At 69.0% G+C, this 110,804-nt stretch carries 97 protein-coding genes, 3 tRNA genes and 2 pseudogenes (1 of these 102 only partly in view); 49 read left to right on the forward strand and 53 right to left on the reverse strand.

The genetic code is table 11. The features are described from left to right. Positions 1 to 477, forward strand: the 3' portion of a protein-coding gene (locus E3O19_RS02020) for an alpha/beta fold hydrolase (RefSeq protein WP_166804428.1). Its footprint begins 420 nt before the window's first position; 477 of the gene's 897 nt are visible here — the last part of the coding sequence; the start codon falls outside the window, past its left edge; the stop codon is at positions 475 to 477. A gap of 69 nt (positions 478 to 546) precedes the next feature. On the opposite strand, the gene E3O19_RS02025 is transcribed toward E3O19_RS02020, so the two are convergent. The 4 genes from E3O19_RS02025 to purD all read right to left on the reverse strand — a co-directional run bounded on the left by E3O19_RS02025 (position 547) and on the right by purD (position 4,248). Beyond that, positions 547 to 1,374, reverse strand: a complete 828-nt coding sequence (locus E3O19_RS02025; RefSeq protein WP_134565037.1) for a VOC family protein — start codon at positions 1,372 to 1,374, stop codon at positions 547 to 549. Positions 1,375 to 1,485: 111 nt separating this feature from the next. Then, positions 1,486 to 1,863 carry a VOC family protein gene (locus E3O19_RS02030; protein ID WP_134564955.1) on the reverse strand — a complete coding sequence of 126 codons (378 nt, stop codon included), beginning with the start codon at positions 1,861 to 1,863 and terminating at the stop codon, positions 1,486 to 1,488. A gap of 70 nt (positions 1,864 to 1,933) precedes the next feature. After that, positions 1,934 to 2,899 carry a phosphoribosylaminoimidazolesuccinocarboxamide synthase gene (locus E3O19_RS02035; RefSeq protein ID WP_134564956.1) on the reverse strand — a complete coding sequence of 322 codons (966 nt, stop codon included), beginning with the start codon at positions 2,897 to 2,899 and terminating at the stop codon, positions 1,934 to 1,936. An 80-nt stretch (positions 2,900 to 2,979) separates the two neighbouring features. Beyond that, positions 2,980 to 4,248, reverse strand: a complete 1,269-nt coding sequence (gene purD / locus E3O19_RS02040) for a phosphoribosylamine--glycine ligase (RefSeq protein WP_134564957.1) — start codon at positions 4,246 to 4,248, stop codon at positions 2,980 to 2,982. Positions 4,249 to 4,447: 199 nt separating this feature from the next. Here purD and E3O19_RS02045 point away from each other — a divergent pair, with 199 nt between their 5' ends. Beyond that, on the forward strand, positions 4,448 to 4,816 hold the full coding sequence (locus E3O19_RS02045; protein WP_134564958.1) for a sterol carrier family protein: 369 nt from the start codon (positions 4,448 to 4,450) through the stop codon (positions 4,814 to 4,816). Positions 4,817 to 4,892: 76 nt separating this feature from the next. On the opposite strand, the gene E3O19_RS02050 is transcribed toward E3O19_RS02045, so the two are convergent. After that, the gene (locus E3O19_RS02050; protein ID WP_134564959.1) at positions 4,893 to 6,083 is read right to left on the reverse strand and encodes a ribokinase; all 1,191 of its coding nucleotides are present in this window, start codon (positions 6,081 to 6,083) and stop codon (positions 4,893 to 4,895) included. 68 nt (positions 6,084 to 6,151) lie between these two features. Between E3O19_RS02050 and E3O19_RS02055 the strand changes: the two genes are divergently transcribed. The 3 genes from E3O19_RS02055 to purM are packed head-to-tail and all read left to right on the forward strand — an operon-like array spanning position 6,152 to position 9,317. Further along, positions 6,152 to 6,571, forward strand: a complete 420-nt coding sequence (locus E3O19_RS02055) for a hypothetical protein (RefSeq protein ID WP_134564960.1) — start codon at positions 6,152 to 6,154, stop codon at positions 6,569 to 6,571. Between the two features lie 23 nt (positions 6,572 to 6,594). Then, positions 6,595 to 8,217: an amidophosphoribosyltransferase gene (gene purF / locus E3O19_RS02060; protein WP_241981137.1), complete on the forward strand. Its 1,623-nt coding sequence runs from the start codon at positions 6,595 to 6,597 to the stop codon at positions 8,215 to 8,217. Beyond that, positions 8,214 to 9,317: a phosphoribosylformylglycinamidine cyclo-ligase gene (gene purM, locus E3O19_RS02065; RefSeq protein WP_134564961.1), complete on the forward strand. Its 1,104-nt coding sequence runs from the start codon at positions 8,214 to 8,216 to the stop codon at positions 9,315 to 9,317. The genes purF and purM overlap by 4 nt, the downstream gene beginning before the upstream one ends. 98 nt (positions 9,318 to 9,415) lie before the next feature. On the opposite strand, the gene E3O19_RS02070 is transcribed toward purM, so the two are convergent. After that, positions 9,416 to 9,664, reverse strand: a complete 249-nt coding sequence (locus E3O19_RS02070) for a DUF3073 domain-containing protein (protein WP_134564962.1) — start codon at positions 9,662 to 9,664, stop codon at positions 9,416 to 9,418. Positions 9,665 to 9,815: 151 nt separating this feature from the next. Between E3O19_RS02070 and E3O19_RS02075 the strand changes: the two genes are divergently transcribed. Further along, positions 9,816 to 10,901 carry an NAD(P)-binding domain-containing protein gene (locus E3O19_RS02075; protein WP_134564963.1) on the forward strand — a complete coding sequence of 362 codons (1,086 nt, stop codon included), beginning with the start codon at positions 9,816 to 9,818 and terminating at the stop codon, positions 10,899 to 10,901. A 65-nt stretch (positions 10,902 to 10,966) separates the two neighbouring features. On the opposite strand, the gene crcB is transcribed toward E3O19_RS02075, so the two are convergent. The 4 genes from crcB to E3O19_RS02095 all read right to left on the reverse strand — a co-directional run bounded on the left by crcB (position 10,967) and on the right by E3O19_RS02095 (position 14,435). Beyond that, the gene (crcB, locus tag E3O19_RS17625; protein ID WP_166804429.1) at positions 10,967 to 11,335 is read right to left on the reverse strand and encodes a fluoride efflux transporter CrcB; all 369 of its coding nucleotides are present in this window, start codon (positions 11,333 to 11,335) and stop codon (positions 10,967 to 10,969) included. Further along, positions 11,332 to 11,751, reverse strand: coding sequence for a fluoride efflux transporter FluC (locus E3O19_RS02085; protein WP_134564965.1), 420 nt, complete (start codon positions 11,749 to 11,751; stop codon positions 11,332 to 11,334). Before E3O19_RS02085 ends, crcB begins: the two co-directional genes overlap by 4 nt. Before the next feature lie 3 nt (positions 11,752 to 11,754). Continuing rightward, positions 11,755 to 13,890, reverse strand: a complete 2,136-nt coding sequence (locus E3O19_RS02090) for an APC family permease (RefSeq protein WP_420898573.1) — start codon at positions 13,888 to 13,890, stop codon at positions 11,755 to 11,757. 101 nt (positions 13,891 to 13,991) lie between these two features. Further along, a complete protein-coding gene (locus tag E3O19_RS02095) occupies positions 13,992 to 14,435 on the reverse strand; it encodes a MarR family winged helix-turn-helix transcriptional regulator (protein WP_134564966.1) in 444 nt (147 codons plus the stop codon). Positions 14,436 to 14,481: 46 nt separating this feature from the next. On the opposite strand from E3O19_RS02095, the gene E3O19_RS02100 reads away from it, so the two are divergent. Then, positions 14,482 to 14,748, forward strand: coding sequence for a hypothetical protein (locus E3O19_RS02100; protein WP_134564967.1), 267 nt, complete (start codon positions 14,482 to 14,484; stop codon positions 14,746 to 14,748). 110 nt (positions 14,749 to 14,858) lie between these two features. Here E3O19_RS02100 and E3O19_RS02105 read toward each other — a convergent pair whose 3' ends face one another. Both E3O19_RS02105 and E3O19_RS02110 read right to left on the reverse strand, forming a co-directional pair. Beyond that, complete coding sequence (locus E3O19_RS02105) at positions 14,859 to 15,482, reverse strand: PadR family transcriptional regulator (protein ID WP_134564968.1); 624 nt, start codon at positions 15,480 to 15,482, stop codon at positions 14,859 to 14,861. Beyond that, positions 15,479 to 16,327, reverse strand: a complete 849-nt coding sequence (locus E3O19_RS02110) for a DUF4097 family beta strand repeat-containing protein (RefSeq protein ID WP_134564969.1) — start codon at positions 16,325 to 16,327, stop codon at positions 15,479 to 15,481. The genes E3O19_RS02105 and E3O19_RS02110 overlap by 4 nt, the downstream gene beginning before the upstream one ends. A 448-nt stretch (positions 16,328 to 16,775) precedes the next feature. Between E3O19_RS02110 and E3O19_RS02115 the strand changes: the two genes are divergently transcribed. Further along, entirely contained in the window at positions 16,776 to 17,819 is a 1,044-nt protein-coding gene (locus E3O19_RS02115) for a hypothetical protein (protein ID WP_134564970.1), read from the forward strand. Positions 17,820 to 17,971: 152 nt separating this feature from the next. Here E3O19_RS02115 and E3O19_RS02120 read toward each other — a convergent pair whose 3' ends face one another. After that, positions 17,972 to 18,799, reverse strand: a complete 828-nt coding sequence (locus E3O19_RS02120; RefSeq protein WP_134564971.1) for a CPBP family intramembrane glutamic endopeptidase — start codon at positions 18,797 to 18,799, stop codon at positions 17,972 to 17,974. Positions 18,800 to 18,855: 56 nt separating this feature from the next. Between E3O19_RS02120 and E3O19_RS02125 the strand changes: the two genes are divergently transcribed. The 3 genes from E3O19_RS02125 to E3O19_RS02135 all read left to right on the forward strand — a co-directional run bounded on the left by E3O19_RS02125 (position 18,856) and on the right by E3O19_RS02135 (position 22,379). After that, positions 18,856 to 20,058, forward strand: a complete 1,203-nt coding sequence (locus E3O19_RS02125) for a M20/M25/M40 family metallo-hydrolase (RefSeq protein WP_241981138.1) — start codon at positions 18,856 to 18,858, stop codon at positions 20,056 to 20,058. 262 nt (positions 20,059 to 20,320) lie between these two features. After that, positions 20,321 to 21,577, forward strand: coding sequence for an NRAMP family divalent metal transporter (locus E3O19_RS02130; RefSeq protein ID WP_420898574.1), 1,257 nt, complete (start codon positions 20,321 to 20,323; stop codon positions 21,575 to 21,577). Between the two features lie 4 nt (positions 21,578 to 21,581). Then, positions 21,582 to 22,379 (forward strand): putative hydro-lyase, encoded by a 798-nt coding sequence (locus tag E3O19_RS02135; protein ID WP_134564972.1) that lies wholly within the window; start codon positions 21,582 to 21,584, stop codon positions 22,377 to 22,379. A 25-nt stretch (positions 22,380 to 22,404) separates the two neighbouring features. Here the strand turns inward: E3O19_RS02135 and E3O19_RS02140 are convergent, their stop codons facing one another. From E3O19_RS02140 to yczE, 5 genes are all read right to left on the reverse strand, one after another. Continuing rightward, positions 22,405 to 23,109 carry a GntR family transcriptional regulator gene (locus tag E3O19_RS02140; protein ID WP_134564973.1) on the reverse strand — a complete coding sequence of 235 codons (705 nt, stop codon included), beginning with the start codon at positions 23,107 to 23,109 and terminating at the stop codon, positions 22,405 to 22,407. 44 nt (positions 23,110 to 23,153) lie between these two features. Continuing rightward, complete coding sequence (locus E3O19_RS02145) at positions 23,154 to 24,932, reverse strand: ATP-binding protein (RefSeq protein ID WP_134564974.1); 1,779 nt, start codon at positions 24,930 to 24,932, stop codon at positions 23,154 to 23,156. A gap of 167 nt (positions 24,933 to 25,099) precedes the next feature. Next, a complete protein-coding gene (locus E3O19_RS02150) occupies positions 25,100 to 26,716 on the reverse strand; it encodes a 5-oxoprolinase subunit B/C family protein (RefSeq protein WP_134564975.1) in 1,617 nt (538 codons plus the stop codon). A gap of 3 nt (positions 26,717 to 26,719) precedes the next feature. Further along, on the reverse strand, positions 26,720 to 27,478 hold the full coding sequence (locus tag E3O19_RS02155; protein ID WP_134565041.1) for a LamB/YcsF family protein: 759 nt from the start codon (positions 27,476 to 27,478) through the stop codon (positions 26,720 to 26,722). Positions 27,479 to 27,632: 154 nt separating this feature from the next. Then, on the reverse strand, positions 27,633 to 28,307 hold the full coding sequence (yczE, locus tag E3O19_RS02160; protein WP_134564976.1) for a membrane protein YczE: 675 nt from the start codon (positions 28,305 to 28,307) through the stop codon (positions 27,633 to 27,635). Positions 28,308 to 28,370: 63 nt separating this feature from the next. On the opposite strand from yczE, the gene yczR reads away from it, so the two are divergent. After that, positions 28,371 to 29,831 carry a MocR-like transcription factor YczR gene (gene yczR / locus E3O19_RS02165; RefSeq protein WP_134564977.1) on the forward strand — a complete coding sequence of 487 codons (1,461 nt, stop codon included), beginning with the start codon at positions 28,371 to 28,373 and terminating at the stop codon, positions 29,829 to 29,831. 41 nt (positions 29,832 to 29,872) lie between these two features. Here the strand turns inward: yczR and E3O19_RS02170 are convergent, their stop codons facing one another. Next, complete coding sequence (locus E3O19_RS02170) at positions 29,873 to 30,076, reverse strand: dodecin family protein (RefSeq protein ID WP_134564978.1); 204 nt, start codon at positions 30,074 to 30,076, stop codon at positions 29,873 to 29,875. A gap of 148 nt (positions 30,077 to 30,224) precedes the next feature. On the opposite strand from E3O19_RS02170, the gene E3O19_RS02175 reads away from it, so the two are divergent. Further along, complete coding sequence (locus E3O19_RS02175; protein ID WP_134564979.1) at positions 30,225 to 33,578, forward strand: efflux RND transporter permease subunit; 3,354 nt, start codon at positions 30,225 to 30,227, stop codon at positions 33,576 to 33,578. 193 nt (positions 33,579 to 33,771) lie between these two features. Here the strand turns inward: E3O19_RS02175 and E3O19_RS02180 are convergent, their stop codons facing one another. Continuing rightward, entirely contained in the window at positions 33,772 to 34,440 is a 669-nt protein-coding gene (locus E3O19_RS02180) for a DUF4232 domain-containing protein (protein WP_134564980.1), read from the reverse strand. Between the two features lie 178 nt (positions 34,441 to 34,618). On the opposite strand from E3O19_RS02180, the gene E3O19_RS02185 reads away from it, so the two are divergent. Both E3O19_RS02185 and E3O19_RS02190 read left to right on the forward strand, forming a co-directional pair. Further along, the gene (locus E3O19_RS02185; protein WP_134564981.1) at positions 34,619 to 35,980 is read left to right on the forward strand and encodes a protein kinase domain-containing protein; all 1,362 of its coding nucleotides are present in this window, start codon (positions 34,619 to 34,621) and stop codon (positions 35,978 to 35,980) included. Between the two features lie 104 nt (positions 35,981 to 36,084). Next, positions 36,085 to 36,594 (forward strand): annotated as a pseudogene (locus E3O19_RS02190) (Dps family protein); the annotation flags it as partial. A gap of 492 nt (positions 36,595 to 37,086) precedes the next feature. Here E3O19_RS02190 and E3O19_RS02195 read toward each other — a convergent pair. The 7 genes from E3O19_RS02195 to E3O19_RS02230 form a co-directional block, all read right to left on the reverse strand. After that, positions 37,087 to 37,620 carry a GNAT family N-acetyltransferase gene (locus tag E3O19_RS02195; protein WP_134564983.1) on the reverse strand — a complete coding sequence of 178 codons (534 nt, stop codon included), beginning with the start codon at positions 37,618 to 37,620 and terminating at the stop codon, positions 37,087 to 37,089. A 162-nt stretch (positions 37,621 to 37,782) separates the two neighbouring features. Then, positions 37,783 to 38,469, reverse strand: a complete 687-nt coding sequence (locus E3O19_RS02200) for a HutD/Ves family protein (protein ID WP_134564984.1) — start codon at positions 38,467 to 38,469, stop codon at positions 37,783 to 37,785. Further along, positions 38,462 to 39,730 carry an imidazolonepropionase gene (gene hutI / locus E3O19_RS02205; RefSeq protein WP_198413837.1) on the reverse strand — a complete coding sequence of 423 codons (1,269 nt, stop codon included), beginning with the start codon at positions 39,728 to 39,730 and terminating at the stop codon, positions 38,462 to 38,464. The genes E3O19_RS02200 and hutI overlap by 8 nt, the downstream gene beginning before the upstream one ends. After that, the gene (locus E3O19_RS02210; protein ID WP_241981140.1) at positions 39,727 to 41,283 is read right to left on the reverse strand and encodes a formimidoylglutamate deiminase; all 1,557 of its coding nucleotides are present in this window, start codon (positions 41,281 to 41,283) and stop codon (positions 39,727 to 39,729) included. The genes hutI and E3O19_RS02210 overlap by 4 nt, the downstream gene beginning before the upstream one ends. Beyond that, positions 41,280 to 42,494: an allantoate amidohydrolase gene (locus E3O19_RS02220; protein WP_338145061.1), complete on the reverse strand. Its 1,215-nt coding sequence runs from the start codon at positions 42,492 to 42,494 to the stop codon at positions 41,280 to 41,282. Before E3O19_RS02220 ends, E3O19_RS02210 begins: the two co-directional genes overlap by 4 nt. A 31-nt stretch (positions 42,495 to 42,525) precedes the next feature. Next, a complete protein-coding gene (hutU, locus tag E3O19_RS02225; protein WP_134564986.1) occupies positions 42,526 to 44,184 on the reverse strand; it encodes a urocanate hydratase in 1,659 nt (552 codons plus the stop codon). 68 nt (positions 44,185 to 44,252) lie between these two features. After that, positions 44,253 to 44,936, reverse strand: coding sequence for an IclR family transcriptional regulator (locus E3O19_RS02230; RefSeq protein WP_134564987.1), 684 nt, complete (start codon positions 44,934 to 44,936; stop codon positions 44,253 to 44,255). A gap of 136 nt (positions 44,937 to 45,072) precedes the next feature. Between E3O19_RS02230 and E3O19_RS02235 the strand changes: the two genes are divergently transcribed. Further along, entirely contained in the window at positions 45,073 to 45,465 is a 393-nt protein-coding gene (locus E3O19_RS02235; protein WP_134564988.1) for a PPOX class F420-dependent oxidoreductase, read from the forward strand. A gap of 33 nt (positions 45,466 to 45,498) precedes the next feature. Here E3O19_RS02235 and E3O19_RS17990 read toward each other — a convergent pair whose 3' ends face one another. Then, a complete protein-coding gene (locus E3O19_RS17990; protein ID WP_194087908.1) occupies positions 45,499 to 46,644 on the reverse strand; it encodes a M23 family metallopeptidase in 1,146 nt (381 codons plus the stop codon). Positions 46,645 to 46,801: 157 nt separating this feature from the next. On the opposite strand from E3O19_RS17990, the gene E3O19_RS17995 reads away from it, so the two are divergent. Further along, a complete protein-coding gene (locus E3O19_RS17995; protein WP_194087909.1) occupies positions 46,802 to 47,017 on the forward strand; it encodes a hypothetical protein in 216 nt (71 codons plus the stop codon). Positions 47,018 to 47,808: 791 nt separating this feature from the next. Here the strand turns inward: E3O19_RS17995 and hutH are convergent. Beyond that, complete coding sequence (gene hutH, locus E3O19_RS02245) at positions 47,809 to 49,413, reverse strand: histidine ammonia-lyase (protein WP_134564990.1); 1,605 nt, start codon at positions 49,411 to 49,413, stop codon at positions 47,809 to 47,811. Between the two features lie 89 nt (positions 49,414 to 49,502). On the opposite strand from hutH, the gene E3O19_RS02250 reads away from it, so the two are divergent. After that, positions 49,503 to 50,276 (forward strand): IclR family transcriptional regulator, encoded by a 774-nt coding sequence (locus E3O19_RS02250; RefSeq protein WP_134564991.1) that lies wholly within the window; start codon positions 49,503 to 49,505, stop codon positions 50,274 to 50,276. Between the two features lie 12 nt (positions 50,277 to 50,288). On the opposite strand, the gene E3O19_RS02255 is transcribed toward E3O19_RS02250, so the two are convergent. From E3O19_RS02255 to E3O19_RS02265, 3 genes are all read right to left on the reverse strand, one after another. Next, a complete protein-coding gene (locus E3O19_RS02255; RefSeq protein WP_166804430.1) occupies positions 50,289 to 51,317 on the reverse strand; it encodes an alpha/beta hydrolase in 1,029 nt (342 codons plus the stop codon). Positions 51,318 to 51,420: 103 nt separating this feature from the next. After that, positions 51,421 to 52,572 (reverse strand): FUSC family protein, encoded by a 1,152-nt coding sequence (locus tag E3O19_RS02260; RefSeq protein WP_166804431.1) that lies wholly within the window; start codon positions 52,570 to 52,572, stop codon positions 51,421 to 51,423. Next, positions 52,569 to 53,078 carry a GNAT family N-acetyltransferase gene (locus E3O19_RS02265; RefSeq protein WP_134564993.1) on the reverse strand — a complete coding sequence of 170 codons (510 nt, stop codon included), beginning with the start codon at positions 53,076 to 53,078 and terminating at the stop codon, positions 52,569 to 52,571. The genes E3O19_RS02260 and E3O19_RS02265 overlap by 4 nt, the downstream gene beginning before the upstream one ends. 264 nt (positions 53,079 to 53,342) lie before the next feature. Between E3O19_RS02265 and E3O19_RS02270 the strand changes: the two genes are divergently transcribed. Continuing rightward, complete coding sequence (locus E3O19_RS02270; protein WP_134564994.1) at positions 53,343 to 55,598, forward strand: DEAD/DEAH box helicase; 2,256 nt, start codon at positions 53,343 to 53,345, stop codon at positions 55,596 to 55,598. Positions 55,599 to 55,822: 224 nt separating this feature from the next. On the opposite strand, the gene E3O19_RS02280 is transcribed toward E3O19_RS02270, so the two are convergent. The 5 genes from E3O19_RS02280 to paaI form a co-directional block, all read right to left on the reverse strand. Further along, positions 55,823 to 56,329, reverse strand: a complete 507-nt coding sequence (locus E3O19_RS02280) for a universal stress protein (RefSeq protein WP_134564996.1) — start codon at positions 56,327 to 56,329, stop codon at positions 55,823 to 55,825. 116 nt (positions 56,330 to 56,445) lie between these two features. Next, positions 56,446 to 56,799 (reverse strand): hotdog fold thioesterase, encoded by a 354-nt coding sequence (locus E3O19_RS02285; RefSeq protein ID WP_241981144.1) that lies wholly within the window; start codon positions 56,797 to 56,799, stop codon positions 56,446 to 56,448. A gap of 178 nt (positions 56,800 to 56,977) precedes the next feature. After that, entirely contained in the window at positions 56,978 to 57,586 is a 609-nt protein-coding gene (locus E3O19_RS02290; RefSeq protein WP_134564998.1) for a TetR/AcrR family transcriptional regulator, read from the reverse strand. A 120-nt stretch (positions 57,587 to 57,706) separates the two neighbouring features. Continuing rightward, positions 57,707 to 59,017 carry a phenylacetate--CoA ligase PaaK gene (gene paaK, locus E3O19_RS02295; protein ID WP_134565044.1) on the reverse strand — a complete coding sequence of 437 codons (1,311 nt, stop codon included), beginning with the start codon at positions 59,015 to 59,017 and terminating at the stop codon, positions 57,707 to 57,709. A gap of 33 nt (positions 59,018 to 59,050) precedes the next feature. Then, positions 59,051 to 59,452: a hydroxyphenylacetyl-CoA thioesterase PaaI gene (gene paaI / locus E3O19_RS02300; RefSeq protein ID WP_134564999.1), complete on the reverse strand. Its 402-nt coding sequence runs from the start codon at positions 59,450 to 59,452 to the stop codon at positions 59,051 to 59,053. Positions 59,453 to 59,601: 149 nt separating this feature from the next. On the opposite strand from paaI, the gene paaA reads away from it, so the two are divergent. From paaA to E3O19_RS02335, 7 genes are all read left to right on the forward strand, one after another. Continuing rightward, the gene (paaA, locus tag E3O19_RS02305) at positions 59,602 to 60,597 is read left to right on the forward strand and encodes a 1,2-phenylacetyl-CoA epoxidase subunit PaaA (protein ID WP_134565000.1); all 996 of its coding nucleotides are present in this window, start codon (positions 59,602 to 59,604) and stop codon (positions 60,595 to 60,597) included. Beyond that, a complete protein-coding gene (paaB, locus tag E3O19_RS02310; RefSeq protein ID WP_134565001.1) occupies positions 60,597 to 60,902 on the forward strand; it encodes a 1,2-phenylacetyl-CoA epoxidase subunit PaaB in 306 nt (101 codons plus the stop codon). The genes paaA and paaB overlap by 1 nt, the downstream gene beginning before the upstream one ends. A 122-nt stretch (positions 60,903 to 61,024) precedes the next feature. Then, positions 61,025 to 61,801, forward strand: coding sequence for a 1,2-phenylacetyl-CoA epoxidase subunit PaaC (gene paaC, locus E3O19_RS02315; RefSeq protein WP_241981145.1), 777 nt, complete (start codon positions 61,025 to 61,027; stop codon positions 61,799 to 61,801). Positions 61,802 to 61,812: 11 nt separating this feature from the next. Beyond that, positions 61,813 to 62,340 (forward strand): 1,2-phenylacetyl-CoA epoxidase subunit PaaD, encoded by a 528-nt coding sequence (gene paaD / locus E3O19_RS02320; protein ID WP_134565045.1) that lies wholly within the window; start codon positions 61,813 to 61,815, stop codon positions 62,338 to 62,340. A gap of 2 nt (positions 62,341 to 62,342) precedes the next feature. Next, positions 62,343 to 63,533, forward strand: a complete 1,191-nt coding sequence (paaE, locus tag E3O19_RS02325) for a 1,2-phenylacetyl-CoA epoxidase subunit PaaE (RefSeq protein ID WP_134565003.1) — start codon at positions 62,343 to 62,345, stop codon at positions 63,531 to 63,533. 26 nt (positions 63,534 to 63,559) lie between these two features. Next, complete coding sequence (locus tag E3O19_RS02330) at positions 63,560 to 64,333, forward strand: enoyl-CoA hydratase/isomerase family protein (protein WP_134565004.1); 774 nt, start codon at positions 63,560 to 63,562, stop codon at positions 64,331 to 64,333. Positions 64,334 to 64,526: 193 nt separating this feature from the next. Continuing rightward, positions 64,527 to 64,940 carry a GreA/GreB family elongation factor gene (locus tag E3O19_RS02335; protein WP_134565005.1) on the forward strand — a complete coding sequence of 138 codons (414 nt, stop codon included), beginning with the start codon at positions 64,527 to 64,529 and terminating at the stop codon, positions 64,938 to 64,940. Between the two features lie 260 nt (positions 64,941 to 65,200). Here E3O19_RS02335 and E3O19_RS02340 read toward each other — a convergent pair whose 3' ends face one another. Next, the gene (locus tag E3O19_RS02340) at positions 65,201 to 66,178 is read right to left on the reverse strand and encodes an EamA family transporter (RefSeq protein WP_134565006.1); all 978 of its coding nucleotides are present in this window, start codon (positions 66,176 to 66,178) and stop codon (positions 65,201 to 65,203) included. Positions 66,179 to 66,287: 109 nt separating this feature from the next. Here E3O19_RS02340 and E3O19_RS02345 point away from each other — a divergent pair, with 109 nt between their 5' ends. The 18 genes from E3O19_RS02345 to E3O19_RS02430 all read left to right on the forward strand — a co-directional run bounded on the left by E3O19_RS02345 (position 66,288) and on the right by E3O19_RS02430 (position 90,409). Continuing rightward, on the forward strand, positions 66,288 to 66,965 hold the full coding sequence (locus tag E3O19_RS02345) for a copper resistance CopC family protein (protein WP_134565007.1): 678 nt from the start codon (positions 66,288 to 66,290) through the stop codon (positions 66,963 to 66,965). Between the two features lie 9 nt (positions 66,966 to 66,974). Further along, positions 66,975 to 68,975 carry a DNA helicase RecQ gene (gene recQ, locus E3O19_RS02350; protein WP_134565008.1) on the forward strand — a complete coding sequence of 667 codons (2,001 nt, stop codon included), beginning with the start codon at positions 66,975 to 66,977 and terminating at the stop codon, positions 68,973 to 68,975. Between the two features lie 14 nt (positions 68,976 to 68,989). After that, positions 68,990 to 69,613, forward strand: coding sequence for a class I SAM-dependent methyltransferase (locus tag E3O19_RS02355; RefSeq protein WP_241981146.1), 624 nt, complete (start codon positions 68,990 to 68,992; stop codon positions 69,611 to 69,613). Positions 69,614 to 69,809: 196 nt separating this feature from the next. Next, a complete protein-coding gene (locus E3O19_RS02360) occupies positions 69,810 to 72,002 on the forward strand; it encodes an acyl-CoA dehydrogenase family protein (RefSeq protein WP_420898577.1) in 2,193 nt (730 codons plus the stop codon). Positions 72,003 to 72,216: 214 nt separating this feature from the next. Continuing rightward, the gene (locus E3O19_RS02365) at positions 72,217 to 73,149 is read left to right on the forward strand and encodes an ABC transporter ATP-binding protein (RefSeq protein ID WP_134565009.1); all 933 of its coding nucleotides are present in this window, start codon (positions 72,217 to 72,219) and stop codon (positions 73,147 to 73,149) included. Further along, the gene (locus tag E3O19_RS02370; protein WP_134565010.1) at positions 73,146 to 74,015 is read left to right on the forward strand and encodes an ABC transporter permease; all 870 of its coding nucleotides are present in this window, start codon (positions 73,146 to 73,148) and stop codon (positions 74,013 to 74,015) included. The genes E3O19_RS02365 and E3O19_RS02370 overlap by 4 nt, the downstream gene beginning before the upstream one ends. Positions 74,016 to 74,025: 10 nt before the next feature. Continuing rightward, positions 74,026 to 75,414, forward strand: coding sequence for a sensor histidine kinase (locus E3O19_RS02375; RefSeq protein WP_134565011.1), 1,389 nt, complete (start codon positions 74,026 to 74,028; stop codon positions 75,412 to 75,414). Then, the gene (locus E3O19_RS02380) at positions 75,411 to 76,082 is read left to right on the forward strand and encodes a response regulator (protein WP_198413839.1); all 672 of its coding nucleotides are present in this window, start codon (positions 75,411 to 75,413) and stop codon (positions 76,080 to 76,082) included. Before E3O19_RS02375 ends, E3O19_RS02380 begins: the two co-directional genes overlap by 4 nt. A 120-nt stretch (positions 76,083 to 76,202) precedes the next feature. After that, positions 76,203 to 77,159, forward strand: a complete 957-nt coding sequence (gene pip / locus E3O19_RS02385; RefSeq protein WP_134565012.1) for a prolyl aminopeptidase — start codon at positions 76,203 to 76,205, stop codon at positions 77,157 to 77,159. Positions 77,160 to 77,168: 9 nt separating this feature from the next. Beyond that, positions 77,169 to 77,753: a neutral zinc metallopeptidase gene (locus E3O19_RS02390; protein WP_134565013.1), complete on the forward strand. Its 585-nt coding sequence runs from the start codon at positions 77,169 to 77,171 to the stop codon at positions 77,751 to 77,753. A 360-nt stretch (positions 77,754 to 78,113) separates the two neighbouring features. Then, positions 78,114 to 82,517 (forward strand): DUF4082 domain-containing protein, encoded by a 4,404-nt coding sequence (locus E3O19_RS02395; RefSeq protein ID WP_134565014.1) that lies wholly within the window; start codon positions 78,114 to 78,116, stop codon positions 82,515 to 82,517. A 77-nt stretch (positions 82,518 to 82,594) separates the two neighbouring features. Continuing rightward, positions 82,595 to 83,656 (forward strand): Gfo/Idh/MocA family protein, encoded by a 1,062-nt coding sequence (locus tag E3O19_RS02400; protein WP_134565015.1) that lies wholly within the window; start codon positions 82,595 to 82,597, stop codon positions 83,654 to 83,656. After that, positions 83,656 to 84,651 carry an NAD-dependent epimerase/dehydratase family protein gene (locus tag E3O19_RS02405; protein ID WP_134565016.1) on the forward strand — a complete coding sequence of 332 codons (996 nt, stop codon included), beginning with the start codon at positions 83,656 to 83,658 and terminating at the stop codon, positions 84,649 to 84,651. Before E3O19_RS02400 ends, E3O19_RS02405 begins: the two co-directional genes overlap by 1 nt. After that, positions 84,648 to 85,805 carry a DegT/DnrJ/EryC1/StrS family aminotransferase gene (locus E3O19_RS02410; RefSeq protein WP_134565017.1) on the forward strand — a complete coding sequence of 386 codons (1,158 nt, stop codon included), beginning with the start codon at positions 84,648 to 84,650 and terminating at the stop codon, positions 85,803 to 85,805. Before E3O19_RS02405 ends, E3O19_RS02410 begins: the two co-directional genes overlap by 4 nt. A 1-nt stretch (position 85,806) precedes the next feature. Then, positions 85,807 to 86,490, forward strand: coding sequence for an acetyltransferase (locus E3O19_RS02415; RefSeq protein WP_134565018.1), 684 nt, complete (start codon positions 85,807 to 85,809; stop codon positions 86,488 to 86,490). Next, the gene (locus E3O19_RS02420) at positions 86,487 to 87,740 is read left to right on the forward strand and encodes a glycosyltransferase (protein ID WP_134565019.1); all 1,254 of its coding nucleotides are present in this window, start codon (positions 86,487 to 86,489) and stop codon (positions 87,738 to 87,740) included. The genes E3O19_RS02415 and E3O19_RS02420 overlap by 4 nt, the downstream gene beginning before the upstream one ends. Then, positions 87,737 to 88,888 (forward strand): DegT/DnrJ/EryC1/StrS family aminotransferase, encoded by a 1,152-nt coding sequence (locus E3O19_RS02425; RefSeq protein WP_134565020.1) that lies wholly within the window; start codon positions 87,737 to 87,739, stop codon positions 88,886 to 88,888. Before E3O19_RS02420 ends, E3O19_RS02425 begins: the two co-directional genes overlap by 4 nt. A gap of 3 nt (positions 88,889 to 88,891) precedes the next feature. Beyond that, entirely contained in the window at positions 88,892 to 90,409 is a 1,518-nt protein-coding gene (locus E3O19_RS02430; protein WP_134565021.1) for an oligosaccharide flippase family protein, read from the forward strand. On the opposite strand, the gene E3O19_RS02435 is transcribed toward E3O19_RS02430, so the two are convergent. Next, positions 90,387 to 91,712, reverse strand: a complete 1,326-nt coding sequence (locus E3O19_RS02435) for an O-antigen ligase family protein (protein WP_134565022.1) — start codon at positions 91,710 to 91,712, stop codon at positions 90,387 to 90,389. The two genes, E3O19_RS02430 and E3O19_RS02435, sit on opposite strands and share 23 nt — an antisense overlap. Before the next feature lie 67 nt (positions 91,713 to 91,779). Then, on the reverse strand, positions 91,780 to 92,556 hold the full coding sequence (locus tag E3O19_RS02440) for a hypothetical protein (protein ID WP_134565023.1): 777 nt from the start codon (positions 92,554 to 92,556) through the stop codon (positions 91,780 to 91,782). A gap of 90 nt (positions 92,557 to 92,646) precedes the next feature. Between E3O19_RS02440 and E3O19_RS02445 the strand changes: the two genes are divergently transcribed. Continuing rightward, complete coding sequence (locus tag E3O19_RS02445) at positions 92,647 to 93,342, forward strand: hypothetical protein (RefSeq protein ID WP_134565024.1); 696 nt, start codon at positions 92,647 to 92,649, stop codon at positions 93,340 to 93,342. Here E3O19_RS02445 and E3O19_RS02450 read toward each other — a convergent pair. Continuing rightward, a complete protein-coding gene (locus E3O19_RS02450) occupies positions 93,316 to 94,545 on the reverse strand; it encodes a glycosyltransferase (RefSeq protein ID WP_134565025.1) in 1,230 nt (409 codons plus the stop codon). The two genes, E3O19_RS02445 and E3O19_RS02450, sit on opposite strands and share 27 nt — an antisense overlap. Beyond that, on the reverse strand, positions 94,542 to 95,396 hold the full coding sequence (locus E3O19_RS02455; RefSeq protein ID WP_166804432.1) for a glycosyltransferase family 2 protein: 855 nt from the start codon (positions 95,394 to 95,396) through the stop codon (positions 94,542 to 94,544). Before E3O19_RS02455 ends, E3O19_RS02450 begins: the two co-directional genes overlap by 4 nt. 130 nt (positions 95,397 to 95,526) lie before the next feature. On the opposite strand from E3O19_RS02455, the gene E3O19_RS02460 reads away from it, so the two are divergent. Further along, positions 95,527 to 96,435 (forward strand): glycosyltransferase, encoded by a 909-nt coding sequence (locus E3O19_RS02460; RefSeq protein WP_134565027.1) that lies wholly within the window; start codon positions 95,527 to 95,529, stop codon positions 96,433 to 96,435. A 33-nt stretch (positions 96,436 to 96,468) separates the two neighbouring features. On the opposite strand, the gene E3O19_RS02465 is transcribed toward E3O19_RS02460, so the two are convergent. Further along, entirely contained in the window at positions 96,469 to 97,380 is a 912-nt protein-coding gene (locus tag E3O19_RS02465) for a glycosyltransferase family 4 protein (protein ID WP_166804433.1), read from the reverse strand. Between the two features lie 351 nt (positions 97,381 to 97,731). Further along, the gene (locus E3O19_RS02470; RefSeq protein ID WP_134565029.1) at positions 97,732 to 99,333 is read right to left on the reverse strand and encodes a DUF4082 domain-containing protein; all 1,602 of its coding nucleotides are present in this window, start codon (positions 99,331 to 99,333) and stop codon (positions 97,732 to 97,734) included. A gap of 414 nt (positions 99,334 to 99,747) precedes the next feature. On the opposite strand from E3O19_RS02470, the gene wecB reads away from it, so the two are divergent. Next, entirely contained in the window at positions 99,748 to 100,902 is a 1,155-nt protein-coding gene (gene wecB, locus E3O19_RS02475; RefSeq protein WP_134565030.1) for a non-hydrolyzing UDP-N-acetylglucosamine 2-epimerase, read from the forward strand. Between the two features lie 90 nt (positions 100,903 to 100,992). Here wecB and wecC read toward each other — a convergent pair whose 3' ends face one another. Genes wecC through E3O19_RS02490 form a run of 3 tightly spaced genes read right to left on the reverse strand, consistent with a single transcriptional unit; the run spans position 100,993 to position 104,334 of the window. Next, positions 100,993 to 102,252: a UDP-N-acetyl-D-mannosamine dehydrogenase gene (gene wecC, locus E3O19_RS02480; protein ID WP_277613002.1), complete on the reverse strand. Its 1,260-nt coding sequence runs from the start codon at positions 102,250 to 102,252 to the stop codon at positions 100,993 to 100,995. Further along, positions 102,245 to 103,111, reverse strand: a complete 867-nt coding sequence (locus E3O19_RS02485; protein ID WP_198413840.1) for a WecB/TagA/CpsF family glycosyltransferase — start codon at positions 103,109 to 103,111, stop codon at positions 102,245 to 102,247. Before E3O19_RS02485 ends, wecC begins: the two co-directional genes overlap by 8 nt. Beyond that, positions 103,108 to 104,334, reverse strand: coding sequence for a hypothetical protein (locus tag E3O19_RS02490; protein WP_198413841.1), 1,227 nt, complete (start codon positions 104,332 to 104,334; stop codon positions 103,108 to 103,110). Before E3O19_RS02490 ends, E3O19_RS02485 begins: the two co-directional genes overlap by 4 nt. A 373-nt stretch (positions 104,335 to 104,707) precedes the next feature. On the opposite strand from E3O19_RS02490, the gene lhgO reads away from it, so the two are divergent. Then, complete coding sequence (gene lhgO, locus E3O19_RS02495) at positions 104,708 to 105,901, forward strand: L-2-hydroxyglutarate oxidase (RefSeq protein WP_134565031.1); 1,194 nt, start codon at positions 104,708 to 104,710, stop codon at positions 105,899 to 105,901. A 36-nt stretch (positions 105,902 to 105,937) separates the two neighbouring features. Here lhgO and E3O19_RS02500 read toward each other — a convergent pair whose 3' ends face one another. From E3O19_RS02500 to E3O19_RS02525, 6 genes are all read right to left on the reverse strand, one after another. After that, entirely contained in the window at positions 105,938 to 106,636 is a 699-nt protein-coding gene (locus E3O19_RS02500) for a hypothetical protein (protein ID WP_134565032.1), read from the reverse strand. 2 nt (positions 106,637 to 106,638) lie between these two features. Further along, complete coding sequence (locus tag E3O19_RS02505; protein ID WP_134565033.1) at positions 106,639 to 107,244, reverse strand: acyltransferase; 606 nt, start codon at positions 107,242 to 107,244, stop codon at positions 106,639 to 106,641. 51 nt (positions 107,245 to 107,295) lie between these two features. Continuing rightward, a complete protein-coding gene (locus E3O19_RS02510) occupies positions 107,296 to 108,843 on the reverse strand; it encodes a sugar transferase (RefSeq protein WP_241981142.1) in 1,548 nt (515 codons plus the stop codon). A 373-nt stretch (positions 108,844 to 109,216) separates the two neighbouring features. Continuing rightward, positions 109,217 to 109,289 (reverse strand) — tRNA-Phe (locus E3O19_RS02515). 70 nt (positions 109,290 to 109,359) lie between these two features. Next, positions 109,360 to 109,433 (reverse strand) — tRNA-Asp (locus E3O19_RS02520). An 89-nt stretch (positions 109,434 to 109,522) separates the two neighbouring features. Beyond that, a tRNA-Glu gene (locus E3O19_RS02525) sits at positions 109,523 to 109,595 on the reverse strand. A gap of 280 nt (positions 109,596 to 109,875) precedes the next feature. On the opposite strand from E3O19_RS02525, the pseudogene E3O19_RS02530 reads away from it, so the two are divergent. Beyond that, positions 109,876 to 110,804: pseudogene (locus E3O19_RS02530) on the forward strand (M23 family peptidase); the annotation flags it as partial.

Below are 110,804 nucleotides of genomic sequence, written 5' to 3' on the forward strand. Positions count from 1 at the left end.
TGCTCCGGCCCGCACGGCTGGGCCGGGCGGCTGGAACGTGAGGCGGACATCGTTCGTTCGCGGGGCTCGAAAGCATGGTGGAACGAGGTCAACCCCCACACCATCGGCCGTCCGGATGCCGAGCTCACCGCCGATGAGGCGTTCCGCCGGCTGCGGATGGGCCGCACCAGCGACGAGAACCTGATCGCCGGCGCCGGGATCCTCGCCGACGAGACCGACAGCACAGCGGAGCTGCTGAAGACCGGACTTCCCGTGCTCGTCGCGCACGGAGCCGCGGACCCGGCCTGGCCGCAGGACTGGCAGCGCACGATGGCACTCCTCCTCGACGGGCGGTACGCCGTCATCCCGGACGCCGCCCACTCGCCCCAGCTGGAGAATCCAGCCGGCACGGCCGTCGTGCTTGACGAGTTCTGGGCCGCCGCGGGTTCCGGCCCAGCGGTCCGTGTCCCCGCGGCCCCTGCGCCGGTCGCAGCCTAGGCTGTCTCCGGCCAAGCAGCATCCGGCTCGGCTTCCGTCGGCGGCGACTCGGGAGGGGCGCTGCGCGGGTCAGCGGGCGCGAACGACGATCTGGTTGCCCCACGGGTCGCCGAAGCCGAGGGTCTGGCCGTCGTGGCGGGTCTCGACGCCGAAGTGGTTCATCCGTTCGCCGAGGGCGCCGATGTCGTCAACGGTCGGCAGGACGATGTCCACCTCGCCGAGCCCGAGCGCGAGCCTGCGCTTGCCGGCGCCCGCGCTGTTCCAGGTGTTCATCGCCATGTGGTGGTGGTAGCCGCCCGCCGAGACGAACAGGGCCGCGCCGCCGAGCGACGCGGTGGCCTCGAAGCCAAGCCGGTCAACATAGAACTCGCGGGCGGTGGCGACGTTACCGACGGAGAGGTGCACGTGCCCGACGATGGCGTTGCCCGCCGACGGATCGGCCTGGCCGGCCTCGGTGAGATGCTCGCCGATGAACTCGTTCGGATCGAGGTAGAGGGTCGCCATCTCGACCTGGCCGTGCGTCCAGCTCCAGGCGGTGCGGTCGCGGTCCCAGTACAGTTCGATCCCATTGCCCTCCGGATCGGTGAAGTAGAAGGCCTGGCTGACCAGGTGGTCGGCGCTGCCGGTGAACGTGCCCGGATGCTTCGTGCCGACCGAATAGACGGCTGCGGCGAGCTGCGCCTGGGTGTCGAAGAGGATGGCGGTGTGGAACAGCCCGCTCGAGCGCGGTTCGGCCGCCGCGAGCTCCGGGGCGTGCTGCAGGATGACGATCGGCGTGCTGCCGCGGCCGAGCACGGCGACGGGGCCGTCCTGGCTCAGCAGCGTGAGGGTCACCGCGTCCCGGTAGTACGCGATCATGGCGTCGAGGTTGCCCACCCGGAGGGTCACCGCGCCCATTCCGGTGGACGCAGGCAGGAGGTCGTTCGCAGAGAGGCTCACGGCTGCTGAAACGGATCCCGGCCCGCCGGTATTCCGGAATGCCCCGTTCGGGGGCGTTGCCCTCGATCCTCAGTCCTGGTGGAGCTGGACCAGATTGCCGCAGGTGTCGTCGAAGAGCACCGAGGTGCCGGAGGCATCCGTGTTCGGTTCGCTGGTGAAGCGCACTCCGAGGGCGGTGAGCCGGTCATAGTCCGCGCGCACGTCGGGCGAGCCGAGCACGATCGCGGGCAGCCCGAGGGAGCGCAGACCCTGCGCGTATTTCGTGGAGACGCGGTTTTCGCTGGGCTCGAGGAGAAGGCCGACACCGGTGGGGTCTTCCCTGGACCTGACGACGTAGAGCTGGTGCTCGGGCATGATCAGATGCTCCTCGAAGCCGAGGACGGAGGTGTAGAAGTCGAACGCGGCCGCCGGGTCGTTCACGTGCACGCTACACATCTTGATACGCATGCCGGGAGCGTAGCATTTTCGCGCCGCCGGGCGGTTGGGCGTGACGCCCCGCGACACGGGCCGGCGGGCGTCAGCCCTTCGCGGTGAACCCGGCGTGGGTGAGCCGCTCGAGCAGCTCCAGGTAGCGTGCCGCCGTCCGCTCGATGATGTCGTCGGGCAGGGCGGGCGGCGTGCCGGTCTGGTCCCAGTTGGCGGCGAGCCAGTCGCGCACGATCTGCTTGTCGAAGCTGGCCATCCGCTGCTTGGGAGTGCTGCCGGAGCGCCACAGGGCGGCGTCCCAGTAGCGGCTGGAGTCGCTGGTGAGCACCTCGTCGGCGAGCGTGATCGCGCCGGTCACCCGGTCGGCGCCGAACTCGAACTTCGTGTCTGCGAGGATGACGCCGGCCTTCTCGGCGATGACGGAGGCCCGGCCGAAGATTTCGAGGGAGAGCCGGCGCAGCTCGGTCGCGACCGGCTCGCCGACCAGTTCTACGGTGCGCTCGAACGAGATGTTCTCGTCATGCTCGCCCATCGGCGCCTTCCAGGCCGGGGTGTAGATGGGTTCGGGCAGCCGGTCGCCGTTCCGGAGCCCTGCGGCCAGCGGGATGCCGCACACGGTCTGGCCGGTCTGGTATTCCTTCCAGCCTGAGCCGGTCAGGTAGCCGCGCACGACGCATTCGATCGGGAACATGTCCAGGGTCTTGCAGAGCATCGCCCGGCCGGCGACTGCGGCGGGGATCAGGCTGGTGACGAGCCCGTTCACGGTGTGGTCGGGAACGAGATGGTTCGGCACCCCGGCCAGCTGGTCGAACCACCACAGGCTGAGCGTGGTGAGCAGCTCGCCCTTTCCGGGGATGCCGGGCTCGAGCACATGGTCGAAGGCGCTGACGCGGTCGCTGGCGACCACCAGCACCCGGGTGGCGCTGGCCAGGTCGAAGGGGGCATCCGGGCTGGTCCCCGTGGGAACGTACAGGTCGCGCACCTTGCCGGAGTAGGCGTGGCGCCAACCGGCACGGTAGAGGGGCGCGGATGTCGATGGCTGGTCGAGTGAGGTCACGATGTTATTCTCTCGCACCGGTCTTCCGCGAGCGAACGCTTGCTCCTCGGGGCGGTCGGCACGCCCCGTCGGTCCACTCGTCAGAGGGCGACGCGGGCGGCGATGTCGGTGCGGAACTGGGAGCCCGGAAGGTCGACCAGGGCCAGCGCGTCGTAGGCGCGGGTGCGGGCATCCGCGAAACCGTCGCCGACCGCGACGATGCTGAGCACGCGTCCGCCGGTCGAGACGAGCACGTCGTCGATCACGGCGGTCGCCGCGTGCAGGATCGTGACCCCCGGCAGGGCGGACGCCGCGTCCAGCCCGGTGATCGGGCGCCCGGTGACCGGAGGTTCAGGGTAGTTCTCGCTCGCGAGCACGACCGTGACGCAGGCGTCGGCCGAGAACTCCGGGCGGGCGAGGCCGCCGAGAACGCCGGTGGCCGCGGCCAGCAGCAGGTCGGACAGCGGGGTGAGGAGCCGCGGCAGCACGACCTGGGTTTCCGGGTCTCCGAAGCGGGCGTTGAATTCGATCACGCGGATGCCGGCATCCGTCAGGATCAGGCCGCAGTAGAGCAGGCCGATGAACGGAGTGTTCTCGTCGGCGAGCCGGCGCACGGTGGGCAGGGCGATTGTCTCGATGACCTCGTCGACGAACGCCTGTTCGCTGCCGAACCGGGCGTCGAGCCAGGGCAGCGGGGAGTAGGCGCCCATGCCGCCGGTGTTCGGGCCGGCGTCGCCGTCGCCGAGGCGCTTATAGTCCTGGGCGGGCGAGAGCGGGAGCACGGAGTGGCCGTCGCTGAGCAGGAAGAGCGAGACCTCCTGCCCGTCGAGGAATTCCTCGATCAGCACGCTGCCGTGCTGCAGCCAGTGCGTGGCGTGGGCGAGCGCTGCGAGGCGGTCCTCGGTGACGAGCACGCCTTTCCCGGCGGCGAGGCCGTCGGCCTTGACCACGTAGGGCGACCCGAACTCGTCGAGCGCCGCGGTCGCCTCGCCGAGGGTGCCGGCCCGCACGGCGCGCCCGGTCGGCACCTCGGCCGCTTCCATGATGCGTTTGGCGAAGGTCTTGCTGCCTTCGAGCGCAGCGGCGGCCTTGCCCGGGCCGAAAACGGGGATCCCGTGGGCGCGCAGGGCGTCGGCGACACCGGCGACGAGCGGGGCCTCCGGGCCGATCACGACGAGGTCGACGCCGTTCAGGTTCGCATAGTTGGTGACCTGCTCCGGGTCGGTCGGGTCGAGAGGAACCACCGGAACGTCCCGGGCGATCCCGGCGTTGCCGGGCGCCGCGACGACCTCGTGGGCCGGCTCCTCTCGGAGCAGGGCGGTGATGATGGCGTGCTCGCGGGCACCGGAACCGAGGACCAGAATTCTCACCGGTTCAGGCTACCGGATGCCGCGCCCGCGGCCCCTCCCGGGTTCCCCCTCCGTTCCCCCCCCCGTTCCCCCCCCGGTTCCCCCCTGGTTCCCCATCCCGTTCCGCGAGAGTGCAGTTTTGGCCCCTTCACGAGCAACGAGGGGGCGAAAACTGCACTCTCGCGAACAGCGGGGCTGGGTGGGACGGCAGAATGGGGGCATGGCCAAGGCGAGGATCGACGACGGCGTGGGCCGCGCGGCCGTGTGCAGTTACGCGGCCGATGCGGCCGGGGCGAGCCGGGACATCCGTGCGCTCGCCGTGCGCTACACCCTGCAACTGCTCTCCGAGGAGGCCAACGGCAACACCCTCGAGGTGCGCGTGCCGCCGTTCGGGGCCGTGCAGTGCATCGCCGGACCCCGGCACACTCGGGGCACCCCGCCCAACGTGGTCGAGACGGATGCCGCAACCTGGCTCTCCCTCGCCACCGGAGCACTCTCCTGGGTCGACGGCCTCGCGACCGGGCGCATCCACGCCTCCGGCCAGCGGGCCGACCTCGCCGCGCACCTCCCGCTCCCACTGGGCCCGTAGCCCGTAGCCGGCAGCCGGCAGCCGGCAGCCGGTGGCCCGGTGGCCCGGTGGCCCGGTGGCCCGGTGGCGCCGTGCGTCAGCTGAGGATCGCGGTGACCTCGGCCAGGGTCGGCATCGAGCTGGTCGCGCCGGGGCGGGTGACCGAGAGGGACGACGCAACGGTCGCCCAGCGCACCGCGTCGATCATCTCCGCCTCGCTGACGGCAGGGGCGCGCACGGCGGCGCCCGCACTCGGAGCGACAGCGGTACCCGCGCTCGTACCGGCAGCGACAGCGGCACCCGCAGCGGCGCCCGCGCTCGAAGCGACAGCGGTACCCGCGCTCGTACCGGCAGCGACAGCGGCACCCGCAGCGGCACCCGCGCTCGAAGCGACAGCGGTACCCGCGCTCGTACCGGCAGCGACAGCGGCACCCGCAGCGGCACCCGCGCTCGTACCGGAACTGGAACCGGAACCGGTCGCGGTACCGGAACCGGCACCACGCGTCTGGCCCGAACGGGCGGCCAGCCGCGCGACGAGCGCGCCGACGAACGTGTCCCCGGCAGCGGTGGTATCGACCGCCCGCACCGGGCGGGCGGGGGCGAGCCCGAGCACGATCCCGTCGAAGGCGACGACGCAGCCCTCCGCGCCGAGGGTGACGATGGCCCAGGTTCCGTCGGCGCTCAGTACCGCGGCCGCGCGGACCGGGTCGCTCTCGCCCGTGAGAGCCTCGGATTCCAGGCGGTTGGGCACGACCAGGTCCACCCCGGCCAGAAACCCGTCCGGCAGCGGCACGACCGGCGCCGGCGTGAACACGGTGAACGCTCCGGCTGCCCGCGCGGCAGCGACGCCCTCGACGAGCACCCCGACCGGCAGCTCGCACTGCAGCAGGAGATGGGTCGCGCCGGCGATCGCCGCCCGCTGCACTTCGGACAGGCCCGTCACCGCGGCATTGGCAGCCGGCACGACGACGATCGAGTTCTCGCCGGAGTCCACCACGGCGATGTGCGCGGTCCCCGTTGCCCCCGGTACAGTGGCCAGACCCGACGTGCGGATGCCTTCCCGGTCCAGCAGCGCGCGCAGCGCCGAGCCGTAGGCATCCGTTCCGACCGCGCCGAGGAAGTCGACCGAGGCGCCCAGCCTGGTCGCGGCGACCGCCTGGTTCAGGCCCTTGCCGCCGGGCACGGTCAGGAAGCCGGAGCCGATGAGTGTCTCGCCGGGGTTCGCCGGGCGGGGCTGCCGCACGACGAGGTCCATGTTCGCGCCTCCGAGCACCGCAATCCTGTTCATCCGACCAGTCTGCCAGCGACCGGGAAACGCACAGCCGTCGGCCCCCGCGCGCGTGCGAGAATGGAGGGGTGAGTTCAGCCGAGCAACCCGAACAGCAGGTCCCGGAGTCCGGCGAAGGCGAGATTCTCGTCGACCAGGCCAGGGTAAGCGTGCGGCGCTCGCCGCGCTACCTCAATTTCATGATCCTCGGCGCGGTCGTCGGCGCGATCCTCGCCCTCGTGCTCACCGTTGCCTTCCCGACAAATGCGGAGTTCGGACCCAGCCAGGTCTTCGGATTCCTGCTGCTGGCGGGAGTCGTGGCCGGCGTCGCCGTTGGCGCCGTTGCTGCCATGGTCATCGACCGGGTCACCGGCCGCTCGGCCGCGACGGTCGTCGTCGATAGACTTGGTGCCTATGGGCCGAGCGGCCTGGCGGCTGCGGATGCGGATGCGCCAGAGGCTCTGGACGCTCCAGCCGACTCCCCGAAATCCAGCGACAACTCAGAGTAAAGACACAGTTAAGAGGCTTCGATTTGGCTGGTGGCGACGGACTTCTAGGTCATGACCTTCTCCAGGGTGAGAAGGGGCCGCAGGATGCCTGCGGCGTCTTCGGCGTCTGGGCCCCAGGCGAGGAGGTGGCCAAGCTCAGTTACTTCGGCCTCTACGCGCTGCAACACCGCGGCCAGGAATCGGCCGGCATCGCCACGAGCGACGGCTCCAAGATCCTGATCTACAAGGACATGGGCCTCGTTGCCCAGGTCTTCAACGAGGCCGCACTGAGCACTCTCCTCGGCCACATCGCGGTCGGCCACACCCGGTATTCGACCACCGGTTCCTCCAGCTGGCAGAACGCCCAGCCCACCCTCGGGCGCACCTCCGGCGGCACCGTAGCCCTCGGCCACAACGGCAACCTCACCAACACCGCCGAGCTCCTGCAGCTCGTGCACGAGCGTTACCCCAACGTGGAGGGCGAACTCGCCCGCGGCAACACCACCGACACCGCCGTGATCACCGCGCTGTTCACCGGCGACCTTGACCACACCCTCGAGGCCACGGCGCTCGAGGTGCTGCCGCGGCTGCGCGGCGCCTACTGCCTCGTCTTCATGGACGAGACCACGCTGTACGCGGCCCGCGACCCGCAGGGCGTTCGCCCGCTGGTGCTCGGCCGCCTCGAACGCGGTTGGGTGGTCGCATCCGAGACCGCGGCCCTCGACATCGTCGGCGCCAGCTTCGTGCGCGAAGTCGAACCGGGCGAACTGCTCATCATCGACGAGGACGGCCTGCGCTCCCAGCGGTTCGCCGAGTCCAAGCCGGCCGGTTGCGTCTTCGAATACGTCTACCTGGCCCGGCCGGACACCACCATCGCCGGTCGCGGAGTGCATGAGGCGCGGGTCGAAATGGGTCGCCGCCTCGCCGGAGAGTACCCGGTCGAGGCCGACCTCGTCATCCCGACTCCCGAGTCAGGAACGCCGGCCGCGATCGGCTACGCGCAGGCATCCGGTATCCCGTTCGGCCAGGGGCTGGTGAAGAACTCCTATGTCGGCCGCACCTTCATTCAGCCGTCGGAGACCATTCGCCAGCGCGGCATCAAGCTCAAGCTCAACCCGCTGAAGGCCGTGATCAAGGGCAAGCGCCTCATCGTCGTTGACGACTCGATCGTGCGCGGCAACACCCAGCGCGCCCTCGTCAGCATGCTGCGCGAGGCCGGGGCCGCCGAGGTGCACGTGCGCATCTCGAGCCCGCCGATCACCTGGCCCTGCTTCTACGGCATCGACTTCGCCTCCCGGGCGGAACTGATCGCGACCGGACTCGGCGTCGACGAGGTGCGCCAGGCAATCGGCGCCGACTCGCTCGGCTACCTCTCGCCGGAGGGCATGATCGCCGCCACCGAGCAGCCGCGCGATAAGCTCTGCACCGCCTGCTTCACCGGGGTCTACCCGATCCCGCTGCCCGACGCGGTGCACTTGGGCAAGAATCTGCTCGAACGTCCGACCGGCTCAGACGGCTGCGACCCTGGACCCGATGCGGAGTACGAACCTCTGCTCGACGCCGCCGCACGCCGCCCCGGCGCCCCGGCGGGAGAGCCCACCAGCCGGGGCGGCACCCCGGCAAGGCCGGGACTGTTCCCGATCGGCGACCCAGGAAGACAAGAATGAGCAACGCTTCATACGCGACAGCCGGAGTAGACACCGCGGCCGGCGACCTCGCCGTCTCCCTGATGAAGGCCGCGGTCTCCCAGACCCACGGACCCGAGGTTCTCGGTGGGTTCGGCGGCTTCGCCGGGCTCTACGACGTGTCGTTTCTGACGTCCTACCGCCGCCCGCTACTGGCGACGTCGACGGACGGCGTGGGCACCAAGGTCGCGATCGCCCAGGCCATCGACAAGCACGACACCATCGGCCAGGACCTGGTCGGCATGGTTGTCGACGACATCGTGGTGGTGGGCGCTCGCCCGTTGTTCATGACCGACTACATCGCCTGCGGGAAGGTCGTTCCCGAGCGCATCGCGGACATCGTCGCCGGCATCGCCCGGGCCTGCTCCGAAACCGGAACCGCTCTCGTCGGCGGTGAAACCGCCGAGCACCCCGGCCTGCTCGGCCCCGACGACTATGATGTCGCCGGTGCGGCCACCGGAGTGGTCGAGGCGGACCAGGTCCTCGGCGCCGAGCGGGTGGTGCCGGGCGACGTGGTGGTCGCGCTCGCGTCTTCCGGGTTGCACTCCAACGGCTACTCGCTCGTGCGCCACATCCTCGCCCAGCGCGGCATCGGCTACACCGACACTTCCGCCGAACTCGGCGGGGTCGTCGGTGAGGTGCTGCTCACCCCGACCCGGCTCTACACCGGCCCGTTGCTCAGCGTGCTGGCCGACCCCGAGCTCGCCGGGGCGGTGCATTCGCTCAGCCACGTCACCGGTGGTGGGATCGCGGCCAACCTTGCCCGCGTGCTCCCGCTCGGCGCCTGGGTCGAGGTGGACCGGTCCACCTGGTCGCCTTCGCCCGTCTTCCGGGTGCTCAGCGACCTGGCCGGCTCCTCCCTCGAAAGCTCGGAGGGAACCTGGAACCTGGGCATCGGCATGTTCGCCGTCGTCGCAGCCGGCTCCGCGTCATCCGTGATCGCCCGGCTGGCCGCCGAGGGCATCCCGGCCTGGGTTGCCGGCCGGGTCTCGACCGCGGCTCACGACCTGTCGGGCTTCGAACAGGGCGCCAAGGGCGTCAACGGCGGCGCCGTGCGCCTGGTCGGCGGCTACGCGAACTGATACGCGCCGAGATCGACCTTTTTCGTTCCAACCGGCCCGGTGTGCGGGGCGGTTTCGACCGGGAAGGTGGATATCGGAGACGGGTGCGCCGCGAAGAGTCAGGCCGTGCGCTGCTCGTCTTCCGTCGCGTAGGTGTCGACGTATTGCTCGTCGTCGTCTTCGTTGCCCTTGCCGGGCTTTGACGCCTCGTATTCCGGCCACTTCGCGAGGTCCTCATCGAGGCGCGGGTCCTCGACCGGATGCCCCGTGAGCTCGCGTTCGAGCGCGTTGTAGTTGGTGTCCGGGCTGAAATACTTCAGCTCGCGGGCAACCTTGGTGTGCTTTGCTTTTTGACGGCCGCGCCCCATGCGAGACCCCCTAACGATGCCAGGCCGAGTGAGGAATGAGTCACCCGGGGAGTTGCCGAACGGAATGGTGAAAACTAGCCGCTAGTTTAGCATGATGGGCCTGAACCCCCGCTGACGCGGTTCACAGGCCAGCCTGCTGAAATGAGGTGTGATGGCGAACGAGGCGACGGTACCCGTCGTCATTGTCGGCGCCGGTCAGGCCGGCCTTTCGGTGGCCTACTACCTGCGCAAGTTCGAGCTTAGCCCCGGTCGCGACTTTGTAATCTTCGACCGAGGCCCGGATGCGGGCGGAGCCTGGCAACATCGCTGGCGGTCCCTGCGCCTCGGCGCCGCACACCGGGTCAACGATCTGCCGGGGATGGGCGAACTCGGCCTCAGTTTTGATACCGCCGACCGTTCACTCCCCGCCCGGGAGGTCGTGGCGGACTACTACCGCCGGTACGAGGAACACCACGGACTGAAGGTTGTGCGCCCGGTCACCGTGCGATCCGTGTCCAACCGAGGGGCAGACCTGATGGTGTCAACGACCTCGCCGGGCTTCGGCAACCGGGACACCACGGCCCGCCTCCTCGTCAACGCCACGGGTACCTGGGGTTCCCCGTTCGTGCCGCATTACCCCGGGGTAGAGCGTTTCGGGGGGCGGCAGCTGCATACCGCCGGCTACGTCTCAGCCGAGGAGTTCGCCGGCCAGCGCGTCCTGGTGGTCGGCGGCGGCACCAGCGCGATCGGGTTCCTGCTCGAGCTCGAGGACGTCGCGGCCGAGCTCAGCTGGGCGGCGCGGCGCCCGATCGACTGGATCCACACCGAACAGCTCGAGCTCGAGGGGGCTTCCGCCGCGGTCGCCGCGCAGGACGAGGCGGCCCGGGCCGGGCGTGCCCTGCCGAGCATCGTCAGCGGCACCGGCGTGTCGGTGAGCCGCCGGATCGCCGCCGGGATCGCCCGCGGGGTGCTCGTGGCCCGGCCGATGTTCTCGGCGATCGAGCCTGCGGGGGTGCGCTGGCCGGATGGCACGTTCACCGAGGCCGACGCGATCATCTGGGCGTCCGGATTCCGGCCCGAACTGCGGCACCTCTCCGCGCTCAAACTGCGGGAGAAGGCCGGCGGGCTCTCGGTCGGCGCCGGCGCTTCCTGGACGGACCCGCGCATCTTCCTGGCCGGCTATGGGCCGCAGGCGAGCACGGTCGGCGCGCACAGGGCCGGCCGGATGATCGCTCGCCAGGTCGTCGCGCTGCTCTAGCCCTGACTCGGTACTACAGCCGGAAGCGGCACTACAGCCGGACTCGATACCACAGCCGGGACGAGCTATCGGGCGAGCAGATACCCCGCGGCGCAGAAGGCGAGCCCGAGTGCGAGGTTGCCGACCAGACCGATCAGGCCTGCCCGCCAGCGACCTTTGAGCAGCAGCTCGACGGTCTCGACACTCCAGGTGCTGAAGGTGGTCAGTCCGCCGCAGACGCCCGTCAGCACGATCAGGCGCACGTCGTCGCCGACCGCGGTGCGCTCGGCGAGACCGAGCACCACCCCGCCCACGAGGGACCCGGCCACATTCACGACCAGCACGCCGAGCGGCAGCCCGCCGGGGCCGAGCGGGAGCACGCGGGAGGTCAGGTAACGGATGACCGCTGCCGCGCCGCCGGAGGCCAGCACGGCGGCGACCAGGCCGGCGTTCACGGGGAGGCCCCGGCATCCGTCGCCGTGAGGCCGGCCGGCCGGGGGGCCAGCAGGGTGCCCACCCAGAGTCCGAGCCCCGCGGCCGGGAAGCCGAGCACGAGGGTGGCAGCGAGGTAGGTCGCCGCCAGCGCCCAGGAATCGGCGGAGACCAGGGTGACAAGGGAGACCATCACCGCGGAGAATGTCGTGAACGAACCGAGCAGGCCCGGGCCGAGCGCCGCCTTGAGCCACTGCGGCACCGCCGGCCGGGTCCAGAGCCCGGCGACGAGCCAGCCGAGCACGAACGCGCCGATTGCATTGACCACGAGCGTGGCGGTGGGGAACTGGCCGGCGGAGTGCGGCAGCGCCTGGTCGGTGCCGAAGCGCAGGGCGGTGCCGACGACACCGCCGAGGAAGACCGCCGGTGCGAGCCGCACCGGCTACTTGCGCTTGCGGCGTCGCGCGGCGGACGGCCGGGACTGTGGCGGGGTCACGCCGACCATGGGCGTTGGCCGCACGGGGATCTCCTTGGTCGCGGGCGCGAGCGGCCTGCGTGGGATCGGACGGGGGCGCACGGGCTCGCCGCGACGGTCCTGACCCGGAATCGGCCGGGACCGGCGGCCGTAGATGAGCTCCGAGGAGTCGAGCAGCCACGGCACGAGCGAAATGGTGACACCGTGCACGAGCATGAGCTTCTGGCGCAGGCGGCGGGCCTTGTGGTTATGGAGCAGGTTCTCCCACCAGTGTCCGACGATGTAGATCGGGGTGTAGATGGTGATGACCTCTGAACCGTGGTCTTCGCGGCGATCCTTGATGTAGCTGATCAGGGGCCAGCTGATGTCACGGTAGGGCGATTGCACGATCCGCAACGGAACCTGGATGTTCTGCCTGACCCAGTCGCGCTTGAGCTGCTTGGTCTCCTGCTCGTCGATGGAGATGTGCACGGCCTCGATGCCCTCGTGGCGGGCGGCGATCGCATAGTCGAGCGCCTTGAGCACCGGCTTCTGCATCTTGCCGACGAGTACGATGGCGTGGTCACCCTGGGAGCCGAAGGTGGTCTCCGGGTCGACCTCGATCTCCTTGGCGACGTCCCGGTAGTACCGGTTGACTCCGAGCATGAGCGTGAAGAGCACGGGCATCATCACGAAGACGAGCCAGGCGCCGTGGGTGAACTTGGTGATGGTCACGACGATCAGCACGACGCCGGTGAGCAGCGCGCCGAAGCCGTTGATCGACAGGCTTGCGATGATCGAGCCGCGGTTCGGCGGATTCGTCTTGAGCAGCGTGAGCCAGTGCTTCACCATGCCGGTCTGGCCGAGGGTGAACGACACGAAGACGCCAATGATGTACAGCTGGATCAGCACCGTGAGGTTCGCCTGGTAGACGATCATGATCAGGCAGGCGAACAGGGCCAGGAGCAGCACGCCGTTCGAGTAGATCAGGCGGTCGCCGCGGGTGCTCAGCGACTTGGGAGCGTAGGAGTCCTTGGCCAGGACCGAGCCGAGCAGCGGGAAACCGTTGAACGCCGTGTTGGCCGCCAGGAGCAGCACCGCCGCGGTCGCGGCCTGAAGCACGAAGAACATGATCGAGTTGTTGCCGAAGGTGGCGGCCGCGATCTGGGCGATCAGGCTCCGCTGCGGCGAGGTCGCACACTCATCCCAGCCGATCAGGTCGCAGGGGTTCTCCGCGTAGTGCACCTTGGCGATCAGGGCGAGCGCCGTCAGGCCGACAAACATCGTAATGGCGATCCCGCCCATCAGCACGAGGGTGCGCTGCGCGTTCTTGACCTTCGGATGTTTGAATGCCGGCACCCCGTTGGCGATCGCCTCGACGCCGGTGAGGGCGCTGCAGCCGCTTGCGAACGAGCGCAGCAGGAGCAGGATGAAGGCGGACTGCGCAAGGTTCTGGGCCTGCACGTCGAACCCCGCCGACTCGGCGACGGGCGCGTCGCCAAGGAGTACCCTGACGAGACCGACGACCACGAGCAGGAACACGGTCGCGATGAAGAGATAGGTCGGGATGGCGAACGCCTTGCTCGACTCGGCGACGCCGCGGAGGTTGACCGCCGCGAGCAGGATCACAAAGATGACGGCGATTTCAACCCGGAAATTGACCAGCATCGGCAGCGCTGAAATGATGTTGTCCACGCCGCTGGCAACCGAGACCACCACGGTCATCACGTAGTCGACGAGCAGGGCGGAGGCCACGAGCAGCCCGGCCTTTTCGCCGAGGTTCTTTGAGGCAACCTCGTAGTCGCCGCCGCCGGAGGGGTAGGCCTTGATCAACTGGCGGTAAGACGCGACCACCACGACCAGGAGGAGAACGACGACGGCCGCGACCCATGGGGCGAAGCTCAGGAACGCGAGTCCGCCGAGGGTGAGGATCATCAGGAGCTCTTGCGGCGCGTACGCCACGCTCGACAGCGGGTCGCTGGCGAAGATCGGCAGGGCAAGGTGCTTGGGCAGCAGCTGGCCCTCGAGGTGCTCGGTCGAGAGCGGGTCGCCGATGATCCATCGCTTGGGCGATCGTGTTTCTGGCGCGGGGCCGGTTCCCTCTGGTGTCACGAGGGACGACACTACTCCCTTGCACACGGCTGTCAAATCTGTGGGAGGTTGCCTCGGACACGGCGTGGCGTCCGCGTGTCGCGAGCGGTTCCGGACGAGCCTCGGCGACGTCCCTACCCGGGGTGCGTGGCGTCGATCACGCGCCAGAGCGAGCGCCGCAGGGCCTCGAGTTCCTCGATGCTCATCCCGAGCCTGTCGATGACGCGCGGCGGGATGCTTCGGGCCTCCTCACGGAGCCGAAGGCCGTCCACGGTCAGTGCCACGTCGAGCATCCGTTCGTCACGATCGTTGCGTGTGCGGGTGACCAGCCCGCTTGCCTCGAGTCGCTTGAGCAAGGGGGAGAGCGTGGCCGGTTCGAGGCGGAGCTCGGTGGCGAGGTCTGTGACCGAGCGCGGGCTGCGCTCCCAGAGGGCCAGCATGACCAGGTATTGCGGGTGCGTGAGACCGTAGGGCTCGAGGATGGGCCGGTAGATGCCGATGACGCTGCGGGATGCGATCGCGAGCGCGAAGCAGACCTGGTCTTCCAGGCGGAGCAGATCGGGGGCGTCCTCCGTCATGTGCGGCACCGCTCCCCTTCCGGATTTGATTAGTACACTAATGATCATGACACGTGCCGATAAAGGGGAACGAGACGGCAGTGGCCTGGTCGGCGTTGTCGGTTGGCTCAACCGCACCCTGCTCCCGTGGATCGGGCCGCCGCCCCTCGGCCCGTATACGACGGTGACGGAGACGGAAGAGGCTGCGGCGAAGTCCGAGGCACGCTGCCCGATCTGCTCCGAGCTGATGAGCCTGCACGAGATCGACCGCTCGGGGGAGCGCACGCAGGTCTATCACCCCACCCCGGAGCAGGTCGCCGAGCGATCGGCCTGATCGGGCCGGGTCTCGACAGGCTCGACCACCGGTGGTCGGGCTTGACCCGGTGGTTGGGCTCTTGATCACCCGGGCCGGGGCTCACCCACCGGGGCCGTTCTCGGGCTTGGTCAATGGCTGAGGGAAGCGAGGATGCCCGCTCGCACCTCGGCAAGCTGACGACGCAGCTCCGGCACGGTGGTGGCCGGAACGCGGGACCTGGCGGCGCTGCGGCGCAGGTCCGCCCGCAGCTGCTGGCGGAACTCGTTGAGCACCAGGTCTGCCTCGTGCAGGGCCCGGTTCGACTCGAGTCGGGTCGCTGCCCCCGGCTCGTTCGTCGCCTCGGGGGGCGTGGCTGCGCCGTCGTCCCTGGCCTGGCGTTTGGCCGAGGCAAGGTCGGCCCGCAGGCTCTTCATCGCCTCGGTGACACCGAAGCGCACCTCGTCAGCGAGGCGTCGCACCGAATCGGTCACCTCGGTCTCGATCGCGTCCAGGTCGCCCTCGCGGGCCAGAAGCTCGGCGCGGCCGGCGGCGGTGATCTCGTAGACGGTCTTGCGGCCATCCGTTGCCTTGGTGACGAGGCCCTCCTCCTCGAGCTTGGCCAGGCGCGGGTAGATCGTGCCCGCGCTGGGAATATAGGTGCCGCCGAACCGGTCGCTGAGCGCCTGGATCAGCTCGTAGCCGTGCCGGGGCTGTTCGGCGAGCAGGCTGAGCAGGTAGAGCCGGAGGCTGCCGTGGGCGAAGACGGGAGTCATGCCGAGGCCTCCCCGGTAGCGGGGGAGTCGGCCGTTCCATCCGTCGCCCGGCGCACGACCGAGACGTCCCCGGAGACCGAGTTCGCGTGCAGGTCGAGCCAGGTGCCGTCGAGGCTGCCCGTGCTGGACTCGTAGCCCTTGCCGAAGGTGCCCCTGATGGTCTGGTCGTCGAGCTGCAGGGTGCCGGACACCGTGTTGAGGTGATACCGGGTGGCCACGTCCGAGCCGAGCCGCACGGTCAGGTTGCCGCTGACGGTGTTCGTGTTGATCGTGTCAGGCGTGCCCTCGATGTCGAGGAATACGTCGCTGGTGACGCCGTCGAGGCTGAATCGGCGGATGCTGCCGCTGGCGGTGACGTCCCCGGAGACGGTGTGCGCGGTGATGTCGCCCACGTGGCCCCGCACCGACAATTCGCCGTTCACGCTGTTGAGTTCGAGGTCGCCGGTCACGCCGTCAACCACGACGTCGCCGGTGATCGTGCTCAACCGGGCGCCGTTGCCCAATCCGGAGATCAGGGCTTCGGCCGAGACGACCCCGAACTTGAGGGCCACGTCGCGCGGGACCATGATGCTGATGTCGGCCTTCGCGGTGCCGCGGAACGACGCGAACACCTCGATGAAGTTGTCCCAGCGGAGCTGGGGATGGTCGATCTCCAGCGTGTCGCCATCGAGCGAGATCTTCAGGTCCTTGCCGCTCACGCTGTGCACCTCGACCTGGGTGACCGGCTCGTCATGGCCGATCACGTCGACCTTCCCGCCGATCATTCCGACCTTGAGTTTGCGGACGAGTTCGATGTCGATCACCTTGGTCTGCCCAGGGGCAACCAGCCATTTCTCCAGTGCCATTGCGTTCTCCTTCGTTCGTGGCGGCATCCGTCGGAGGACTGCCGAAATCCGGTATCGCGATATATCGCGTCTAATGAGATTCACGATATATCGCGTTTAGCCGGGGCGCAACCCCGGCATACGAGCTTTTCACTGCCGTGCGCGTTGGGCGGATATACTTTCGAATAGTTATCCACAGGACGTGATATTCACTCAGATTTATGTTCACATGTCGGTATTCTCGTGGTATGGATTCACCGGCAGATCAGCTCAGGCAGGCAGCGGAGACCGTCGCGCGTCTGGGCTGTTCCAGCGCCGATCTGGAGGCCCTGCCTGATGCTGCGGTGCTGACGGGTCAAGCCCCGACCGTCCTGCGGGTTTCCCGCCCGGTCACCTGCCTGGTCTCCTGCCTGGTCTCCTGCCCGGTTCAGGCGCTCCCGGGTCGTGGCAGGCGCTGATAGCGCGCGCCGTGGCCGCCGGCACGCTCTCCGTCGATGCCGCGGAGTCGATCCGGAAGAGCCTGGGAGACATCGATACCGCTGTCACCGCGGACAAACTCTTTACCGCCCTCACCCGGCTGCTTGCGGGTTCATCGCTCTGGAATGCGGACGAGTGCTTCAAACAGGCCAGGCGGATGCGTGAAGACGTTGACGAGGCCGGCATCGCCGCCCGGGAGAAACAGGCCTACGACGACCCCCGCAGCACCGAACAGATCACCGCGGACTCCTTCGTGCAACTACTCAAAATCGCCGGCGAAGTCGAACCCGGAAAAATGCTCGGCGGCCGCCGCCCTGCCGTGCGCGTCATCGTCACCCACAAAGACCTCACCAACGCCAACACCCGCGCCAGCGATGCCAGTGCCCGTGCCCGTGCCGGCGACAGTCCCAGTCCCAGTCCCAGTCCCAGTCCCAGTGCCAGTGCCGGTGCCGGTGCCCGTGCCGGCAACGCAGCCGACTCACCGGCCGGCACTTCTCCCTCAACTCCCGCAGAAACCGCTGCATCCTCTCCACCGGTCGGCCACGGCTACCTTGAGGGCAGTCCCGCCCCGATCTCCCTCGCCACCATCGAACGACAACTCCGCGACACCGCGCGCGGGATCCTCTTCAACGACACCGGACAAGCACTCGACGTCGGACGAGAACAACGACTCTTCACCGAAAAACAACGCACCACCATGGGCGCACGTGACGGCGGCTGCCTCTGGCCCGACTGCGACCGACTGCGACCGACTGCGACCGACTGCGACCGACCACCATCCTGGACCAAAGCCCACCACCTCAAAAAATGGCTACTCGAACACGGACTCACCGACCAGGCCGACGGAATCTGCCTCTGCCACCCCCACCACCTACTCCTCCACAACACACACTGGGAAATCCTCCGCAACGCCAACACCTACCGGTTCACACCACCTGCGACACTCGACCCGGAACAAACCCTCATTCCACTCCCCAGCAAGACCCACCTCAAGCTCGGCCAGGACAAGGCGGTCGGCGAGAAGCAGACCGACTAGTTCTGGTCTCGACTCGCTCGACCACCGCGGTGAGCCTGGTCGGGATGGGCTCGACCACCGGGGAGCCTGGTCGGGATGGGCTCGACCACCGGGGAGCCTCGACCACCGATGGGCTCGGCCACCCGGCGCCGGCGAACACTGTGGATGGCGGGTCAGTAGGGGAAGATCGCCAGCCACTCGCGGGTGTGGGCGTGCACGATCACGAGGAAGACCACGAGGTCGAAGAGCAGATGCACGCAGACGACGTAGGTGAGTGATCTGGTGAGCTTGAACGTGTAGCCCTGCAGTAAGGCAAAGGGGAAGGTCATCAGGGGTCCCCAACTCTGGTAACCGAGTTCCCAGAGGAACGAGCAGAAGATCACCGCCTGAAGCAGGTTGGCCTGCCAGTCGGGGAAGTGGCGTCGGAACAGGGTGAATGCGACGCAGATGAAGAATAGTTCGTCCCAGATCCCGACGAAGCCCACGCCCACGAAGAGGCGCGCGATCTCATCGGGGGCCGTCACGGCGGGCCAGTTCTGGTAGGCGCCCGATCGGATGAAGTAGGTCGGGAGGATGACGTAGCCGAGGCCAACGACGATCACGAGGTACCAGCGTTCGGGGGTGTTCCAGCGCTGGCCGGTGCGAATCGGGAATCGGATCGCATGGTCGCGGTAGCCGTGGCGCGAGATCAGATAGGGGACGAGCACCGCGAGGGTGAGCACGGTGCCCATCAACGCCATGTTGGGGTAATCGATGTTCGCCTCGACCGAGATCGTGCTGATGATCAGCAGGCCGAGTGCGACCAGCAGCAGGTCTCTGAACAGCGCCCGGTTGACGATGAAGGCCAGCGCCAGCGCCGCGACCAACAGGACGTAGCCGGGCACGGCCGCGCGCACACCGAATAGCAGCACCGCCGATGCCGACAACAGGCCGGCCGGGACCAGCCCCCAGGACACGCGCGGTGGGGCATCCGTCGCTGTGGCTGTCCTCACACTTCGCATCCCACATGGTACCGAAGCGGTCTCCGCGATCAGGTTGCCGCCGGTAGATTCAAGCTGTGACCAACGTGCAGAGCGGTGTCGGGCGGGGCGGTTTCGAGTCAGGCAGTGCCGAGCCGGGCGTCGGTGACGACCCGATCGACGTGATGCGGTGCCTCATCGGTATCGACTCGGTCAACCCCGACCTCGTTCAGGGTGCCGTGGGGGAGGCGGAGATCGCGGCCTGGTGCTCGCGCTGGCTCGCGGGCCGCGGCTTCGAGGTGCACCACCTCGAGGAGTGTCCCGGCCGGCCCTCGATCGTCGGCATCTTCCCTGGGACCGGCGGTGGCCGATCCCTCATGCTCAACGGTCACCTCGACACGGTGGGCGTCGCGGGTTACCGCGGCGACCCGTTCGCCGGCGAGCGGCCCGACGGGCAGGTGCTCGGCCGCGGCGCCTTCGACATGAAGGGCGGCGTGGCGGCGATCCTCGTCGCGGCGGCACGGGCATCCGCTGCGGGGCTGGCCGGCGACGTGCTCGTCACGCTCGTCGCCGACGAGGAGTTCGGCAGCACCGGCACCATGGAGGTGCTTCGCAGCTTCCGGGCGGACGCGGCGATCGTGGCCGAACCGAGCGAGCTCTGCCTGACCCTCGCGCACCGCGGCTTCGCCTGGTTCGAACTCGAGCTCAGCGGGCTGGCCGCGCACGGCTCCCAGCCGGAACGCGGCATCGACGCGATCGCGCATGCCGGCCTCGTGCTGCGCGCCCTCGATGGCTTGCGCGAGCAGATCGAGGCCGGTCCGGGACATCCGCTCCTCGGGCACGGCACGGTGCGGGTCTCGATGATCCGCGGGGGCACGGATGCCGCCACCGTCGCCGCGGCTTGCACGCTCACGATCGAGCGACGCACGCTGCCCGGCGAGACCCCGGACGACGTCGAAGACGAGTTGCGCGGCGTCCTCGAGGCGATTGCCGGCCGCACCGCCGACTTCCGTTTTCGCCTCAGTCGGCTGGTGGCGCGGATGGCATTCGAGGCCGATCCGGAATGGCCGATCGTGCGGCTGGCCACGGCCGAGGCCGACAGGGTGCTCGGGCACGCCCCGGCGACGCGCGGGGAACCGTTCTGGACGGATGCCGGGCTCCTCCACGAGGCCGGCATCCCCTGCCTGGTGCTCGGTGTGGCCGGCGGCGGGGCGCACGCCGACGTCGAGTGGGCGGAGGAGGCATCCGTGCTCCAGCTGACCGCGATCCTGGCCGGCACCATCGCCCGGTTCTGCGCCTGAGCCGATCGAGGGTGCCGAGTTCGTGCGCGACGCGGTGGACGTGCACGCGGATCGGCACCTCCGGTCGTCGTGGGAGACCTGGAACACGGCGGGCAGATGGTCGGTCTGGTGCCTCCGGACCGACCATCTGCCCGCTTTCGGGGGCTGCCGGCGGTTCACTTGCTCACTAGGCTTGCGCCGATTGTTGAACAATATATAGGCTGTCACGAACTCAGTGACCGCCGGTGCTGAGGGCATTCCCCCACAGAGAAGTGAGCGCCCGATGGATACCACCGTGAGCCCAGTGCGAACGAAACGCCCAACCGGTCCCCGCCCGAAGAAGTCGGCCGGCCGGCGGACAACCCAACGGAGCGCCCTCCTCGGGGCGATGTTCCTGATGGCGACCAGTGCCGTCGGTCCAGGCTTCATCGTGCAGACCACCAGCTTCACGGTTCAGCTCGGCGCGGCGTTCGCCTTCGCCATCCTCGTGTCGATCCTCGTCGACATCGCCGTGCAGCTCAATGTCTGGCGGGTCATCGGCGTCAGCGGCAAGCGGGCGCAGGAGCTCGCCAACACTGTCCTTCCCGGCTCGGGCTGGTTTCTCGCCGTGCTGATCTGCCTCGGTGGGCTGGTCTTCAACATCGGTAACATCGCGGGCACCGGCTTGGGCGCCAACGTGATCTTCGGGGTCGACGCGAAGGTCGGCGGCATCATCTCCGCCGTGATTGCGATCGCGATCTTCCTAAGCAAGAAGGCCGGGCTCGCGCTCGACAAGATCGTCGTCGTGCTCGGCGCGGTGATGATCCTGCTGATTGCCTACGTGGCGATCGTGTCGCATCCGCCCCTCGGCCTGGCCCTCAAGAACGCGGTCATCCCCGACGGCGTCGACTTCCTCATCATCACCACGCTCATCGGCGGCACCATCGGCGGCTACATCACCTACGCCGGAGCGCACCGGATGATCGACGCCGGCGTCTCGGGTCGTGACAACGTCACCGCGATCACTCGCAGCTCGGTCCTGGGCATCATCATCACCGGGGTGATCCGGGTGCTTTTATTCCTGGCCATCCTCGGCGTTGTCGCAGGAGGGATCGCACTGACCAGCGACAACCAGCCGGCCGAGGCATTCCAGGCGGCAGCAGGCGAGGTCGGGCTGCGGCTCTTCGGTATCGTGCTCTGGGCCGCGTCGATCACCTCAGTGATCGGCGCCGCCTACACCTCGATCTCTTTCGTGACCACCCCCAGGACCTCCTCGCGCACCCGTAGCATCGCCACCTGCGCGTTCATCGCGGTGTCGACCGGGGTCTACACGCTCCTCGGGCAGGCGCCGGCGACGCTGCTAATCATGGCCGGAGCCATCAACGGCCTCATCCTCCCGGTCGGCTTCGCCGTCATCCTCTGGGTGGCGTGGCGCCGCCGCGACCTGCTCGGCGGCTACGTCTACCCGAAGTGGCTACTGGCGATCGGCGTGCTCGCCTGGCTGCTCACGCTCTTCCTCGGCTACCAGTCGCTGGGCGGCCTCGCGAAGCTCTGGGTGTAGACGGATGCCGGCACTCCCGCCCAATCGGGGCACCCTGACCGGGGCACAGGCCCGCGCGCACTTCCGGGGCGGCCTGGTCACCCCGACCGCCGGCTGGGCCAGGGGCTTCACCCAGGCCAACGTCCTGATCGTCCCGCGCGCGCAGGCCTTCGACGTGCTGCTCTTCGCCCAGCGGAATCCAAAGTCGTGTCCTGTGCTCGGAGTGCTGGACGAGGGCGAGATCAGCGGCGCGTTGCTGGTCGGAGGGGACATTCGCACGGACCTGCCTCGCTACACCGTCTACGAGTACGGCGAGCTCGTCGCCGAGCCGACGGACGTGACGGAGTGGTGGCGGCCCGACCTGGTGACTTTCATCTTCGGCTGCAGCTTCACCTTCGAGGCCGCGCTGCAGGACGGCGGCATCGCGGTGGCGCACATCGACCAGGGCCGGAACGTGCCGATGTACCGCACGAACGTGCCAGCGACGACGGCCGGCTCGCTCGGCGGCCCGCTCGTCGTCTCGATGCGACCGATCCCGCCTGAGCAGGTGGCCGATGCCGTGCGGATCAGCGCCCGGTACCCGGCGGTGCACGGCGCCCCGGCGCACGTCGGCGACCCCGCGCGACTCGGCATCGCCGACCTTGCGGCGCCCGACTTCGGTCAGGCGGTCTCCCTTCGGCCAGGGGACATCCCCGTTTTCTGGGCCTGCGGCGTCACCCCGCAGGCTGCGGTGATGGAATCACGGCCGCCGCTCGCGATCGGCCACGCCCCTGGGCACATGCTGGTTACCGACGCGCGCGACTCCGACTACCTCGTGCCGTGATCGCGACCATGCCGGGCCTCCGGGTCTAACCCACGGTGCGGGCCGTGACCGCGGCGAGCAGCTGGTTCTCGGCGCGGAGGAGGTAGTCGGCCAGCACGGTGGCGGCGTCGGCTTGCCGGCCGGCCGAGAGCAGCGCCACTATGCGCGCGTTCTCGTCGACGTAGGGCGCGTGGAAGAGCGCATCCTCGGCCATGGAGTAGAACACCAGCCGCATCTCGGCCAGCACCTGGCTCATCAGTTGGTCGAGGCGCGCACTGCCGGCCAGGGCCACGATCCCCGCGTGGAAATCCTGGTTGGCCCCGGCCATGCCCGGGATCGATCCGGCGTCCCTGGCGGCGCGCGCCCGCTCGACCGCCCGGTCGAGCGGCGCCACGTGCGCGGGTCCGAGATCGGCAGCGGGGGTCCAGGCCACGGCGGCCGGTTCGACGTACCGCCGCACCCGGTAGATCTCGCGGATGTCGTCGGTCGTCGGCCGGGACACGAAGACCCCGCGGTTGGGGATCCTGGTGACCACGCGCTCGGCGCTCAGTGTGGAGAATGCCTCTCGCAGGGTGTTCCGGGACACGCTGAGCGCCTCGCCCAGAGTCTCTTCTGACAGTTTGGTGCCCGGCGCGAGCCGCCCAGCGGCGATCTGCTCGCGCAGCACCCCGGCGACCCAGAGGCCGGTCTCGGCGTGCCGACCGGCCGCCTTCATTCGACGGAGGTCGTCCAGGATATCGGCGAGGGTCATGCTGTCACGATACGGCCTGTCACGATCCGGGCTGGACGGGGCGCTCAGTCGCCGATGGATGCCACGGCGGAGTTCGCTGCCACGGCGTCACCAGGGTGGACGGTCGGGTTCCGCAGGATCCCGGTGCGATGTGCCGTCACGATCGACTCCATCTTCATGGCTTCGAGCACGAGCACCGGGTCACCCTCTGTCACCGCGGTGCCGGGCTCCACCAGCCATTTCACGACCGAACCGCCCATGGTGGCGCTGAGGATGCTCGGGTCGGCCTCCGACGCCGTCGTGCCGACGGGGACGCCGGGGCCTTCGGCGGAGATCGACGCCGCGGCCAGGCCGGTCGCCGGTCCGGCACCGCGCACGAGCGCGTCGAGCAGGCCCGCGGGCAGGCCGAGCGCCATCCGCCGGCCGTCGATCTCGATGCTGATCGTGTGCCGCGGCGCCTCGGGTGTAACCGGGTTGAACTGTGGGTCGTTCGGCAGATGCTCGGCGAAGTCTGCCTGGATCCAGCCGGTGTGCACGCTGAGCCGGTCGGTGCCGGTGAACGCCGGCGCCCGGACCACGGCGCGGTGGAACGGCAGCACCGTCGGCAGGCCGGTGATCTCGAACTCGGCTAGCGCTCGCCGGGCGCGGCGGAGGGCCTGCTGCCGGTTGGCCCCGGTGACGATGAGCTTGGCCAGCAGGGAATCGAACTGCGCCGGGACCAGGTCGCCCGCCCTGACACCCGTGTCGACGCGGATGCCCGGCCCGGTCGGCACGGTGAAGGTCGCCACGGTGCCCGGGCATGGCAGGAACCCCCGCCCGACATCCTCGGCATTGATCCGGAACTCGAAGGAGTGCCCGCGCGGCTCGGGGTCGGCCGACACCGGCAGCGGGCCCCCGGCGGCGATGGTCAGCTGGGCGAGCACGAGGTCGATCCCGCTGGTCTCCTCGGTGATCGGATGCTCCACCTGCAGCCGGGTGTTCACCTCAAGGAACGAGATGGTGCCGTCCTGGGCGAGCAGGTACTCGACGGTGCCCGCGCCGGTGTAGCCGGCTGCCAGGCAGATGGCCTTGGCCGAGGTGTAGATTTGCGCGTGCTGGGCGGGCGTGAGGAATGGCGCCGGTGCCTCCTCGACGAGCTTCTGGTTACGGCGCTGCAGCGAGCAGTCCCGGGTGCCGACGACGATGACGTTGCCGCGAGTATCGGCGAGGATCTGCGCCTCGACGTGGCGGGGCTTGTGCAGGAACCGCTCGACGAAGCATTCGCCGCGGCCGAACGCGGCCGTCGACTCGCGCACGGCCGAGTCGAAAGACTCCTCGATCGCATCCATGTCCCAGACCACCTTGAGCCCGCGCCCGCCGCCGCCGAAGGCCGCCTTGATCGCCACCGGCAGGCCGTGCTCCAGCGCGAATGCACGCACCTCGGCCGCCGTTTCAACGGTGCCCTCCGACCCTGCCACGAGGGGTGCGCCGACCCGGATGGCGAGTTCCCTGGCCGAGACCTTGTTGCCGAGCACCCGGATGGCGTCAGGCGTCGGGCCGATCCAGACCAGCCCGGCGTCCAGCGCCGCCTGGGCGAAGTCGGCGTTCTCGGAGAGGAAGCCGTAGCCGGGGTGCACCGCGTCGGCGCCGGACCGGCGGGCGATGTCAAGAAGCTTCCCCACATTCAGGTAGCTGTCGGCCGGGCTGTCCCCGCCTAGAGTCCAGGCTTCCGTCGCGGCGTTCACGTGCAGGGCGTCGGCGTCGACCCCCGCATAGACGGCGACGGATTCGAGGCCGGCATCGTCGCAGGCGCGGATGATGCGCACCGCAATCTCGCCGCGGTTGGCAATCAGGACTTTCTGCATGGTCTCAGCTCTCGTTCAATGACGCGGACGATGATGCGTTGGGCGAAAGGGGTGGGCGCGCCACCTGCGCCGTTGCGCTCCCGGTGTGCCTGGTGCGCAGCGGCGCAGGTGGCGCGCTCGAGACTGAGCCCGATGGTCCAACGCGGGCCTCGCGGCGGCCGGCGGGGTCACGGCTGCTCCGGCGAGGTCGGCGGGGCGGCGTCGGGTGTCGGGGTGAAGCGGATGCGGGCGCCGGTGGACAGCTGGGCGGCCAGATCGAGGTCCTCGGCCAGCACGACGCCGACCACCGGATAGCCGCCCGTGACGGGGTGGTCGGCCAGGAACAAAACCGGAAGTCCGGACGGCGGCACCTGGATTGCCCCCTTCACCGTGCCCTCGCTGGCGAGCTCGCCCGGCGTCGACCGCACCAGGGCCTCTCCGTCGAGGCGGAGGCCGATCCGGTTCGACAGCGCGGTCACCATCCATTCGTCGAGCGCGAGCCGGGCGACGGATGCCGCGTCGAACCAGTCCGCGCGGGGTCCGGGCACGAACCGCAGCACGGTGACCTCGGCCGGTACCGCCGGCGGGGTCTCGGGGCCGTGCACAGCGCTGCCGGGGGCGGCAGGGAGCATCCGGAGGCGGTCCCCGGCGGCGAGCGGAGCCGGGCCGATCCCGGACATGGTGTCGGTGGAGCGGCTGCCGAGCACGATCGGAACATCGATCCCGCCGCGGAACGCCAGGTAGCTGCGCACCCCGGTGCAGGGCGTCCCGAGAGTGAGCGTCTCGCCGGCGAGCAGGGAGATGGGGGCGTCCATCGGCGGCTCGCGGCGAACGGTCGCGACACCGGACACGGTGACGGTGAGGCTCACCGTCGCGCCGGTGACGGCCAGCACCTGGTCGGTCGCCGCCGTGAGGGTAAGCCCGCCGAGGGCGTTCTCGAGCACGGCGGCCATGGCCGGATTGCCGACGATGTGGTTGGCCCGGCGGAGGGCGCCGCGGTCGAGCGCGCCGGAGCTTGCCACGCCGAGATCGGCGAAGCCGGGGCGGCCGAGGTCCTGCACGGTCGTCTGCAGCCCGGGGGAGACGACGAGGATTCCGTGGGACGTGTCGGCCGCCGCGTCCGGCTGGGCCGTGCCCGGCGCGTCAATGAAGCCCGCTGCCGCGACGACGAATTCACGCACCGCGCGGAACCGCACCCGGTTGCCGGGCCGCACGAGGGCAGGCTGCGCTCGGTCGAGGTCCCACATGCGGGCATTCGTGCGGCCGACCAGTTGCCAGCCGCCCGGGGAGGCCCGCGGGTAGACGGCCGAGTAGTCGCCGGCGATGGCGACCGCACCGGCGGGCACCGCGCTGCGCGGCACGGCGCGCCGGGGCACGACGAGCGCCGCGGTCTCGCCGGTCAGGTAGACGAAACCGGGGGCGAAGCCGCCGAACGCGGCGGTCCAGGTCTGGCCGGTGTGCGCGGCGATGACCCCGTCGAGGCCGAGGCCGGTCTCGGCGGCGACCAGGGCGAGGTCCTCGCCGTCGTAGATCGCGTCGATCAGCACGAGGGTCGTGTCCGGGTGCGGTGCCCGCGTCACGTCCCGTCCGCGTAACTCGGCGGCGAACCCGCGGGCCGCGGCGGCGGAGACGGCGGTGACGAGCACGGTCGTGGCAGCTGCGAGCACGTCGAGCTGGCCGTCGATCGGGTCCTCCTGCAACCGCGCCTGCAGGCCGAGCACGTCGGTAAGGCTGCCGAGTTCGACCAGCACGGCGCGGTCACCGACGGCACGGATGGCGCGGATACCGCGAGATGACCCCGTCATGGGCTAGACGAAGCTTCGGATTAGGATGCCGGCATCCTGCAGCGCCGCGCGTACCGTGGCGGTCAGCGTGACCGCACCGGGGGTGTCGCCGTGCAGGCAAATGCTCTCGACAGGCACGTCGAGGAGCGTGCCGTCGACCGCCCGCACCTGACGTTCGGCGGCCAGCCGGAGCGCCTGTTCGGTGACTCTGGCCGGATCAAGGATCACGGCGCCGGGCAGGCTGCGGGAGGTCAGGGACCCATCGGGATTGTAGGAGCGATCGGCGAACGCCTCCACGACAGTGCGCAGCCCGGCAGCGTCGGCGAGCCGCTGGATCTCCGAGTTCGGCAGCACCATCACCGGCAGGCCAGGGTCGACCGACACGACCGCGTCCACCACGGCCTGTGCCTGCACCGTGTGGTGCGCGATTGCGTTGTAGAGCGCACCGTGCGGTTTCACGTAGCTGACGCGCGTACCCGCGACCGCGGCCAGGGCCTGAAGCGCGCCGATCTGATAGATGACCTCGTCGGTGAGGTGGCCGGGGGCCATGTCGATGAAGCGGCGGCCAAAACCGGCGAGGTCGCGGTAGCCCGGATGCGCGCCCACCGTGACCCCGGCCACGGCTGCCGCGGCGCAAGTGGCTCTGATCGTGCTCGGATCCCCGGCGTGGAACGCGCAGGCGACATTTACGCTGGACACCGACGAGATGATGGCGGCGTCGTCGCCGAAGCTCCAGTTGCCGAAGGATTCTCCGACGTCACTGTTCAGATCGATACTGTTCAGATCGATACTGTTCAGATCAATACCGGTCAGATCAATGGTGGACATCGTCATCCCCTCCGTCCCGTACGGGAAGTTTTGACTAAGGATGTCCTACTTCCATAGATTGTTCAACAACCTTCATACACCTCCCAGCATCGAGCCGCCAGCGCGCTGCTCAGTTGGCGGGGCTGTCGATCGAGGGAACGGAGGGGACGGCGGAGCCCTCAAGCGCCTCTTCGAGGCCGGGGTGCGCGGGCGCGGCCTGCGGCTCGGCGGGGCGCTTGATCGCGAAGAACGGGATCGTCCAGTTGCAGAGCGGACCGACGAGCACCGCGAAGAGCACCGTGCCCACGCCGACGTTGCCGCCGAGCAGCCAGCCGACGCCGAGCACGACGACCTCGATGCCGGTGCGAACCACCCAGATCCGCCAGCCGGTGCGCTTGTGCAGGCCGGTCATCAGTCCGTCGCGCGGGCCGGGGCCGAAGTGCGCGCCGATGTAGAGTCCGGTCGCGACCGCCAGCACGAGCAGCCCGGTCGCGAAGAAGATGACGCGCAGCCAGAGGTCCTGGCCGGCCGGGACCAGCCAGAGGCCGACGTCCGCGGATGGTCCGACCAGCAGGGCGTTCAGCACCGTGCCGATGCCGGGCTTCTGCCGGATCGGGAACCACAGCAGGAGCACGACGCCGCTCATCAACACCGTGATCAGGCCGAAGCCCAGGTGGGTGCGGCTGTCGATGCCCTGGGTGAGCACGTCCCACGGGGCGACGCCGATCTCGCCGCGCACGATCAGGGCGATCCCCAGACCATAGAGAAAGAGGCCAATGAGCAGTTGGGAAAGGCGACGGGTCATACTCGACAATCCAATTGCACTATTGGCCTGTTATCAAGTAGCCAATCTCTCTATAGTGGCCTCATGGTCGAGAACCAGATGAGCGCGCGGGCCCTTGAGGCCAGGCTCGGGGAGTGGCGCGGCGGCGGAAGCGCCTACCGGGCGCTGTCCGACCGCATCCGGCTGCTCACCCTCGACGGCCGCATCCCCACCGACAGCCGCCTGCCCGCCGAGCGTGACCTGAGCGCACGGCTCGGGGTGAGCCGCACGACCGTCACCGCAGCCTATCGCCGGCTCCGCGACACGGGTTTCCTGGTCAGCGTGCGCGGCTCAGGGAGCGTGGCCCGGCTGCCCGGGATGCCGGCGGCGCACACCGTGCCGGCCACCAGCGGCATCCTTGATTTCAGCAAGGCCACCATGCCGGCGCTCGCCGGCCTCGCGGATGTCGCCCGCGCCGCCGTGGGTGACCTGCCCGGCCACCTCGGCGGCTCCGGCTTCGACCCGGTGGGAGTTCCGGAGCTGCGCGCCGCGATCGCCGACCGGTACCGGGCCCGCGGGCTGCCCACCGACCCTGAGCAGATCATGGTCACGATCGGGGCCCAGCACGCGATCGCGCTGCTCGCCCGGGTGCTGGTCGGCCGGGGTGACCGGGTGCTGATCGAGATGCCTACCTACCCGCATGCCTACGAGGCACTGACCGCAGCCGGCGCCCGGCTCGTGCCGGTCACCGTGTCGGCCGCCGTGCCCGGCGAGGAAGCCGAAACCGCCGGCTGGGACGAGACCGCGCTCCTGCAGACCCTCCGGCGCAGCAACCCCGTCCTCGGCTACCTGATGCCCGACTTTCACAACCCGACCGGTCGCACCATGCCGGTTGGCCAGCGGGAGCGAGTACTTGCCGCGGCGGCCCGCCAGGGCACGGTGCTCGTCGTCGACGAGACGATCGCCGAACTCGCCATCGACCGGACAGGCGAGTTCCTGCCGTTCCCCGCCTACGCCGAGTCGGGGCAGCCGGGCGACGTCGTCGCCATCGGCTCGGTCGGCAAGACCGTCTGGGGCGGCCTGCGGGTCGGCTGGATTCGCGCCGAACGGCCGCTGATCCGCCGGCTTGTTGCCGCCCGCGCGGCGAACGACCTCGGCACTCCCATCCTCGAGCAACTGATCGTGGTTCGGCTCCTGGCCGAGATGCCCGCGATCCTCGCGGGGCGCCGCACCGAACTCCGGTTCGGCCGCGACCACCTGGAGCGGTTGCTCGCCGCACGGTTCCCCGACTGGCAGGTGCCGCATGTCGACGGCGGCATCACAGCGTGGGTCAACCTCGGGTTGCCGGTGAGCTCCCAGCTCGCGCTCGCCGCGCGCAACCACGGCCTGCTCGTTCCGGCCGGGCCGCGGTTCGGGCTCGATGGGGCGTTTGAACGGTTCCTACGGATTCCGTTTTGTTACAGCACCGACGAGATGGACCTCGCCGTTGACGCCCTCGGCCTGGCCTGGGATTCGCTACCCCGGCATCCGGTGCAAGATATCGGGTACCTCGCCGACGTCGTCTGAGGCCGCGGGCGTCCGGCGCCTGCGGCCTTCAGAGCGCCGCCTCAGTCCTCGAGCACGAAGGTCACCTCGATCACGACCTCCCAGGACGTGATCGCGCCGTCCGACACCTCCACCTTCTGCTCTTTAACCCAGGCGCCGGAGACACCGCGCAGGGTCCTGCTCGCACGGGCGATGCCGGAGGCGATCGCGGCGTCGAACGACGTGTCTGACCGGATGCTCAGGGTGGTTACGCGTGCTACGGACATGGCTTCTCCTCGATGGATGTTGTGGGTGAACCTCTGGGTGTCTGGTGGAGCTCGTGCCGCCGAGGATAGGCGCGGCCCGCCGTCGCCGACACCCCCGGGAAGCGGTTCGGCACGGATTCTGCACTCCGTGCAATGAGAGAATGAGCGGGTGCATTTCCTCGCCGTCCTGAGCATGAAGAACCGGGCCCTGATCGCGCTCATCACCATCGTCGCCGCCATTTTCGGCAGCCTCGCCCTGACCAGCCTGAAACAGGAGCTGATCCCCTCGCTCCAGCTGCCCCAGCTGCTGGTGTCGACGAGCTATCCCGGTGCCTCGCCCGAGGTCGTCAACGACGACGTGTCGACCCCGATCGAGACCGCGATCCAGGGCATCGCCGGGCTCGAATCCACCTCGACGACGAGCAGCACGAACTCCTCGTTGGTGAGCTCCACCTTCACCTACGGCACCGACCTGGTCAAGGCGGAGTCGCGCATCAGCCAGGCGATCAACCGGATCAAGTCCCGGCTTCCCGATAACCTCGACCCGCAGGTGATCAGCGGCAGCATCGACGATTTCCCGGTGATCTCCCTTGCCGTCTCCGGCGGCGACCAGGCCACCCTGGCCGACGACCTGGGGCGCAGCGTGCTCGGCGACATCCGCGACGTCGCCGGCGTACGCGAGGCGGCCCTGGTCGGTGACGTCGGTCGCCGGGTGACGATCACGCCGGATGCCGCAGCCTTGGCCGTGCGCGGGCTCTCCGCGCAGGCCATCCGTGACGCCCTCCAGCAGAACGGGTCGCTGATCCCGGCCGGCGCGCTCAGCCAGGCCGGCACGACGCTGTCCGTGCAGGCGGGCACGAAGCTGGCCTCGGCGGAGGATATCGCGGCACTGCCGCTCCTGTCCCGGGTGCCGGGTGCCGGGCCGGCCCGGATCGGCGACGTGGCGACGGTCGCGCTCTCCCCGAACCCGGTGACCAGCATCTCGAGGGTTGATGGCAAGCCGGCGCTCACGATCGCGGTCACCAAGGTGCCGGCCGCCAACACCGTTGACGTGTCGAAGGCCGTTCGCGCGATCCTGCCGAAGCTGGAGGGTGCCGTCGCCGGAACCACCTTCACGGTGGTCTTCGACCAGGCGCCCTTCATCCAGGAGTCGATCGACTCGCTCACCCAGGAGGGCTTCCTCGGCCTCATCTTCGCGGTGCTCGTGATCCTGGTATTCCTGCTCTCGGTGCGGGCGACCCTGGTCACCGCGATCTCGATCCCGACGTCGGTGCTGATCACGTTCATCGGGCTGCAGGGCGTGGGCTATTCGCTCAACATCCTCACCCTCGGCGCGCTCACGATCGCGATCGGCCGGGTCGTTGACGACTCGATCGTCGTGATCGAGAACATCAAGCGCAACCTGGTCGCCGGGACCGACCGTGCAGACACCATCGTGCGGGCGGTGCGGGAGGTGGCCGGGGCGATCACCGCCTCGACCATCACGACGGTCACGGTGTTCCTGCCGATCGCGTTCGTCGGTGGATCGACCGGGGAGCTGTTCCGCCCGTTCGCGCTCACCGTCACGATCGCGCTGCTCGCGTCGCTGTTGGTGTCGCTGACCATCGTGCCGGTGCTCGCGTACTGGTTCCTCCGGCCTGCGGGGGTGCGGCCCGCGAAGGTCGTGTCGGGGATCTCGACGAGCTCGATCACCGAGGGAGGGATCTCGACAAGCTCGGTCGCCGTGTCGGGGATCTCGACGAGCTCGATCACCGAGGGAGGGATCTCGACAAGCTCGGTCGCCGAGGCAGGCTCGATCGCCGAGGGCGAGTCGAGCAGTGAGGAGCGGGCGCGCAGGCGGCACGCGGCCGCCGAAACCTCTGCAGCCGTGATCACGGAGCACCCCAGCCGCCTGCAGCAGGGCTACCTCCCGGTCATCCGTTGGACCCTCACCCACGCCGTGGCGACGATGCTGCTCGCGGTGCTGGTGCTCGGCGGCACAGCCTGGATCGTGCCGTTCATGAAGATCAACTTCCTCGGCTCGACCGGGCAGACCACCTTCCGGGTCACCCAGACGCTGCCGGTGGGCACCAGCCTTGCCGCGCAGGACGCGGCATCCACCGCCGTGGAAAGGGCCCTGCGCGGCACCGACGGCGTTCAGATCGTGCAGGTTTCAATCGGCGGCGGCAGCGCGCTGGCCGCCTTCAGCGGCGGAGCACCCTCGACGAGCGCGGTGGCCTACTCGATCACCACCGACGGCACTGTCAAACCGGACGCCGTGCAGGATTCCGTGCGCGGCACACTCGCGGCGCTGAAAGACAGCGGTGAATTCTCGGTGACGAGCGGCGGCGGGTTCGGCGGGTCATCCGACATCGCCGTCGACATCACCGCGGCCACGAGCGCGGACCTGCAGAAGGCGACCGACACGATCCTCTCTGCGGTCAGGAAGCTCGACGCCATCAAGGAGAGCGCGAGCAACCTCGCGGCATCCCGGCCCTACCTGGCGATCACGGTGAACCGGGATGCCGCGGCGCAGTCCGGCCTCAGCGAGCTCGCCCTCGGCACGCTCGTGTCCCACGCGATGCAGCCAAGCGTCGCCGGGTCGATCGTGATCAACGAGACGACCCTGTCGGTCTACCTGCAATCGGCGGCCGGGCCGGCCACCACCGCGGAGCTCGCGGCCCTGCAGATTCCCACGTCGGCCGGGCCGGTGGACCTCGACACCCTGGCCACAGTGGAGCAGGTCGACGGGCCGTCCACCCTCACGACCACGAAGGGGCTGCGCACGGCCACGGTGTCGGCCACCCCCAACAGCAACGACCTGGGCACGGCGAACACGCAGATGGCCGCCGCGCTCGCCGACGCCACCCTGCCGGTCGGGGCGACGGCGACCCTCGGCGGGGTCACCGCTGACCAGACCGAGGCGTTCCAGCAGCTCGGCATCGCGCTGCTGGTGGCGATCCTGATCGTCTATATCGTGATGGTGGCCACGTTCCGGTCGCTGCTCCAGCCGCTGCTCCTGCTCGTCTCGGTGCCGTTCGCGGCAACCGGCGCGATCGCCCTGCAGGTGGTCACGGGTATCCCGCTCGGGGTGCCGTCGCTGATCGGGGTGCTGATGCTGATCGGCATTGTGGTGACCAACGCGATTGTGCTGATCGACCTGGTCAACCAGTACCGGCGCCGGGGCCTGTCGGTGCGCGAGGCGCTGGTCAGCGGGGCATCCCGGAGGCTTCGCCCGATCCTGATGACGGCGCTCGCCACGATCTTCGCTCTGCTGCCGATGGCCACCGGGCTCACCGGCAAGGGCGGGTTCATCTCCCAGCCGCTCGCCCTCGTGGTGATCGGCGGGCTCGTCTCCTCGACCCTGCTCACCCTCGTCGTGTTGCCGGTGCTGTACTTCCTCGTCGAAGGCGGCCGGGAGCGTCGGGCGGAGCGCCGGGAGCTGCGGGCAGTCTCGGGCGCGGACGCGGGCTCCGCGAACTCCGCGAGCTCCGCGGGCTCCGCGGCCGCCGTGGCCGCCGTGGCCGCGCCCGGACGTGGCTAACTCCTGCAATTCTTGGAAATTCGAGCTGAAACGGCTGGAATCGGGAATTCCGGCGAGGATTGCAGGAGTTAGCCACGGTGTGCTCGCTCGGCTGGTTGAGGCGGGGATCTCGACAAGTTCGATCACCGGACAAGTTCGATCACCGGGGGCGACCTCAGTGACCAGGAGGGCGACGCATCAGGAACGGTCCGCGCTAGAAGACGACCCGGCCCGGCGCCAGCGGGCCGGAGCGCACGATGGCGGTGCTGGTGTCGTCGCAGCCGTCGATCTGGTTCGGCGTGGCCACCCGGCGCGGGTCGGCCCAGCCCGGTAGCGTGACGGCGAGTTCGGTGACCGGCACGATCGTGCAGGCGTAGGCGCCAGCCTGGCCGAGGTGCAGCAGGCTGAAAGCGGATGCCCCCGGTGCCAGCGGTACGACGGCAACGGGGAAGAAGCGGCCGGGTTCCTCGCCGGACACGGCGCCGATCGTTGCACCTGAGTTTGCGCTGACCAGCGAGAGGGCCGGGTAGCCCTCGATAGTGCATTCGACCGAGCTGTCGTTGGTCAGTTGCAGGTCCCAGAAGAAGTTGCCGGCGCCGCTGTCGGACGGCCGGGACTGCAGCGACAACGCGATCTGGTTGGGTCCGCACGCGCCTGCCCCGGCCGAGGCGTTCGGGGCGGTGGAGGCGGTGGAGGCGGTGGGCGAGGTCATCGCCGTAGCCGTAGCCGTCGGTGTCGGCGTTGGCGTGGCCGTCGGCGTCGGGGAGCCACCGGGCGACAGTGGGGCGGCGCATCCCGCCAGGAGCGAGATTCCGGCGGCCAGGCAGGCCAAGCAGGCCAAGCCGACCCTGCGCTTCCGCCCCCGAACTTCTCTGCTGGTCATGACGCCAGTGTCACACCTTCGGGCGAATTGCGCGCCCCGGACACGCTGCGAATGGGCGTCCGCGCGGCCCGGCGGCCGGGCACCGCATCCCGAGCGTTTCGCGTGCGCTGAACGGCGGTCGAAACGGTGGGAACAGCGGCTTCGCGCTGTCCTATAATCATTTTCGACAGGAGGCAGAATGACCGCGAAACCAGCCGGTCTCCTCGGTGAGCGCTACCGATTGAAGGAGCTTATCGGCAGTGGAGGCATGGCCTCCGTGTACCGTGCCGCCGACGAGCGGCTGGGCCGCGAGGTGGCGATCAAGGTCTTCCACACGAGCGCAATCGATCAGGGTGACATCGCCAGGCAACAGGCCGAAACGAACGTGCTCGCGAGCCTCAACCACCACAGCCTGGTCACCCTGCTGGACGTGGGCGTCCACCGGGCATCCTCGGACCGACGTCAGATCTACCTCGTGATGGAACTCGTCGACGGGGTCGACCTGCGGGAGCGCCTCCTGCAGGGCGCGATCTCGGCCCGTCACATCGCCCAGATCGGTTACGACCTGGCCGAGGGGCTCGAGTACATTCACGGTCGCGGCGTCGTGCACCGCGACATCAAGCCGGCCAACATCCTGCTCGCCCAATACAGCACCCAGTTGCGGACCAGGGCCAAGCTGACCGACTTCGGCATCGCCCTCTACCCGTCGAGCGAACGGCTGACCGACGACGGCATGACGTCGGGCACCGCCGCCTACCTCAGCCCGGAGCAGGCGAAAGGTGAGGACGTCGGGCCGCCCAGCGACGTCTACTCCCTTGGCCTCGTGCTGCTCGAATGCTTCACCCGCGAGGTCGAATTCCAAGGCCAACCCGTACCGGCCGCCCTGGCGAGGCTGCTGCGCGACCCGGTCATCCCGGAGTCCCTCGCGCCCCCGTGGCGGGACCTGCTCGTGTCCATGCTGATGCGGGAGCCCGAGCTGCGGCCGCCGGTCGGCGAGGTGGTGCTCGCGATCCGCCAGACCGTGATCGCCGAGACGGGTAGACACCGGGCAGACGAAACCCGGCCTTTCTCCACCGACGAGGTGGCCAGGATGAGCGAGGTTCACCGCCTCGATATCCTCGATACCCCCGCGGACGGTGCGTTCGACCGGATCGCGGCGCTCGCCGCCCGCATCTTCGGGGTGCCGATCGCCATAGTCAGCATCGTCGACCACGACCGGATCTGGTTCAAATCGCATCACGGGCTAGACCTCGAACAGATTCCCCGCGATCCGGGGCTGTGCGCATCCGCGATCATGAGCGACGTCCCGTGGGTGGTCGAGGATGCCCGTACCGACCCGCGCGCCCTCGCCAACCCGCTCGTGGCGGGCGAATTCGGTTTGCAGTTCTACGCGGGCGTTCCGCTGACGACCCGCGACGGACATAACCTGGGCACGCTGTGCGTGCTCGACTTCGAACCCCGCACGGTGACCCCGGACGAGATCACGACCCTGGAAGACCTCGCATCCGTGGTGATGAACGAGCTCGAACTACGCCTGGAAAGCCGCCGCGCCGCTCCCTGAACCCCGGCTCAGTAACCCGCTTGGGTGGCCTGCTACAGTGCTGTCTGAATCCAAGCCGGGGTGCACCGGCCGACAAGCGGCCGAGACGTGTTTCCTTTGCGTGAGAGAGAGGCAACACCATGAAGGCATCGGCAGAACTTGGCGCCAACCTGCAGTCCGTCCTCGTCGACCTGATCGAGTTACACGTGCAGGGCAAGCAGGCGCACTGGAGCGTCGTGGGCAAGAACTTCCGCGACCTTCACCTGCAGCTCGACGAGATCGTCGACGACGCCCGGCTGTTCTCCGACGAACTCGCCGAGCGCATGCGCGCCCTCGATGCCCTGCCTGACGGCCGCAGCGAGACGGTCACCACGACCACCCACCTGCCCAAGTTCCCGGCCGGAGAGGTGGACACCACGGAGACCGTCGGCCTGGTCACCGACCGCCTCGACGCAGCGGTCGAGAACATCCGTGCCGTGCACGACGCGGTCGACGCGGCAGACCCGACGAGTGCAGACATCCTGCACGGCTTCATCGAGAAGCTGGAGCAGTACGCCTGGATGGTCAGCGCCGAGAACCGCACCCCGCGCAAGCCAACGGCCAAGGCCCCGACCCGGCCGGTCGGCACGGCCTGAGGAGCCGCCGCTCCAGTGCAACGCGCCGGCGGGCCCCGGCGCAGTTACCACGAAACCAGGAGGCGGCGGCTCAGCGGGCGTGCTCCGGCGGGATTCGCCTTGCGTGATCAGGCGGCCGGGGCCCGGATCTGCGCCCGGGCCGGTGTGGCAGACACTTCCAGCTGAAACCAGTTCCCTGGAAAGTTCGCGCGCGGCGATCTCCTCCCGGGTCCAGAGGGACCGCGCATCCAACGGACTGGACGCGGTGTGGGCCTCGCTGAACCGGCGGGTCTGGTCGATCACCTCCGCCCGCACCGCGAAACACTGCCTGATCACCCGGCCGGCCACCCCGACCGCGTCAAAGAGCCCGAGCTGCTGTTGGGTGCTACCCACCAGGGAGGCCATAACCGAACACTACGACCACCCACCGACATTCCCCGACACCAACCAAACCCTCACGAGGGACTGTGGATAACCCGATCAAACCTAAAATGTGGCGGAGAAGTCAGCCGCTCAGTCGCGCCGAATTCGATAGCGCACATGGGCGCGGAGGGGGGAACCGAGGGCCACGCGCGGGTGCTCGAACTCGTCGACGAGGGTCATTCCCAGCCGGTCCATCACGGCTCGGGAGGGCACATTGATCACGGCGGTGATCGAGTTGACCTCCGAAAGAGCCAGCTCCCCGAGGGCGAACCCGAGCGTCGCGCGAGCGGCCTCGGTGGCGTAGCCCCGGCCCCAGAATTCCCCGGCCAGGCGCCAGCCGACCTCGACCCCACCGGCCCCGGGGATGCCGTCCGGCATCGGCGCCAGTCCGGTGAAGCCGAGGAATGCCCCAGAGGAGGCGTGCTCGAGCGCCCACAGCCCGTAACCGTATTCATCGAAGAGGGCGTCGGCGCGGGCGGCCAGCGCGTCGCCCTCCGCCCGGGTCAGCAGCCCGGGGAAGTAGCGCATCACGGCCGGGTCTGCGCCCATGGCGGAGAACGGTTCCCGATCGGCCTCGCGCCACCGGCGAAGCAGGAGCCGGTCGGTGCGGAGGGCGAGCGGCATCTGCCCAGACTACGGCCGATCGGGGGCGATTCGGGCGGGTCGGCTTCACAGTATCTCCCGCCTCCCGGTCGTCGGCCGGCGCTCTTCCCCGGCGTTCACACCCTCGCCCGCTTCGACGGCGGGGTCGGCGCCGGGCGTTGCCGCGATCCGCGCCGTCTCGACTCAGGCCACAGCGACCACCGCCGTCGCGATCCGCGCCACCGCGATCCGCCCGACGCCGTGCAGGGTGCCCTGCCTGCCGGCACCGAGGAACACGGCGTCGTGGCGGGCAAGCGAGCGGCCGGACCGGGCGCCTTCGGGAAAGCCCTCGGGAACGGCGCCAGGAGCCGCGGCGAAGACACCCTCGAGAACCACGGCCACGAGTTCCTCCGCGGCGGCGGTCGCCAGCACCGTGCTCCCGGCCACTTCTGCCGTGGCCAGGGACCCGGTCGACCTGCTCCGGCGCAGCATCAGGTTCAGGTCGAGGGTCGGCGTGGTCACACCGACCGACGCCACGGCCCGCTCGCCCGGAAAGGCCCGCACCTCGTGCCGCCCGACCGGTACGAGCGTGCCGTCGTCGATGAGCCGCAGTCCGCCGGCGGACAGCGGCATCAGCCACCGGTCGACGCCCGGATACAGGGAGAAGTCCCCGTCGTGCTCGACCACTGCGATGCTGACCCGCCAGGCGAACCCCGCATCCACCGCGCCCGGGCCGGCACTCCGGCCGACGCCGGCACCCCGCACGAACACCTCGGTGGTCGTGCCGCCGCCGTTCCGCCACGGGACCGGCACACGGTCAGCGGCGGGCAGCCAGGCCCAGCCGGCCTCAGGCGCCCGACCGGCCTCAGGCGCCCGACCGGCCTCAGGCATCCGACCGGGCCGAGTCTTCCAAACGGGCCGAGTCTTCAACCCGGCCTGAGTCGTCCAGCCCGCCGGGCCGGCTCCGCACACCCCGCCGCCAGACGGCGGCGGTGAGCGGTACCCCCGGCCGGTAGGCGAGATGGGCGACGGATGGCGCGTCGAGTACATGCAGGTCGGCCCACCCTCCCACCCGCAGCGACCCGATCGCGTCGGCGCCGTGCTCACGTCCGACCGCCGCCGCGGCGCCGCGGGTCGCCGCCCAGACGGCCTCCTCGATGGTCAGCCCCATCTGCAGCACGGCCGTCGCCACGCAGAACGGCATCGACGTCGTGTAGGAGGTGCCCGGGTTGCAGTTGGTGGCCAGGGCGATCCGGGCCCCCGCGTTGAGCAGTCGCCGGGCCGGCGGGAACGGCTCCCGGGTGGACAGGTCGCAGGCCGGCAGGAGCGTCGCCACGGTCGTCGACCCCGCGAGGGCCTCGATGTCCCGCTCCTCCAGGTGGTTGCAGTGGTCGACGCTCGCGGCGCCGAGCTCGACCGCGAGCCGCACCCCGCCGCTGAAGCCGAGCTGGTTGCCGTGCACGCGCACGCCGAGGCCGGCCGCCCGACCGGCGAGCAGCACCTCCCGGCTCTCCTCCACGTCGAATGCGCCGACCTCGCAGAATGCGTCAATGTAGTGGGCGTGCGGGGCCACCGCGGCGAGCATTGGCCCGATGACGAGGTCGAGGTAGTCGCGCCGGGCCATCCCCGCCGGCACGAGGTGGGCGCCGAGGAAGGTGACCACGTCGGCCACGGCCGCCGCGGCCCGGGCCGACCGGGTCTCGCTCGCCAGGTCGAGGCCGTAACCGGTCTTCGTTTCGAGGAACGTGGTGCCCTGGGCCTCGGCCTCCCGCCGCAGCCGGGCGGCCCCCGCGATGAGCTGCACCTCGGTCGCGGACCGGGTCGCGGCCACAGTGGTGTTGATGCCGCCGGCCGCGTAGCGCTGCCCGGCCATCCTGGCCTCGAACTCGGCGGCCCGGTCGCCCGCGAAGATGAGGTGGGTGTGCGTGTCGACCCAGCCGGGCAGCACGGCGCGACCGCCGACATCCGTCTGGGTGTCGGCGGCGGGGGCCTTGGCGGCCGGGCCGAGCCAGGCGATCCGGCCATGTTCGATCAGGAGCGCCGCATCGCCCAGGCGTCCCGGACCGGCCGCGGGTCCCGCAGCCCCGGCACCGTCCGTTTCGCCGGCCTGGGTCGTCAGCTCGCGGATGCCCGTGATCAGTTCCGTCGTCATGGCCGGCCTCCTGGTGCGGGTGCGGGTGTGGGTGTGGGTGTGGGTGCCGGTGCGGGCGCCGGTGCGGGTGCGGGCGCGAGCGCTTCGAGGGCCGCGCGCAGCAGTTCCTCCGGGCGGTGGCCGGCCGTGCCGTCCGGCGCGACGAGCCGACCGGAGTCGGCGACGACCCTGCCGTGCACGATCACCCGGCGCACGTCGGCGGACGTCGCGGTGAGGTGCAACTGGGCCGGCGCGGAGCCGAGCGTGCGCACGCTGTCCGTCGCGATCTCCACGAGGTCGCACAGCTCGCCCGGGCGCAGCCGGTGGGAACCGAGGCCCAGGGAGAAGTATCCGTTGTCGGTCGCGGCGGCGAGCAGCTCGGCCGGCGTGAACCGGCCGCGCTTCCCGGAGGCGAGCCGTTCGCCCGCCTCGAGCCCGCGCATCTCGAGGAACGGATCGACGACCGCGTTCTGGTCGGAGCCGAGCGCGATGCGCGCGCCGGCGCGGTGCAGGCGCAGCGCCGGACCGATTCCGTCGCCGAGGTCCGCCTCGGTGGTCGGACACATCACGACCGTCACGTCGGACGCGCCGAGGAGCGCCACGTCGGCGTCGGTCAGGTGGGTCGCGTGCACGACGCTCAGCCGCCGGCTCAACCCGCCCAGGCTCGCGAGCAGGCCGGTCGGGGTCGTGCCGTAGGCGGCGAGGCAGTCGGCGTTCTCCTGCGGCTGCTCCGACAGGTGGATGTGCACGGGCACGGTCGGCGGCAGGCCGGCCAGCGCCTCCCGCAGCGCCTCACGCGGCACCGCCCGCACGGAGTGCAGCGCGGCGCCCAGCCCGACCTTGACCTCGGGGTCGTCGGCGACCGTCGTGCGGAGCGTCCGCCAGCGCTCGAGCCAGGCGGTCGCCGAGCCGTCACCGAAGGCACGTTGTTCCGGCGCGAGGGGCTCCCGGATGCCGCCGCTCAGGTAGAGGGTGTCGAGGAGCACCAGACGGATGCCCACCGCGCGCGCCGCCCGGTCAAGAGCGAGTTCCATGGCGTGCCGGTTCGGGTAGGCAGTGCCGTCGCTCCGGTGGTGAAGATAGTGGAACTCGCCGACCGCGGTGTAGCCGCTGGCGAGCATCTCGGCGAAGACCGCCCGGGCAAGCTCGAAGTAGAGCTCGGGGTCGAGCAGGCCCGCGACCCGGTACATCGCCTCGCGCCACTGCCAGAAATCGCCGCCGTCGGCGTGGGTGCGGCCGCGCAGCGCCCGGTGGAACGCGTGCGAGTGGGCGTTGGCCATCCCGGGCAGCACGGTGCCGAGCCGAACGTCGCCCGGGAGCGGTTCAGGCTGCTGGGTGACCCGGGCGATGCGCCCGTCCGCGCCGACCTGGAGGCGCACGCCGGGAGTGGGCGCCCCGTCGATCAGCAGGGTCTCGCACCAGTAGGCGCAGGGCGGTCGAGCCTGTCGAGGCCTTGCGGGCGGGATTTCGACAGGATCGATCACCGGGGCGGGCTCGATCACCGGCGCGGGCTCGATCACCGGCGCGGGCTCGATCACCGGCGCGGGCTCGATCACCGGCGCTGGCTCGGTCACAGCAGCGACCTTAGCAGCGTCTCCAGCGCGTCGATCCCGGCCACGCAGTCGCCGGCCTCGGCGAATTCCTCCGGGGAGTGCGAGACCCCGGTGGGGTTGCGCACGAAGAGCATGGCGCTCGGCACGCTCGCGGCGAGCACGCCGGCGTCGTGGCCTGCCCCGGTGCGCAGGAACGGGACCCCGCCGAGTTCCCGGCCGAAACGTTCGCGGAGATCCTGGTCGAAGGTCACTCTGCCGGTCCAGGATTCCTCGGTGACGGCCACGGAGCATCCGCTCAGGCCCACCGCCTCCTCGACCTGGGCCGTGATCGCGGCGACGAGCGCCCGGGTCTGCACGTCGGTGTCGCACCGGGCGTCGAGCCAGGCGTGCACCGCGGAGGCGATCACGTTGGTGCCGCCGGGGACGACCTCGAGGCGACCGACGGTCGCCCGGGCGCCCGGGATCGCCGACGCGGCCTCGTGCACGGCGATGACGGCGCGGGCGGCGGCGACCATCGGGTCGCGGCGTCGGGGCATCAGGGTCGCGCCGGCGTGATTGCCCTGGCCGGTCACGGTGAGGCGCCAGCGGCCGTGGGCGAGGATGGACGAGGCCACGGCGACGGGCCGGCCGAGGTCGATCAGGCCGCGGCCCTGTTCAACGTGCAGTTCGATGAAGAGACCGATCCGGCCGAGCGCCTCCCGGTCGGCGCCGAGGCGCTGCGGGTCGACGCCCGCGCGGACGGCGGCCTCGGCGAGCGTGATGCCGTCCTGGTCGACCAGCGCCCTGGCCCGGGCGGCGTCGAGGTGTCCGGTCATCAGCCGGGAGCCGAGGCAGGCGATCCCGAACCGGGAGCCCTCTTCCTCGGCGAAGACGAGCACGGCAACCGGCCGCGACGGGGTGAAACCGGATGCCTGCAGCCGCCCGATCGCCTCGAGCGCGGAGACGACCCCGAGGGGGCCGTCGTAGGCGCCGCCGCCGGGAACCGAGTCCAGGTGGCTGCCGGTCACGACCGCGCCGGGCCCCGGCTCGCCCCACCAGGCCCAGAGGTTGCCGTTCCGGTCGGTCTCGACCGCGAGGCCGAGGCGTTCGGCGCGTTCGGTGAACCAGGTCCGGAGCTCGAGGTCGGCGCCCTGCCAGAGGTGGCGGGAGTACCCGCCATGCCGGGCATCCCGGCCGGTGCCCGCGATCTCATCGAGGCCGGCGAGCACCCCGTGCGCGAGCAGGGCGGTCACGGCCGCACCGCGCTCACGCCGCGCCAAGAGTTCACTCGGACTCCCACATCGGCACCCGCAGGCCGCGCTCGCGGGCCACGTCTTCGGCGCGCTCATAGCCGGCGTCGACGTGCCGCATCACGCCGGTGCCCGGGTCGTTGGTGAGCACGCGCTCGATCTTCTCCGCGGCGAGCGGGGTGCCGTCGGCGACGATGACCTGGCCGGCGTGGATGCTGCGGCCGATCCCGACGCCGCCGCCGTGGTGGATCGACACCCAGGTGGCGCCCGACGCGGTGTTCAGCAGGGCGTTCAGCAGCGGCCAGTCGGCGATCGCGTCCGAGCCGTCCTTCATCCCCTCCGTCTCCCGGTAGGGCGAGGCGACCGAGCCGGAGTCGAGGTGGTCGCGGCCGATCACGATCGGCGCGGAGAGCTCGCCGGAGGCCACCATCTCGTTGAACCTGAGGCCGGCCAGGTGGCGTTCCTTGTAGCCCAGCCAACAGATCCGGGCCGGCAGACCCTCGAAGTGCACCAGCTCCTGCGCCTTGGTGATCCACCGGCTCAGGTGCTCGTCCTCCGGGAACAGCTCGAGGATGGCCTTGTCGGTGGCCGCGATGTCCGCGGGGTCGCCGGAGAGGGCGACCCAGCGGAACGGTCCCTTGCCCTCGGCGAAGAGCGGGCGGATGTAGGCGGGCACGAAGCCGGGGAACTCGAACGCCCGCTCGCAGCCGCCCAGCTGGGCCTCGGCGCGGATCGAGTTGCCGTAGTCGAAGACCTCGGCGCCGGCGTCCTGGAACAGGGCCATCGCCGTGACCTGCTTGTTCATTGCGGCGCGGGAGCGCTCGGTGAACTCCTCCGGCTTCGCGGCGGCGTAGGCCTGCCATTCGGCCACGGTGACGCCCTCGGGCAGGTAGGCGAGCGGGTCGTGCGCGCTGGTCTGGTCGGTGACGATGTCGATCGGCACCTTGCGGGCGAGCAACTCGGCGAACACGGTCGCGGCGTTGCCGACGAGGCCCACCGAGAGAGGCCGTTTCTCAGCCTTCGCCGCGAGCACACGGGCGACGGCGTCGTCGAGATCGGTCGTGAGCTCGTCGAGGTAGCCGTGGTCGACCCGGCGCTGCAGCCGGGTCTCGTCGACGTCGACGATCAGCACGACGCCGTCGTTCATGGTGACGGCGAGCGGCTGAGCGCCGCCCATGCCGCCGGCCCCGCCGGTGAGGGTGAGCGTGCCGGCCAGGGTGCCGCCGAACCGCTTGGCGGCGACCGCGGCGAAGGTCTCATAGGTACCCTGCAGGATGCCCTGGGTGCCGATGTAGATCCACGATCCGGCGGTCATCTGGCCGTACATCGTGAGGCCCAGGGCCTCGAGGCGGCGGAACTCCGGCCAGGTGGCCCAGTCGCCGACGAGGTTCGAGTTGGCGATGAGCACGCGCGGCGCCCACTCGTTGGTGCGGAACACGCCGACCGGCTTGCCGGACTGGACCAGCAGGGTTTCGTCCTTCTCCAGGGTCGTCAGCGTGCGCACGATCGCGTCGTAGGCCTCCCAGTTGCGGGCGGCCTTTCCCGTGCCGCCGTAGACGACGAGGTTCTCGGGGTGCTCGGCGACCTCGGGGTCGAGGTTGTTCATGAGCATCCGGAGCGGGCCTTCGGTCTGCCAGCTCTTGGCTGTCAGGGTCGTTCCGCGGGCGGCGCGAATGGGGCGGGATTCGGACATGTTTGGTTCCTCTGGCTCGTGGCGGTTCCGGATGGGCGAAGGTCGGGGTGTTCGGCGGTTTGAGCAGGTCAGTCGGGGTTGACGTGGTCCGCCGGGGCGTGCGTGGTCTTGCCCAGCCCTGCCGACACCGTGTCGGCGGCGCGCGCGAGCAGGGGACCGTACCGGGCGAGGTCGGCCGGGGTGACCCGGTAGCTCGGGACGACCAGGCTGAGGGCGGCCACGACCCGCAGCTCGGAGCGGATCGGGGCGGCGATGGCCGTGACATCCGTTTCGACCCCGCGTTCGACCACGACGTAGCCGGCCTCCGGGATCTGGTCGGTGAGCACCTGGCCGGCCGCTGACCGTTCGAGCGGCACCGTGCGGCCGACCCAATTGGCGTGGCGCACGGAGTGGGTGCCCTCGACAATGGCGATGTAGAGGCTCGAGCGGTCGTGGCCCTCCACGCTGAGGTAGGCCGACTCGCCGGTCTCGGCGACGAGGTCCTCCATGGCCGTCCTCGACAGGGTCACCAGGGATTCGCTGCTCAGCGACTGTGCCCCGAGCTGGATGATCCGGCCGCCCGGGCCGTAGGTGCCGTCCTCGCCGCGGCGCACGAAGCCGCGCGTCTCGAGGGTGCGCAGCAGGCGCAGGGCTGTACTGGGGGAGAGGTCGACGGCGCGCGAGCTCTCCGAGAGGGTCAGCCCGTCACCGTCGCAGATCACGGCGAGCAGATCGAGCGCGCGCTCCACGGTGCGGGTGGACGACTCGGCCATGCTGCTCCCTTGCCTTGACTATGCCATCTAGTAAAACACGGATGTCATGTGTTGGCAATACTTGCGGGCGCCGTGAGGTGGTCGGAGAATGACTGCGTTCCGATCGCGGTCCCAGCCGCGGGCGGGATAATCGAGCATGTTGACTGACGCTCTGCTTGCCCTCGGGGCCGAGAAGTTTGTGCTGCTGACCACATTCCGTAAGACCGGTGACCCGGTCAAGACGCCGGTCTGGGTGGCGGTCGATGCGGATCGGTTGCTCGTGACGACGGCATCCTCGTCAGGCAAGGTCAAGCGGCTGCGGCATACCGCCCGGATCGAGCTCGTGGCGTGCAATGCACGCGGTGTGGTGACGGATGCCGCGGTCGCGGTCACGGCGCAGGCGGAGGTTCGCGCTGACGAGGCCACGATCGCCGCGCTCGAGACGGCGTTGCTGGGCAAGTACGGTCTGGCCTACCGGGCGATCCGCGGCGCTCGGAGGCTGAGCGGCTCCACGACGGAGTCGGTAGCCATCGTCATCACGCCCGCCTGAGCTGCACCGACCTCGGCCGGCCGGCGGGTCAGGTCAGTTTCCGAGGTTCACGCCGCGCTGGGCCAGGAACGGGACGGCGTCGACGGCGGTTCCGTCGATCCTGACCTCGAAGTGCAGGTGGCAGCCGGTCGAGGCACCGGTGCTGCCGACCCCGGCGATCACCTGGCCGGCGGCCACCGGTTCGCCCACCGTGACGAGGATCTCCCCGTCGGCGATGTGCGCGTAGCCGGTCTCGATGCCGTTGCCGTGACCGACCAGGATCCAGTTGCCGTAGGTGCCGAGCATGCCGGCGGCCTCGACGACGCCGTCGGTCGCCGCGTAGACGGCCGCATCGCAGCCGGCGCCGATGTCCGTGCCGCGGTGGAAGTCGCCGACCCCGGCAACCGGGTGCATGAGGCGCGGGCCGAACGAGTCGGTGATGCGCCCGGCGGCCGGCCTGGTCCAGCCCGTTTCGCTGAGGCGCCCGGAGTCTGCGACCGACGCAATGGCCGGGAGGGGTCGGAGCTCGCTCACCGCAGTGGCGGCGGGAGTCGATAGGGCGAGGTCGGCGAGAGCGGTGGATGCCGCGTCGACGTCGGCCTGCGCCGCCGCGACCGCCGCGAGGGCGTCCGCGACCGGGACCGCGGCCAGGACGGCCTGCGCCGCGGCATCCTGCGTCTGGAGCGCCTGCTCACGTTTGGTGTCCGCGGCGACCCGCGCGCGCACCTCGTCGAGGTTCGCTGTGAGCCTGGACAGGGTGTCGAGCGTGCCGAGCTGGAGCAGGAGGTCGCTGCCGGCATTCTCGTCGAACAGCACGTCGACCGTGGCGGTACCGGACTGCTGAATCAGGCCCCTGACGAGCATGGCAAGCGCTCGGCGGGATGCGTCGGCCGTAGTGCCGGCCTTGTCTCTCAGGGCGCGCACGAGGTCGGCCCGGCTGACGGCGGCCTCGTAGTCGGCCTGGGCCGAGGCGTAGGCGAGGTTCGCCTTGGCCAGGGCGGTCTGTGCCGTGCCCAGGCGGGACTGGGCGGCTGCGGCGGCGGCGGCGTGGCGGGCGGCGGCAGCGAAGGCGGCGGCGGAGGAGGCGGAGGAGGAGGAGGAGGAGGAGGAGGAGGAGGCTCGTTCAGTCGCGGCCCGGGCGGCCCGGGCGGCGCCGGAGGCCGCGACGGCCGCGGCTGCCTGTCGCGCGGTCGGCGACACGGTGGTTGCCGAGGGGCCGAAAACCTGCTTGGGTTCCGGCGCGACGACCGGCGGTGGGTCCGTCGCGTTCGGGGTGGGTGTCGCAGTGGGCGTGGGCGTGGGCGTGGGCGCAGGTGTCGGTGTGGGTGTGGATTCCGTTGTGGGTGTCGGTGTGGGTGTGGATTCCGTTGTGGGTGTCGGTGTCGGTGTGGGTGTCGCCGTCGGTGTGGTGGTGGGCGCGGCATCCGGCGTCGGCGTCGGCGTAGGCGTCGGTGTCGGCGTAGGCGTCGGTGTAGTGGTGGGCGTGGTGGGCGTTGGATCGGGCGCGGGGGCGGGCGTCGGTGTCGGCGTCGGCGTGGTCGTCGCGACGGGAGCCGGCGGGTCCGCCGGCTGAGGTTCGGCCAGTGGGGCCGGAACGGGTGCCGGAGTCGCTGCCTCCGTTGCCGCTGCCTGCGGGGCAGCGGTCGGTGCCACCGATTCCGCCGCGACCCCACCGGCGTCAGGCGCACTGCCGGTGGCCACCACGACCACGGGCTGCGCCTCATCGGCCTGCGCCGGCGTCGGTACCCCCACGATCGCGAGCGCGACGATCACAATCGAGGCAAGCGGGATCGCCAGTCGGCTGGCCGGATGAGTGTCCCCGGAACGACTGGTTCGACGAGCACTTCGTGGTGAGTTCATGAGCCTATGCAATCCACATTCGGGTGATGGACGGCCAGATGGAACGGGTCAACGTCCGGCCATCATTACACGTGCCGACAGGGGACACAAGCATCCGAATCGCCGACCTTGCGGTGCGAATACGAACGATCAGGGTGTGTCAGTCCACCGCGAAGGCACGGCGTCGGAACGAGGAGAACTCCGGGCCGGGCCTCCCGAGTGGATTCGGTGGCCAGCGGTACCGTCGACGCAATGGGTGGCGCCCGGGATGGCGGCCAACGGTCGGTCAGTGGGCAGGTGGTCGTGCAGTGGGCACGGCGGAGATCAGATTGGTGAGCTCGCCGTCCGCGATGGCGTTCCGAATCCTGACTGGGACCTGCCGAGGATCCACTTTCCGGCTCGCCCCGGTTCAGGGACTGGCGGAGACTCGGTTCTGGTGTCGTCCCCGGGGAACGCATCGGGAACAGCCCGGTAGCGGCCCGGGAATCGTCCGGGACAAGACCGGTTCCCGGCCCGCGCCCGGCCTCAGACGAGCGGACCGGCGACGGAAGCCGCGGCAGCCGTCACCGCGCCGGACGCCACCAGTTCCACGACCGCCTCGATCTCGGGGGAGAGGAACCGGTCGTGGCCCGGCCCGTCGGCCACGGTGCGTACCAGGTCGCGCACGGCGCCGGTCGCGGCACCCGGCAGCATCGGGGCACGAAGGTCGAGGGAGCGGGCGGCGGTCATGATCTCGATTGCGAGCACCCGCTGCAGGCCGTCGATCGAGTGGCGCAGCTTGCGAGCCGCGGCCCAGCCCATCGACACGTGGTCCTCCTGCATCGCCGACGACGGGATCGAGTCGACGGATGCCGGCACCGCCAGGCGCTTGAGCTCCGACACGATCCCGGCGGCGGTGTACTGCGCGATCATCAGCCCGGAGTCGACGCCGACCTCGTGCGCGAGGAACGGCGGCAACCCCTTGTTGCGGTTCGCGTCGAGGTGGCGGTCGGTGCGCCGTTCGCTCATGCTCGCGACGTCCGCCGCGGCGATCGCGAGGAAGTCGAGCACGTAGCCGACCGGGGCGCCGTGGAAGTTACCGTTGGACTGCACCCGGCCGTCGAGGGTGACGACGGGGTTGTCGACGGCGCTGGCCAGCTCCCGGCCGGCGATCAAAGCGGCGTGGTCGGCGGTGTCGCGGGCGGCGCCGTGCACCTGGGGGGAGCAGCGCAGCGAGTAGGCGTCCTGCACGGTCGGGTCCTCCGGCCCGGCGTGGCTGGCAAGCAGCGGGGAGCCCGCCAGCAGGGCGCGCAGGTTGCCCGCGCTCGCGGCCTGGCCCAGTTGGGGACGGAGGGCCTGCAGGTCGGCGGCGAAGGTCGCATCCGTGCCGAGGAGGGCCTCCACGCTCATCGCGGCGGCGATGTCGGCGGTGGTGAGCAGGCGGGTCAGGTCGGCGAGGGCGAGCACGAGCATGCCGAGCATGCCGTCGGTGCCATTGATCAGGGCGAGGCCCTCCTTCTCGGCGAGCACGACCGGGGTGATGCCGGCCGCGGCGAGGGCCTCTCCGCCGTCCATGATGGTGCCGGAGGCGTCGCGCACCCGGCCCTCGCCCATCACCGTGAGGGCGCAGTGGGCGAGCGGGGCCAGATCGCCGGAGCAGCCGAGCGAGCCGTATTCGTGTACGACCGGGGTGATCCCGGCGTTGAGCACGGCGGCGTAGGTCTCCGCGGTGACCGGGCGCACCCCCGTGCGCCCGGTCATCAACGTCGACAGGCGCAGCAGCATGAGCGCGCGCACCACCTCGCGTTCCACCTCAGGTCCGCTGCCGGCGGCGTGCGAGCGCACCAGGCTGGCCTGCAACTGGGCACGGCGGTCGCTGGTGATGAAGGTCGTCGCCAGGGCGCCGAACCCGGTGGAGATGCCATAATGCGGTTTGACGTCGCTGGCCAGGCCGTCGATGATCCGCCGGGTCGCGGCGACGCGGGTGAGTGCGTCCGGGTCGAGCACGACCGGGGCGTCCAGGCGGGCCACCGCGACCAGATCGGCGAAGGACACCGCTCCGTCGCCCACGGTGACGACCGCGGGGCTGACGGCTGCGGGGCTGACGGATGCGGGGCTGAAGGCTGCGGGGGCTGCGTGGCTCAGGGACATACTCCGATTGGACACCAGTGCGGGCCATGCCACCACTCGTTTAGACTGGCTGCTGTCCGGGATCCCGGACATGGAGAGAAAGTTGTCGCATGGCCGGCTCGAAGGTTCCGGCGGCGGAGGGCACGCTGCGCATCCTCTCCCACCTGGCGGGGCAGCGCGGTCCGGTGCCGGCTTCGGCGATAGCCACGGCGCTCGGCCTGCCGCGGTCGACCGTCTACGACCTCCTGGCCGTGCTCGCCGACCAGGGCTTCGTGCTCCACCTGCCGGAGGAGCGCCGCTACGGGCTGGGCGTCGCCGCCTTCGAGCTGAGTTCCGGCTTCTCCCGGCAGCAGCCGCTGTCCCACCTCGGCCGCCCGCTGATCGCCGCGCTCGTCGACCGGATCGGCGAGAGCGCGCACCTCGTCGTGCTGCACGGCCGGGACGTGGTCTACCTGATCGAGGAGCGGGCGCCGCGCCGGCCCTCGCTCGTGACGGATGTCGGCGTGCGCCTGCCCAGCCACCTCACCGCGAGCGGGCGCGCCCTTCTCGCGGCGCTGCCGAATGCCCAGCTGCGCGCGCTGTACCCCAACGCGGCGGCATTCGCCGCCCGCGACGGGCAGGGTCCCCGCACCTCCGGTGAGCTGCGCCGGCTGCTGGAGCGGGTGCGGGCCGACGGGTTCGCTCAGGAGGACGGCGAGATCACGGCGGGGATGGCATCCGTGGCCGTGGCGGTGCGGGACCATGCCGGCTGGCCGGCCGCCGGGATCGCGGTCACGTTCCCTCGTGAACGGATCGCCCAGGCGGAGTGGCCGGCTCTCGCCGCGGAACTGGCCGGCACCGCCGCGGAACTCTCCCGTCGCATCCGCGGTCGCCCGCCCGGCTGAACGCTCGCTCTCTCAGTGTCCGAGCGTCCCGTGCAGGAATGCGGCGACCCGGGCGCGCATGCCCTCGTCGAGGATGCCGATCGAATGCACTGTGCCGGGCACGACGACCAGCTCGTGCGCGATGGCGAGGCGTTCGAGGTTCGCGCTGAACCGGGTGGCCTGGGCGAGGGGGATGAACTCGTGGTCGGACTGGCCGATGAAGACGGGCGGGTCGGTGCGGTCGAGTCGGCGCGCCGGCGATGCGGCGACGGCCTGGGGGCAGTCGGCGAGCGACGAACAGCCGAGGTACCGGAGCACGAGGTTCGCCAGCCGCTCCGAGGCTCCGTCGGTGGCGAGGGCCTGGCCGGTCAGGTCCGTCGGCCCGGAGAGTTCGGCGACCGCGGCGACGCGTGACCCCTCGGTGAGCGGGCCGGTGCCGCGGGTGCCCAGGAGCATTGCGAGGTTCGCCCCGGCCGAACCGCCGAACGCGCCGATCCGGGCCGGGTCGATGCCGAACCGGGCCGCGTTGTCGGGCCGACGGATCCATTCCACGGCCGTGGCGAGGTCGTCGATCGCGGCGGGGAACACCGAGGCGGGCGCGAGGCCGTAATCGACCGAGTACGCGACGAACCCTTCTGAGGCGAGCCATTCGCAGACGCCGCGCCAGTCGTCGTTGGCCTTGTCCCCGCGCACCCAGCTGCCGCCGTGGATGGACACCACCGCGGGCAGCGCCGCGGCGCCGGGTGTGCCGGGGGTCGATCCTGCCGGGGAGCACACGTCGAGGGCGAGCGGGGTGCCGTCGGCCTCGGTCGTGTAGACGACGTCGGCCGTGACCGTCACGCCCGCCGGCTTGGCGAACGTGCGGATGCCGAGCATCGACGCGCTGGGCGCTCCGACGGCGGTGCCCTTCGACGCGGCGATGGTCGCGTCGGGGACCGTCGTGCCCGACTGCAACCCGGCCAGGCCGGCGGTGCCGACGAGGGCGACGGCGAAGACGGTCAGGACCGTGAGCAGGCGGGCGCGCCGGGTGCCGAATCGGGTGTGGGGAAGGAGGGTTTTCACGAGTGCTCCGAAGTGCGGGGGTATCCCTTGAGAGTAGATCGTCTTCCACCGGGCGGCGAATCCCGTTCGGGGGTGACGGGCGGCGCCCCCGTGCGCCCGCCGTTCAGGATGAGGACGGCGGGCGCACCGGTGGTTCTGCCGGGGCATCGAAAGGTTCTTCGGGGCCTTCGAGGCGCGGGCGGAGGGCGGCCAGGATGCGCTTGACGTCCATGGCGATGGAGGAGGCTACCGCCATCGACGTGATCGGGGCGGTGTCCCTGCGCTCGTCGAGTTCGGCCATCAGAGCCTCGACGGCGGCATCCGCCTCGGTGATCGCCGCCTGTTCGGACTCGTCCGGGTCCCACTCCTTCAGCGCTGCGGCGACGGCGGCCAGGGCGGCGCTGACGCGGGGCCGAAGTTCCGGGTGGAGCTCGAGGGGAACGGGTGTTCCCCAGACGGCGCCGGCCAGGACGTCGGTCAGATCGCGCACATGGAAGGTGACGGTCTCGAAGGCGGACAGGTCGTCGTAGTCCGCCGAAAGGTTTCGGCGGTGAAAGCGGGCCCGGGGATTGCCCTTGCGGCTGTCGTCCGCGTTCAGCAGCGCGACCCGCACCTCGCGGCCGAGCTTCACGAGCGCCAGGTTTCGCGTGGACCAGTCGCTGTGCTCGGGCGGCCAGTCCTCGGTCAGCGCCTGGGAGATCTCGGTGAGATGATCGGCCAGGGTCGTGCGGAACCGCGTCAGCTGCCGGCCGACAGCGTCCAAGGCCAGCGGCGGCAGCACCAGGAGGTTGACGGCGAGGCCGATCACGATCCCGAGGCTCATCTGCTCGAGGTACCCGATCGAGTAACCGTCCGCGTTCGGGCCGCCGATGATCAGCACGAACAGAGCCGTCACCGGGATGTACTCCCGGTTCGGGCCGAACCAGCCGGTGGCCGCGATCACGGCGCCGATGCCGACTGCGAGCGAGATCGTGAACACGTTGGGCTGGCTGAGGACGAGCACCGCGGCTGCGAGGAGGATGCCGGCCGCCAGCCCGCCCAGGGTCTGCAGGGCGTTCCTGACCGAGCTCATCAGCGTGGGGTACATGCTCACGAGCGCGCCCAGTGGCGCGTAGTAGGGGTACTCGTCGGCGACACCCGGCAGGAGCGGCGCCACCGACCAGGCGATCGCCACGGCGACTGCGGCCTTCAGCGCCTGGACAAACTTGAGATTGGTGGCGGTAGTGCCCAACCAGGAAATGGCGGTGCGCGCCGGGCGTGCGGCTGACCTGGTCACCGGGGGCCCGCCCCGCGGTCCGGATCGGCTGCGTGGCGGCCGGAGAGGGTGAGGTCTTTCGCGAAGCAGACGCTGAACTCCTCACCCACGTACTGTCCGAACGGGGCGATCTCCCGGTAGCCGCACTGCCGGTAGAACGCCAGGGCGGCGTCGCTCTGCGGTCCGGTCTCCAGCACGACCCGACGGATGCCGGCGGCCAGGGCATCCGCTTCGGCCCGGGCGAGCAGGCGGCCGGCGACGCCGCGGCCGCGCGCGTCAGGGAGCACGAACATCCGCTTCAGCTCGGCGGTGCCGTCGCACTGGCTCACGAGCGCGGCGATGCCCAGCGCCAGGCCGGATGCGTCCCGCGCCGCGTAGAAGGTCACGCCGGGCAGTTCGAGCTCGTCGACGCCGAGCAGGAAGTTGCTTTCGGGCGGGTAGAGGGACTGCGCGTACTCGGCGCTCTGGCGGAGCAGGGCGGCGATCCCGGGCTGCCTCGGCGACTCGATCGCGATGGTCGTCAGCATGGAATCAGACTAGACGGAGAAAGCCCTCCGTGACTTAAGAGCATCGATCGGGTAGCGTAGGTAAGTCGGCTCTTGACACCGCGCAATTTTTACGTGTGCGCGGATGGGTTTGTAAGTCAGGATGGGCCGGTTTCCCAGTAATCCGCTGGTGAAAAATCACTGTATGTGAACGGCCCCGGCCATAGACTGCCCGGGTTCTCAGGTTGCGTCGCGCATGTGCGTCGTCGTTCTGCCATGTACTCAACACAACCCAGGAATTTTTCCATGCCCAATAGCAAGAATCCGGCCGCCGGCCGTTCGAACAAGAATTACGATCCCAAGTACTCCGCCAAGGGTGGACCGTCCAAGGGCGGCCCCGCACGCGGCGGTAACGCCCCGGGCAGCAAGAGCCCCGGCCACCGCGGTCACCACGACGACGCCGTGGCGCCGAAGAAGGCCCGCTGGAACGCCGGAGAGCGTGCGGACCGCGCCGCCGGCCGCCCGACCAACGACCGTCCGGCCTACGGCCAGCGCTCGGAGCGTCCCGCGTACGGCGACCGCCCGAACCGTACGGACCGTCCGGCGTACAACACCGACCGTCCTCGTACGGACCGTCCGGCGTACAACACCGACCGTCCGTCGTACAACGGCGCCTCGCGCACGGACCGCCCGACGCACAGCCACACCGAGCGTCCGTCCTACAACGACCGCGCCCGCACGGACCGCCCGGCGTACAACAACGACCGCCCGTCGTATGGTGACCGTTCCGCTCGTACCGAGCGTCCGTCTTACGGTGACCGCGCTCCGCGCACGGATCGCCCGGCGTACAACAACGACCGCCCGTCGTATGGTGACCGTTCCGCTCGTACCGAGCGTCCGTCCTACGGTGACCGCGCTCCGCGCACGGATCGCCCGGCGTACAACAACGACCGCCCGTCGTATGGTGACCGTTCCGCTCGCACCGAGCGTCCGTCTTACGGCGATCGCGCTCCGCGCACGGATCGTCCCGCCTACAACAACGACCGCCCGTCGTATGGTGACCGTTCCGCTCGCACCGAGCGTCCGTCCTACGGTGACCGCGCTCCGCGCACGGATCGTCCCGCCTACAACAACGACCGCCCGTCGTACGGTGACCGTCCGGCCCGCTCGAACTCCGACCGCCCCTCCTACGGCGACCGTCCGGCCCGCACCGAGCGTCCCTCCTACGGGGACCGCCCCGAGCGCTCGCACTCCGACCGCCCGAACCGTTCGCACGACGACGGCGGCCACTCCAGCAACTTCTACCCGAGCCGCGACACCAAGGCGCACTTCGCCGCCGGTGACGACGTGGTTCTGGAACGCCTCGAAGCCATCGCGACCACGGCTGCTGAAGTCGTCGGCGTGACCTTCGGCGATCTGGGCCTCGGCGAGAACATCGTCCGCGAGCTCGCCACCCTCGGCGCCGCTACCCCGTTCCCGATCCAGGCCGCGACCATCCCGGATGTGCTCGCCGGCCGCGACGTGCTCGGCCGCGGCAAGACCGGTTCCGGCAAGACCATCGCCTTCGGTGCTCCCCTCGTGGAGAAGCTGCTCGAGAACAACGGCGCCAAGGACCGCAAGATGGCCCGCAAGCCCCGCGCGCTCATCCTGGCTCCGACCCGTGAGCTGGCCCTGCAGATCGACCGAACCATCCAGCCCATCGCCCGCAGCGTCGGCCTCTTCACCACCCAGATCTACGGCGGCGTTCCGCAGTACCGCCAGGTCAGCGCCCTGCAGCGCGGTGTGGACATCATCATCGGCACCGCCGGCCGCATCGAAGACCTCATCGAGCAGGGTCGCCTCGACCTGTCCGAGGTTGTCGTCACCGTCCTCGACGAGGCCGACTACATGTGCGACCTGGGCTTCCTCGAGCCGGTTCAGCGCATCCTGCGCCTGACCAAGAAGGGCGGCCAGAAGCTGCTTTTCTCGGCCACCCTGGACAAGGGCGTCGCCCAGCTGGTCAAGGAATTCCTGACCAACCCGGCCGTGCACGAGGTTGCCGGTGAAGACCAGGCCTCCTCCACGATCGACCACCGCGTGCTCATGATCGAACACCGTGACAAGAGCGCCATCATCGGCCAGCTCGTCGACCGCCAGGGCAAGACGCTGATCTTCTCCCGCACCCGTGCCTACGCCGAGCAGCTCGCCGAGCAGCTCGAAGACGCCGGCGTGAAGGCGACCAGCCTGCACGGCGACCTGAACCAGGCCCGCCGCACCCGCAACCTGCAGATGCTGACCAGCGGACGCGTCAACGTGCTGGTCGCCACGGATGTCGCGGCCCGCGGCATCCACGTGGACGACATCGACCTGGTCATCCAGGCTGACGCTCCCGACGAGTACAAGACCTACCTGCACCGCTCCGGTCGTACCGGCCGTGCCGGCAAGTCCGGTACCGTCGTCACGCTCATCCCGAAGCAGCGTCGCCGCCGCATGGACGAGCTGCTGGGCCGCGCCGAGATCGAGGCCAGCTTCACCACGGCAGCCCCGGGCGACTCCGCGGTTCGCGACCTCGCGGGCATCTAACCCGCGGCAAACGCAGGACAAAACAGAGGCAGTCACCGGGACGGTGACTGCCTCTGTTTTGTGTTGTGCCGAGCCGGGGAACGTCAGCGCCTGGCTCGCAGCGCCTGGCCACCAGTGCCCGGCCACCAGTGCCCGGGAGCGTCAGTGCTGGGGGAGCGTCAGTGCCCGGGAGCGTCAGTGCTGGGGGAGCGTCAGTGCCCGGGAGCGTCAGTGCTGGGGGAGCGTCAGTGCCCGGGCCGGGGTCGGGCGACCAGCACGGGGCACTCGGCGAGGCGCACGCACTGGTCGCTCACCGAACCGAGAAGTAGTCCGGTCAGGCCGCCGCGGCCCCTGGAGCCCACCACGAGCATCCGCGCCTCCCGGGAGACGTCGATCAGGCTCCGCGCGGCACTGGCGTGCACCGCGAGGTAGTCGACGGCGACGGCCGGGACGGCGGCGACGGCGGCGTGGACATCCTGGACCAGGGCCGCGCGCACCGCGGTGGCATATTCGGGGAACGAGGAGACGTAACCGAACTCCCAGTCCGCCGGCCGGGGCGCGGTCTCAATCGACCAGGCGCGCACGATGACGACGGGGGAGTGCAGTTGATCGGCCAGCTCGAGGGCAGTGGTCAGCGCATGGTCCGCTCCGCTCGAGCCGTCGTGGCCCACCACGATGCTGCCCGCCGGTGCCGGTGCCACGGCGTGATCCGGTTGGGGGGCCGCCGGGGGAATGGTGCCTTCGGTGCTCATTGCTGACTCTCCGAACTGGTGCGCGGGTGCGGCAGAATGCGTGCTCTTCACCCCACCCTAGCCACCTTGGTCCCTCCGGTGGGGCCGAGTGGAGGTCTCCGGCTCCTTGCGGCTCGCTAACGCTCCGGTGCGTCGATGATCAGGTTGGTGATGCGCGCCGTGCAGAGCCTGCGGCCCTGGTCGTCGCTGATGACGATCTCATGCGACGCGATCGTGCGGCCCAGCCGGATGGCCGTGGCCACCCCGGTCACGATGCCCTCCCGCGCCGCGAGGTGGTGGGTCGCGTTGATGTCGAGGCCGACGGCGCTTCTGCCCGGCCCGGCGTGGATCACGGCGGCCCAGGAGCCGAGCGCCTCGGCGAAGGCGACGGATGCCCCGCCGTGCAGCAGCCCGAATGACTGCCGGTTGCCCTCCACCGGCATCGTCGCCACAACACGTTCAGCCGACTGCTCGATGATGGTCACGCCCATCTTCAGGTCGAGTTCGCCGAGGGTGATCTTCCAGCTGTCGTTCACGATTCCAACTTTCTGCGGCGCGAGGCGCGAGGCGTACGAGCGTTGAGTTGCGGGCATAGCACCTCGCCCGCGCGCGGGAGGGTGCTGTGCCCGCAACTCAGCCCCCTTCGGTGGTCGGCTCGACCGTGGCACGCTATTCCTGAGCAGACACGCGCAGGCCGTCGAGTGCCACGGCAAGCACGTCGTTGGCGAGCTGGGCGGCATCCTCGGGGCCCTCCGGGCGGTACCACTCGGCGATCGAGTTGACCATGCCGAAGAGCAGCCGGGTGACGACCCGCGGGTCGATGTCGCCGCGGAGCGAACCCTCGTCGCGCGCTTCGGTGACGAGCGCCGTGACGGCCCGGTCGAAGGCGCGCCGCCGGGACAGGGCCGAGCGTTCGACATCCGTGTTGCCGCGCACCCGCAGGAGCAGGGTCACGTACGGCAGCCGGTCGGTGAGCACCCGCACCGCTCCGCGCAGCACCCGGGCGAGGCGGTCGATCGCGGGGCCGACCTCGTCTTTCTCCTCCGTGAGCACGCCCTCGAGTCCATCGAGGGCCTCGGCGAGGGCGAGTTCGAGCAGCTCATCCTTCGACGTGAAGTGGTGGTAGATCGCCGACTTGGACAGGGCGAGCCGCGTCGCGAGTACGCCCATCGAGGTGGCGTCGTAGCCGAACTCGATGAACGCCGCCACCGCTACCTCGAGGATGGCGCGCTGATCGTAGCCGGGACGACCCCGCCGGGTCAGAGCTTGTTCAGACATTACGGAGAAGTCTCTCACGTGCATTCCTGTCGAATTCGACGGAGATTTTCGTGTTTCGGCGCTCGCAAGCCCTGTTTTGGGTCCATTCGGCCAAAATCACCGTCGAATTCGACGGGGCCGTTACCGCAGGTCGTAGACACGCTTGTGCTTGCCGGTGCTGCGCTCGAGTGTGCCCGGTTCGACGATCAGCACGCTCACGCTCGAACCGATCAGGTCCTTGATCCGGTGGATCAGCAGCGCACTGGCGATGTCGGAGTCGTCGTCGCTGGCGTGCTCGTGCCGTTCGATCCGAACGGTCAGCTCATCCATCCGGTTCGGGCGGGTCAGCTCGATCACGAAGTGCGGCGACAGGTGTGGGATGCCGAGCACGATCTCCTCGATCTGGGTCGGGAACAGGTTGACCCCGCGCAGGATGATCATGTCGTCGTTGCGGCCGGTGATCTTCTCCATCCGGCGCATGCCCGGCCGGGCGGAGCCGGGCAACAGCCGGGTGAGGTCGCGGGTGCGGTAGCGGATCACCGGGAACGCCTCCTTGGTCAGGGAGGTGAAGACGAGCTCGCCCTGCGTTCCGTCGGGGAGCACGAGCCCGGTGTCGCCGTCGATGACCTCGGGCAGAAAATTGTCTTCCCAGAGGTGCGGGCCGTCCTTCGTCTCGATGCACTCGTTGCCCACGCCCGGGCCCATCACCTCGCTCAGCCCGTAGATGTCCAGGGCGTCGAAGTCGAGGCGGTCCTCGAGCTCGCGGCGCATCTGGTTGGTCCACGGCTCCGCGCCGAGCACGCCGGCCTTGAGGCTCGAGCCGCGCGGGTCCATGCCGGCCGCGACCATCGCATCCGTGATCGTCAAAAGATAGCTGGGGGTGGACATGATGACGTCGGGCTCGAAGTCCTGGATCATCTTGACCTGCTTGTTGGTCTGGCCGCCGGACATCGGGATGGCGGTGGCGCCGAGCGCCTCGATCCCGGCGTGCGCGCCGAGTCCGCCGGTGAAGAGCCCGTAGCCGTAGGCATTGTGCACTCGCATGCCCGGCCGCACCCCGGAGGCACGGAGGCTGCGGGCGACGAGCCCGGCCCACATGGCGAGGTCGTTCTTGGTGTAACCGACCACGGTGGGCAGGCCGGTGGTGCCCGAGGACGTGTGGATACGGGCGACCTGGTCCATCGGCACGGCGAACATGCCAAACGGGTAGGAGACGCGCAGGTCGTCCTTGGTGGTGAACGGCAGCAGGTTCACGTCTTCGAGGGTGCGGATGTCGTCGGGGTGCACGCCGGCCGCGTCGAACTTGCGGGTGTACAGGGGCACGTTCTGGTAGGCGAGGCGCACGGTCTTCTGCAGGCGACGCAGCTGCAGGGCCTGCAACTCGTCCCGCGACATGCGTTCCTCCGGGTCGAGCTCATCGAGGGCGGGGGCGTGCAAGCGGGTCTTGGTCATCGTTGACATGAGGCCTCCAGGTGGAATGCGAATTTAGAGTGAGGGTGCGGCGGTACCGGGCAGTGGCAGGTTCGTGGTGCGGCTTCGACCGCGGAACTCCGCGACCGGCACGTTGTGATCGTTGGTGACGCGCACGTCGTACAGTCCGGAACGTCCGCTTCTGGTGCGCAGCACGGCGGTCGCGGTGAGGGTCTGCCCGGCGGTCGTCGGCTTGAGGAACGTGATGTCGGCGCCCGACGCGAGCGTGACGTGGTGGTCGTCGTTGCAGGCGATCGCGAACGCCGTGTCGGCCAGGGCGAAGACGATGCCGCCGTGGGTCACGTCGAACCCGTTCATCATGTCGTTCCGAAGGAGCATGGAGACCACCGCGCGGCCCGGTTCCACCCCGCGCACAATCATGCCCAGCGCGGCCGATGCCCGGTCATTCTGGATCATGGCTCCATTGGAGGGTGGCGAAGCATCCGTCATCTGGTTCTCCTCATTGAGTTCCGAGTTGCCGCGGCAGGCGGTTGCCGGGGTAGTAGGGAAACCATATACTAACTGAACGATCGGTTGGTAAAAGTTCGCGAAACCAGGAGTCAATGATGACAATCCCGCCAGTTCCCTACGACATTGCCCCACGCCCTGCCGCCGGCACTTCGCCGGAAGAGCAGCAGTTCAATGACCTGATCGCCGCCGATTCCCGGATCGAGCCGCGCGACTGGATGCCGGAGGCGTACCGAAAGACGCTCGTGCGCCAGATCTCCCAGCACGCGCACTCCGAGATCATCGGGATGCAACCGGAGGGCAACTGGATCACCAGGGCGCCGAGCCTCAAGCGCAAGGCCATCCTGCTGGCGAAGGTGCAGGACGAGGCCGGCCACGGACTGTACCTCTATTCGGCGGCGCAGACCCTGGGGATCACCCGCGACGAGATGACGGATGCCCTCATCGCCGGGAAGGCCCGCTACTCCTCGATCTTCAACTACCCGAGCCCGACCTGGGCCGACATGGGATCGATCGGCTGGCTCGTCGACGGCGCGGCCATCTGCAACCAGGTGCCGCTCTGCCGGGCCTCCTACGGACCATACGGGCGCGCCATGGTGCGCATCTGCAAGGAGGAATCGTTCCACCAGCGGCAGGGCTTCGAGATCCTGCTCGAGCTGATGAACGGCACCGATGAACAGAGGGCGATGGCCCAGGAATCGGTGAACCGCTGGTACTGGCCCGCCCTGCAGATGTTCGGTCCGCCCGACGACGACTCGCCCAACTCGGCCCAGTCGATGAAGTGGAACATCAAGCGGTTCTCCAACGACGAACTGCGCCAGCGTTTCGTAGGGATGCTGGTACCGCAGGCTGAGGTTCTCGGCGTGACGCTGCCGGATCCCGACCTGCGCTGGAACGAGGAGAAGGGTGTGTACGACATGGGTGAGATCGACTGGACCGAATTCCACGAGGTGCTCCAGGGCAGGGGGCCGGCGAACGCGCGGCGCCTCCAGCGCCGCCGCGACGCCCACGAGGCCGGCCGCTGGGTGCGCGAGGCCGCCGCCGCGTATGCCCGCAAACAGGCCGCGAAGCTGACCGAGACGGCGGTCGCCTGATGAGCGCGCCCGGTGCATCCGAAAAAGAGGTCTGGCCCCTCTGGGAGGTCTTCGTACGCTCGAGCCGCGGCATCAGCCACACCCACGTCGGCTCGCTGCATGCCCCCGATGCCGCGCTCGCCGTGCGCAATGCCCGCGATCTCTACACCCGTCGCAACGAGGGCGTCTCGATCTGGGTGGTACCCGCCGAGGCGATCACCACCAGCGACCCGGATGCGAAGGGCGCCTTCTTCGAATCGCCCGCCGGCAAGAACTACCGCCACGCAAGCTACTACTCCAAGAGCGAGGGCGTGAAACACCTGTGAGCACCCCGAGCCGCACGGATACCGCCACGGCTGCCGCCGCGGTTGCCGCCACGAACGCCCCGGACCGGGGCCACGACCACAACGAGAACGAAGGTCACGGCCACGTCGAGGTCGATGGCGTCCTGCTCTCAGCCGAACTGGTCGAGGGGCCGTCGGTCGCCTCGCACGATGTCGCCGAATACGCGCTCTGGCTGGGCGACGATTCCCTCGTCCTCGCCCAGCAGCTGGGCTGGTGGATCTCCCGCGCCCCCGAGCTGGAGGAGGACATCGCCCTGGGCAACATCGCCCTCGACCTGATCGGCCACGCCCGCTCGCTGCTGCACTACGCCGGCGCGGAATCGAACCGCACCGAAGACGACCTCGCCTACTGGCGCACCGAACCGTCATGGCGCTCAGCGCACCTGTTCGAGCAGCCGAACGGGGACTTCGCGCACACGATCGCCCGGCAGTTCATCGCCGCGAACTACCTGTTCGAGCTCTACAGCCGGCTGGCCGACTCGGCCGACGCGACCCTCGCCGCGATCGCCGCCAAGGCGGTCAAGGAGGTCGACTACCACCGTGACCACGCCGCCCAGTGGGTGCTGCGTCTGGCCCTCGGCACCGAGGAATCCCGGGCCCGGATGATCTGCGGGCTGGGCGACCTCTGGCCGTTCGTCGACGAGCTGTTCGTCGACGAGCCGCTGATCGACCGGCTGGATGGTGTGGCCGTGCGGCCGTCCACCCTGCGCGCCCCGGCCACGGACGCGATGGCCCCCGTGCTCCGGGAGGCCGAACTCAACGAACCGCGCGGCTTCATCTCCTCCGGCGGCGGCCGCCGCGGCGACCACTCCGAGAATCTCGGCCCGCTGCTCGCCGAGATGCAGGTGCTGGCGAGGGCGCACCCCGGGGCGTCCTGGTGACCGCGGCGAAGGTGGCGCCCGGCACATCCGTCGCCCGCCCGCGGCCGACCGACCTGGCCTCCCAGCGGGCCTGGGACCTGGCCGCGCGGGTCTGCGACCCCGAGATCCCGGTGCTCACGATCGAAGACCTCGGCGTGCTGCGCTCGGTCGCGGTCGACGGCACGCGAACGACGGTCACGCTGACCCCGACCTACAGCGGATGCCCCGCCATGGAGGCCATGCGCGACGACGTGCTCACCGTGCTGCGGGGTGCCGGCTACGACGATGTCACCGTTGAGCTCGTTCTCGCCCCCGCCTGGACCACCGACTGGATGAGCGAGGAGGGCAAAGCGAAGCTGGTGACCTACGGCATCGCCGCCCCCACCGGGCGTTCCGGTGTTCGGCCGGCCGGCGCCGTGCGCCTCCAACTGGCGGTCAAGTGCCCGCGCTGCTCCTCTCTGAACACGCGGGAACTCGCCCGCTTCGGCTCGACGTCGTGCAAGGCGCTCTATGAGTGCCGCGACTGCCTCGAACCGTTCGACTACTTCAAGGTGTTGTGACCATGGCCGCACGAAATCTCGGCAGTTCCGATCCAGGCACGACCGTCCTCGACCCGGCTCAGGCGGACGTGACCGGCGAGGGCACGCCCGGCGCGCCGGCCGGCAAACGGCGCGGCCGGTTCCACACCCTCACCGTCGCGGAGGTGCGACCGCTCACCCAGGACAGCGTCGAGGTCACCTTCGCCGTGCCGCCCGAGCTGCACGGGGAGTACGACTACGACCCCGGCCAGCACCTCGCCCTGCGTGCCACCATCGACGGGCGGGAGCTGCGGCGCAGCTACTCCATCTGCCGGCCGCGCTCCGTGGGCTCGGTGAGCGTCGCCATCAAACGTGACCTCGGCGGCGCCTTCTCCACCTGGGCGAACACCGAGTTGCACGCCGGGGACCGGCTCGACGTGATGAGCCCGCAGGGCACCTTCACGACGGCCCTCGACACCCTCGACGACACCCACATCGTCGGCATCGCGGCCGGGAGCGGCATCACCCCGCTGATGTCGCTCGCTCACACTGTGCTCGAGCGCTCCACAACCTCCCGGTTCACCCTCGTCTACACGAACCGCACCGCGCTCGACGTCATGTTCCTCGACGAGCTCGCCGACCTCAAGGACAGGTACCCTTCCCGTCTGGCGCTGCACCATGTCCTGTCCCGCCAGACGCGCTCCTCGGCCCTGCTCTCCGGACGGATCGACGAGGAGAAGCTGCGGCTCATGCTCGCGAGCATCATCCGGCCGGCCGCGGTCGACGAGTGGTTCCTCTGCGGCCCGTTCGAGCTCGTGCAGCTGTGCCGGGACACGCTGGAGAGCGTCGGCGTCGCGGCGGAGCACATCCGCTTCGAACTGTTCACGACCGGCGAGCCGACCCGCGCCGGCGGTGACACCGGTCGTCCGGTGATCGTCGGCGCCGGCGACAAGACCTTCGAAATCGAGTTCACCCTCGACGGGGAGAGCGCCACGGTCACGACACCCGTCAACGCGAAGGAGAGCATCCTGAACGCCGCCCTCCGGGTGCGACCGGACGTGCCGTTCGCCTGCGCCGGGGGAGTGTGCGGCACCTGTCGCGCCAAACTGGTCAGCGGCGACGTGACGATGACCGAGAACTACGCGCTCGAGCCGGACGAGATCGCCCGCGGCTACGTGCTCACCTGCCAGTCGCATCCGACGACCGACAGGGTCGTCGTCGACTACGACGTCTGACAACCACCGTTGAGAGGCCACCAGCCGTGATCGAACTGACCATCCGCGACGATGTCGCGCACGTCGTATTGAACGCCCCCGACAAGCTCAACGCCTTGGACGAGACCGCGCTCGCCGAACTCGACGCCGCCTACCAGGCGGCGGAGGCGGCAGGTGTGCGCGCCCTCGTACTGCGCGGTGAAGGCCGGGCATTCTGCGCCGGGCGGGACATCGCCGGCGTCGACCCGCGGAGCGATGACGTGATGGGTTTTCTGGGGGGACTTGTCACGCCCCTGCTCACCCGCATGAGTGCCTTTCCCGCGCCCACATTCGCGGTCGCCCACGGGGCGTGCCTCGGCGTGGGCCTCGGCCTGCTGATCGCGACGGATGTCGTCTACGTGGCCGATACGGCGAAGATCGGCTCCCCGTTCGCCAACCTGGGCGCCACCCTCGATTCGGGCGGGCACGCCCTTTTCGTGGAGCGGCTCGGCGCGCACCGCACCCTCGACCTGATCTACTCCGGCCGGCTCATGTCGGGCGCCGAGGCGGTCTCCGCGGGCCTGTTCAGCCAGGTCTTCCCGGCCGACCTGGTGCAGTCATCGACGGAGGAGGCCGCGGTTCGAGCCGCGACCGGCGCCACCCAGGCATTCCTGGCCAGCAAGGAGCTGGTGCGGGCCCTCCGCGACGACCGGCTCGGGCTGTGGGAGAGCGTCGCGGCGGAGAACCGTGCCCAGGCGGCGCTTTGCGCCACGGCGGACTACCGGGAGGGCTTCGCCGCGTTTCAGGAGAAGCGCCGGCCGGTGTTCACCGGTCGGGACTGATCGGCGATCGTCGGTAGTCTGCCTCCGCCACGCCGCCGAGGATCGAGGACCCTCGCGAGCTCCAGACGTCCATCCGCACCGAGGGGAGCACCCTCACCCCGCTTTCGCTGCGCAGGGGTGAGGCCGGCCGCTAACATGGTGGATTGATCACAGTGCGACGCTCGAGCGTTTCGCGAAGTTACGGAGAGATCCCATGATCACAGGAACAGTGTGGGTCCCGCCCAGCGCGCTCGCCTCGATGATCGAGGAACTAGCGCAACTGGCCACGCAGCCCAGTCCCGACCCAGTCACGGTCGATCGGATCCGCGAGCTGCGCAAGACCCTCCGGCGTTCCGAAACCGAGATCAAACCGGACGACGGGCTGGTCGAACCCGGAATGCGGGTCACCGCGATGCTCTCCGGTGACACCCGGGCGACCGTGTTCCTGCTCGGGGAACGAGAGCTCGTCTCCCGTGATCCTGGCGTGGACATCGACGTGTATTCCCCGTCGTCACCGGTGGGCCGGGCCATCATCGGTTCCTACGTCGGGGCCACGGTCACCTACGCCACCCCCTCCGATCCGAGCGTCCAGATCGAGATCCTCGCCGCCGTCCCCTACAAGGGATAGCTCCCGCGGGCCGGGGGATCCCGGCGTGTTGTTGCCGGCGGCGCCGAGCGCGGCACCATATGCTGCCCTTACCCGCGGCTCGCACGCGAGTCGTGGGATCCGTCCGGATTCTCCGCCACAAATCGGGTTTGTGGCCGACGACCCGCACGATGAGTTGCTGTGGGGCTGCCTCGGGTGGTCGCCCCACAGCGACATTCGCCCGAGGAATGCCCGCGCCGACCGGCACGCACCCAAACGCGTACCAAACGGCGCGCGCGGGATCAGGCGGCGGCGAGCATCCCGGCGGCGGCCAGCGCCAGGGCAAGGCCCAGCCACTGCACGGGGGCGATACGTTCCCGCAGAACCACGGCCGCGAGCAGGATCGTGCCGGCCGGGTACATCGCGGTGAGAACGCTCATCACGCTGAGGTCCCCGGCCCGCATGCCGAGGAGCAGCAGAAAGTTCGCGATGACGTCGACCACGCCGCAGGCCGCCGCCAGCCGGAGACCCACCAGCAGGGTCGGGCGTCGCAGCGGCGACGCGGCACGGGAGCCGGGGGCGCCCGGCGACCGTGATGCGCTCTCCGCAGTGGCAGTGGCAGTGGCAGTGGCAGTGGCAGTGGCAGTGGCAGTGGCAGTGGCAGCCGGCATCCGTCGTCGGCGCAGGCCGGCCAGGGCCAGTAGGCCGACCAGGGCGAACATGATCGTGCCGTTCACGGCCCGGTTCAGCACGAGCGGCACGAGCCCGCTGTCGACCGGGGTCAGGTCGATCATGATGACGAACGCGCCGATCATGGCGCCGGAGCCGAGTGCCATCAGCACCCCGATCGTGCTTGGCCGCACCGCGCCCCTCTCCGGCACGAAGCCGACCAGCACGACCGCGACGAGGGCGAGGACCAGGGCCCAGTAGCCGATCGGGGCGAGCCGGTCGCCTCCGGCGAGTCCGGCCGCCATCGGCACCACCGCGGACACCACCGCGGTGAGCGGGGACAGGATGCTCATCGGCCCGATCGCGAGGCAGGCGTAGAGGAGCGAGATGGCGATGGCGCCGCTGACCCCGGACAACGCGCCCCAGAACACGGCCTGAGGCGACCAGACACCGCCAACGAAGGGCAGCGCGAGGAGCAGGGCGGCCAGGCCGGATGCCGCGGCGACCGCGGTCACCAGCAGGGAACTCATCCGCTTCGCGGCCATCCCGCCGAGGAAGTCGGCGCTACCGAAGATGAGCGCCCCGATGAGGCCGAGTCCCGCGGTAAGCATGAGAAGCCCAGCCTAGCGATCGACGACTCGTCGTCGGCACGATCGGCCTCGTGCCGGCCGTGCCCGGACGACGAGCCATGCGGTCGCTCGGTCGGTCTAGGCTCGTAACATGAGCAGCAACAGGGTGACGCACGCCGGGACCCGGCGCTGGTCGGTCAGGGCGCTCGGCGCCGTCGTCGTCGGTGCGGCGCTGGTCGGATGGTCCGCCGCGCCCGCCTTCGCGCACAACAATCCGGTCGGATCCTCGCCGGCCGCTGGCGCGGTCGTGACCGAGCAGCCCGGTACGTTCACGGTGACGACGAACGACCAGCTGCTCGACTTGCACGGCGAGGGCTCCGGGAACGCCATGGCGATCCGGGGTCCGGCCGGCGCGGCCACGCCGCTCTACTACGGCGACGGCTGCGTCACCCTGTCCGGGCCGAGCATCGAGACGAAGGCCCAGCTCGGCCGACCGGGGGAGTACACCGTGATCTGGCAGGTCGTTTCCACCGACGGGCACGCCGTGTCGGAGGAGTACACCTTCACCTGGCAGCCGGCCGCCGGCCAGGAGCCGGCCGAAGGGTCGCCGACCCTGCCCACCTGCGGCGGCACGACATCGACCTGGGCGGATGCCGCGGCCCGCGCGCCCGCCGGCGCCGGCCCGGGCCTCGGCGACCTGGCCTGGATCGGCGGTGCCCTCGGCGCCGTGGTCCTGGCCATCGGCGGCACCCTGCTCGTGGTCAATCGGCGCGGCCGGACGCCGGACGCCAAGCCGGACGAGCACGGGGCCGTCGGGGGTCGCAGGTAGAGTTGTCGGGTGAGTTGGAACGCCGAAATACCATGGGATCCTGACGAGTTCGAACCACCCGACGATTTCGACGCCCCGCCCCCACCGGAGGGCTACGCCGGTGTCGCGTTCGCCGGTGCATCCCTCGCGGCCGGCCAGGCCCCGGGCGGGCGGCCCCCGGTAGCAGCACCCCGGCGGGCCACCGCGAAGTTCGCCACGGCCGCGGAGGCCCTCAGCACGGTCTTCGGCTACGACTCATTCCGCGGCGAACAGGCGCAGATCATCGACCAGGTCATCGGCGGCGGCGACGCGGTCGTGCTGATGCCCACCGGCGGCGGCAAGAGCCTCTGTTACCAGATCCCGTCGCTCGTGCGGGAGGGCACCGGCATCGTCATCTCCCCGCTGATCGCCCTGATGCAGGACCAGGTCGACGCGTTGACGGCCGTCGGCGTGCGCGCAGCGTTCCTCAACTCGAGCCAGGATTCCGCCGCTCGCGGCCAGGTTGAGCGGGACTACCTCTCCGGCGACCTCGACCTGCTCTACGTCGCGCCCGAGCGGCTGTCCTCCGAGGCTACTAAACGCTTCCTCGACCGCGGCACCATCGCACTCTTCGCCATTGACGAGGCGCACTGTGTGTCCCAGTGGGGGCACGACTTCCGGCCCGACTACCTCGCCCTGTCCGAGCTGGCCGACCGTTGGCCCGACGTGCCGCGGATCGCGCTCACGGCCACGGCGACGGATGCCACGCACAGGGAACTCACCACCCGCCTGCAGCTGGGCCAGGCCCGCCACTTCGTCGCGAGCTTCGACCGGCCCAACATCCAGTACCGCATCGTCGGCAAGGCCGAACCGCGCAAGCAGCTGCTCGCCTTCATCCGCGCCGAGCACCAGGGCGACGCCGGGATCGTGTACGCCCTCAGCCGCAAGACCGTCGAACAGACCGCCGAGTTTCTGCGCCAGAACGGGGTCAACGCGCTGCCGTACCACGCAGGCCTGGACCAGGGGCTCCGCGCCCGCACCCAGTCCCGGTTCCTCCGCGAAGACGGCGTCGTCATCGTCGCCACGATCGCGTTCGGCATGGGCATCGACAAACCCGATGTGCGCTTCGTCGCCCACATCGACCTGCCCAAGTCGGTCGAGGGCTACTACCAGGAGACCGGCCGTGCCGGCCGCGACGGCCTGCCGTCAACCGGCTGGCTCGCCTACGGCTTGCAGGACGTGGTCCAGCAGCGCCGCATGATCGACGAGTCGCCCGGCGACCTCGCTCACCGGCGCAAACTCTCCGCACACCTCGACGCGATGCTCGCGCTCTGCGAGACCGTGAGCTGCCGCCGGGTGAACCTGCTGCGCTACTTCGGCCAGCCGAGCGAACCCTGCGGCAACTGCGACACCTGCCTCGAGCCGCCTGTCGGCTGGGACGGCACCATGGCGGCGCAGAAGCTGCTCTCCACCGTGGTGCGCCTGCTGCGCGAGCGCAACCAGCGTTTCGGCGCCGGCCAGCTGATCGACATCCTCCGCGGTAAAGTGACCCCGCGCACCACCCAGCACAGCCACGACCAGCTGGCGACCTGGGGAATCGGCGCCGACCTCAGCGACCAGCAGTGGCGCGGCGTGGTGCGCCAGCTGCTGGCCCAGGGCTTCCTGGCCACCTCCGGCGAATACGGCACTCTGGTGCTCACGGATGCCGCAGCCGAGGTGCTCGCCGGGCGCCGCACCGTTGAACTCCGCACCGAGCCCGAGCGGGCCGCCCGCCCGGCGGCCGGCGCGCGGAAGAGCGCGGCGAAGGCCGCCGCCGCGGACCTCAGCCCCGAGCAGGAGACCCTGTTCGAGGCGCTCCGCACCTGGCGCTCCGTGCAATCCAAGGAGCAGGGGGTGCCCGCGTACATCATCTTCGGCGACGCGACCCTGCTCGCCATCGCCGCGACCCGGCCGACGAGCCTGGCCGACCTCGACGGCATCTCTGGGGTCGGCGCCAAGAAGCTCGACTCCTATGGTGCGGCGATCCTCGAGGTCGTCGCGGCCGGCGCCTAGCCGTGGCCGTGCCGATGGACGCCGTGCCGATGGACGCCGTGCCGATGGACTGGCCTGCCTACTACGACGCCCAGGCCGGCCGGTCCGTCCGCTTCGTGCTGCGGGAGACCCTGCGGCTGCGAGGGGAGACCCCGGCTGGAAACGCGATCGACCTGGGCTGCGGCGAGGGCACGGAGACCCGGCACCTGCTCCGGGCCGGCTGGCGCGTGCTCGCCTTCGACGCCGACTCCCGCGCGGAGACCCTCGTGCGACGGGGCCTGGACGCCACGGAGCTGCGCCGGCTGGCCTTCCGCCAGGCCCGGTTCGAGGACCTGCCCGTGCTGCCTCCCGTCGACCTCGTCTACGCGGGCTTCGCCCTGCCGTTCTGCGACCCCGCCGCGTTCCCCGGTGTCTGGGCGGGAATCCGCGCCGCGCTCACACCGGGCGCCTGGTTCGCCGGTGAATTCTTCGGCCCGCACGACGACTGGGCCGGCCGGGCCGAGATGAACTTCCACGACCGTGCCGAGGTCGAGTCCCTGCTCGACGGCCTGGCGGTCCAGAGCCTGGTCGAAGACGACCGGCCCGGCCAGTCGGCGATGGGACCCAAGCACTGGCACGTCTTCCACGTCATCGCCCGCAACCCACCCGCGCCAGCCTGACTTCCGTTCCCCGACCTGGCTGGCACGGGGTGGTTTGTGGATATGCGCGACCCCAACCGTGATACGGCTGTGGATTCCTACAAGACGTATGCCGAAGCCAGCACGCTTTGTTGTAGCCCCGTCACGCACTATTTCCTTCCGTCCGGTCGTCGACCTAGCGTGTAAGAAAATTCCGCGCGAAGACGAAGGACCAATGATGGTTGACACTGCCCAGCGCTCCACCGCCCTCAACGAGACCGGAACCCCGGTCACTCCGGCCACCAAGACCGGTCCGGCCACCAAGACCGGTCCGGCCACCAAGACCGGCCCGGCCACCAAGACCGGCCCGGTCGACACCGGCCCGGTCGACACCGGCCCGGTCATGGGGGCCGGCCACTCCGGCGTACCGACCGTGAACGTCGCCGCCCTGAACCGCCAGTTGCTCGGCACCTGGGCCGATGTGCGGGTGCTCGCCCGCGAGCTCACCGCCCGTCCAGACCTGCACCGGATCGAGGGCCAGTCGATGACCGAGCACCGCGATCGCGTGCTCGCCCAGCTGAAGATCCTCGCCGACAACGGCCACGTGCACCGTGCCTTCCCGAAGGACCTGGGCGGCTCGGACGACCACGGAGGCAACATCGCCGGCTTCGAGGAACTCGTCACCGCCGACCCCAGCCTGCAGATCAAGGCCGGGGTGCAGTGGGGGCTGTTCGGCGCGGCCGTGCTGCACCTCGGCACCAAGAAGCACCACGACGCCTATCTCCCCGGCATCATGACGCTCGACACCCCCGGTGTCTTCGCGATGACCGAGACCGGCCACGGATCGGATGTCGCCAGCATCGGCACGACAGCGACCTACGACCCGGCAACCCGGGAATTCGTCATCCACACCCCGTTCCGCGCGGCGTGGAAGGACTACCTGGGCAACGCTGCCAGGGACGGCGTCGCCGCCGTGCTCTTCGCCCAGCTGATCACCCAGGGGGTGAACCACGGCGTGCACGCGTTCTGGATCCAGCTCCGCGACGAGAGCGGCGCGTTCCTGCCCGGAATCGGCGGCGAGGACGACGGCCTCAAGGGCGGCCTCAACGGCATCGACAACGGCCGGCTGCACTTCGACCAGGTGCGCGTCCCCCGGGAGAACCTGCTCAACCGCTACGGCGACGTCGCCGTGGACGGCAGGTACAGCAGCGCGATCGCGAGCCCGGGGCGCCGCTTCTTCACCATGCTCGGGACCCTCGTGCAGGGCCGCGTCTCACTCGACGGCGCCGCCACCCAGGCTTCGGCGATGGCCCTGACCATTGCCATCACCTACGGCAGTCAGCGCCGCCAGTTCACCGCCGGCAGCGACACCGACGAAGAGGTCATCCTCGACTACCAGCGCCACCAGCGCCGCCTGTTGCCCCGCCTGGCCACGACCTACGCGCAAACTTTCGCGCACGACCAGTTCCTGGTCAAGTTCGACCAGGTCTTCAGCGGCAAGGCCGACACCGACGACGACCGCCAGGACTTGGAAACCCTGGCCGCCGCCCTCAAGCCGTTGTCGACCTGGCACGCCCTCGATACCCTGCAGGAGGCCCGCGAGGCCTGCGGCGGCGCCGGTTTCCTGGCCGAGAACCGTCTCGTCGGGCTGCGGGCCGACCTCGACGTCTACGCCACCTTCGAGGGCGACAACAACGTGCTGCTGCAGCTCGTCGCCAAGCGCCTGCTCACCGACTACAGCCGCAAGTTCGCGCACGCCGGCACCGGCGTGCTCGCCCGCTACGTCGTCGCACAGGCCGCGGATCGCGCCTACCACGGCACCGGACTCCGCACCCTCGCGCAGACCGTCGCCGACTTCGGTTCGACCGCCCGCTCCGTGGGCGCCCTCCGGGAGACCAACGTGCAGCGGGAACTGCTCACCGACCGGGTCGAGACCATGATCGGCGAGATCGCGGGCAAGCTGCGCCCGGCCGCGAAGCTCCCGGCCAGGGAGGCCGCCGCTCTCTTCAACTCGTACCAGGACGCCCTGATCGAGGCCGCCCGCTCGCACGGCGAGCTGCTGCAGTGGGAGGCCTTCACCCAGGCCGTCGAGACCACCGAGGACGAGGGCACCCGGCAGGTACTCACCTGGTTGCGCGACCTCTTCGGACTGGGCCTGGTCGAGAAGCACCTGGCCTGGTACCTGATCAACGGCAGGCTGTCGGCCCAGCGCGCCCAATCGGTGACGGCCTACATCGACCGCATCATCGCCCGGCTGCGTCCATACGCTCTCGACCTCGTCGAGGCGTTCGGCTACAGCCAGGACCACCTCCGGTCCAGCATCGCCAGCGGCGCCGAGAAGGAGCGGCAGGACGAGGCCCGCGACTACTACCGCACCCTGCGGGCATCCGGGCAGGCGCCCGCCCCCGAGAAGGCGCCCAAGAAGAAGTAGTCCCGCCGTCGGGGCCCCGTTCCGGTCGAGAGTGCCCGTTCCGCCGGTCATTCTCGACCGGAACGGCAACGCCCACCCGTGGTACCCAGGTACGAGGCCGGGCGGGCGAGGAGGGGCCGTCCGGCGGATGCGCGTCGCAGCCGGTTTCCGTACCGTCGTTGTGGGGCCGTTCTCGCGTGTGCGATGACGGCCAGACGACGGAACGAGGAGACGGATGATCCAGGCACAGTCCCTGACCAAACGATACGGAAGCAAGACGGCGGTCGACGCGGTCGACTTCACCGTGCAGCCAGGCAAGGTGACCGGCCTGCTGGGCCCGAACGGAGCCGGCAAGAGCACCACCATGCGCATGATCGTGGGGCTGGACCAGCCGAGCGCCGGTTCGGTCACCGTGAACGGCAAGCACTACCGCGAACACGCCGCGCCGCTCCGCGAGGTGGGTGTGCTGCTCGACGCGAAGGCCGTGCACACCGGCCGTTCGGCCCGCAACCACCTGCTGGCCATGGCGGCCACCCACGGCATCCCGTCAACTCGGGTCGACGAGGTGATCGAGCTCACCGGGCTCGGCTCCGTCTCCCGCAAGCGGGTCGGCGGCTTCTCACTCGGGATGGGGCAGCGTCTCGGAATTGCCGCCGCCCTGCTCGGCGACCCGGCCGTGCTCATCCTCGACGAGCCGGTCAACGGCCTCGACCCGGAGGGGGTGCAGTGGGTGCGTCGCCTGATGCGCCACCTCGCCGCCGAGGGGCGCACGGTGCTCCTCTCCTCGCACCTGATGAGCGAGATGGCGCTCACCGCCGACCACCTGATCATGCTCGGCCGGGGACGCGTCATTGCGGATGCCCCGGTCGCCGACATCATCGGCGGCGCCGGGTCCAACACGGTGCGCGTGCGTAGCCCCCAGGCCACCCGCCTGGCCACCCTGCTCGCCCAGCCCGACGTCACCGTCACGGCCGGTGAGCAGGACACGCTCGACGTGACCGGCATCTCCGCCGTGGAGATCGGGGAACAGGCCGCCGAGGCCGGGATCGTGCTGCACGAACTCACCAGCATCGGCGCGTCGCTCGAGGATGCGTACATGGCCCTCACCCAAAACGAGGTGGAGTACCGCACGGGCGGCTCCGCGGAACTGCAGGAGGCAGCACGATGACCACGACCACACTGTCCACCACCCCCGAGGCGGCGCCGGCCGCGACGCCGACCGGCGCCGGGAAAGACGCGGCGGTCATCCGGCTGAGCGCGGCAGGACTCATCCGTTCGGAGTGGATCAAACTGCGCAGCGTGCGTTCGACCGTCTGGTCGTACGCGCTGCTCGTGGCGTTCTCCCTCGGGCTCGCCGCGATCATGTCCGCGTCGCTGGACCTCAGGGGTGCCGACGTCTCCATGGTGCCGGCCGCGAACCAAGCCACCTTCGTGGCCCAGGCCTCGACCTTCGGGGTGTTCTTCGGACAGCTGATCGTCGCAGTCCTCGGTGTCCTGACCATCAGCGGCGAATACTCCACCGGCATGATCAGGTCCACCCTGGCCGCGGTGCCGAACCGGCTGCCTGCCCTCTGGGCGAAGGCCGCCGTGCTGTTCGTGACGACCTTCCTGGTGGGTCTGGTCAGCACCGTCGGGTCCTACCTGGTCTCCTCGGCCGTGCTCTCCGGCAAGGGGTTGCACGCCGGCCTGTTCGAGCCGGCCGTGCTCTTCCCGGTGCTCGGCGGGGCCCTCTACCTGGGCCTGATCGCGGTCTTCGCCCTCGGAATCGGAACGATCGTGCGCAGCGGCGCCGGCGGCATCGCCGTCGTCCTCGGCATTGTGCTGCTCGTGCCGATTGTGCTGCAGATGATCCCCGCCGCGTGGGCGACGTCGCTGTTGCCCTACCTGGTCTCCAACGCCGGTATCAACATGTTCGGGCTGATGTCGTTCAGCCAGGTGCCGATCGAGTGGTGGGTCGACCTGCTCGTCGTGCTCGGCTGGCTCGCGGCCAGCCTGGTCGGCGCCGCGGTGCTGCTGAAGCGGCGGGACGCGTAGAGTCCACAGGATGACGCACCCGCAGCTCGCCCCCGGGCGGCCTCCCCGGCCTCCCGGGGGTGAACTGCGCCTGCCGACACCGCCCGGCGTGGCCCGGCGGTTCTGGACGCGGCATCCATGGCTGACCGATTCGCTCGTCGCCGCCGTGTACTTCGTGCCGATGGCGATCACCGTCCTGATCGACCTGATGGCGGCCGGCGGGCTGGTCCGGCCTGCCGCCATGGTTGTGACCGTTGTCGTGACCGTCGTGCTCACCGCCGCGCTGCTCTTCCGCCGGCACGCCCCGCTGCTCCTGCTCTGGGTCGCGTGCGCCGGGCTGCTCGCGTCGTTCCCGAGCCAGGGGCAGGGCGATACCGTGCCCGTCCTGATCGCGCTCTACGCGGTGGCGGTCTACCGCAGCGTGCGCAGCGCCTGGTTCGGGCTCATCGCCGCCGCCGGCGTCGCGGCGCTCGGCGCGTACCTGGCCGACGGCGCGGCCTATGCGGCCTGGCCCAGCGTGGCCGGCCAGTATGCGATCCTCATGCTCGCGGCCACCCTCCTCGGCGTCACGATCGGCGACCGCAAACGGTACGTCGCCGCCCTGGTCAACCTTGCCGCCCAACTCGCCAGGGAACGCGACCAGCAGGCCCAGCTGGCCCGGGTGACCGAACGGGGCCGGATCGCCAGGGAGATGCACGACATCGTCGCGCACAGCCTCTCGGTTATGGTCGCGCTCGCCGACGGTGCCGACGCGCTGCTGGACAAGGACCCGGAGCGGTCCAGAACAGCGATGCGCGAGGTCGCGGCTACCGGCCGCAGCTCGATGACCGAGATGCGCCGCCTGCTCGGGGTGCTGGCCGAAGACCCGGCAGACCCGGCAGATCCGGCAGGCCTGGCAGGCCTGGCAGGCCTGCTAGGCCCGGCAGGCCCGGCAGGCCCGGCAGGCCCGGCAGACCCGGCAGGCCTGGCAGATCTGGATTCGGCGGAGACGGGCACCGCGGATGCCCCCCTGAACCCCCAGCCAGGGGCCGATCAGCTGGTCGACCTGGTTGACTCGTTCCGGTCCGCCGGGCTCCCGGCACGACTGGAACTCAGCGGCCGGATCCCGGCCAACCCGGGCCTGCAGCTCACGATCTACCGGATCGTGCAGGAATCCCTGACGAACGCGCTGCGCTACGCCGCCGAGCCGACGCTGGTCTCGGTGCGGCTGGCGTCGACGCCCGGCCTGGTCGAGGTGATCGTCGCCGACGACGGTCGGCGCCGGGCCCTGGGCCCGGTCGACCGACCCGGCCGCGGCATCATCGGGCTCCGCGAGCGGGCCGCGCTCTACGGTGGCACGCTGGAGGCCGCGGTGATCCCCGGCGGCGGGTGGCAGGTGCGGGCCACCATGGACGTGGACGAACCGGAGGCAGGCGAATGACCCAGACCCGAATGCAGACCCGAATCATGCTGGCCGACGACCAGGCCCTGCTCCGCACCGGCTTCCGGATGGTGCTCGAGGCCGAGGACGACTTCACCGTCGTGGCCGAGGCCGGCGGCGGCGCCGAGGCGATCGCGCTCGCCGCAAGCGTGCTGCCCGACGTCATCCTGATGGACGTGCGGATGCCCGGGATCGACGGCATCGAGGCCACCCGGCAGATCACCGCGGCCCGTCCGGACAGCAAGATCATCATCCTCACCACCTTCGACCTCGACGAGTACGCCTTCGGCGGGCTGCGCGCGGGGGCGCGGGGGTTCCTCCTCAAGGACGCCCAGCCCAGCGAGCTGACGGCGGCCATCCGGGCGGTCGCCTCCGGTGACGCGTCGGTTTCATCCAGGGTGACCCGGCGCATGCTCGAGCTGTTCGGCTCGAAGCTGCCGGCCGCGGACGACGAGGACGCCTCCCGTCTCGGCGCCCTCACCGAGCGGGAACGCGAGGTGTTCCTGGCGATCGCGGAGGGACTCTCGAACCCCGAACTGGCCGAACGGTTCTTCCTCTCCGAGTCGACCGTGAAGAGCCACGTCGGGCGCATCCTGGCGAAGCTGGGGCTGCGCGATCGTGTGCACGTCGTCATCCTCGCCTACCGGCTGGGTCTCGTCGGCCGCTGACGCCGCGCCCGTTTTCGCACGGCGCTCCGGCGCCGGCGGGCGCGGGCTGCCGGTACAGGCGCGGGGCGGATGCCGCGGCACGCGTTTCGCTCCGACCGGTGCGGCCAATAAGCTCGGGGAATGCGCACCTTCTACCCAGAGATCGAACCCTACGAAACCGGAATGCTCGAGGTCGGTGACGGGCAGGCCATCTACTGGGAGGCATCCGGAAACCCGGACGGCAAGCCGGCGGTCTACCTGCACGGGGGACCGGGCGGCGGCTCGAGCCCCAAGCAGCGGCGGGTGTTCGACCCCGACAAGTACCGCATCATCCTCTTCGACCAGCGCGGCTGCGGCCAGAGCACGCCGCACGCGAGCGAAGCGGATGCCGACCTCGCCACGAACACCACCTGGCATCTCGTCGCCGACATCGAGAAACTGCGCGAACACCTCGGCATCGACCGCTGGCTGGTCTGCGGCGGCTCATGGGGAAGTTCCCTCGCCCTCGCGTACGCCCAGACCCACCCCGACCGGGTCGCCGAACTCGTGCTGCGCGGCATCTTCACCCTGCGGCCGGTCGAACTCGACTGGTTCTACGAGGGTGGCGCCGCGGCGATCTACCCGGACCTCTGGGAAGACTTCATCGCGCCGGTGCCGACCGACGAACGGGGCCGCCTGATCGAGGCCTACGGCCGGCTGCTGCACGACCCGGACCGGGCCGTCCGGGAACGCGCCGGGGTCGCCTGGTCGACCTGGGAGTCCTCGACCATCACGTTGCTCCAGCAGCCCGAGACGATCGCCCGGTTCACCGAACCGTCCTTCGCCGTCGCCTTCGCCCGGATCGAGAACCACTACTTCACCAACCGGGGCTGGTTCGAGCCGAACCAGCTGATTCGCGACGCCGACCGGCTCAAAGACATCCCCGGCGTGATCGTGCAGGGCCGCTACGACATGTGCACCCCGGCCTTCACCGCCTGGGAGCTGCACCAGGCCTGGCCGGAGGCGGAGTTCCGCCTGATCCCCGACGCCGGCCACTCGTTCGACGAACCCGGAAACCTGGACGCGATCATCGAGGCGACGGACCGTTTCGCAGGGTAACTTTCCCCCATGACGTTCAACGGCAACGCGAGCATCGGCGGCGGCCGGGTCAGCACGCGGGGCCGGAACACGGGGATCGCCGTGGGCGGCGACGGGCGGGGCGTGATCGCCCTGTTCCTGCACTCGCAGTTCCTCGGCGTCGACCTGACCGGCCTCGCCGGTGGGGGCCAGCCGGCCGCCGAGTCGAGGAGCGTCTCGGATCTCGCCGAGTGCACGACCGGCGCGCAGGCGAATGCCGACGGGGGCTGCCGGATGAAGGGCGCCGCGGCCTCGCTCGACACCTACTGGGCGGCGGAACTGCCCCAGCACGGGGTCGACTACCGGCAGCCGCAGCCGGTCGCGCTCTTCACCGGCCGCACCGACACCGGTTGTGGCGCCGCGTCTGCCGCCACCGGCCCGTTCTACTGCCCACCGGATGCGACCATCTACCTCGACACCGCATTCTTCGACGACCTGCGCACCCGGTTCGGTTCATCCGGCGGGCCGCTCGCCGAGATGTACGTGATCGCCCACGAGTGGGGCCACCACGTGCAGAACCTGACCGGCGTGCTGGCCCAGTCACAGGACGGCCAGACCGGGGCCGCCGAACTCTAGAACCGGGGAGGCGGACTGCCGCCACGACCGGCGCCCGCCGTCTCGCCCACAATTCCCCCGATTTGCCCCCGAATGGGGGTATACGAGCACCCCTGACCTATGGCATTCTCTGTTTTGTGAGCGAATCTCAACTCCCGTCGGCACTTACCCTCCCTCGGATTTCGTGAACACACGCTGGATCGGCATCCACTTCGCCTAGCTACCCCGACGGAGTCCAGCAACGGCGGTCGTTACCCGAACGACCACAGCCTCCCGGGATGTCTTGGAGTACTTGTGTCGACCTTGAAAAGTGGATTCTTCCGCAAAAATCCGGCGCCCCGAACGCCGGCCAACCGACTGAGTGCTCTCTCGGCGAGCGCGATGATGATGGCCACAGTCCTCGTTTCGGCTGTCTTTGCCGGGGCGACGCCGGCGATGGCGGCGACCGGATGCGGCGTTGCCGCCAACCCGATCCTCTGCGAGAACGCGCTCCCGGGCACCAGCCCCACGGTCTGGGATATCAACGACTCGGGCGATTCCACTATTCAGGGCTTCTCGACGGATATCAGCGTCAACGTCGGCACGACCGTCGCGTTCAAGGTGCTCACCCCGGCGCGCGCCTACACGATCGACATCTACCGGACGGGCTGGTACCAGGGACTGGGCGCGCGGAAAGTAGCCACCGTCAGCCCCTCTGCGACCCTGCCCCAGAGCCAGCCCGCATGTCTGAGCGATGCGCCGACGGGCCTGTACGATTGCGGGAACTGGGCGGTATCCGCCTCCTGGCCGGTGCCGGCCGATGCCGTTTCCGGGGTCTACTTCGCGCTCCTGACCCGCACCGATACCGGCGGCCAGAGCCACATCACCTTCGTCGTGCGCAACGAGGCCAGCCGTTCCGCCGTGCTCTTCCAGACCTCGGACTCGACCTGGCAGGCCTACAACAACTACGGCGGTTCCAGCCTGTACCAGGGTGGGCCGGTCGGTCGTGCCTACAAGGTCAGCTACAACCGTCCGTTTGCGACCCGTGGTGTGAGCGGTGGCCGGGACTTCTACTTCAGTAACGAATTCCCTCTGGTGCGGTTTCTGGAGAAGAACGGCTACGACGTCTCGTATTTCAGCAACGTGGACACGGACCGGCTCGGCTCGGCCCTGCTGAACCACAAGGTCTTCCTGTCGGTCGGGCACGATGAGTACTGGTCCGGCGCCCAGCGTGCCAACGTCGAGGCAGCGCGCGACGCCGGGGTGAACCTGCAGTTCCTCTCCGGCAACGAGGCATACTGGCGCACCCGCTATGAACCCTCGGCTGCGGGTGCCGCGCCCTACCGCACCCTGGTCTCCTACAAGGAGACCAAGGACAACGCCAAGATCGACCCGTCGCCCCAGTGGACGGGAACCTGGCGGGACCCTCGCTATGCTTCGCAGGCGAATGGGGCCGGTCTGCCCGAAAACGCTTTGTCCGGCACGCTCTACCAGTCGAACTTCTCCGACCTTCCGGTGACGGTGTCAGCGGCGGAGGGTAAGAATCGTCTCTGGCGGAACACCAGTCTGACCGGTCTTGCCCCCGGGACGACCGCAGCGCTCGCCCCACACACCATCGGCTACGAATCCGATGAAGACCTCGACAACGGATTCCGCCCCGCCGGCCAGATCCGGCTGTCGACCACCACGGGCGCCGTCCCTGAATACCTGCAGGACTTCGGTAACACCGTTGCCGCAGGAACGACCACGCACCACCTGACGATGTACCGCGCGGCCAGCGGAGCACTCGTGTTCTCGGCCGGAAGCATCCAATGGTCCTGGGGTCTCGACGAGACCCACGACGGTGCAGGCGCGGCCGCGGACCTGCGCATGCAGCAGGCACAGGTCAACCTCCTCGCGGACATGGGGGCCCAGCCCGCCACGCTATCCGTCGGCCTCATCGCGGCAACGGCGAGCACCGATACGACTGCGCCCACGGTTACCGTGACCTCGCCGGCGTCAGGATCGTCGGTGGCCAACGGGACGTCCGTCACCCTCAACGGCACGGCCACCGACGTCGGCGGTGTCGTCGCCGGAGTCGAGGTCTCGACCGATGGCGGTGTCAGCTGGCACCCGGCGACCGGCACCACGACGTGGTCATACACCTACCTCCAGCGCGGCGTCGGCGCGCAGAGCATCCGTGTGCGCGCGGTTGATGACAGTCTGAACCGACCGGCCACTCCGACACTGGTCGGGATCACGAGCACCGGGCCGTACTCCGTCTTCGGAGCCCAGGTTCCGTCCCTGCCGGATTCCGGCGACACTTCGGCCGTTGAGCTGGGGCTGCGCTTCACTGCTTCCCAGAACGGCTACCTCACCGGCGTTCGCTTCTACAAGAGCCTGGCGAACACCGGAATCCACACGGGGTCCCTGTGGAGTTCGACCGGTGTTCGCCTCGCCACGGTGACGTTCGGGAACGAGAGTGCGTCCGGGTGGCAGAGCGCGACCTTCACCTCAGCGGTCCAGGCGACCACCGGTACCTCCTACACGGTGTCCTACTCGGCGCCGAAGGGCCGCTATGCGGCCGCTGCGTATTACTGGTCCTACCGCGGGGTGACGAGTGCGCCCCTCGGCGTCGCCGGCGGCTTCGGAACCGCGCCGGCCGGCGTCTACAGCACCAACGGGTCCTTCCCCGTCGACAGCTACCAGCAGGGCAACTACTTCGTCGACGCCATCTTCGACGCCACCGACAACTCGCCGCTGGTCGCCACCGGCCAATCGCCGCTTCCCGGCTCGTCCAGTGTCCCGGCCAATTCGACCATCAGCGCGGTGCTCTCCAAGGATCCCGACCCGGCGTCGATCAGCTTCAAACTCGTCGATCAGCTGGGGGTATCCGTGGCCGGCAGCACCGGCTACACGGCCGCCACTCGAACGGCGACGTTCACGCCGTCGAATGCTTTGAACGGATTCGTCACGTATTCCGTCACCCTGACCGCCAAGGACACCTCGGGGCTGGCACTGTCCTCCGGGGGGACCTGGTCATTCACCACCGTCCGTCCACCTGCGGCCGACGGGATCTGCCCGTGCAATATATTCACTGACGCAACGGTGCCGACCATCCTTCAGGTCTCCGACAACGCGATGCTGACGTTGGGCGTTCGCTTCTCGAGCACCGCTGCGGGAACAATCTCAGGCATTCGGTTCTATAAGAGCGCCGGCAACACCGGCACGCACACTGGGACGCTCTGGACGTCCACCGGCACGCAGCTGGCTACGGCCACGTTCGCCGGTGAAAGCACGTCCGGCTGGCAGACCGTGAACTTCGGCACCCCGGTGACCATCACCCCGAACACCGAGTACATCGCGTCCTACCGCACACCCCTCGGAACGTATTCGGCTTCGCCGGGGGTGTTCAGCGGTTCGGGCATCACCAGGGGCCCGCTCGTCGCCGGCACCAACGCCGGTTCGTACGTCTACGCGGATGCCTTCCCCTCCTCGCGGTCATCGACCAGCTACCTCGTCGACGTCATCTTTAATCGTGCCCCCGACCCGATCACGGTCGTCAGCCTGACGCCGGCGAACGGTGCGACGAGCGTCGCCCCCGCGTCCGCCATCGCCGTCCGACTCTCCACGGCCGTCAAGACCGGGTACTCCCTGACCGCGAACAACGCGGGCACGGCCATCGCCGGGTCGACCGCGCTGTCCAGCGACGGCACGACGATCACCCTCACGCCGTCGCAGCCCCTGCCCAATGGGGCCACCGTGAACGTGAGCCTGAGCAACGTGACCTCGACCCAGGGGGTGGCGCTCGCCAACCAGGCCTGGTCGTTCACCGTCGCGGCGGCCGGAGGACAAGTAACCACGTACAGCCTGTTCGGCAGTGACATTCCCGCCTCGCTCTCGGCCGCCGGGGACACCTCGGCGGTGGAACTCGGGGTGTCCTTCACTCCTTCGCAAGATGGCACCGTCTCCGCGATCCGCTTCTTCAAGGGGACAGGCAACGACGGCACCCACACGGGCTCCATCTGGTCCTCGGCCGGCGTGCGCCTGGCCACCGTGACCTTCGCCGGTGAGACGGCAAGCGGATGGCAGACCGCCCAACTGAGCACGCCGCTCGCCCTGTCCGCCGGCCAGACCTACGTCGCGTCGTACCTCGCCCCACAGGGCCGGTATTCATCGACCCCCGCCTACTTCGCCCAGGCGAAGACCGTCGGCCCCCTGACGGCGCCGATGAGCGGCAACGGCCGTTATCTCTACGGTGCCACCGGTGGATTCCCCACGTACTCCTGGAACGGCACCAACTACTTCGTCGACGTGGTCTTCGCCGTCACACCGCCGCCGCCGCCGCCGACACCGGTCCCTGGCCTCTCGATCTTCCCGTCGACGAGCACACCGGCGAACCTTGCCTGGCCTGACGCCTCGCCGGTGCAGTTGGGCGTGCGATTCACGACCACGGTGGCCGGCACCGTGACGGGCATCCGGTACTATCGGGGACCGACCGACACCGGTGCGCACCAGGGTTCGCTCTGGTCCGGCACCGGGACCCTCCTCGCCTCCGGCACTCTCGCGCCGTCAACCACGGCCGGGTGGCAGGACCTCTACTTCGCGACGCCGGTCGCGGTGCAGGCGGGGGTGGAATACCGAGCGAGCTACTACGCCACGGCCGGTTCCTACGCCATCGACCTGAATGGGCTTGCCGCTTCGGTCACGAACGGCCCTCTCGCCACGGTCGCAAACGGCGGCGCCTACAGCTATTCGACCGGATTCCCGGACCGGACCGCCAGCCACAACTACTGGGTTGACGTGCACTTCGTTACCGCACCGTAGGCAATCCCATCCCACCCCATCACGTACGCACGAGTCACCGAAAGAACCGAAACCACAGAAACCCTTGGGGGGAACGGATGAACACCAAGCTGAGAATCGCCGTCATCGGAGCGGGATATTGGGGTCCCAACCTGGCTCGGAACTTCCACACCAGCCCGGACTGGGAACTGGTGGCGATCTGCGACATTGACCAGGAGCGAGCCCAAAAGGTGGCCGACACCGTCGGCGGCGTCCGCGCGGTCACCTCTCTCAACGACCTCCTCTCGTCCGACGACATCGACGCCGTCGCCATCGCGACGCCGGCCCGAACGCACCACGGCATCACCCGTGCCGCCCTTAGCGCCGGCAAGCACGTCATGGTCGAGAAGCCTCTCGCGGACACGGGGAGGCGCGGGCGCGACATGGTGCGCGCGGCCGCAGAACGAGGCCTGGTCCTGATGGCCGACCACACCTACTGCTACACGCCGGCCGTCCTGAAGATTCGGGAGCTGATCGCGGAGGGTGCCCTCGGCGAGATCCTCTTCATCGACTCCGTGCGCATCAATCTCGGCCTCATCCAACCCGATGTCGATGTTTTCTGGGATCTTGCACCCCACGACCTGTCCATCATCGACTTCATTCTGCCCGGGGGCCTGCGGCCGCTGAGCGTCTCCGCCACCGGTGCGGATCCCCTGGGCGCCGGAAAGTCCTGCATCGGCTACCTCGTGCTGCCCCTTGCCGAGGGCGCAATCGCCCATGTGCACGTCAACTGGCTCAGCCCGACAAAGATCCGCCAGATGATCGTCGGTGGAACCAGAAGGACCCTGGTCTGGGACGACCTCAACCCGCAGCAGCGACTGAGCGTCTATGACCGTGGCGTCGACCTCGAACTGCAGGCGCTCGACGGTGCCGAGCGCAAGGCGGCCACGGTCTCCTATCGGCTCGGCGATACCTGGTCGCCGGCGTTGCCGGAGCGGGAGGCGCTCGGGGCCATGGCAACCGAGTTCGCGGAGAGCATCCGGGACCGGCGTCCACCTCGTACCGACGGCGAGGCGGGGCTGCGTGTCCTGTCCGTGCTGGAAGCGGCGAGCAAGAGTCTGGCGGCCAACGGGGCCGCAGTGGTACTGGATGAAGACCGCGTGTCGGTCGGAGAGTTCTGATGACAACACTGAGTGGGGCAAGGGTCCTGGTGACGGGAGGCGCGGGAACGATCGGATCGACGATCGTCGACCAGCTTCTCGAAGCCGGGGTCGCGCGCGTGACGGTCCTCGACAACCTCGTCAGGGGGCGCGTGGACAACCTCGCCGATGCCCTCGAGACCGGGCGGGTGGAGCTCGTCACGGGCGACATCCGGGATCGAGAAGTCGTTGGCAGGGTCACCCGGGGGATGGATATCGTCTTCCACCAGGCCGCGATCAGGATCACCCAATGCGCAGAGGAACCACGGCTGGCCCTCGAGGTGCTTGTCGACGGGACCTTCAACGTGATCGAGGCCGCCGTGGCAAGCAAGGTGGGCAGGCTGGTCGCCGCATCGAGCGCGTCCGTCTATGGCCTGGCCGAATCGTTCCCCACCGCCGAACGACACCACCATCACAACAACGACACTCTCTACGGGGCCGCCAAGTCGTTCAACGAGGGAATGCTGCGCAGCTTCCGCGCGATGAACGGGCTTGACTACGTCGCCCTGCGCTATTTCAACGTGTACGGACCAAGGATGGATGCGCACGGGCTGTACACCGAAGTGCTCGTGCGCTGGATGGAACGCATTGCGGACGGCAAACCCCCGTTGATTTTCGGAGACGGCCTGCAGACCATGGACTTCGTCTTCACCTCGGACATCGCGCGAGCCAATCTGCTCGCGGCGACCAGCACCGTCACCGACGGCGTCTACAACGTCGCCAGCGGAACCGAGACGAGCCTGCTCGGCCTCGCAGAGGCGCTCCTGGAGGCAATGGATTCGGACCTCCCCGTCGAACACGGACCGGACCGTGCGGTCAACGGGGTCGCCCGGAGGCTCGCGGACGTCCGGGCGGCACGCCAGGACCTCGGTTTCGAAGCGACGGTGTCGCTGGCCGACGGGCTTCGCGAACTCGTCAGTTGGTGGCGACCGCTTCGTGAGCAGATCGCCGCCGAACGCACGCTGGTCGCATCATGAGCCGGATCAACGTGATGAAACCATGGCTGGGTGAGGAGGAAATCCTCGCCGTGACCGAGGTGATCGAGTCCGGATGGGTGGCACAGGGTCCCCGCGTCGCCCAATTCGAAGCGGCCTTCGCAGAGGCCATGGCCGCCGAATTCGCGATTGCCACCTCCAGCTGCACCACGGCGCTGCACCTCGCCCTGATCGTCGCCGGAGTGATGGCAGACGACGACGTGGTCGTGCCGTCCTTCTCCTTCATCGCCACCGCGAACGCACCGACCTACCTGGGCGCGCGGCCGGTGTTCGCCGACGTGGACCCGGTCACCGGCAATGTGACCGCTGAAACGGTCGCGGCGGCGCTGACGGCCAGGACGAGCGCCGTGATCGTCGTCGACCAGGGTGGGGTCCCCCTCGACCTCGACCCGATTCGAAAACTGTGTGATCCCCGCGGGATCGTGGTGATCGAAGACGCCGCCTGCGGCGCCGGATCACGCTACCGCGATCGGCCGGTCGGCTCCGGGGCCGTGCTCGCAGCGTGGTCCTTTCACCCGCGCAAGCTACTCACGACGGGCGAGGGCGGGATGCTGACCACCTCGAACGGCGAGTGGGCGGCCAGGGCGAGGCGGCTGCGCGAGCATTCCATGAGCGTGTCCGCGACTGACCGCCAGAGCAGTGTGCTGGCGCCGGCGGAAGAATACGACGAAATCGGGTTCAACTACCGGATGACTGACCTGCAGGCGGCCATCGGCCTCGTACAGCTCGGCCGACTGCCCGAGATCGTGCGACGACGCCGGGAATTGGCCGCACGGTACACGGCCGAATTCAACGATATCCCCGGCGTGCGCTGTGTGGCCGACCCGGCCTGGGGCCAGAGCAACTTCCAGTCGTTCTGGATCGAAGTGCAGCCGGGTCCCACCGGCGGGCGGGACGGCGTTCTGGAAGCCCTGGCGCTGGCGGATGTTTCCGGTCGGCGCGGGATCATGGCCGCACACCGCCAGCCTGCCTACCGGGACCGGGACACGGGAGGAGTCGCACTTCCGGGCACGGAACACCTCACCGACAACACCCTCATCCTTCCCCTTTACCACCAGCTGACGGCTGCGGACCAGGACCGGGTGATCGCCGCGGTTCGTGCCGCCGTGGGTGCGCTTACCCCAAGCTCGGTCTGAGATGAAGGACCTGCTGCTGCTGGGGGCGAGCGGCCTGGCTCGTGAGGTCCTGGCGGACCTCGGCGACAGTTATCGCGTTGTCGGCATCCTGGACGACGATTCGGCCCGCCACGGCGAGCGGTTGGCCGGCATCCCGATCCTCGGCGACGTCGACCGTGCGGCGCTTTACGAGGCGGATTTGATCGTCTGCATTGGCTCCGGACAGGGCCGTCGGCGGCTCGTCGATCGCCTCACCGGGCTGGGAATCGGTGGCGACCGGTATGCCACCTTCATCTCGTCCGCCGCGCACGTTCCGCCCGGCAACCAGGTGGGCGTGGGAAGCATCCTCATGGCCGGTGTCGTCCTTACCGCCAACGTCAGCGTGGGACGTCATGTCGTCATCATGCCCAATGCGACGCTCACCCACGACAACGTGGTCAACGACTTCGTGACCATCGCCTCCGGGGTGGCTCTGGGCGGCTCGGTCGTGCTCGGCGCGGCATGCTACATCGGGATGAACGCGTCCGTCCGGCAGAACCTCGAGGTCGGCGGGGGCGCCACGGTCGGCATGGGCGCCGTCGTGCTGGAAAACATCCCGGTCGGCGAAACGTGGTTCAACGTTCCAGCTCGACCGTTGTCCCGGCGCGCCCCACCGGCCGGCCCGTTCGATTCGCCGGGGGATACAAGTTCCGGGGTGCCGTCGTGAGAATCGTGATCTACCCCCATTCGATGGAATTCGGCGGCAGCCAGCGCAACGCAATCGACATCGCGACCGCGCTGCGCGATCGTGGCCACGAGCTGACCGTGTTCTGTCCGCCGGGACCACTTGTGGAACTGGTCACCGAGCGCAGGCTCCGCCACGAGATCGCGCCGTTGCCTCGGATTCGGCCGTCTTTCGCCGTGATGAAGCGGCTGTGTGCCGTCGTCGAGGCGGCCGACGCAGATGTCGTGCACGGATTCGAGTGGCCGCCTGCTGTCGAGGCACTGTTCGGGCCCGGCCGGAAGCTGGGCGTGCCGGCGGTCTGCACCGTGATGTCGATGTCGGTGGCACCGTTCCTGCCGAGGTGGCTGCCGCTCACCGTGGGCACGGAAAGCATTTTTCGGACGGAACGTACCCACCGGACAAATGTCATCCTGATGGAGCCGCCGGTGGATACAGAGCACGATCGGCCGGTGGACCAGGTCGCGGCGAAGCGCCGACTGGGAATCGACCCCGAGATCCTTGTCGTCTCCCTGGTCACCAGGCTGGCCACGGAACTCAAGCGGGAGGGCATCCTCGCTGCCATCGAGGCGGTCGGTGTGCTCGCCCGCGAATTCCCGGTCACGCTCGTGATCGCCGGGGACGGGCCGATTCGAGCCGAGGCCGACGCCGCCGCACGCCGCGCCAACGCGGCAGCGGGAACACGGGCTGTGCTGCTCACCGGAAACCTCGTCGATCCGCGCCCCGTATACGACGCGGCCGATGTTGCACTCGGGATGGGGGGTTCGGCACTCAGGTCTATGGCCTTCCGGAAACCGCTGATTGTCCAGGGCGAACGGGGCTTCTGGCGAGTACTCGGGCCGGATTCGCTGACCAGTTTCACCGAGAACGGGTGGTTTGGAGTTGGTACTGCCGACGAGGAGCGCGACGGTGCCGCGAGGCTCGGTCGGCTGCTGCGCCCGCTCCTCGCCGACGCGGACGCCCGCGCCGCTCTCGGGTCGTTTTCGCGTGCCACCGTCGAGTCCCGCTACGGGCTCCCCACCGCAGTCGAACGACTGGAGGGCTTCTATCTTGAGGCCATACGACGCGGCCACGCCATGCCCGTGCCGGCGTCCCGCCTTCTCGCGCCCTATCTGTCAGTGACCGGCTACGAAATACGGCGAAAGGTCAAGCGCCGACTCGGCGGGGTTGTGAGCGACGACTTCAATTCTCTGGCATCCATTCAGATTCAATCCGACAGGAGCGTCTCCCGATGACGAATTCAGTCTTGACCAGTTCGGTGCCGGCGGCGGAAGCGTTGGGGCCCCCCGTGCCGTTCATCGATCTCGTTGCGCAGCAAGCGGAAATCCAGGACGAGATCAGCCCCGAAATCGCTGAGGCCCTCAGACGGGCGGACTTCATCGGAGGCAAGCATGTCGCGGCGTTCGAGGCCGACTTCGCGGCCTTCACCTCGGTGACGCACTGTATCGGTGTCGGCAACGGCACGGATGCCCTTGAACTCGCGCTCCGTGCGCTCGACATCGTCGAGGGCCGAGAAGTTCTGGTGCCGGTGAATTCATTCATTGCCTCCGCGGAGGCGGTGCTTCGGGCGGGAGCCACGGTCCGGTTCGCCGATGTCGATGACGATTCGCTGCTCCTTGACCGGGCTTCGGTCGAGAGCGCGATCACGAATGAGACCGCGGCCGTCATGGCCGTCCACCTGTATGGGCAGCCTGCACCGGTCGACCAGATCCTTTCCGTGGCAGACAGGTACGGTGCCGTCGTGATCGAGGATGCCGCGCAGTCGCAGGGCGCTTGTCGCAATGGCCGCCCGGCCGGCTCTCTCTCCCGGATTGCGGCCACGAGCTTTTATCCAGGCAAGAACCTGGGCGCCGCAGGCGACGGTGGCGCGGTGCTGACCAGCGACGACGATCTCGCCGCCCGGGTTCGGCGGATCGCCAGTCATGGCAGCACGGAGAAGTACGTGCATGACGAGTTCGGGTTCAACTCCCGCCTGGACTCGATCCAGGCGATCGTCCTGCGCGCCAAGCTGGCCCGGCTGGAGGCCTGGAACGCGGCGCGCCGGGCAGCCGCACGACGATACGACGTGCTGATCGCCGACGTCGACGGTGTCCGAGCGCCGGTCACCCTCGCGGGCAACGTGCACAATTGGCACATCTACTCCGTCCGGGTCGAAGACCGGGACCGCATCCTCGCCGGACTCCATGCGGAAGGCATCGGCGCAGCACTTCACTACCCGACCCCGATCCACCTGACCGGTGCCTTCCGGCATCTTGGTTTGGCCAGGGGCGACTTCCCCGTGGCCGAGCGTGCGGCGGCGCAGCTCCTGTCTCTGCCGATGTTCCCGCACCTGACCGAAGCGCAACAGGTTCGGGTCGTCGACGCGTTGAAGCGCCTGGTCTGAGTCATGGAGGCGTCCGCTGACGACCGCCCGGGTGAGGCCGCCGGGGTGCTCGAACGGAGCGTGCGGAAGGGGCTGCGTTGGAGCCTCGTGAACACCCTCGTCGGACGCCTGGGTTCCTTCCTGACCGGTATTGTCATCGCGCGCATCGTTGCGCCGGAGGACTTCGGCATCTACGCGGTTGCCCTGGTCGCACTGAATCTGCTGCTGAGCATGAACGAGCTCGGCGTCAGTGTCGCCCTGGTCAGGCATCCCGGCTCGGTGGCGGCACTCGCGCCGACGGTGACCACGGTGGCAATCGGGATGAGTGCGGTCCTCTTCGCAGTGAGCTGGTTCGCGGCCGCACCGTTCGCCGGTGCCATGGGTGTACCGGAGGCGACCGGCGTCGTACGCCTGATGAGCGCGGCCGTGCTCATCGATGGACTCGCGGCAGTGCCCGTCGCCCTGCTGACCCGAGCCTTCATGCAGGGTCGACGAACCCAAATCGACCTGATCGCATTCGCGGTGGGCACGCCGACCACGATCCTGTTGGCCGTGGCAGGCTATGGCGCCTGGAGTCTGGCGTGGGGCGTTGTGATCGGTAACCTGGTCACGGCGGTCCTGTCGCTTGTCTACGCCCCCGCTCGTTATGCACCGGGGTTCGACCGCGGAACCGCCGTCGGTCTGCTCAAGTTCGGCTTGCCGCTGGCCGGCGCCAGCCTTCTGCTGCTCGCGCTGCTCAATGTGGACTTCGTCGTGGTGGGCCGGATTCTGGGAAAGGCGGACCTCGGCCTGTATTTGCTCGCTTTCAACCTCAGCACCTGGCCGATGACGCTCGTGTCGACGGCCGTACGCAGGGTCACGACCGCCATGTTCGCCCAGCTCAGTGAGCGTGGTGACGGTCGGGAAGGCTTTCGCGACTCACTGTTCCTGGTGCTGTCCCTGGGCATGCTGTTGGGCACGCTCCTTGCGGCCTACGCGCCAGGGATTGTGACGTTCCTCTACGGCGACCGATGGGCGGCCGCCGCGCTGGCCGTTCCCGCTCTGGCTGTCCTCAGCATCGGGCGGATGCTGGTCGAATTGACCTACGACTACCTGGTCGCCGTAGGACGCACGATGGGGAATGCGTGGCTGCACGCACTCTGGCTGGTCGCGCTCGTGCCGGCGCTGGCTGCGGGCGCGACGTGGTTCGGAATCCGCGGCGTCTCCTGGGCCCACGCGGTCGTCGTCCTGATCGTCGTGGTGCCGGGGATCGGTATCCTGCTCCGCCGAGCGGGAATCCCCGCCTGGCGTCTACTGGCCGATTTCGCCCTGCCGGCCGCGGGTTCCGCGGCGGTCCTGCTGTCGGCATGGTTGGTCACGAGCGTTCTTCCGTCGGGATTGCTGATGCTCGCCGTCGGGGGTGTGGCCGGGCTGGCGGTCTACGCGCTCATCGTCGGTCCGAGGTTCGCCCGAATTCTGCGGCGACTCCTCGGCCTCGGAACCCCACGCGTTGGAAAACGCAGGGGCATTTCGGGCTGGCTCACCGGGGCAACGTCGCCGTGAGGGGCGTCATGGGTTGATCCTGCTGTTTCAGACTGTTCGAGAGTGCGCCGATCATTCCCACACTGAGGAACATCAGACCGGATGCCTGGGGAAACCCGAAGGCGTCGAAGGTCGCGAAACTGCACGCACCGGCGGCAGCCATGGCCACAAGTGCCTGGGCCAGGCTCCGAGCCTTCGGATCGGAGGTCAACCGGCGAGCTCGGAACCCGGAGACGATTGCCACCGAGAAGACGGCCAGAAGCACCACGGTCCCGACCGCACCCACCTCGATCAGGAGACCGAGGTACTGGTTGTCGAGAATGCGGTACCGCGGCAGGAAGGTGGAGAAGCCACGACCGAACAGCGGTGACCGCTGAATGAAATCGAAGGCGAGCGCATAACTGTCCGTCCGGGAACGGGCGCTGCCATCTTCAGAGATCCCGGTGAACAACTTGGTCAGGGTGCCGATCATCCCGGGAATGGTGACGTAGATCACACCCAGGAGGGCGGCGATGGTGACGTAGGAGATCCGTCGCCGTCCGGCCGGCCAGGTCGGCAGCACAACGACCAGCGCGACGACCACGCCGAGGATCGCAGACCGAGAGATGGTGATGGGCACCGCAAAGGCGATCACCGCCACGGGAAACCAGCGAACGAGGCGATTCCGGTGGGTGTCCGACAGGGCGAAGTGCAGACCGAGCGGCAGGATCATGGCCAGAATGACCCCGAATTCAATCGGATGGGTGGACGTTCCGGCGGCCCTGGTGAAGCCCTCCCTGGTGTAAATGCTGGTGAGGTCGTTGTTGGCGCTGAGACCGGGAATCTGGATCACGTCGACGAGGGGAGCGCCGGTGACGAACTGCACGATGCCGACCACTGCAACGACCATACCCGTGAACACCAGCAGCCGGAGTGTCGATTCGATCCGGTCGACACCCCGAATCCCGTCCCCCGACAGGAGCACCAGCCCCAGCCAGGAGGCGATGAGAAGCAGGCCGCGGTCCGCCCCGTTCAGCTCCAGGCTCTCGATCGGCCGTACGGTGGCGACGACATAGCTGATCAGGACAATGATGAAGAAACCCAGCATTGCGCTGCGAATGGGTTGCGCGGGGGTCAGCGTGGAGTAGGTCCGGTTCATCTGGGCGCCGAGCCACAGGACCAGGGCGAGGAGCCCGATGATGACGGCCGGTGTGCCGACGGAGCCCAGGGCGGAGATGGTCAGGTTCGCCGGGACGAACATCAGCGCCAGAATGTAGGTCGAGAGCAGCCATCTCGCTTCGATGAAGAATCCACGGGTGGACAGGTCGCGTTGTGGCGGGGGCACCCGGCCTTGTACCCCGTCGGCGCGGTCACCCGGGCTCTCCAACGGATCGTGCCGGGTCACGTCGCGGTCACGTGTTTTCGCTCACCAGAGGCGAAGCCTCGGCCAGCCTCGCATCGTCAAGGGCGGCAGCATTCCCGACGGTCGTGTCCTCTGGAGTGGTCCCACTCAGGTCGGATGATTGGGGCCGCGCCGCATTTCCTCGTCGAGACCGCCTGCTGGGCTTCAGGACTGCGCGTTGCCTTCTCCCGACCCGTCGCCGGACGAGGGCGTCCACCGAGACGGCGAGCAGAAGGGTGAACACGAGACCGGCCGTGACGACCACGATCAGGGTGCGCGCGAGAGCGGAGTAGTTGGGTTCGGCGACCGTGTTGTTCGTGATGACCATCAAGCGGATCTCGGACTTGGGCAGCGCCTTGGCGGAGAGCTGAAGATCGACCATCCGGGTGTCGGCGAGGGCGAGAACGGCATTCAATGTTCGAAACGCCCCGGTCGCCGAGGTGTCCGACACGGCAACCTCGAGCACCGAACCGGACACACTGGCGTCTTTCTCCACCGTGTACTTCCCCTTCGACCCGGTGGGGATGACGCTGCGAGTCGTCTCCGAATCGCTGAGGGATTTGGCGAGGACTCCGGCCGCGACATCGAGCCCGCCCAGGTTGAGGAACGGGTTGCCGCCTTCTTCGAGGGTGCTCGTGGGGGGCAGGAGCAGGATCGAGGACTTGACGTCGTACGTCAGCGGGATGAATCGCAGTGTCAGGTAGGCCAGACCGGAGACGACGATCAATCCGGCCAGGACCACGTACCAGCGGCGGCCCATTGCACGAAGCAGTTCGGACAGCTTCACCGGCGCCCCTCCAGACTTCACCTGAATGTAAGGTTGAGTATAGGATACGCAGTCATCCTGTGGTCGTGGGACGCTGGGAGATTGGTGCGAATGACAGTCTGGGACCTGATCGCGAACGCCGGTCGGCGTTGGGTGTTCAGCCTGGGCGGGGCGCTTCTGACGGGACTGGCCCTGTTCTGGGTCGCCAACGTTCCACCGCTCTACTTCGAGCAGGTGCGCGTGGTGCTGCTGCCGCCGGCCTCCGCCCAACCGAACGCCTACGGCTATACGTCGAAGTCGTTGATCGACCTGGCCGGAGTGGTGGCCAGGGAGTTGCGGCCGCCGACCCAGGACGCACAATCCGTCTCCGGCGACGTCACCCTGGTCGGTGAGGGGATCCGGAAGGGGTTCTCGGTCACGCAGCAGAATAACGGCGGGCAATGGCAGTACCGCTTCGATGAGCCGGTGCTAGAGGTGCAGGCGGTCGGCGCGACCCCATCCGAGGTGAGAGCCCAGATCGGCACAGCTCTTGAACAGCTGGAGTCGACTCTGGCCGGTATCCAGAACTCGCATGGCGTCTCCACGGCCAATCGTGTGCGGACAACACTCAATCCCCTGCAACCCCAGCTCGTCGAGCAGAAGGGAAGCCGGGTTCGTGCGATCACGTCCATCGTTCTGACGGGGATGTTGACCACCCTGGTCCTGGTCGGGGGGTTCGGCGTCGGAGGCAATGGTTCCTTTCGCCGCCGGTCGAACCCGTCCGTTGCCGCTCGGGAAGAGTCAGCCGTCGGGGTGCCGTCTGCCTAGGTCGCCGGTCGAGACCTGTCGCTCCTTCGAGAAGAGCGCAACGAAGTCCCGGGCGCGGGCATCCCAGTTCTGGCTTGCTGCGTAGAGTCTTCGCCGCTGCGCCAACACCGGATCAGGCGTGCGGCCGAGCACCTCGAGTGTGCGTTCCGCGAATTCCTCCGGAGTAGCGCTGACGTCGACCAGGTCCTTGGGGATTCGGCTCACGCTGGGGAGGTCGCTCACAACGGCGGGCTTGCCCGCCGAGAGGTACTCGAGGGTCTTCAGGGGATCGCTGCTGCGATTGAAGTCACTGTCGGTATAAGGGGTGAGACCGACGGCAATGCGTGCCATGAAGGACGGCAGCCGGCTGAACGGTTGCGGACCGACCCACTGTACGTTGGGATGCGCCAGGAGCGCCTCCATCTTCTCCAGGTTGAATGTCGCCTGGCGAGGACCGATCAGGAGCAGCGACGCGCCCGTTCCGGCGATCTTTTCAAGTGCGTCGAGGTCGATTCGGTCCGAGAGGTGTCCGATGAATCCTGCGATCGGGTCGGGCAGGGTGACCTCGTTCGCAGGCACGGCAGACTCGACCGCGGCGAAGTGGTCGGTGTCGCAGCCGTTGGGGATGACGACGACCGCCCGAGCCTCCGGCGCCCACCGGGCGGCAAGTTGGTCGGACACCGCGACGACGACGTCGGCGCGACGGAGCTGGGCGGTCTCCCGCTTTCGCAGCCACCTCGACGACAATCCCATCAGGCTTCCGCCGGTGATCCAATCGTCGGTGCCGTACATGACCTGCAGCCCGGAGCAGGAGCCGAAGACGTCGTCGAGGGAGGCGGCTACCAGGGCCAGAACCTGCCCGCCGAGGCGGTCCACGGACCGGGCGATGGCACGCCGGGTTGCCCAGGACGCGATGACCCGCAGACCGGGCCGGCTGATGCCCGGAACGGTCAGGGGCGTGAGCCGTGCGAGGTTGGTCCCGATCATCCTGAGCCGGGGGCCGTCGGTCGACGAACGAAGCGCCGGTTTCTTCAACGGAGTGAGGAGGGAAATCGCGGGGTCGACATAGAGTACGGGGACGAGCCGCGAGAGGTGGATGGCCAGGTGCTTCTCGGAAAGCCAGGTGTCATCCCAGGACACCCCGGCCACGATCACCACGAGGCCGTCCCAGTTCTGGTTCCCGAATCCGTCGGGCGGTTGCGAGGTCCGGTTGCGCGAACTCATGCGATCCTGCTCGTTTCGTCCCGCAACCAGACGCCCTTTGCCGGCGCGCCCAGGCGCACTCGCACCCTCACCAGGGCGGTTGTGACGAGAAAGAGAGGAAGCCGGAGTGCCATCGACGGGGCGGCGGCCACGATGCGGAGCAGGTCGATCGGGCGGGTCGACGACGAGGGGGAGACGCGCCCGGCGGCGCCGAGTTCCTGGACTCCCTGCACCACCCGGATGCGCCTCTGGAGCAGTGACCGCCACGTCCGGGCCGGCCAGACCGACACCGTGGAGTCGACGGCTATGGTGCGCTCCTGCGCCTCGAACGCCTCGGAGTAGGCGAGATCGTCGGAGATGAAGTGTGGCATGCCCGCCACACGCCGGTAGCCCGACTCGGATAGCACGATGACTCCCCGCCCGAAGAGCCCGGAGCGCACCTGGGGTAGGCGTTCCCAGATGTCGTAATACCAGCGCGCCGACAGTGAGACCTGGTCCCTGACCAGGTGGCGTTCCGGCGCCGCGGCGAGGAACCCCTCCAGCGTGACGCGGCGGACGAGGGCGCGCAGCGCCCGTGCATCCAGGGAAACGTCGGCGTCGACGAAGGCCACGGGGAAATCCCGGACCATCGCGCCGCCCGCGGCCAGCGCGGCGGCCTTGGACGGCGCCGGGAGTGTGACGACCTCGACGTCCGGCCCGTGCTTCCCGGCCTCGGTCGCGCTTGCGTCGGTGCAGCCGTTGCAGACGACAATTACCCTGAATTCACCGGGGTCCGCGAGGGTCAGCAACCGCGGCAGCAGACGCGCGAGCCCGAGCTCCTCGTTGTGGGCCGGAATCACGACCGTCATCGACGGGCGCGTCTGTGGCATCATGGGATCCTCCTGAGAGTTCGCGATCAGGTTACTCGAAGCGTAGTCTGACCAGCGTGTTTTTGACTGGCGTGAGAATGCAGTGCGGCAAGACGGCGTACCCGTCTCTGTCCTGCGGAGGGGCACATTGGAAATGTCGCCAGGAACCGGCCCTCGGGTCGCCGTGATCATCGTCACCTGGAACAGTGCTGCGGTGCTCGAAGGCGCGCTACGGTCGATTCAGGCGTCAGAAGTTTCGGGCTCGATCAAGGTGATCGTGGTCGATAACGCATCGGCCGACACGTCGGTGCACGCTGCACGGGAGATCATGCCCGGGGCCGAAGTCGTGCAGATGGGACGCAACGCCGGCTACGCCGCCGGAGCGAACGCGGGCATCGACCGGGCGGATGATTGCGACGTGTTCATGTTGCTCAACCCTGATATTCGGCTTGAGCCAACCACTATCGAGACGATGCTCCGGGAAATGCGCTCGACCGGGGCCGGAATCGTCGTTCCGCGACTGGTGGACGATTCCGGCGAACTTCGTTGGTCGCTCCGACGTGAGCCGACGGCGCGCAGGGCCTGGGGAGAAGCATTGCTCGGCGGGGACAGGGCGGGACGGTTCCCAAACCTTGGAGAGGTCGAGAACCGGGAAAGCGCGTACCGCTCCGCCGGAACGGCGGACTGGGCGACCGGTGCGGCCATGCTCATCTCCCGGGACTGTGCCGAGCACGTCGGGCGTTGGGACGAGTCGTACTTTCTCTATTCGGAGGAGACCGACTTCGCTCTGCGTTCCCGAGACGCGGGTTTTGAGCTCCGCTATGTCCCCGCTGCCGTTGCCGTGCATTTCGAGGGCGAGTCCCACGACTCGCCCGCGCTCTTCGCCCTGCTGACGCGCAACAGGGTGAAGCTCTACCGTTCTCGTCACGGCGCCGGGCACACGGCCGCATTCTGGGCGGGGGTCTTCGTCGGTGAGGTACTCCGCGCTCGTCGCCCGACGCGACGCGCCGCGGCATGGGCACTGTTGGGACGCACCAGGGGGATGGCCCGGCCGGGCCCGTGACGGGGCAGGTCAGGTCATGGTCGGCGCGCGAGGTCAAGGAGCCCGATGAGGCCGCCAGGAGCCCGATGAGGCAGTCAGGAGCCCGGCCAATCGGGCGGCCAATCGGGCCGAGCTGAACTCCGCAGCCGCTGCCACTGCGGCAGCGGCGCCCATCCGTTCGGCGTTCCCGGAATCGAGCGAGTACAGGATACCGCGGGCCAGGTCCTCGACGCTTCCGGGCTCCGTGAGTAGCCCCCATTCCCCATCCCTCACGTAGTCCTCGGCGCCCGGCGTCCTGGTGAGGACGACGGGACGGCCGGTAGCCATTCCTTCGAGAACGGCCGTCATCCCTGAAACGTGCAGGTTGGGCCGGGTCGCGATCGCGACCACGGTCGTCGCGGCGTATTCCTCCCGGAGCTGGACGTGCGTCATCCGGGGCAACCTTTCGACGCCGGTCGGGACGGCTAGGTCACCGGCATACTGAACGCGCAGTCTGGCATCGGGGCGGGCGTTGTGGACCAGTTCGAGGGCGGCGAGCAGGGTGCGCGAGTCCCGGTCCACGTCGTTCCCGATTGACAAAACCGCCGACTGCGCTGGCAGGGGCCGGACGGTGAAGAAGTCCGTGTCCACGCCGAACTTCAGGAACTCGACCTGGGTCCTGCGCGCACCCAGTTCCGCCCGCAGGGGTGTCACCTGCGCTCGGCTCAGACACCAGACCAGATCCATCGGTCTGAGCATCCGCATCATGAGCCGGGCCCGGGCGCGCTCGCGGGGACTGCCGGATAACTGGTCGGTGGCCCAGATGACTCCGCAGCCGAATCTGGCACCCGAACCCTGTGCCAGCAGGCGCAGCGCTGCATGCTCGTCCCAGGCGATCGACCATTCCGGTGTCGGTGCGCGGGCGGGCTTACCGAACAGGAGCGAGAACTCCCGTCCGGTGGTCAGCGGCTCGAGCGGCGTTGCCACCAACTCGATCTCGGGCGAGGTAATTCTGTCCAGTCCGTACGGGACGGCGTCCGGTCGCTGCCCGGCCTCATGGGAACGACGCCACTCAACAAGGTCTGTTTCCGATCTAAAGCCAAACTCCACCCGCATCAGCGCCACCGTCCCGGAAATGTCGATTCACCCAGTGCTGAGACGAAGCTATCGTGCTGCGGGGCTGCCGGCCACCACCGAGGCCACAGTGGCGTTGCGCGGTCACGAACCCACGAAGACCTCCAGCAATCCTGCGAGCGGGGGTGCGCGCGATTGCGGAGGTCCTCGTGTGTTCGAACAACTGCCGCGGAATTGCGGCGGAGCTCGAGCGTTGGCGGCCTGCTACTTGCCCAGGGTCGGACCCGCGATCTTTCCATCGGCGGTGAAGACGTTACCCGTCCAGGTCGCTGATCCGACCTGGCCGATGTATGCCGACGGGCCGTAGTAGCCGACGTTGGGAGAGAACTTGGTCCAGAACCAGTTGTTGGTGTAGGTGATTCCCGAACCGCCACCCCACATGGCGTAGTTTCCGCCGGCCAGCAGGTTGTGATCCACGACGACCTTGGGTGCGACGTCAGGGAAGCCCATGGCGGCGGTCATGCCGCTGCTGCCGCCGGAGACCCAGAGTTCGACGGTGTTGTCCTTGATGAGGGCAGGAGCATAGGTGGAGTCGCCGGCCTGGCCCGGGTAGTGGAGCCCGTCGTAGTGGACGCCGCCATCGCGGAACACGAAGTCGTGCACCCAGTTCCCGACGACGTTCGCGTTGTCACCGTAAATGCTCACGCCGTCGCCGGCGATACCGTAGACGTTGTTGCGGCTGAAATCGACGAACTGACCGACGAGCTTGATGCCGTTGATCGGGTCCTGTGACCAGTCGGTGGCGGAGTTTCCTCGGATGGTGTTGTCGAGGATCTTGACCCGGTCGCCGTTGACGTGCACGGCAGCCTGGTCCCAGGACACATCGGTGGGGCCCTCGATGATGTTGCCCTGGATGGTCACGTCGCTGGCTTCAATACGCAGGCCGGCGGGGATGATCTGGTTCTTGATGACCGTGCCGGGCGTGGTGATCGTCAGCGGGCCGGTGTACTTCTGCGTCGGGTTGAAGCCCGCTGCGATCGGGCCGGTGTTGCTTGAGCCGGCGAAAGAGGCGTTGGTGCTCTGGGCGGAGACCGGGGCGGTGGTCGGTGCCGGTGCGGGCGCGGCCGTGGGTGTCGGGGCCGGGGTAGTGGAAGGCGCGGGAGCGGGTGCCGGGGTCGGAGCCGGAGCCGGAGATGTCGTCGGTGTGGGCGACGGCGACGCGGTCCCCGTCGTACCCGCGGCCGGAACGAACAGTGGGTCTACCCAGTAGCCCGAAGATCGCCAGGTCTTGGTCGGGAAGGCGCTGGACGAGCCGTAGCTGTACCGGCCGCTGTTAGTCGCATTGACCGAGAGAGACTTCGACGAAACAGCCGGGGCGTTCTGGTCGACGGTGGTGGTGTACCGGCCTCGCGGTGCGAGGTACGAGGCCACATAGTGCTTGCCCGCAGTCAGTGCAACAGGCTTGGCGAACAGTACCGTCTGCCATCCGCTTGCAGTCTCTGACGTGAATTTCGCGGTAGCCAGGCGGGTCCCCCCGCTGGTCCACAGATTGCCGACGTGGGCGCCGGAGTTTGCCGCGGTCTTCCAGAACCTCACGCCGACGACCGTTCCGGTCGCCGATGGCGAGAAGTCGGTACCGAGCTCGACGCTCGACGTGTCGCCGTCGACGACCCCGTCGCGGGGTGCAGACGTGCCCCACAGGGTTTGGGAACCTGCGGTAAGGGTTGCGCTAGCAGGCGACGGCGCGGTCAGTGCGTTCACGGGCAGGCTTGCCCCGCCAACGGCAACGGCGATGACGGCCCCGAAGATCACGGCTGCGGCCGGGAAACCCGAGCGCAGACGTGCAGGATTAGTGCGGTGTTTCATTGAAGAGCTCCAAGCGGAATTGAGGTCTGGACCCAGAAAAGTGACGTGGCACTGGTCCAAGCACTGTGGCAGAAGAGCCCCCCAAATACCCTGCCGGAGATTCCATCTTTACATCGTGCCTTTGCCAAAACCAAACCTATCCCGAAACCTGAAGCTTTCTCGAGGCCCCACTGTGAGGGTCATGCAACCCCTAAAACAGGGGGTGTGCGAATGGGCAAGTGACGAATTATCGTTACATTGACCAGCCGATTCTCTCGCCGGAATCTCTGCGTGCTGCCGCGTCCTGCGGTTGGGTATCGTCTCGGTCGGAACTCGAAAAGAATTTTTCTGTGCCGTCCAACCGTTTGGGTGTGTCGAGTCTGGCATTCGCGGTTGGCAGTGGCCAGTTCCTGGCCGGAGGGAGAGGATTGGCTCGTGAGGTCTTACCGGATTCTCGTTGTCTACGGCACCAGACCGGAGGCGATCAAACTCGCTCCGGTCATCCGCGCATTGGAGCTGTCCCGTCATCTTGAACCGATCGTTGTCGTGACAGGGCAGCACCGATCCATGCTCGACCAGGTCAATGCCCTCTTCGGCATCGTTCCGACGCATGACCTGGACCTCATCCGGGAGCGCCCCAACCTCGCGGGCATCACGGCCGGCGTCCTCCACGGACTGGGAAAGATCCTCGGCGAGGAGAAACCGGATCTTGTCGTCGTTCAGGGCGACACGACGACGGTGTTCTCCGCCGCGCTGGCATCGTTCTATGCGCAGGTCCCGGTGGCGCACGTCGAGGCCGGGTTGCGCACGGGCGACCGCTACGACCCCTTTCCGGAGGAAATCAACCGGCGGCTGACGACCGCGCTCACATCGCTCCACCTCGCGCCAACCGACACGTCACGTGCGAACCTGTTGGCAGAGGGGGTCGGCACGGACGGTATCCACATCACCGGGAACACCGTGATTGACGCCCTGCTCGACATCACCGGGCGGCGACTCCCCCCAACCAACCCCGCCCTTGTCGGGCTGGATCCGACCCGGCGCCTCGTCCTTGTGACCAGTCATCGACGCGAGAACTGGGGGGAGCCGATGGTGCGCATCTCCTGTGCCATCGCGCGAATTGCTCGAGCCTTCCCTGCCGTGGACTTCCTGCTGCCGGCTCACCTGAATCCGATAGTGCGGGAATCGTTACTGCCGGCATTGGCAGGATTGCCCAACGTCATAGTGACCGAGCCGCTGGATTACGTGGATATGGCACACGCCATGGCATCGTCGTATTTCGTGATCACGGACAGCGGTGGTGTGCAGGAGGAAGCACCGAGCCTCGGGAAGCCCGTCCTGGTGCTGCGCGACACGACGGAGCGACCGGAGGCCGTGACTGCGAAAACCGTGCTCCTCGTCGGCACCGACGAGGACCGCATCGTCGCCGCCGCGACTCGGCTCCTCATCGACCCCGCGGCCTATGACGCCATGGCGCGCGCGGTGAATCCCTACGGTGACGGCCGGGCGTCGAGCCGGATCGTTTCCGCAATCGAGAACTTCTTCGGGGAAGGCCCGCGGCCGGCGGCGTTCACTCCTGTCGCTTCCTGAACCGGATGACACCCGCGCTCTGACGAGTGGAACCTCGTCCGGCACGTCCGTGCCGACGGAATCCGGGAATCCCTGAGAGTGGTTGCAGGCTCACCGCCAGGTGCCCCGGGTGTCGAAGACGACCCTGCCCTCGAGACGTGACTTCGGGATCGTTTTGAACTGGTCGTGATCGACGAGCAACACCACGATGTCGGCCTCTTCGATCGCATCCGATGCCGACTGCATCCGCACGTTCGGACGGCCGTCAAGCTCGGGGGGAAGCTTCTGCGTGTATGGCTCGACCACGCGGATGTCCAGCTCAGGCGCGGCGTCGGCGATGGCGGCGACGACGTCCACTGCCGGGCTTTCGCGCATGTCGTCCACATTCGCCTTGAACGTCAGGCCCAGGCAGGCGACCGTGGGGTCACGGAACCGGGATGCCTTCTCGATTACGTGTTGCGCGACGTGCAGAGGCTTGGAATCGTTCACTTCGCGTGCCGTCCTGATTAACCGGGCCAGGTCGGGCGCGGCACCGACGATGAACCAGGGATCGACCGCGATGCAGTGTCCGCCGACGCCGGGACCGGGGGTGAGGATGTTTACCCGAGGATGGTGATTGGCCAGCCGGATGATCTCCCACACGTCCAGCCGCAGCCGCTCGCTGATCAGCGACAGCTCGTTCGCGAATGCAATATTCACGTCGCGGTATGCATTCTCGACCAGTTTTGCCATCTCGGCACTTGACGCATCGGTCGTGATGATCTCGCCCTGGGTAAAAACTCGGTAGAGCGACGCTGCCTTGTCGGCACAGCGCCGGGTGACGCCCCCGATCACGCGGTCGTTGGTGATCATTTCGATCATGATCCTCCCCGGCAGCACCCGCTCGGGGCAGTGTGCGACGAAGATGTCAGACATGCCGTCCGCCTCATGCGGAAGACGCAGATCAGGGCGCAGTTCGGCCAGCCATCGGCTCACCTGCTCCGTGGTCCCGGGAGGCGAGGTGGATTCGAGAACTACGAGTTCGCCGCCTTTGAGCCGAGGCGCGATCTGCGTGACGGCGCTCTGCACGTAGGAGAGGTCCGCCGCCCGGTTCTCCTGGAACGGAGTGGGGACGGCGATGATGAATGCGTCGGCCTCTGGCACGACCGTGGTTGCCGTCAGCCGACCGATGCTGACGGCACCGCTGACGGCAATGGCGAGATCCGGCTCGACGAACGGAACCCTGCCCAGGGAGACGGCGTCGACGATGGACTGGTTGATGTCGACGCCGATCACCTCGATCCCTCGCGTTGCGAGGGCCACGGCCGTTGGCAGGCCGATATAGCCGAGGCCGAGGATTGCGACCCGGCCGGAGAAGACGTCATCAATCACTGGGTTCCTCCGATTTGCGGTGTGCTGGTGAGGCAAGTCGTCCCGGTGCCAGGGGCGCTTGCCGCGTCACGGATGCAGTGGTGTAGCTGGCCGTGGGATGGATTCGTTCCCTGAGGGTGAGGGCGATGAACGCGGTGTTCGTGGACAGGTACCGCTTGAAGAGGCGCCTCGGCTCCTGGAGCAACCGATAGGCCCATTCGACGCCGAGCCGCTGCCAGGCGCGCGGGGCCCGGTGGGTGACCCCGGCCAGGATGTCGAATGATCCCCCCACGCCGTGCATGAGGGGAACGTTCAGGTCGTCGCCGAAGCGCGCCAGGAAGATTTCCTTCTTCGGCGAGGTGATTCCCAGGAAGAGCATGTCGGCCTTGCTCGCAGCGATCATCTCGGCGACCTCGCTCGATTCCTCCGCACTGAAGTAGCCGTCACGGCTGCCGGCGACGCGCAAGCCGGGGAACCGGGTGCCGACCTGATCCAGCAATGCACCCAAAACCTCAGGTCGCGCCCCGAGAAAGTACACCGACTCGGAGTTGACGTTCGCAGATTCGAGGAGGCGTTCGAAGAGGTCGATTCCGGCGATGCGTTCCGGGAGCGGGTGACCGAGGATCCGGCTCGCCCACACCACCGATTGACCATCGGCGAGGAGTACGTCCGTCTCGAGCAGTGAACCGCGCAGGAGCTCGTCCTTGCGCATCTTGACGACCTTGGCGGCGTTGACGACGCCGATGAGCAGGCGACGGCGTTCCCGGACGGCCACGTGCGCACGTTCGAGCACCTCGGCCATGGTCATCGCGTCGATCTCGAGCCCGAAAAGCGATTGCCGTGGATTGAAGCGGGCGTGGCGGGCGCCGATCGATGTCATGAAGTCTCCTCAAGCTGGTGGGTGTCGCCGAAATGCCATGCGTACAGAAGCCAGCCGAGTTCATACGGTCGGCACTCGTGGTCGATCTTGCTCGGAGGCAGGATGGCGTCCAGCCCGCGCAGGTGCCAGCCGGCGCGAAGGGAAGTCGTCAGCGCAGCGATCTTGCGGGCGGCCTTCGCCGGTTCCCGTCGACCGACCTTGCGCCAGATCTGCGAGCGACGATCCGAGACGAGTTCGTCGAGCACCTCAGGGTGCATGTCGAGCCAGTCGAGGCCCGCCACGATTTCGTCCGTGTGGTCGTCGCCACCGGCCTCGACCAGGTCGAAAAGCGCCATCGGGGCCATGCCATGTTGGTGGACGCTGTAGACGGGGTAGCCCTCAACGACGGAGCCATCCCTCGTGTCGTAGTGCCACCACCACTGGCCGGCGGTGCCTTGCAGAGCGCAAATCCTCTGGGCGGCGCGGTTCGCGCCGGCGAGTGCCTCATCGTCGCCAGTCAGGGCTGCGAACCGGGCCAGAGACTGGATCGGATAGACCTGGTCGGCGAAGCATCCCACGTGTGCCCGCCACCGCCCCAACGAGGCCGCGGGAAGCGCATGCGGGAAGATGCCGTCCGGTCCCTGGGCCGCGAGGAGCCGGTTTCGCGAATTCTGGGCGATCTCGGCTGACGGACCAGCATCTTCGCTGGACACACGCAGGGACGCGACGGCCGCGGCGAGCATCCAGCTGGCGACCACCGTGGGCAGCGGGCGGGAGGAGGCGAGTTCCGCGGCCAGCCGGGAGAGCAGCGTGAGATCGGGCGATCCGGCGACCTCGGCCGCTGCCCAGGCCGTGAGGGCGACGGCGCCGAGGTCGGTCGATTCCCTCGCGTGTTCCCGGACCACCGACACGAGTTCACTGAGCGGGTGCGCTTGGAGGACCTCAGCCTGGTCCGGCCGCGGACGCGTCGCCAAGCCGAGGGCAACGATCGCGGCGTAGCGGAGATTGGTGCCCTCCGGCACGAGCTCGATCTGCCGTCGGCCGCGAACGGCGCGAACGGTTTGCGCGAATTCGGCGGTATCGGGGATGAAGGCTGCAGGCAGCCCGCGAATCGCGAGGGAAACGAGGTCAGCAACTCGCGTGTCGATCGCAGAACGCCGCGGGGAGGTGTCGCCGCTGCCGTCGTCGGGTGGCGAAGGCGTGCCGGTGGCCGCAGCCCCGCCCGCCGATTGTGAACCGCTCATGGCTCCACCGCGGTGTCGCGCGGGACACTGAACTGTTCTCCGGTCCGGACGTTGAGGGGTCGTTTGGGTCGTCGACAGAGTGTTTTCGGGTTCACGTCGTCATCGCCTGCATTTCGGGTTACAGGTGTTGCATCGGGTAAGTACTCCGCGGGTGACGGAGGTGACGCCACGCCCCAGGGAGCGCAGCCGGGACCGGTCTAGGTCGGCCAAGGAACTATTTCCTGACTGTAGCGCGAGCGGCCAGCGGCGCCTGACCCCAAATGGGGGGTATTAATGGGTTTCGGCAACCGTGCCCTCCCGCCTCACTTGGTGGCATGATGTCTCTTCAGCCGCGACACCCGAAGCGCCGCCGCCCAACCCGTGAGGGGAATCCATGGCACGAGCATCCGTCACCGTGATCGGCGGGGGGATCCTGGGACTGGCGGTCGCGGAACGACTCTCGCGCAGCGGGACCGCCGTGACTCTGCTCGAGAAGGAACCAGGCTGGGCAGCCCACCAGACCGGCCATAATTCCGGCGTCGTCCACGCCGGACCGTACTATCTGGCCGGATCGCTCAAGGCGCGCCTGTGCACGGCAGGCAACCGGTCGATGGCCGAGTTCGCGCTCGAAAACGGGATCCCATACAAACGGTGCGGGAAGCTGATCGTCGCCGTCGACCGGGAGGAAGTCCCCCGCCTGGACGCCCTGCACGAGCGGGCAATGGCCAACGGCGTGCTCACGCGGGTGCTGTCGTCGGAGGAGACGCTCGACTTCGAACCGCACGTCAGGGCAGTGAAGGCGCTCCGGGTCGAGGCCACCGGAATCATCGACTACGGCGGGGTGAGCCGCGTTCTTGCCCGGAAGGCAGCGGAAAATGGGGCTCGGCTCCTGCTCGGCGCCCGCGTGGAGAGCATCCGGGTCGACGGGAGCGGAGTGACCGTCGGCCACGCCGGCGGCAGCGTGAGTTCCGGGCTGCTCATCAATTGCGCCGGCCTCCAGGCGGACCGCATTGCGGCCCTCGCCGGAGTCACCCCGGAGGTCCGCATTGTGCCCTTCCGCGGTGAGTACTATGAACTCGTTCCCGAACAGCGCGCCCTGGTCAGAGGCCTCATCTATCCGGTCCCCGACCCGGCGCTGCCGTTCCTCGGGGTGCACCTCACCCGGATGATCGACGGGTCCGTCCACGCCGGGCCGAACGCCGTGCTCGCCCTCTCCCGGGAGGGGTACGACTGGCGCACGGTCAACCTGCGCGATTCGATCGACGCGATCAGCTACCCGGGGTTTCTTCGGATGGCAAGTCGCCATATCAGGACTGGGGTCGGTGAGGTGGCTCGCTCCTTCTCCCAGCGACTGTTCGCCCGCAGTCTCGCCAGGCTGGTTCCCGAGATCGGGCGCGGCGATATCGTGCGGGCGGGCGCGGGAGTGAGGGCGCAGGCCGTTCGCCGCAATGGCGCCCTCGCCGATGACTTCGTCATCCAGCGAGCGCCCAGGCAGGTCCATGTGCTCAACGCGCCTTCGCCCGCAGCAACCAGTGCCCTCGAAATTGCCCGGCACATCGCCGCGATTGTCGACGGCGTGGATTACTGAACCGGACCCGATTCGAGCTTCGGGTCGTGGCCAGGCCTAGGCGGAGAAGGAGCCGAAGACCACGTAGCGACAACCTCCGTCGATCGTTGTCGCGGTGAGCGTGACCGTGTTATCTCCCCGAGTGAAGGCGAGCGCCGAGGACCCGTCAAGGGCCGGTGCCGGTGTGTCGAACAGGCCGAATCCCGCCAGGGCGGTTCGGTAGAAATCCATCACCTCGACGACGGAGAGGGTCGTCTGCGCCGTCAGGGCGGCCTGCAAGCGGGAGCCTTCGGCCGCAACTGAGCTCGTCGCGACGGAGGAATGCGGCGCCTCGGGGATGACGCGGGTCGGGAACCCGGCCACGATCGAACCGACGGCGCTGGACGTGTCCGGTAGGGGCATCGTCACGAGGGTCGCCAGGGGCTTCGAACCAGGCAGTGTTCCAGGCCCCTGGTCTGGGGCGACCGGATCCGCCTCGCGCACTTCGGTGGGTTCCCTGGGTGACGGAACGGTGGCCGATGGCGGTCCCTGCTTCGGTGCCGGTGCCGGTGCCGGTGCCGGAGCCGGAGCGGCGCTCGGCCGGCTCGTTGCCGGGGGCTGCGGACTCGTCGTCGCCGACAGCGGGCGACCGGCAGTGGATCCGGGCGCTGCCGCGGGGGCGGTCCGGCTATCGGAGTGTTGGAGGACGAGCGCCCCGGTCACGGCGACGATGGCGGCGGCGGCGGCGGCAATGCCGGTGAGGAGTCTGCGGCGCATGGTCAGCTCTCCGTGGAGGCCGGCGCGAGTCGGCCGTCCACCTCTCGATAGGTGGTGCCGGTGGAGGGGCATCGGTACAGGTCCCCGGTTCGCACGAGCGGGATTCCCGCCGTGCCGACCCAGCCGACCTGACGTGCGGGAACACCGGCCACAATGGCGTGGTCGGGGACGTCCCGGGTCACGACGGCGCCGGCCGCGACCAGCGCCCAGCGCCCGATCCTGACCGGCGCGATACAGACGGCACGCGCGCCGATCGACGCACCAGTGGCGACCGTCACCCCGACCGCGTGCCAGTCATCGGCGCTCTTGAGCGACCCGTCGGGATTGATCGCCCGGGGGAATTCATCATTGGTCAAGACGACGGCCGGGCCGATGAAGACCCCGTCCTCGAGCACGGCCGGCTCATAGAGGAGCGCGTAGTTCTGCACCTTGCAGTTGGAGCCGAGGATGACGCCGGGACCGATGTACGCACCGCGGCCCAGGGTGCATCCGCGGCCGACGGTGGCATACTCCCTCACTTGGGCCAGATGCCAGATGGTCGTGCCGTCACCGATCGTCGCGAGCGGGTCCACGTCCGCCGTGGCGGCAATGCGACTTTCCTGAATCATCCGGGATTTCCCAACGAGTTGATCAGACATTCGACCTCACCGACCTTGCCACTAGTACGCGCCGGACGGGTGGGTGAGTACGCGAACTGTTCGCCACAGGATCATGAGGTCCCCGGTCAGCGACCAGTTCTCGACATAGTAGAGATCGAGGCGCACGCTCTCGTCCCAGTCAAGATCCGACCGCCCGTTGACCTGCCACATGCCGGTGAGTCCCGGCTTGATGTAGAGCCGCCGGTGCACGTGCCGTTCATAGCAATCCACCTCGGTCGGGAGCGGTGGGCGGGGACCGACCAGGCTCATGTCGCCGACCAGGACGTTCCAGAGCTGGGGCAGCTCATCGAGCGAGTACCTGCGGAGAATCCGGCCCACTTTGGTCACCCGCGGATCATTGTGGATCTTGAACAGCACACCGGAACCCTCATTCTTGTCGCGCAGTCCCGCGAGGTCCGTTTCCGCCGTCTGGACCATCGAGCGGAACTTGAGCATCTGGAAGGTCTGCTGGTTCCTCCCACAGCGTTCCTGCCGGAAGAGCGCCGGGCCGGGGGTGTCGGCCTTCACGACGATCGCGATCACCGCCAGCAGAGGAGCGATCAGGATGAGGCCTGCGCCGGAGGCAACCACGTCAAGGGTTCGCTTGAGCACGTGCTTCGTGCCCTCGAAGTGCGGAATCTCCACATGGATGAGTGGGAGGCCCTCGACCGGGCGGAAGTGAATTCGGGGGCCGGCAACATCCGTCAACCGGCTGGAGAGCACCAGCTCCGCCGAGGTCCCCTCGAGGTCCCAGCCGAGGTTTCTAATGAAGGTGCTGCCGCCGCGGGGATGTCCGGCCACGATGACCGCGTCGACCCCCATGGACGCCACCGCGGCCGCCGCATGGTCGGCGTCGGCCACGACGGGAATCCGATTGCCGCGGGAGAGGATGCCCGTCGTGTCGCCGTCCTCGAGGGCCACACCCACCACGTGGTACGCCGCGCCGGACTTCTCGGCGATCTGGCGCACGACGTATTCCACGTCGTCCCTGCTGCCGACCACGATGACCCGGGACAGGTAGTGCCCGAAGTGACGTTGGTGGAGAAGCCACTTTCGCCAGAGCCATCGCTCGACCGTGAGCCCGGCAACACCCAGAGGCAGGGCGAAGACGAAGAAGCTCCGGGCGACCTCGATCTGGAAGACCAGGAAAGCGATCGCGAGCAGGCCGAAGGCCAGGGCGCTCGCGTTGACCACCTGGCGGTACTCGGTTGCTCCCACCCCGATCACCCGGGAATCACGCGTGTGGTAAGCGCCGAGGGTGATGATCCAGATCGACACGACCATCACGGCGACGATCCAATAGTCGATCCGGAAGGCGCCGACCGCAACGACGGCCGTTTCGGTGCCGAACCGCGCGACGAAGGCAATGCCCACCGCTATCACGATGATGCTGATGTCGCTGATTCTCAGCTTGGACCGGTACCTCCTGGCCCAGACCAGGCCCGACGACTGCGAGTCCGCAAAGACCTCCCGCACCGGGGTCTCCATCGCGTCGATGAGCCTCAGTCGGGCGCGTTGCGCGATGGCTGACACGCCGGCCGCCGGCAGATGCGTTTTGGCGTTGGTCATCGCGAGTTCACCTCCGGTGGGAGGAGGCGCGACAAGCGACCATTCGGATGTCGGTTGCCGGCTTGGGTGGAGTCGGGTTTCTTTTTGGGTCGACAAAGAAGTCGACACGTCAAGGACGTGATCACGGGCATTCCTGCATTTCGGGTTTACAGGTTCTGTGTCGGGTCGCGACGGGCGAGCGGTCTAGGGAGGCCGAGCATCCGAAGCGGCAGGTAGTCGATCAATCCTCAACTACTCACACCGAGACCATACCCCCATTCGGGGACCCGGTGCTGTGACCAAATCGGGGGGTAGCGCCGGCGGAAGATTCCGGGCCGGATTGCGCTTAAATGCAAGAAGACCACCCCAGTAGAAGCCTGGGAGTGGTCTTCAGTGGCCCCGACGGGCGTCGATCCCGTGACCTCTCGATTTTCAGTCGAACGCTCTACCAACTGAGCTACAGGGCCAGAAAGAAACCTCGCGAAGTCGCTTTCCAAGGAAAAAAACCCTCTCTTCCGAAAGGGCTTATTGCCTTTGCGACCCTGACCGGACTTGAACCGGCGACCTCCGCCGTGACAGGGCGGCGCGCTAACCAACTGCGCTACAGGGCCTCGTGATGAGAACCATTCCATATTCTATTGTGTGTTTTGCCTGCCGTAACTCGCACATAAGTCTTGCACATATTTCGAAACGACCTGCGTAGCCCCAACGGGATTCGAACCCGTGTTAACGCCGTGAAAGGGCGCCGTCCTAGGCCGCTAAACGATGGGGCCGAGACGCCATAAACAGCATGGCTTCCGACGCATAAGCATACGGTCAGGTTGCGACAAATCCCAAATCGAGTCCGGAACGCCGTAGCGCGGGTGTTTCCCGCCGCCTCACTGCCAGGAGTCGCGGCCAGGAGGCAGACCCCGGCTCGCCCGGGAATGGCCGGGCCGCGGCCCGTTTCCCGGGTTAGATTCGGCAGGATGCTGGGTGATTCTGCCTGAAGTTGTTACTGTGAAAAGAGTTAACACAGTTACGCATGTGTTTAACGAGCCCGATCGGGGAGTAATGAAGCGCACGGCACACGTACACGGTCGCACTGTCCTGGAGTGGCTGGGGGGTCTCCGGCCCCAATCCGGCGTACCTGGTTCCGGCACCCATGGTTCCGGCGCCCGCGGCCGGCGCCGGTCCCTGGCGGCGACCGGTTTCCTGGCGACGCTCACCCTCTTCGCGAGCCTCGCCGTTCCGGCCGGGTCGGCGCAGGCCGTCGACTACCCGACCTGGCAGGACCTTCAGAACGCGAAGTCCAACACCGCCGCTGCAGCCGGCAAGGTGGCACAGATCCAGGAAATGATCGCGAACCTCACGGTGCAGGTGGCGCAGACGCAGGCCGAATCCGAGAAACGCGGCGCCGAGCTCCAGGTCGCCCAGGACAAGTTGGACGAGGCCGCGCGCCGCGCGACCGACCTTCAGGCGCAGGCGGACGCCGGCAAGGCCACCGCCGAGGCGGCCACCCGGCAGGCCGGCCAGCTGGCCGCCCAGCTCTATCGCACCGGCGGCACCGATCTCAGCGTCAACCTGTTCCTCGACGGCCAGGCCGCCGGCAAGAGCGCCGATGCGCTGTTGTCGAAGCTCGGCAGAATGAGCAAGCTCGTCGAGCGCAGCTCCGACGTCTACGACCAGGCGCAGACGGCGCGCAACACCGCCCAGGCGCTCGGCGACCAGGCGAAGATCGCCCAGGCCGAGCGTGAGGCGCTCCGGGTCGCGGCCGAGGCGGCCCTGGTCGCGGCAAAGGCCGCGGCCGATGCGGCAGCGAACGCGCTGACCGAGTCCCAGGCCAAGAGCGTCGAGCTCGATGCCCAACTCAAGTTCATGCAGGACGCCCAGGCCACCACCACGGCCGGCTATGAAGCCGGGGTCGCCGAACGCGCGCGCCTCGCAGCCATCGAGGCTGAGCGGGCCCGCGCGGCTGCCGCGGCGGCTGCGGCGGCTGCAGC

Origin of the sequence: Cryobacterium algoritolerans (genome assembly GCF_004402785.1) — a bacterium.
GTDB lineage: Bacteria > Actinomycetota > Actinomycetes > Actinomycetales > Microbacteriaceae > Cryobacterium > Cryobacterium algoritolerans.

Bases quoted from the DNA above. Each gene is read 5' to 3' on its own strand.
- E3O19_RS02270 (WP_134564994.1), top strand. From the start codon at position 53,343: ATGCCCAATAGCAAGAATCCGGCCGCCGGCCGTTCGAACAAGAATTAC.
- E3O19_RS02145 (WP_134564974.1), bottom strand. From the start codon at position 24,932: ATGCAGAAAGTCCTGATTGCCAACCGCGGCGAGATTGCGGTGCGCATC.
- E3O19_RS02070 (WP_134564962.1), bottom strand. From the start codon at position 9,664: ATGGGGCGCGGCCGTCAAAAAGCAAAGCACACCAAGGTTGCCCGCGAG.
- E3O19_RS02470 (WP_134565029.1), bottom strand. From the start codon at position 99,333: ATGAAACACCGCACTAATCCTGCACGTCTGCGCTCGGGTTTCCCGGCC.
- purM (WP_134564961.1), top strand. From the start codon at position 8,214: ATGAGCAACGCTTCATACGCGACAGCCGGAGTAGACACCGCGGCCGGC.
- yczE (WP_134564976.1), bottom strand. From the start codon at position 28,307: ATGACCCGTCGCCTTTCCCAACTGCTCATTGGCCTCTTTCTCTATGGT.
- E3O19_RS02500 (WP_134565032.1), bottom strand. From the start codon at position 106,636: ATGCGCCGCAGACTCCTCACCGGCATTGCCGCCGCCGCCGCCGCCATC.
- hutI (WP_198413837.1), bottom strand. From the start codon at position 39,730: ATGACGACGGAACTGATCACGGGCATCCGCGAGCTGACGACCCAGGCC.
- E3O19_RS02195 (WP_134564983.1), bottom strand. From the start codon at position 37,620: ATGCCGCTCGCCCTCCGCACCGACCGGCTCCTGCTTCGCCGGTGGCGC.
- E3O19_RS02280 (WP_134564996.1), bottom strand. From the start codon at position 56,329: ATGAGCACCGAAGGCACCATTCCCCCGGCGGCCCCCCAACCGGATCAC.
- E3O19_RS02150 (WP_134564975.1), bottom strand. From the start codon at position 26,716: ATGACGGGGTCATCTCGCGGTATCCGCGCCATCCGTGCCGTCGGTGAC.
- E3O19_RS02430 (WP_134565021.1), top strand. From the start codon at position 88,892: ATGGAGGCGTCCGCTGACGACCGCCCGGGTGAGGCCGCCGGGGTGCTC.
- E3O19_RS02045 (WP_134564958.1), top strand. From the start codon at position 4,448: ATGGCCAAGGCGAGGATCGACGACGGCGTGGGCCGCGCGGCCGTGTGC.
- paaK (WP_134565044.1), bottom strand. From the start codon at position 59,017: ATGACCAAGACCCGCTTGCACGCCCCCGCCCTCGATGAGCTCGACCCG.
- E3O19_RS02375 (WP_134565011.1), top strand. From the start codon at position 74,026: ATGACGCACCCGCAGCTCGCCCCCGGGCGGCCTCCCCGGCCTCCCGGG.
- E3O19_RS02340 (WP_134565006.1), bottom strand. From the start codon at position 66,178: ATGCTTACCGCGGGACTCGGCCTCATCGGGGCGCTCATCTTCGGTAGC.
- E3O19_RS02185 (WP_134564981.1), top strand. From the start codon at position 34,619: ATGACCGCGAAACCAGCCGGTCTCCTCGGTGAGCGCTACCGATTGAAG.
- E3O19_RS02110 (WP_134564969.1), bottom strand. From the start codon at position 16,327: ATGGCACTGGAGAAATGGCTGGTTGCCCCTGGGCAGACCAAGGTGATC.
- yczR (WP_134564977.1), top strand. From the start codon at position 28,371: ATGGTCGAGAACCAGATGAGCGCGCGGGCCCTTGAGGCCAGGCTCGGG.
- paaB (WP_134565001.1), top strand. From the start codon at position 60,597: ATGAGCGCGCCCGGTGCATCCGAAAAAGAGGTCTGGCCCCTCTGGGAG.
- E3O19_RS02105 (WP_134564968.1), bottom strand. From the start codon at position 15,482: ATGACTCCCGTCTTCGCCCACGGCAGCCTCCGGCTCTACCTGCTCAGC.
- E3O19_RS02050 (WP_134564959.1), bottom strand. From the start codon at position 6,083: ATGAACAGGATTGCGGTGCTCGGAGGCGCGAACATGGACCTCGTCGTG.
- E3O19_RS02170 (WP_134564978.1), bottom strand. From the start codon at position 30,076: ATGTCCGTAGCACGCGTAACCACCCTGAGCATCCGGTCAGACACGTCG.
- E3O19_RS02425 (WP_134565020.1), top strand. From the start codon at position 87,737: ATGACGAATTCAGTCTTGACCAGTTCGGTGCCGGCGGCGGAAGCGTTG.
- E3O19_RS02360 (WP_420898577.1), top strand. From the start codon at position 69,810: ATGGTTGACACTGCCCAGCGCTCCACCGCCCTCAACGAGACCGGAACC.
- hutU (WP_134564986.1), bottom strand. From the start codon at position 44,184: ATGTCCGAATCCCGCCCCATTCGCGCCGCCCGCGGAACGACCCTGACA.
- E3O19_RS02265 (WP_134564993.1), bottom strand. From the start codon at position 53,078: ATGCTGACGACCATCGCGATCGAGTCGCCGAGGCAGCCCGGGATCGCC.
- E3O19_RS02180 (WP_134564980.1), bottom strand. From the start codon at position 34,440: ATGACCAGCAGAGAAGTTCGGGGGCGGAAGCGCAGGGTCGGCTTGGCC.
- E3O19_RS02095 (WP_134564966.1), bottom strand. From the start codon at position 14,435: ATGACGGAGGACGCCCCCGATCTGCTCCGCCTGGAAGACCAGGTCTGC.
- pip (WP_134565012.1), top strand. From the start codon at position 76,203: ATGCGCACCTTCTACCCAGAGATCGAACCCTACGAAACCGGAATGCTC.
- E3O19_RS02290 (WP_134564998.1), bottom strand. From the start codon at position 57,586: ATGTCTGAACAAGCTCTGACCCGGCGGGGTCGTCCCGGCTACGATCAG.
- E3O19_RS02025 (WP_134565037.1), bottom strand. From the start codon at position 1,374: ATGGGCGCGGTGACCCTCCGGGTGGGCAACCTCGACGCCATGATCGCG.
- E3O19_RS02460 (WP_134565027.1), top strand. From the start codon at position 95,527: ATGTCGCCAGGAACCGGCCCTCGGGTCGCCGTGATCATCGTCACCTGG.
- E3O19_RS02505 (WP_134565033.1), bottom strand. From the start codon at position 107,244: ATGATTCAGGAAAGTCGCATTGCCGCCACGGCGGACGTGGACCCGCTC.
- E3O19_RS02285 (WP_241981144.1), bottom strand. From the start codon at position 56,799: ATGGGCGTGACCATCATCGAGCAGTCGGCTGAACGTGTTGTGGCGACG.
- E3O19_RS02390 (WP_134565013.1), top strand. From the start codon at position 77,169: ATGACGTTCAACGGCAACGCGAGCATCGGCGGCGGCCGGGTCAGCACG.
- E3O19_RS02345 (WP_134565007.1), top strand. From the start codon at position 66,288: ATGAGCAGCAACAGGGTGACGCACGCCGGGACCCGGCGCTGGTCGGTC.
- E3O19_RS02100 (WP_134564967.1), top strand. From the start codon at position 14,482: ATGACACGTGCCGATAAAGGGGAACGAGACGGCAGTGGCCTGGTCGGC.
- E3O19_RS02485 (WP_198413840.1), bottom strand. From the start codon at position 103,111: ATGACATCGATCGGCGCCCGCCACGCCCGCTTCAATCCACGGCAATCG.
- E3O19_RS02370 (WP_134565010.1), top strand. From the start codon at position 73,146: ATGACCACGACCACACTGTCCACCACCCCCGAGGCGGCGCCGGCCGCG.
- hutH (WP_134564990.1), bottom strand. From the start codon at position 49,413: ATGTCCCTGAGCCACGCAGCCCCCGCAGCCTTCAGCCCCGCATCCGTC.
- E3O19_RS02450 (WP_134565025.1), bottom strand. From the start codon at position 94,545: ATGAGTTCGCGCAACCGGACCTCGCAACCGCCCGACGGATTCGGGAAC.
- E3O19_RS02380 (WP_198413839.1), top strand. From the start codon at position 75,411: ATGACCCAGACCCGAATGCAGACCCGAATCATGCTGGCCGACGACCAG.
- E3O19_RS02355 (WP_241981146.1), top strand. From the start codon at position 68,990: ATGGACGCCGTGCCGATGGACGCCGTGCCGATGGACTGGCCTGCCTAC.
- E3O19_RS02365 (WP_134565009.1), top strand. From the start codon at position 72,217: ATGATCCAGGCACAGTCCCTGACCAAACGATACGGAAGCAAGACGGCG.
- E3O19_RS02510 (WP_241981142.1), bottom strand. From the start codon at position 108,843: ATGACCAACGCCAAAACGCATCTGCCGGCGGCCGGCGTGTCAGCCATC.
- E3O19_RS02200 (WP_134564984.1), bottom strand. From the start codon at position 38,469: ATGCCTGAGGCCGGTCGGGCGCCTGAGGCCGGTCGGGCGCCTGAGGCC.
- E3O19_RS02445 (WP_134565024.1), top strand. From the start codon at position 92,647: ATGACAGTCTGGGACCTGATCGCGAACGCCGGTCGGCGTTGGGTGTTC.
- E3O19_RS02230 (WP_134564987.1), bottom strand. From the start codon at position 44,936: ATGGCCGAGTCGTCCACCCGCACCGTGGAGCGCGCGCTCGATCTGCTC.
- paaE (WP_134565003.1), top strand. From the start codon at position 62,343: ATGGCCGCACGAAATCTCGGCAGTTCCGATCCAGGCACGACCGTCCTC.
- E3O19_RS02030 (WP_134564955.1), bottom strand. From the start codon at position 1,863: ATGCGTATCAAGATGTGTAGCGTGCACGTGAACGACCCGGCGGCCGCG.
- paaI (WP_134564999.1), bottom strand. From the start codon at position 59,452: ATGATCCAGAATGACCGGGCATCGGCCGCGCTGGGCATGATTGTGCGC.
- paaA (WP_134565000.1), top strand. From the start codon at position 59,602: ATGACAATCCCGCCAGTTCCCTACGACATTGCCCCACGCCCTGCCGCC.
- E3O19_RS02130 (WP_420898574.1), top strand. From the start codon at position 20,321: ATGGATACCACCGTGAGCCCAGTGCGAACGAAACGCCCAACCGGTCCC.
- E3O19_RS02135 (WP_134564972.1), top strand. From the start codon at position 21,582: ATGCCGGCACTCCCGCCCAATCGGGGCACCCTGACCGGGGCACAGGCC.
- E3O19_RS02490 (WP_198413841.1), bottom strand. From the start codon at position 104,334: ATGAGCGGTTCACAATCGGCGGGCGGGGCTGCGGCCACCGGCACGCCT.
- E3O19_RS02120 (WP_134564971.1), bottom strand. From the start codon at position 18,799: ATGCGAAGTGTGAGGACAGCCACAGCGACGGATGCCCCACCGCGCGTG.
- E3O19_RS02395 (WP_134565014.1), top strand. From the start codon at position 78,114: ATGATGATGGCCACAGTCCTCGTTTCGGCTGTCTTTGCCGGGGCGACG.
- E3O19_RS02410 (WP_134565017.1), top strand. From the start codon at position 84,648: ATGAGCCGGATCAACGTGATGAAACCATGGCTGGGTGAGGAGGAAATC.
- E3O19_RS02335 (WP_134565005.1), top strand. From the start codon at position 64,527: ATGATCACAGGAACAGTGTGGGTCCCGCCCAGCGCGCTCGCCTCGATG.
- E3O19_RS02405 (WP_134565016.1), top strand. From the start codon at position 83,656: ATGACAACACTGAGTGGGGCAAGGGTCCTGGTGACGGGAGGCGCGGGA.
- E3O19_RS02140 (WP_134564973.1), bottom strand. From the start codon at position 23,109: ATGACCCTCGCCGATATCCTGGACGACCTCCGTCGAATGAAGGCGGCC.
- E3O19_RS02455 (WP_166804432.1), bottom strand. From the start codon at position 95,396: ATGATGCCACAGACGCGCCCGTCGATGACGGTCGTGATTCCGGCCCAC.
- E3O19_RS02250 (WP_134564991.1), top strand. From the start codon at position 49,503: ATGGCCGGCTCGAAGGTTCCGGCGGCGGAGGGCACGCTGCGCATCCTC.
- E3O19_RS02415 (WP_134565018.1), top strand. From the start codon at position 85,807: ATGAAGGACCTGCTGCTGCTGGGGGCGAGCGGCCTGGCTCGTGAGGTC.
- E3O19_RS02400 (WP_134565015.1), top strand. From the start codon at position 82,595: ATGAACACCAAGCTGAGAATCGCCGTCATCGGAGCGGGATATTGGGGT.
- lhgO (WP_134565031.1), top strand. From the start codon at position 104,708: ATGGCACGAGCATCCGTCACCGTGATCGGCGGGGGGATCCTGGGACTG.
- E3O19_RS02075 (WP_134564963.1), top strand. From the start codon at position 9,816: ATGGCGAACGAGGCGACGGTACCCGTCGTCATTGTCGGCGCCGGTCAG.
- E3O19_RS02235 (WP_134564988.1), top strand. From the start codon at position 45,073: ATGTTGACTGACGCTCTGCTTGCCCTCGGGGCCGAGAAGTTTGTGCTG.